The organism is Heyndrickxia faecalis (assembly GCF_040267745.1).
Taxonomy (GTDB): domain Bacteria; phylum Bacillota; class Bacilli; order Bacillales; family Bacillaceae_C; genus Weizmannia; species Weizmannia faecalis.
Genome location: NZ_CP158453.1, coordinates 2,881,964 through 2,997,306, shown reverse-complemented (window position 1 = coordinate 2,997,306; position 115,343 = coordinate 2,881,964). Strand labels below are relative to the sequence as shown.

At 46.1% G+C, this 115,343-nt stretch carries 97 protein-coding genes, 1 tRNA gene, 1 pseudogene and 2 riboswitches (2 of these 101 running past the window's edge); of the genes and pseudogenes, 68 read left to right on the top strand and 31 right to left on the bottom strand.

All coding sequences use genetic code 11. From position 1 onward, the window contains the following. Positions 1-1,292: the 5' portion of an IS1634 family transposase gene (locus ABR335_RS14425; RefSeq protein WP_260832243.1), read on the bottom strand. It extends 394 nt beyond the left edge of the window; the window shows 1,292 of its 1,686 coding nt (coding positions 1-1,292); the start codon lies at positions 1,290-1,292; its stop codon lies beyond the left edge, outside the window. 454 nt (positions 1,293-1,746) lie between these two features. On the opposite strand from ABR335_RS14425, the gene ABR335_RS14420 reads away from it, so the two are divergent. From ABR335_RS14420 to ABR335_RS14410, 3 genes are all read left to right on the top strand, one after another. Next, complete coding sequence (locus tag ABR335_RS14420; protein ID WP_035190908.1) at positions 1,747-2,205, top strand: DUF5085 family protein; 459 nt, start codon at positions 1,747-1,749, stop codon at positions 2,203-2,205. Beyond that, positions 2,195-2,668, top strand: coding sequence for a DUF5085 family protein (locus ABR335_RS14415; protein WP_035190906.1), 474 nt, complete (start codon positions 2,195-2,197; stop codon positions 2,666-2,668). The genes ABR335_RS14420 and ABR335_RS14415 overlap by 11 nt, the downstream gene beginning before the upstream one ends. 885 nt (positions 2,669-3,553) lie before the next feature. After that, entirely contained in the window at positions 3,554-4,498 is a 945-nt protein-coding gene (locus tag ABR335_RS14410; RefSeq protein ID WP_350346293.1) for an Rpn family recombination-promoting nuclease/putative transposase, read from the top strand. A 164-nt stretch (positions 4,499-4,662) separates the two neighbouring features. On the opposite strand, the gene ABR335_RS14405 is transcribed toward ABR335_RS14410, so the two are convergent. Together ABR335_RS14405 and ABR335_RS14400 are read right to left on the bottom strand one after the other, a co-directional pair. Continuing rightward, positions 4,663-4,800, bottom strand: a complete 138-nt coding sequence (locus tag ABR335_RS14405; RefSeq protein ID WP_035190889.1) for a zinc ribbon-containing protein — start codon at positions 4,798-4,800, stop codon at positions 4,663-4,665. 288 nt (positions 4,801-5,088) lie between these two features. Next, entirely contained in the window at positions 5,089-6,762 is a 1,674-nt protein-coding gene (locus ABR335_RS14400) for an L-lactate permease (protein ID WP_014096074.1), read from the bottom strand. 216 nt (positions 6,763-6,978) lie between these two features. Here ABR335_RS14400 and ABR335_RS14395 point away from each other — a divergent pair, with 216 nt between their 5' ends. Both ABR335_RS14395 and ABR335_RS14390 read left to right on the top strand, forming a co-directional pair. Beyond that, complete coding sequence (locus ABR335_RS14395; protein WP_014096073.1) at positions 6,979-7,689, top strand: FadR/GntR family transcriptional regulator; 711 nt, start codon at positions 6,979-6,981, stop codon at positions 7,687-7,689. Positions 7,690-8,103: 414 nt separating this feature from the next. Continuing rightward, a complete protein-coding gene (locus tag ABR335_RS14390) occupies positions 8,104-9,285 on the top strand; it encodes a PLP-dependent aminotransferase family protein (RefSeq protein WP_014096072.1) in 1,182 nt (393 codons plus the stop codon). A gap of 292 nt (positions 9,286-9,577) precedes the next feature. On the opposite strand, the gene ABR335_RS14385 is transcribed toward ABR335_RS14390, so the two are convergent. Next, complete coding sequence (locus ABR335_RS14385; protein WP_014096071.1) at positions 9,578-9,943, bottom strand: hypothetical protein; 366 nt, start codon at positions 9,941-9,943, stop codon at positions 9,578-9,580. 765 nt (positions 9,944-10,708) lie between these two features. Then, positions 10,709-11,623, bottom strand: a complete 915-nt coding sequence (locus ABR335_RS14380) for an LCP family protein (RefSeq protein ID WP_350346292.1) — start codon at positions 11,621-11,623, stop codon at positions 10,709-10,711. Positions 11,624-12,122: 499 nt separating this feature from the next. Here ABR335_RS14380 and ABR335_RS14375 point away from each other — a divergent pair, with 499 nt between their 5' ends. Further along, on the top strand, positions 12,123-13,340 hold the full coding sequence (locus ABR335_RS14375; RefSeq protein WP_017551947.1) for an MFS transporter: 1,218 nt from the start codon (positions 12,123-12,125) through the stop codon (positions 13,338-13,340). Between the two features lie 452 nt (positions 13,341-13,792). Further along, positions 13,793-14,851: a tartrate dehydrogenase gene (locus ABR335_RS14370; protein WP_017551948.1), complete on the top strand. Its 1,059-nt coding sequence runs from the start codon at positions 13,793-13,795 to the stop codon at positions 14,849-14,851. 247 nt (positions 14,852-15,098) lie between these two features. On the opposite strand, the gene ABR335_RS14365 is transcribed toward ABR335_RS14370, so the two are convergent. The 3 genes from ABR335_RS14365 to ABR335_RS14355 form a co-directional block, all read right to left on the bottom strand. Further along, on the bottom strand, positions 15,099-15,239 hold the full coding sequence (locus ABR335_RS14365; RefSeq protein WP_013858438.1) for a YvrJ family protein: 141 nt from the start codon (positions 15,237-15,239) through the stop codon (positions 15,099-15,101). Positions 15,240-15,302: 63 nt separating this feature from the next. Next, positions 15,303-15,521 (bottom strand): DUF2922 domain-containing protein, encoded by a 219-nt coding sequence (locus tag ABR335_RS14360; protein WP_035182427.1) that lies wholly within the window; start codon positions 15,519-15,521, stop codon positions 15,303-15,305. A gap of 24 nt (positions 15,522-15,545) precedes the next feature. After that, complete coding sequence (locus tag ABR335_RS14355; protein WP_017551951.1) at positions 15,546-15,764, bottom strand: DUF1659 domain-containing protein; 219 nt, start codon at positions 15,762-15,764, stop codon at positions 15,546-15,548. Positions 15,765-16,308: 544 nt separating this feature from the next. On the opposite strand from ABR335_RS14355, the gene ABR335_RS14350 reads away from it, so the two are divergent. Beyond that, positions 16,309-18,147 (top strand): Ig-like domain-containing protein, encoded by a 1,839-nt coding sequence (locus ABR335_RS14350; RefSeq protein WP_017551953.1) that lies wholly within the window; start codon positions 16,309-16,311, stop codon positions 18,145-18,147. Positions 18,148-18,292: 145 nt separating this feature from the next. On the opposite strand, the gene ABR335_RS14345 is transcribed toward ABR335_RS14350, so the two are convergent. Continuing rightward, positions 18,293-18,700, bottom strand: coding sequence for a YndM family protein (locus ABR335_RS14345; protein ID WP_017551954.1), 408 nt, complete (start codon positions 18,698-18,700; stop codon positions 18,293-18,295). 123 nt (positions 18,701-18,823) lie between these two features. Between ABR335_RS14345 and ABR335_RS14340 the strand changes: the two genes are divergently transcribed. The 13 genes from ABR335_RS14340 (at position 18,824) to metC (ending at position 32,849) form a co-directional block, all read left to right on the top strand. Beyond that, complete coding sequence (locus tag ABR335_RS14340) at positions 18,824-18,982, top strand: hypothetical protein (RefSeq protein ID WP_155641199.1); 159 nt, start codon at positions 18,824-18,826, stop codon at positions 18,980-18,982. Between the two features lie 249 nt (positions 18,983-19,231). Further along, on the top strand, positions 19,232-19,564 hold the full coding sequence (locus ABR335_RS14335) for a PTS lactose/cellobiose transporter subunit IIA (RefSeq protein WP_035317082.1): 333 nt from the start codon (positions 19,232-19,234) through the stop codon (positions 19,562-19,564). A gap of 133 nt (positions 19,565-19,697) precedes the next feature. Further along, entirely contained in the window at positions 19,698-20,021 is a 324-nt protein-coding gene (locus ABR335_RS14330; protein ID WP_017552257.1) for a PTS cellobiose transporter subunit IIB, read from the top strand. Between the two features lie 193 nt (positions 20,022-20,214). Continuing rightward, positions 20,215-20,718: a hypothetical protein gene (locus ABR335_RS14325; RefSeq protein ID WP_350346291.1), complete on the top strand. Its 504-nt coding sequence runs from the start codon at positions 20,215-20,217 to the stop codon at positions 20,716-20,718. 21 nt (positions 20,719-20,739) lie between these two features. Next, positions 20,740-22,095, top strand: a complete 1,356-nt coding sequence (gene celB, locus ABR335_RS14320) for a PTS cellobiose transporter subunit IIC (protein ID WP_350346290.1) — start codon at positions 20,740-20,742, stop codon at positions 22,093-22,095. 161 nt (positions 22,096-22,256) lie between these two features. Next, complete coding sequence (locus ABR335_RS14315; RefSeq protein ID WP_350346289.1) at positions 22,257-23,693, top strand: 6-phospho-beta-glucosidase; 1,437 nt, start codon at positions 22,257-22,259, stop codon at positions 23,691-23,693. Between the two features lie 155 nt (positions 23,694-23,848). Then, positions 23,849-25,906 carry a BglG family transcription antiterminator gene (locus tag ABR335_RS14310; RefSeq protein ID WP_237340463.1) on the top strand — a complete coding sequence of 686 codons (2,058 nt, stop codon included), beginning with the start codon at positions 23,849-23,851 and terminating at the stop codon, positions 25,904-25,906. Positions 25,907-26,176: 270 nt separating this feature from the next. Continuing rightward, positions 26,177-27,019, top strand: a complete 843-nt coding sequence (kdsA, locus tag ABR335_RS14305; protein ID WP_017552252.1) for a 3-deoxy-8-phosphooctulonate synthase — start codon at positions 26,177-26,179, stop codon at positions 27,017-27,019. 14 nt (positions 27,020-27,033) lie between these two features. Next, the gene (locus tag ABR335_RS14300) at positions 27,034-28,011 is read left to right on the top strand and encodes a KpsF/GutQ family sugar-phosphate isomerase (protein ID WP_017552251.1); all 978 of its coding nucleotides are present in this window, start codon (positions 27,034-27,036) and stop codon (positions 28,009-28,011) included. Positions 28,012-28,229: 218 nt separating this feature from the next. Beyond that, positions 28,230-29,126, top strand: coding sequence for an ABC transporter ATP-binding protein (locus ABR335_RS14295; protein WP_350346288.1), 897 nt, complete (start codon positions 28,230-28,232; stop codon positions 29,124-29,126). Continuing rightward, positions 29,117-30,256, top strand: coding sequence for an ABC transporter permease (locus ABR335_RS14290; RefSeq protein WP_014096051.1), 1,140 nt, complete (start codon positions 29,117-29,119; stop codon positions 30,254-30,256). The genes ABR335_RS14295 and ABR335_RS14290 overlap by 10 nt, the downstream gene beginning before the upstream one ends. 108 nt (positions 30,257-30,364) lie before the next feature. Then, positions 30,365-30,484, top strand: a riboswitch (SAM riboswitch). Positions 30,485-30,561: 77 nt separating this feature from the next. Beyond that, positions 30,562-31,677, top strand: coding sequence for a methionine biosynthesis PLP-dependent protein (locus tag ABR335_RS14285; protein ID WP_041818213.1), 1,116 nt, complete (start codon positions 30,562-30,564; stop codon positions 31,675-31,677). Continuing rightward, positions 31,674-32,849, top strand: a complete 1,176-nt coding sequence (metC, locus tag ABR335_RS14280) for a cystathionine beta-lyase (RefSeq protein WP_350346287.1) — start codon at positions 31,674-31,676, stop codon at positions 32,847-32,849. Before ABR335_RS14285 ends, metC begins: the two co-directional genes overlap by 4 nt. 478 nt (positions 32,850-33,327) lie before the next feature. Here metC and ABR335_RS14275 read toward each other — a convergent pair whose 3' ends face one another. After that, on the bottom strand, positions 33,328-33,510 hold the full coding sequence (locus ABR335_RS14275) for a hypothetical protein (protein WP_026685024.1): 183 nt from the start codon (positions 33,508-33,510) through the stop codon (positions 33,328-33,330). Positions 33,511-33,809: 299 nt separating this feature from the next. On the opposite strand from ABR335_RS14275, the gene ABR335_RS14270 reads away from it, so the two are divergent. Together ABR335_RS14270 and ABR335_RS14265 are read left to right on the top strand one after the other, a co-directional pair. Beyond that, positions 33,810-33,992, top strand: a complete 183-nt coding sequence (locus ABR335_RS14270; protein WP_026685025.1) for a hypothetical protein — start codon at positions 33,810-33,812, stop codon at positions 33,990-33,992. A 256-nt stretch (positions 33,993-34,248) separates the two neighbouring features. Further along, positions 34,249-34,521 (top strand): hypothetical protein, encoded by a 273-nt coding sequence (locus tag ABR335_RS14265; RefSeq protein ID WP_350346286.1) that lies wholly within the window; start codon positions 34,249-34,251, stop codon positions 34,519-34,521. A 514-nt stretch (positions 34,522-35,035) separates the two neighbouring features. On the opposite strand, the gene ABR335_RS14260 is transcribed toward ABR335_RS14265, so the two are convergent. From ABR335_RS14260 to ABR335_RS14245, 4 genes are all read right to left on the bottom strand, one after another. After that, entirely contained in the window at positions 35,036-37,330 is a 2,295-nt protein-coding gene (locus ABR335_RS14260; protein ID WP_350346285.1) for a glycoside hydrolase family 65 protein, read from the bottom strand. 210 nt (positions 37,331-37,540) lie between these two features. Further along, complete coding sequence (locus ABR335_RS14255; protein WP_061565665.1) at positions 37,541-38,368, bottom strand: carbohydrate ABC transporter permease; 828 nt, start codon at positions 38,366-38,368, stop codon at positions 37,541-37,543. Between the two features lie 12 nt (positions 38,369-38,380). Next, positions 38,381-39,595 carry a carbohydrate ABC transporter permease gene (locus ABR335_RS14250; protein ID WP_104851228.1) on the bottom strand — a complete coding sequence of 405 codons (1,215 nt, stop codon included), beginning with the start codon at positions 39,593-39,595 and terminating at the stop codon, positions 38,381-38,383. Positions 39,596-39,780: 185 nt separating this feature from the next. After that, positions 39,781-41,025, bottom strand: coding sequence for an extracellular solute-binding protein (locus ABR335_RS14245; protein ID WP_342475721.1), 1,245 nt, complete (start codon positions 41,023-41,025; stop codon positions 39,781-39,783). A gap of 115 nt (positions 41,026-41,140) precedes the next feature. Here ABR335_RS14245 and ABR335_RS14240 point away from each other — a divergent pair, with 115 nt between their 5' ends. The 4 genes from ABR335_RS14240 to ABR335_RS14225 all read left to right on the top strand — a co-directional run bounded on the left by ABR335_RS14240 (position 41,141) and on the right by ABR335_RS14225 (position 44,429). Next, entirely contained in the window at positions 41,141-41,887 is a 747-nt protein-coding gene (locus ABR335_RS14240) for an AraC family transcriptional regulator (protein WP_350346284.1), read from the top strand. 322 nt (positions 41,888-42,209) lie between these two features. Beyond that, the gene (locus ABR335_RS14235; RefSeq protein WP_350346283.1) at positions 42,210-42,935 is read left to right on the top strand and encodes a WecB/TagA/CpsF family glycosyltransferase; all 726 of its coding nucleotides are present in this window, start codon (positions 42,210-42,212) and stop codon (positions 42,933-42,935) included. A gap of 176 nt (positions 42,936-43,111) precedes the next feature. Next, on the top strand, positions 43,112-43,426 hold the full coding sequence (locus tag ABR335_RS14230; protein WP_014096042.1) for an iron-sulfur cluster biosynthesis family protein: 315 nt from the start codon (positions 43,112-43,114) through the stop codon (positions 43,424-43,426). A 16-nt stretch (positions 43,427-43,442) separates the two neighbouring features. After that, positions 43,443-44,429 carry an acrylyl-CoA reductase family protein gene (locus ABR335_RS14225; RefSeq protein WP_350346282.1) on the top strand — a complete coding sequence of 329 codons (987 nt, stop codon included), beginning with the start codon at positions 43,443-43,445 and terminating at the stop codon, positions 44,427-44,429. Between the two features lie 162 nt (positions 44,430-44,591). On the opposite strand, the gene ABR335_RS14220 is transcribed toward ABR335_RS14225, so the two are convergent. After that, positions 44,592-45,467, bottom strand: coding sequence for a cation diffusion facilitator family transporter (locus ABR335_RS14220; protein WP_429895580.1), 876 nt, complete (start codon positions 45,465-45,467; stop codon positions 44,592-44,594). 188 nt (positions 45,468-45,655) lie between these two features. Here ABR335_RS14220 and ABR335_RS14215 point away from each other — a divergent pair, with 188 nt between their 5' ends. Further along, positions 45,656-47,401 carry a phospho-sugar mutase gene (locus tag ABR335_RS14215; protein ID WP_350346281.1) on the top strand — a complete coding sequence of 582 codons (1,746 nt, stop codon included), beginning with the start codon at positions 45,656-45,658 and terminating at the stop codon, positions 47,399-47,401. A gap of 79 nt (positions 47,402-47,480) precedes the next feature. On the opposite strand, the gene ABR335_RS14210 is transcribed toward ABR335_RS14215, so the two are convergent. Then, the gene (locus ABR335_RS14210) at positions 47,481-47,642 is read right to left on the bottom strand and encodes a hypothetical protein (protein WP_350346280.1); all 162 of its coding nucleotides are present in this window, start codon (positions 47,640-47,642) and stop codon (positions 47,481-47,483) included. Positions 47,643-47,803: 161 nt separating this feature from the next. On the opposite strand from ABR335_RS14210, the gene ABR335_RS14205 reads away from it, so the two are divergent. The 4 genes from ABR335_RS14205 to ABR335_RS14190 all read left to right on the top strand — a co-directional run bounded on the left by ABR335_RS14205 (position 47,804) and on the right by ABR335_RS14190 (position 54,736). Then, a complete protein-coding gene (locus tag ABR335_RS14205) occupies positions 47,804-52,225 on the top strand; it encodes a S8 family serine peptidase (protein WP_350346279.1) in 4,422 nt (1,473 codons plus the stop codon). 192 nt (positions 52,226-52,417) lie between these two features. Further along, positions 52,418-52,903: a VanZ family protein gene (locus tag ABR335_RS14200; RefSeq protein ID WP_035200705.1), complete on the top strand. Its 486-nt coding sequence runs from the start codon at positions 52,418-52,420 to the stop codon at positions 52,901-52,903. A 67-nt stretch (positions 52,904-52,970) separates the two neighbouring features. Then, the gene (tagH, locus tag ABR335_RS14195; RefSeq protein WP_014096036.1) at positions 52,971-53,783 is read left to right on the top strand and encodes a teichoic acids export ABC transporter ATP-binding subunit TagH; all 813 of its coding nucleotides are present in this window, start codon (positions 52,971-52,973) and stop codon (positions 53,781-53,783) included. Between the two features lie 209 nt (positions 53,784-53,992). Then, positions 53,993-54,736: an SDR family NAD(P)-dependent oxidoreductase gene (locus ABR335_RS14190; protein WP_104851234.1), complete on the top strand. Its 744-nt coding sequence runs from the start codon at positions 53,993-53,995 to the stop codon at positions 54,734-54,736. A gap of 178 nt (positions 54,737-54,914) precedes the next feature. Here ABR335_RS14190 and qoxD read toward each other — a convergent pair whose 3' ends face one another. The 4 genes from qoxD to qoxA are packed head-to-tail and all read right to left on the bottom strand — an operon-like array spanning position 54,915 to position 58,704. Continuing rightward, entirely contained in the window at positions 54,915-55,199 is a 285-nt protein-coding gene (qoxD, locus tag ABR335_RS14185) for a cytochrome aa3 quinol oxidase subunit IV (RefSeq protein WP_029141973.1), read from the bottom strand. After that, positions 55,199-55,807, bottom strand: a complete 609-nt coding sequence (gene qoxC, locus ABR335_RS14180; RefSeq protein WP_017553873.1) for a cytochrome aa3 quinol oxidase subunit III — start codon at positions 55,805-55,807, stop codon at positions 55,199-55,201. The genes qoxD and qoxC overlap by 1 nt, the downstream gene beginning before the upstream one ends. Then, on the bottom strand, positions 55,804-57,753 hold the full coding sequence (gene qoxB, locus ABR335_RS14175; protein WP_041818757.1) for a cytochrome aa3 quinol oxidase subunit I: 1,950 nt from the start codon (positions 57,751-57,753) through the stop codon (positions 55,804-55,806). The genes qoxC and qoxB overlap by 4 nt, the downstream gene beginning before the upstream one ends. 24 nt (positions 57,754-57,777) lie before the next feature. Then, positions 57,778-58,704, bottom strand: a complete 927-nt coding sequence (gene qoxA, locus ABR335_RS14170) for a cytochrome aa3 quinol oxidase subunit II (protein ID WP_350346278.1) — start codon at positions 58,702-58,704, stop codon at positions 57,778-57,780. Between the two features lie 346 nt (positions 58,705-59,050). On the opposite strand from qoxA, the gene ABR335_RS14165 reads away from it, so the two are divergent. Further along, positions 59,051-59,710 carry an HAD family hydrolase gene (locus ABR335_RS14165; protein WP_035189428.1) on the top strand — a complete coding sequence of 220 codons (660 nt, stop codon included), beginning with the start codon at positions 59,051-59,053 and terminating at the stop codon, positions 59,708-59,710. 53 nt (positions 59,711-59,763) lie between these two features. Here the strand turns inward: ABR335_RS14165 and ABR335_RS14160 are convergent, their stop codons facing one another. After that, the gene (locus ABR335_RS14160; protein ID WP_046721202.1) at positions 59,764-60,675 is read right to left on the bottom strand and encodes an LCP family protein; all 912 of its coding nucleotides are present in this window, start codon (positions 60,673-60,675) and stop codon (positions 59,764-59,766) included. Positions 60,676-60,921: 246 nt separating this feature from the next. Between ABR335_RS14160 and ABR335_RS14155 the strand changes: the two genes are divergently transcribed. From ABR335_RS14155 to ABR335_RS14135, 5 genes and pseudogenes are all read left to right on the top strand, one after another. Then, positions 60,922-61,866, top strand: coding sequence for an efflux RND transporter periplasmic adaptor subunit (locus tag ABR335_RS14155; RefSeq protein ID WP_061086761.1), 945 nt, complete (start codon positions 60,922-60,924; stop codon positions 61,864-61,866). A gap of 104 nt (positions 61,867-61,970) precedes the next feature. Continuing rightward, a pseudogene (locus ABR335_RS14150) lies at positions 61,971-62,576 on the top strand (ABC transporter ATP-binding protein); the annotation flags it as partial. Further along, the gene (locus tag ABR335_RS14145) at positions 62,554-63,720 is read left to right on the top strand and encodes an ABC transporter permease (protein ID WP_104851236.1); all 1,167 of its coding nucleotides are present in this window, start codon (positions 62,554-62,556) and stop codon (positions 63,718-63,720) included. The pseudogene ABR335_RS14150 and the gene ABR335_RS14145, both read left to right, overlap by 23 nt. Before the next feature lie 167 nt (positions 63,721-63,887). Continuing rightward, positions 63,888-64,565 carry a response regulator transcription factor gene (locus tag ABR335_RS14140; protein WP_026685047.1) on the top strand — a complete coding sequence of 226 codons (678 nt, stop codon included), beginning with the start codon at positions 63,888-63,890 and terminating at the stop codon, positions 64,563-64,565. A gap of 3 nt (positions 64,566-64,568) precedes the next feature. After that, positions 64,569-65,831 carry a sensor histidine kinase gene (locus ABR335_RS14135; protein ID WP_061086764.1) on the top strand — a complete coding sequence of 421 codons (1,263 nt, stop codon included), beginning with the start codon at positions 64,569-64,571 and terminating at the stop codon, positions 65,829-65,831. 37 nt (positions 65,832-65,868) lie between these two features. Here ABR335_RS14135 and ABR335_RS14130 read toward each other — a convergent pair whose 3' ends face one another. Further along, positions 65,869-66,102, bottom strand: a complete 234-nt coding sequence (locus tag ABR335_RS14130; RefSeq protein WP_026104666.1) for a hypothetical protein — start codon at positions 66,100-66,102, stop codon at positions 65,869-65,871. Positions 66,103-66,292: 190 nt separating this feature from the next. Then, positions 66,293-69,001: a phosphoenolpyruvate carboxylase gene (gene ppc, locus ABR335_RS14125; protein ID WP_373897107.1), complete on the bottom strand. Its 2,709-nt coding sequence runs from the start codon at positions 68,999-69,001 to the stop codon at positions 66,293-66,295. 428 nt (positions 69,002-69,429) lie between these two features. On the opposite strand from ppc, the gene ABR335_RS14120 reads away from it, so the two are divergent. Both ABR335_RS14120 and ABR335_RS14115 read left to right on the top strand, forming a co-directional pair. Continuing rightward, positions 69,430-69,684: a hypothetical protein gene (locus ABR335_RS14120; RefSeq protein WP_017551992.1), complete on the top strand. Its 255-nt coding sequence runs from the start codon at positions 69,430-69,432 to the stop codon at positions 69,682-69,684. 400 nt (positions 69,685-70,084) lie between these two features. Then, positions 70,085-71,023, top strand: a complete 939-nt coding sequence (locus ABR335_RS14115) for an L-lactate dehydrogenase (RefSeq protein ID WP_014096020.1) — start codon at positions 70,085-70,087, stop codon at positions 71,021-71,023. A gap of 365 nt (positions 71,024-71,388) precedes the next feature. On the opposite strand, the gene ABR335_RS14110 is transcribed toward ABR335_RS14115, so the two are convergent. After that, complete coding sequence (locus tag ABR335_RS14110) at positions 71,389-72,603, bottom strand: 3D domain-containing protein (protein WP_017551991.1); 1,215 nt, start codon at positions 72,601-72,603, stop codon at positions 71,389-71,391. Between the two features lie 128 nt (positions 72,604-72,731). Here ABR335_RS14110 and ABR335_RS14105 point away from each other — a divergent pair, with 128 nt between their 5' ends. From ABR335_RS14105 to ABR335_RS14085, 5 genes are all read left to right on the top strand, one after another. Then, on the top strand, positions 72,732-73,076 hold the full coding sequence (locus tag ABR335_RS14105) for a hypothetical protein (RefSeq protein WP_350346277.1): 345 nt from the start codon (positions 72,732-72,734) through the stop codon (positions 73,074-73,076). Positions 73,077-73,134: 58 nt separating this feature from the next. After that, positions 73,135-74,472, top strand: coding sequence for an IS1380 family transposase (locus tag ABR335_RS14100; RefSeq protein WP_350346156.1), 1,338 nt, complete (start codon positions 73,135-73,137; stop codon positions 74,470-74,472). A gap of 343 nt (positions 74,473-74,815) precedes the next feature. Beyond that, positions 74,816-75,364, top strand: coding sequence for an HD domain-containing protein (locus tag ABR335_RS14095; protein WP_017551988.1), 549 nt, complete (start codon positions 74,816-74,818; stop codon positions 75,362-75,364). A gap of 194 nt (positions 75,365-75,558) precedes the next feature. Then, positions 75,559-77,688, top strand: a complete 2,130-nt coding sequence (locus tag ABR335_RS14090; RefSeq protein WP_350346276.1) for a YhgE/Pip domain-containing protein — start codon at positions 75,559-75,561, stop codon at positions 77,686-77,688. A gap of 92 nt (positions 77,689-77,780) precedes the next feature. Next, positions 77,781-78,089, top strand: a complete 309-nt coding sequence (locus tag ABR335_RS14085; protein ID WP_179234238.1) for an MTH1187 family thiamine-binding protein — start codon at positions 77,781-77,783, stop codon at positions 78,087-78,089. A gap of 212 nt (positions 78,090-78,301) precedes the next feature. On the opposite strand, the gene ABR335_RS14080 is transcribed toward ABR335_RS14085, so the two are convergent. Then, positions 78,302-79,354: a lactonase family protein gene (locus ABR335_RS14080; RefSeq protein ID WP_014096015.1), complete on the bottom strand. Its 1,053-nt coding sequence runs from the start codon at positions 79,352-79,354 to the stop codon at positions 78,302-78,304. A gap of 309 nt (positions 79,355-79,663) precedes the next feature. Here ABR335_RS14080 and ABR335_RS14075 point away from each other — a divergent pair, with 309 nt between their 5' ends. The 11 genes from ABR335_RS14075 (at position 79,664) to prpB (ending at position 95,805) form a co-directional block, all read left to right on the top strand. Beyond that, positions 79,664-82,387: a GTP-binding protein gene (locus ABR335_RS14075; RefSeq protein ID WP_014096014.1), complete on the top strand. Its 2,724-nt coding sequence runs from the start codon at positions 79,664-79,666 to the stop codon at positions 82,385-82,387. Between the two features lie 435 nt (positions 82,388-82,822). Then, positions 82,823-85,687, top strand: coding sequence for a sigma-54-dependent transcriptional regulator (locus ABR335_RS14070; RefSeq protein ID WP_014096013.1), 2,865 nt, complete (start codon positions 82,823-82,825; stop codon positions 85,685-85,687). A gap of 335 nt (positions 85,688-86,022) precedes the next feature. Further along, positions 86,023-86,526, top strand: coding sequence for a PTS system mannose/fructose/N-acetylgalactosamine-transporter subunit IIB (locus ABR335_RS14065; RefSeq protein WP_014096012.1), 504 nt, complete (start codon positions 86,023-86,025; stop codon positions 86,524-86,526). Between the two features lie 72 nt (positions 86,527-86,598). Then, positions 86,599-87,567 (top strand): mannose/fructose/sorbose PTS transporter subunit IIA, encoded by a 969-nt coding sequence (locus tag ABR335_RS14060; protein WP_014096011.1) that lies wholly within the window; start codon positions 86,599-86,601, stop codon positions 87,565-87,567. 36 nt (positions 87,568-87,603) lie between these two features. Beyond that, positions 87,604-88,413 (top strand): PTS mannose/fructose/sorbose transporter subunit IIC, encoded by an 810-nt coding sequence (locus ABR335_RS14055; RefSeq protein ID WP_014096010.1) that lies wholly within the window; start codon positions 87,604-87,606, stop codon positions 88,411-88,413. Between the two features lie 19 nt (positions 88,414-88,432). Then, positions 88,433-89,344 carry a PTS system mannose/fructose/sorbose family transporter subunit IID gene (locus ABR335_RS14050; RefSeq protein ID WP_014096009.1) on the top strand — a complete coding sequence of 304 codons (912 nt, stop codon included), beginning with the start codon at positions 88,433-88,435 and terminating at the stop codon, positions 89,342-89,344. 189 nt (positions 89,345-89,533) lie between these two features. After that, positions 89,534-90,949, top strand: coding sequence for an ISLre2 family transposase (locus ABR335_RS14045; RefSeq protein ID WP_014095747.1), 1,416 nt, complete (start codon positions 89,534-89,536; stop codon positions 90,947-90,949). Positions 90,950-91,478: 529 nt separating this feature from the next. Continuing rightward, positions 91,479-91,853 carry a DUF956 family protein gene (locus ABR335_RS14040; RefSeq protein WP_014096008.1) on the top strand — a complete coding sequence of 125 codons (375 nt, stop codon included), beginning with the start codon at positions 91,479-91,481 and terminating at the stop codon, positions 91,851-91,853. Between the two features lie 278 nt (positions 91,854-92,131). Further along, entirely contained in the window at positions 92,132-93,253 is a 1,122-nt protein-coding gene (mmgD, locus tag ABR335_RS14035; RefSeq protein WP_017551979.1) for a citrate synthase, read from the top strand. Positions 93,254-93,405: 152 nt separating this feature from the next. Continuing rightward, a complete protein-coding gene (gene prpD / locus ABR335_RS14030) occupies positions 93,406-94,863 on the top strand; it encodes a 2-methylcitrate dehydratase (protein ID WP_350346275.1) in 1,458 nt (485 codons plus the stop codon). Between the two features lie 15 nt (positions 94,864-94,878). Further along, positions 94,879-95,805, top strand: coding sequence for a methylisocitrate lyase (gene prpB, locus ABR335_RS14025; RefSeq protein WP_017551978.1), 927 nt, complete (start codon positions 94,879-94,881; stop codon positions 95,803-95,805). A 162-nt stretch (positions 95,806-95,967) separates the two neighbouring features. On the opposite strand, the gene ABR335_RS14020 is transcribed toward prpB, so the two are convergent. Beyond that, positions 95,968-96,444 (bottom strand): general stress protein, encoded by a 477-nt coding sequence (locus ABR335_RS14020; protein ID WP_350346274.1) that lies wholly within the window; start codon positions 96,442-96,444, stop codon positions 95,968-95,970. Positions 96,445-96,567: 123 nt separating this feature from the next. Between ABR335_RS14020 and ABR335_RS14015 the strand changes: the two genes are divergently transcribed. From ABR335_RS14015 to ABR335_RS13995, 5 genes are all read left to right on the top strand, one after another. After that, positions 96,568-98,055, top strand: a complete 1,488-nt coding sequence (locus ABR335_RS14015; protein ID WP_350346273.1) for an amidase — start codon at positions 96,568-96,570, stop codon at positions 98,053-98,055. Between the two features lie 537 nt (positions 98,056-98,592). Then, positions 98,593-98,695, top strand: a riboswitch (TPP riboswitch). 81 nt (positions 98,696-98,776) lie between these two features. Continuing rightward, the gene (locus ABR335_RS14010; protein ID WP_013858509.1) at positions 98,777-99,100 is read left to right on the top strand and encodes an MTH1187 family thiamine-binding protein; all 324 of its coding nucleotides are present in this window, start codon (positions 98,777-98,779) and stop codon (positions 99,098-99,100) included. Next, on the top strand, positions 99,051-99,848 hold the full coding sequence (locus tag ABR335_RS14005) for an ABC transporter permease (protein ID WP_035182360.1): 798 nt from the start codon (positions 99,051-99,053) through the stop codon (positions 99,846-99,848). The genes ABR335_RS14010 and ABR335_RS14005 overlap by 50 nt, the downstream gene beginning before the upstream one ends. After that, on the top strand, positions 99,845-100,843 hold the full coding sequence (locus ABR335_RS14000) for an ABC transporter substrate-binding protein (protein ID WP_350346272.1): 999 nt from the start codon (positions 99,845-99,847) through the stop codon (positions 100,841-100,843). Before ABR335_RS14005 ends, ABR335_RS14000 begins: the two co-directional genes overlap by 4 nt. Then, positions 100,840-101,589 (top strand): ABC transporter ATP-binding protein, encoded by a 750-nt coding sequence (locus tag ABR335_RS13995; RefSeq protein WP_350346271.1) that lies wholly within the window; start codon positions 100,840-100,842, stop codon positions 101,587-101,589. Before ABR335_RS14000 ends, ABR335_RS13995 begins: the two co-directional genes overlap by 4 nt. A 31-nt stretch (positions 101,590-101,620) precedes the next feature. Here the strand turns inward: ABR335_RS13995 and thrB are convergent, their stop codons facing one another. From thrB to ABR335_RS13970, 5 genes are all read right to left on the bottom strand, one after another. Further along, on the bottom strand, positions 101,621-102,541 hold the full coding sequence (thrB, locus tag ABR335_RS13990; protein ID WP_350346270.1) for a homoserine kinase: 921 nt from the start codon (positions 102,539-102,541) through the stop codon (positions 101,621-101,623). Continuing rightward, positions 102,538-103,602 carry a threonine synthase gene (thrC, locus tag ABR335_RS13985; protein WP_350346269.1) on the bottom strand — a complete coding sequence of 355 codons (1,065 nt, stop codon included), beginning with the start codon at positions 103,600-103,602 and terminating at the stop codon, positions 102,538-102,540. The genes thrB and thrC overlap by 4 nt, the downstream gene beginning before the upstream one ends. A gap of 4 nt (positions 103,603-103,606) precedes the next feature. Continuing rightward, positions 103,607-104,902 carry a homoserine dehydrogenase gene (locus ABR335_RS13980; RefSeq protein ID WP_014095997.1) on the bottom strand — a complete coding sequence of 432 codons (1,296 nt, stop codon included), beginning with the start codon at positions 104,900-104,902 and terminating at the stop codon, positions 103,607-103,609. Between the two features lie 116 nt (positions 104,903-105,018). Next, positions 105,019-105,798: an arginase family protein gene (locus tag ABR335_RS13975; protein ID WP_350346268.1), complete on the bottom strand. Its 780-nt coding sequence runs from the start codon at positions 105,796-105,798 to the stop codon at positions 105,019-105,021. Between the two features lie 326 nt (positions 105,799-106,124). Continuing rightward, a complete protein-coding gene (locus tag ABR335_RS13970; protein ID WP_017551970.1) occupies positions 106,125-106,532 on the bottom strand; it encodes a DUF4064 domain-containing protein in 408 nt (135 codons plus the stop codon). A gap of 148 nt (positions 106,533-106,680) precedes the next feature. Between ABR335_RS13970 and ABR335_RS13965 the strand changes: the two genes are divergently transcribed. From ABR335_RS13965 to adhE, 7 genes are all read left to right on the top strand, one after another. Next, positions 106,681-108,183: a bifunctional ADP-dependent NAD(P)H-hydrate dehydratase/NAD(P)H-hydrate epimerase gene (locus ABR335_RS13965; RefSeq protein WP_017551969.1), complete on the top strand. Its 1,503-nt coding sequence runs from the start codon at positions 106,681-106,683 to the stop codon at positions 108,181-108,183. Positions 108,184-108,186: 3 nt separating this feature from the next. Continuing rightward, positions 108,187-109,074, top strand: a complete 888-nt coding sequence (gene galU, locus ABR335_RS13960; protein ID WP_013858519.1) for a UTP--glucose-1-phosphate uridylyltransferase GalU — start codon at positions 108,187-108,189, stop codon at positions 109,072-109,074. Between the two features lie 407 nt (positions 109,075-109,481). After that, positions 109,482-109,754, top strand: a complete 273-nt coding sequence (locus ABR335_RS13955; RefSeq protein ID WP_017551968.1) for a YhdT family protein — start codon at positions 109,482-109,484, stop codon at positions 109,752-109,754. Further along, a complete protein-coding gene (gene panF / locus ABR335_RS13950) occupies positions 109,751-111,205 on the top strand; it encodes a sodium/pantothenate symporter (protein ID WP_017551967.1) in 1,455 nt (484 codons plus the stop codon). Before ABR335_RS13955 ends, panF begins: the two co-directional genes overlap by 4 nt. A 223-nt stretch (positions 111,206-111,428) precedes the next feature. After that, positions 111,429-111,501 (top strand) — tRNA-Lys (locus tag ABR335_RS13945). A 337-nt stretch (positions 111,502-111,838) separates the two neighbouring features. Further along, complete coding sequence (locus tag ABR335_RS13940; protein ID WP_013858522.1) at positions 111,839-112,780, top strand: magnesium transporter CorA family protein; 942 nt, start codon at positions 111,839-111,841, stop codon at positions 112,778-112,780. 411 nt (positions 112,781-113,191) lie between these two features. Next, positions 113,192-115,343 carry the 5' portion of a bifunctional acetaldehyde-CoA/alcohol dehydrogenase gene (adhE, locus tag ABR335_RS13935; protein ID WP_350346267.1) on the top strand. 461 nt of this gene lie beyond the right edge of the window, so only the first 2,152 of its 2,613 coding nucleotides appear in the window; it begins with the start codon at positions 113,192-113,194; the stop codon falls past the right edge of the window.

The following is a 115,343-nucleotide window of genomic DNA, read 5'->3' as shown; positions in this document are numbered from 1 at the left end:
CCTTTATAAACCCTCAAAACTTCTTGATTGGATAGTGTCTCCTCATCTAATTTATTTGTGATTAAAACAAAAGTGCTGAGCATTTTTTTCTTATTTTCGATAAAATCATGATCTTTTTCAAACGATTCCAGTTGTATTTGATAGATTTGTTCTTGTTTTGTCTGTTCGTCCTTTTTAGGTCTTCCTCTCTTTTTTCGTTTGATAGGTTGATCACTCATCTGGACGTTTAGTTTATAACAGAAATATGAAGCCTTTTGTTTTTTCTTAAAAGATTGAATTGCTTCTAGTGCGTCCTCTTTACAATGAAAGATAACTTTACTCAGTTTTTCTATCTCTTTTTTTAATTGTATTTCTTCCTTTTCGATCGCCCGATTTAGGGTTTTCTCTTTTCGTTGATCTAAATTGTTTGAGTGGACAACAAGAAACCGGTAAGGAAGGTTTTGAATTTGTCTTTCAAAAGCTTGAATTTGGTAAATAGCTGCGTCTTTTTTATTGCTAAGTGAGCCTACCCTTTCCCAGTTATTGAGCAACCATGCCTCTTTCTTTAGTTCTGTGCTTAAACCGAATGTATCAGGTAAACGGGAAATAAACGATAAATTTTGTTGTTGAATTTCCGCTAGATTTTCCGTTGTGATTAATGCAGAATCGGCTTGATAAATGAGATTTTTCCAATCTTCATGGGAAAGGATTTTTCTCATCTTTTGAATGAATTCCACATTCCAAGATTTATCCGAAGTATTCCCATTTTCTACTTTTGCAAGGATAGGAATTCGTTCAGGTGTGACCCCCATCCCCAGAACGATTTGTTTTAAGTCAGGCCTATGGGCCTTACTATACCCGTACGTAATTTGCAGTCCATCTTCCTTCGGTTGCTTATATTCTCCGTAAACAGAAATTGAGGTTGTATCGTTATGCAGTACACCAATAGGAAGATTCAATTTTTTTAGTGCTTTTAATGCAATGGTGGAATAGACTTTCCATGCTTCGGCTTCATACAAGTAATCTAATGCTCTTCCTAATGCATCATCATTTAATTGATCGGGTGAAACCGATGTATCGAAAAGCATCTCAGAATCTAGGTTTTGATAGAATTCATGAACCTTATAAAGGGGCTTGCCACTGCATAAAATGTTTAAGACAAGGGCTTTAATCCTTGTTCCGGGTGAGACATGACAACGGACAGAATCCCATTTGACTAAATCATTAATGGTCTTTTCGAGTTCTATTTCATCACACAGTTTAGATAAAAGTTGAGACGGCCCCACATGTAAGGTTAAAATTTGATCTGACATAAAAATTTCCTCATCTTCCCGTAATTAGATAATCATTCAATTCTACAAAGAAGGAGAAAATTCCTTTAAAAAAATCATAAAATGGAAAAATTTACGTGCGGAATATGCGTTATAAACCTAATCAGAATAATAAAGGAGTTAAAAATAAGAACTCCTAAAGAGAAAAATTCAAAGAAAAGCCATAGAGACTGGTACAAAATTGGGTCTTTACTATTACTTGTCGTTATAGTTGGATTAATATTAGATACCGGATTATTGGGGGACGGTGAACTCCTGTTTGGAATAATCATATCAACAGTTACTTATATTGGTATCTTAATTGGATTATGGGACTACGAGACTACAGTTTACTTAATCTGGCGGTTTCCTGAATATATAAAGAGTGATTTAGAACGTAATAAAAACGCAAAATGAAGAAAAAAAGATAATCTGGAGAGAAGGAGATGTTACTTACATGATCGTCCGTGAATCATCACTCGTTATTCAAAATGTTATCTGCGTGGAAGAAGTGATCCCGCACGATGAGTGGTATGTGCCAGCTTTGAGCCTGCGCATGAACCTTGTTAATGAAGATATTTATTACACAAGCCCGGTGATTTTTACGATAGAAGAAATGGAAAATGAGCCGTCTTTTGGAAAGTATACGTATTATATCGGCCTGAACGGGCAGGTGGAAGTCCCTGAAGATGCATTTTACAAGCAGCTTGATTACATGGAGATTATGCCGGCGATCTATGTACGCTGTCCGGAAGTGGATGAGATTGAGGATGCGTACATGCTGTTAAGGGGTTATGCGGTGCGGAACGGGCTGGAAATCAAGGAGCCGTTTTACCACGTGTGTCTTGATGTGTTTGATGATGTGATGATGGATATTTATGCCAGGGTAAAGGAAGTGCCATCCGATGGTCGTTGAATATGAAACGATTGAGTATCGGAATGTAGTCATGTCTACATATGATATCCATGTCAGCCAGTTCGAAATGGCATTGGAAGATTTTAATGAAAAGCTTACAGATGCGCACCTTACCGTGAAAGGACCGCTGTTTTATGCGCTGTATAACATTCCGTTTGATGAAAGGATGTTGATTGACATCTATATGCCGGTTGAGCAGTCCAATGTTCCGAAAGATACAGACCTTACATTCCAAAGTTATTTTTATATCGATCAAATGCTGATGACGCGGGTAAAAGGGCAGTTTGAAGCCAATACAGAAAAAGCTTATGATGAATTGTTCCGGCACGTCATGGAGAATGGTTATAAAATTTCCTCGCCAATATTCCATATTTTACGCGGGGATGATGAAATGCAGTGGGTGGAGATTAAAATAAAGGTGTTTGAGGATGATGAGGCGGATGATTTAAAACAGGAGCGGTGAACGCCCGCTCCTTCACTTTATACCTGCTTCAGTCCTTGCTCAAGCGTATCCAGCATCATGCTTTGCTTTCCTGATCTGCGTTATTCCAAATCAATCCAAACAACGCGCCAATCCTTGGTAGCACTTTTTTCCTCGCCTCTTTGAATCAATCGACAATCGCATTTTTCAACTGTTCCTGGTATAGCAAGAATTTTGTAAAGTGATTTAAATAATTTAAGCGAGGAGTGCAACACGAGCCGAATAGAAAATTCTTGTCGAATTGAGCGGAAAAAAATAACCGGTTATATATGAATCATGCAGAGGTTTGCTGCAAAAACAACCTTATCAATTGAAAAAAGGTCTGCCCGGAAGTGACAAACTGACTTCGGTGCAGACTTTTTTATTTTTTTTATAAACTTAATCGATCAAGCATTCATTTGTGAATTTTCTTCAATGAATGCTTGATCGCACAGGCTTAGTGTGGAGAACTGTTAATCCAATCCAAGCAGGGGAGTGGCAGGAGATGTCTGTATTATTTTGTCATCGGTTATACCGGTAAAGGGTTTACTCACTTTTTTGAATCGAATTTGCAAGGATTGGAACGCGTCTTTATTTTAAAAGGCGGCCCATGGACGGGAAAATCATTTTTCATAAAGAGGCTGAGTGTAGAATGGCAATAGAAGGGACATAATCTTGAACTGCTTTATTACCCATCCGACCCTGATTCGTTAGAGGGCATTATCATTCCCTCATCAAAAACAGGGGTTGTGGATGAGAGTGCGCTACATGCAGTAGAACCGAAAGTATCAGATAACCAAAATTTTTATCGAATTGGTGTTCCCTCCTTTTTAAAAATGTTGTATAATAAAAACGGAATAGTTTTAACACTTGAAAAGGGGGAATGGGATGGATAAGCGGACTGGGCGCAATGAATATGACCGTCATTGGAAGCGGGTCATTCATTCGCTGTTTGAAGATTTTGTTGCGTTTTTTTCACCAGGCTTGTATGAGATGATTGATTGGGACAAGCCACCTGACGACCTGGATAAGGAGTTCCAAAAGCTGAATCCGGACGGCAAAAGCCGTGACCGGGAAGCAGACGGGCTTTTTAAAGTGTATTTGAAAAATGGTAGCGAACAGTGGATACTTGTCCATATCGAAGTGCAGGGGTGGAAAGATACTGGTTTTGCGGAAAGAATGTTTCAATACTTCTACCGGATTTTTGACGCGTATGATAAAAAGATATTTGCACTTGTGATTTACACCGAAGATTACTCCGAAACGTATACCCCACCCCGTTATGAATACAACTTTTTCGGGACAAAATTGAGTTATGAATACAATGTATATAAAATAGCGGAACAAGATGAAAATGAATTGTTGCAATCGACTAATCCATTTGCTTTTGTAATCCTTGCGGCAAAAAAAGCCCTGTATGGAAAAACAGCTGCACAGCCAACCAAATTAGAATTGAAAAAGCAGTTGCTCCGGGTTTTAGCTGTTATGAAAGATCGCTTGCAGCTCGATAAAAAGGATTTACTGACACTTTTCATTTTCATGGACCACATGATAAAACTCGAAAGTCAATACCAACAGGAGTTTAACCAGGAAATCAAAAATTGGGAGGGCGGCACGATGATAACGTATGAAGATGAACTAAAACAAGAAGCAAGAAAAGAAGGAAGAGAAGAAGGGAGAGAAGAAGGTAAACGAGAAGGAAGACAAGAAGAAAAAATTGAAATTACCCGAAACCTTATTAAACTTGGGATACCACTCGATTTTATCAAAAAGGCAACAGGCCTTTCCGAAAAAAAGGTCCTTGAAATAAAGGAGAAGTTGGAAAAGGAGTAAGGGCTGATGGCTTTGAAACAGAAGGACGGCATGATGAAACGTATGCGGATGGACTAAGACAAGAAAGGAAACGAACATGAACCGACTGTCCGTAAAGATGTAAATTTCTAATTTCACTTATATCTAAATAAAGAAAAACGCCATCCAATAGGATGACGTTTTTCTCACGCTTTCGTATACTCCGTTTCGTGGCAGTTCGGGCATGGAGGGAGCCTGTCCTTATCTTCATCCAGCGTAATCTGTTCCCCGCAGTTTTTGCATTTATACTCGCCTTTTCCCGGTGTTTCACCTGTATGTGGCATCGGCCATGCTCCTTTCGTTTCGTGTTGTCATTTGAATACCCGTGCGAAAAAGTTTTTAAACATCGGCTGCCATACGCGTGCAAAACCGCCCGTTCGCTACAGAGCTTCATCAAAATGTCCCGCCACGGGTTTTCCACCGAGTCATGCTCCCACTGGCTGCCGGAATCCTGCAATCGAACATAAAATCTGGCTATCTAACATTGGGGAAGCACCTTCAATTACCTGCCCGGAATCCTGTGATCGAACACAAAACACCCCGCCGCGAAATGTCCGCAGCGGGGTTTCTGATTAAGGCACCATCCAGGAAAGGATGTTGGATTGCAGGAAGGTGAGCAGACAAATGATGAAAAGCAAAAACATACTGTGCTTGACTGTGAATCTCAGCAGTTGTGCTTCCCTGCCAATCAGCCCGGTTGCAGCGCAGGCAACGGCAATCGACTGCGGAGAAATCATTTTTCCCGTGACACCCCCGGATGAATTGGCCGCAATGGCAAGCAGCGGGTTCATGCCGACAGACTGAGCTGAAACTTGCTGAAGCGTGCCAAACAAAACATTGGACGAGGTGTCCGATCCGGTAATGAAAACGCCGAGCCAGCCAAGTACCGGCGAGAAAAACGGGAACAAAGCGGCTGTTTTGGCGAGCGCCAATGCCAATGTAGTAATCATGCCGGAAGCATTCATGACATACGCAAAGCCGACAATGAACAAAATGGTAAGAATCGGAAACTTCAATTCTTTTAACGTTTCAAAGAATGCGGCAAACCAGGCTTTCCATGTAATTTTTAAAAGAAACTTCGTGACAATGGCTGCGATAAAAATCGCTGTGCCTGCAGTGCCAAGCAGATCCAGCTTATACATGGCCGCAATCGGGGTGTGCGAGCCATTGATAATATGATTGTTTAAAAATGGCACATTCCCGCTGAACGAAGCCGCTCCGCCGATCGGGTTTAGAGCCTTTAAAACCGGGTTCGCTCCGGCATACTGCCCGGTGAGCGCAAGTTTGATCTGCGGGATGCCCCAGATGGTGATCAAAACCGTCAGGACAATAAATGGCGACCATGCTTTCGCAATTTGCCCGCCTGTATTGGAAACAGGCGGCGTTTCGAGCGCGGCGGCAGCCTCTTCATGCTCAAAATAGAATATGTTTTTCGGCTTCCAAAATTTTAGGAAGACGGCAAGGACAACCAAAGATACGAGTGCTGATAAAACGTCCGGCAGTTCCGGCCCCAGAAAATTGGAAGCAAAGAACTGCGTCAAGGCAAAGGACAAGCCTGATACAATAAGCGCCGGCAGCACTTCCATTGCTTTTTTAAAGCCCGCCATGACAATGATGAGATAAAGCGGAATGAACATGGAAATAAGCGGCAATTGTCGCCCGATCATTTTTGAAATTTCCAGTGCAGAAACACCGGTCGGCCCTGCCATCGCAATTACAGGGGACCCGATTGCGCCAAATGCTACCGGTGCAGTGTTGGCCAATAAGCAGATGCCGGCTGCATAAAGCGGATTGAATCCGAGCCCGACAAGCAGGGCAGCGGTAATCGCAACCGGCGCGCCAAACCCGGCACAACCTTCCAAAAAAGCGCCAAATGAAAACGCAATCAATAAAGCTTGCAATCTCCTGTCTTCCGTGATCGATACGACCGAGTTGCGGATCACATCAAACTGGCCGGTTTTGACCGTCAATTTATATAAAAACACAGAATTGATAATGATCCAGGCAATCGGTAGAATCCCATACACAATCCCCTGGGTAGCTGACATAACCGGCAGTACGGCCGGCATTCTGTAAACGATTACAGAAATCAGCAGCGCAATCACCAGCGTGGCAAGGCTTGCAAGATGTGCCGCCATTTTTTTAATGGCGAGTGCCCAGAAGAAAAACAGAATCGGAAAGGCAGCAATCAGTGCGGATAAAAACAAATGCCCCTTAAGCGGAATAAAATTTTGTACGTACTCCAACAATCTCCACTCCTTTTTGAAAAATTTTCTCCAATCCATCCCAATTGCAATTTTTAAGGTCATTAGATGAAATAGTCATCAGATGATAAGGTTTACACGTTAAAAAGTATAAGTATAATAAAAAGAAAAAACAACTCTTTTTTTAAAATTTTTGTTTGCTATTTTTCCGGATTGCTGTTATTCATAAAATATAGAAAAGGGATAAGAGGAGAAAACATGAAATATAAAAAAATTAAACCTGCAAAAATTTATGAACAAGTGGCAAATGAATTGATAGAGATGATCCAAAACGGGGAGCTTAAGCCCGGGGATAAGCTTGATCCGGTGCCACTTTTGGCAGAAAAGTTTTCCGTGGGGAGATCGGCTATAAGAGAAGCGTTAACGTCACTAAGGGCGCTCGGCTATATTGAGCTAAAACAGGGAGAGGGAACATTTGTCCGTAACTTTGATGCGAGCGGGATTTCGTATCCCATTTCGCAGGCAGTCCTGATGAATCAGGAAGATGTGGCAAATCTGCTTGAAGTCCGGAAGATTCTCGAAGCCGGAGCAGCCGCCACGGCCGCTGTCAAACGGACCGAAGCTGATCTGGAAAGGATAAGGCAGGCGCTCGCAGATATGAAGCGGGCGACGGGGAACGAAGAACTCGGTGAAAAAGCAGATCTTGCCTTCCATCTTGCCATTGTCCAGGCTGTACAAAATCCGATTCTTGCCGGGCTGATGAACCAGGTTGCCGAGACGATGGAGGATGCAATGAAAGAAACGCGCAGAATGCTTCTTTTTTCTGATCCTTCCACATTGGGCGCCTTGTATGAGCAACATGAAAGAATCAGGGTAGCCATCGAAGAAAAGGACAGCGAAAAAGCGCGCAAGGCCATGATCGACCATTTGCAGTTTGTGGAAAACAGTCTAAAGGATTTTCTGCGTTAACCAATCTGTTTTCATGAACGCAAATCCGGCCCTTATCTTCAGCAGGGGATCTGTTTTGGGGTAGTCCGGCTCCCTTGATATTGGCACCTGAGAATGAGAGGAAATTTAAAGCCTGTTCCGCTTTGAAAGATTTTTCAAGCAGAACAGGCTTTTGTATTGCGCCGATTCGTACGACTTCGGGCTTTCGATGACAGGATAATACCGAAGCACAACAGCTGGAAACATGAGGTGGTGTGAATTTCTCGGCTGATGTTCCGGGTGGATGACAAGGGCATGCGGCCTGGATATACTATTGCTACCTTGTCTTCTTGTCCGATTTCATGCTTTATTTTTTGTGTCACTTTCCTCCGCGCTTCCCCATATACATAGGGTATAGGCAATTTTTCAGCAAATGGAAAGCGGGGTGCGGCGGCGATGAAGCAAATGTTTTCAGCGTTGAGCGGCAAGATTAAAGAAAATGCGATTGATGTGTATATGGACAGCATCGAGCCGGCTGTCCGGGATCCGGTATTTTTCAGCGTCGGCATGCCAAATGGCGGCATGATCCCGAAAAAAGAACTGCAGCGCATCATGAATGAAATCTTTGAGGCAGACCCGGCACGCCTGTATGAGTATTGCAGTGCAAAAGGGTTTGGGCCGTATGTGGATGTTATCTCTAAAACGGAAAATATTCCGGAAAGCTATATCATGGCGACAAACGGCAATACGCAGGGGGTTGACCTTGTCTGCAGAATGCTGCTGGATGAAGGGGACGGTTTTGCAATGGAAATGTACACGTATTCCATTGCCTTTTCGGCGGTGCACCAGTACCGGCTCAAGGCGGTCGGCATTCCGCTTGAACAAGACGGTTTGGATGTCGATTTTCTTGAAAAAACATTGCAAACAAGAAGATTGAAAGCGCTTTACATTATTCCAAATGCTCAAAACCCAACCGGCGTCACCACCTCTCTCGAAAAACGGAAAAAACTCATTGAACTTGCTTACCAGTATGATTTTATCATTATAGAAGATGATCCGTACCGTGATCTGCTGTTTCACGGCCGCCCTCCTTCCTTGTTCGAACTCGATCCCTTAAAAGAAAGAACCATATACCTGTACAGTTTTTCAAAAGTTATGGCGCCGGCGATGCGGACCGGCTTTATTCTCGCGCACCCAGCCTTTCTGAAAAAACTTGAACAGTTTAAGCAGGTAACAGACGCCTGCACATCGCCCATGAACCAGATGCTGGCGGGAAAACTCATTTCTTCCGAAAACTGGCCGCAGATTCTTGCAAAACAAAAACACTTTTATGAAAAACGGAAAGACTGGACAAAACGGTTTTTACAGCATATGCACGAGACGGAGCAATGGGAAGGAGCTGAACCGGCCGGCGGGCTGTTTTACTGGATCGATGTCAAAAAAGGCGGTGTAACAGAATGGATGAAAATAGCGGCACAGGACGGCGCCGTGTTTGTGCCGGGTGATGCCTTTACGCTTGAGCGCGGGCTAAACACAAAAATCCGCCTTTGTTTCGCCTACTGCAGTGATGAGGAAATGAAAAAAGGGTTTTCCCGTCTGGAAGAAAGTTTTAAAAAGTGGAAGAAAACAAGCGCTTAACGGGGAGGATCTGCTAAAGGGATTTCCGGGCATGTAAAAGTTCCGGGATCCCGCGTTTTCCGGGCTTACCTGGCTGTTTGTCATTCGTATATTGGGATTTTTTTTTCACGCTCTTTAAAAAGAGAGCGGCGTCTCCTTATCACCCGGCGGTCTTCAATATCCCGTGTATGCCGGAATGTTTCATCAGCGGTATTCAATCCCATGTATCCCTGGAATGTTTCATGAATAGGCGTTTTGGCGCCCTTTACGGTCCGGAAGGCGTTCCTCGAAGCTGCTGAGTTTCGCAAGCTCCTTACCGGTCTTCAAAAGGCAGGCGCAACGGGAGGAAGAAACCGGTGATTCGGTTTTTTACCCACTCCGCTGCTATTTGCGGGTGGTAATTCTTTTCAAACCGCCAGCCGCGCACAAACACGGTATAGGAAAGGTCGTTCCGTTTGTAAAAGCGCATCTTTTTTCTGCCGGCTTCCCGTTTGACTTGAGCGAGGCAGGATGAAATTTGCAAGAGCATTTGGTCCGTTGCAAAAAGATAAGGCTCTTTAAATTTTAACAGGCTTGCCCGGATCGCTCTCTGGTCCCGTTCCAGCGTCCTTTTGGCAAGCGGCAGGAGGATAAATGCCTCGATCAGCTTTTCTTCTTCCTCGGTTAAGATTTGCGGCATACGGATCACCTGTCCCCATTATATAAACAAACGTACGTTCCTGTCAATGCTTACTTGGTTTTAAGGGGATGGGTTGTTATAATAATGTTCACCCTATTCGCCAACGAGGCGAATGCATCCTATTACTTAAAAAGGAAAATGAAGAGATGAATGGAAAAGACGGAGATTTTGCGAAAGGCTGTCTGATTGGCATTGGCTTGTCCATTCCGGTATGGGCTTTTGTAATATGGGTTTTGTTCAGGCTGTTTTGAGCGTTCCGTTTTCCGCGGCTGCTTTTGTAAAAGCAGGTTGCCTTCGCTTCGGCCGGGGGGCAAGTGCCGGCAACGATCTGCGGCAGGTAACAGGTTATATTGCCTTTGCTCCCGTTTGAATGGAAAGCCGGTAAAAGAGCAAAAGCGGTGGCCGGATCACCTTCCATCTAAGCCCCTGGTTATCCGTTGCAGCTATAGGGATCCATTGCCTTCGCTTGTCCGAATAGACATTTTTTGTTCCGCCAAAGCGGGCAGCCTCTCCCCTTTGTTTAGCATATGCAGTTACCGGGTATTTTTACAATAGACAAGCAGTGATGCTAAGGAACATTAATCCAACCGGGAGGAGGGCACCAAATGGATTACAACAAGGACAAAAAAGGCGACTCGCCGGAACAACAGGAAAAACAGCATCATAACAAAGACATAGAGCCGGAAAGATCTCCGGTAAAACCGCAGGAAAAGCAAAAATAAAAATTGAAAAGGGCAGGCTCCGGACAACGGGGCCTGCCTGTCTTTATTGTTCCATATTGGTCACCATGTTGTGGACCTTGTCGCGTTCTGCCTGGCTAACATTAAGATAGTAAATGCCGTCAATGGTTGTACTGTTGCCTTTAACTTCATAGTCTGTCGTATTTTGGCGGCAGTCGCGGTAGTTCATCGCAATGTTTTTCATATCATCAAGTGTCAGGTTTGTTTTGACATTGTTCTGGATCGCAGCCAGGATTTCCTGATAACGCGAGAAAGACTGGATGGTCGCCGCTTTGTTAATGACGGCCATAATGACGTCACGCTGGCGCTGGTTACGGCCAAAGTCACCTTGAGGATCAAGGTGGCGCATTCTTACATAACCGAGCGCTTTTTTGCCGGTATCCAATGTAATGTTCCCTTTGGCATAATAGTAGCCTTTTTTATAATACCCTTCGTCATGCCAGCTGATTTTATTGTAGACGGTTACACCGCCGACAGCGTCAACAAGGTCAGCCAGTCCTTCCATGTTTATGCGTATGTACTGGTCAAGATTTAAATCGGCAAATTTGTTTACTGTATCCAGTGCCATTTTTGGCCCGCCATAAGCGTAAGCCGCATTTATCTTATTCAATGTCCCCTTGCCCACGATTTCTGTCCTCGTATCACGCGGAATGGAAATCATCTGCATGGCTTTTTTTTGCGGGTTCAGGGTAAGAATAATGACCGTATCGGATCTTCCTACATCTCCGGCCCGTTCATCCACACCGAGTAAAAGAATGGAGATGGGTTTTTCGCTTTTAATTTTTTCTGTATTCTTCTCGGATGGTTTCACGGATTTGCTGTCATACATTTTATCTGCGGCATTTTGGACAGAATGGTAGACGTAATAGGCGAACCCTCCGCCCCCGATCACGATGATCGCTAAGAGAATCCCGAGTGTGATGAATATTTTCTTCTTCATTTTTTCGACCCTTTTCTTTGAATTTTTTATTTAATCTAATCGCTATCATATCATGGTTTTTCCAAATTGTTAACGGGGATTTTTCGTTTATGCAATGGTCCGGCCTTTCTCTTGTTATTTATGGGGAAAAGAAGAGGAATTGGGCGTGAATGAAATGTAGCGAAAATGGCCGCAAGAAAAACGGTTTGGATTGGGACGCGTGAGGGAACGAAAAAGAGGAGAGGCACGTATGGAGACATGAAAATGCCAGGCCCGGGCGAAGCAGAATAGATGTCTGTTTTGAGTGCAGGCATGAGAAGGGACTGGACGAAGGAAAAAAGGAGCACGCGGCCAAATGCGCCGATTTTTTTCACCTTTTGCCTGCGGGCTTCCGTTTCCCAAGTTTGCATGCATTTTTTCGCACTCTGTTTTACACGGGTGCTTCTGTATTGCTTAAGGCTTTCAATTTCGGTATGATAATGGCACGATATGAGACAGATTTGACCAGAGGGGGGCGCTTGTGGGAGAGCTTTTGAGAAATCGGTTTGTCCGGATGGTATTTGTATCCGCGTTGTTTTTGCAGGTGGGCATTTGGGTGCGGAATTTTGCCGTCCTGTTGTTTGTGACAGAAAAAACAAACGGCGACCCGTTTGCCGTTTCCATGATTTCAGTGGCGGAGTTCCTGCCCATTTTCATTTTTAGCTTTATCGGCGGGACATTTGCGGACCGCTGGCAGCCGAAGAAAACAATGGTTTGGTGTGATTTGCTGAGTGCCGTGTCCATTTTTGGCGTCATCGGCGCGCTTGTTTTTGGCTCGTGGCAGTCCGTCTTTTTTGCAACACTGATTTCCTCGATTTTGTCGCAGTTTTCGCAACCGTCCGGGATGAAACTGTTTAAAATGCATCTTGAGGAACGCCTGATCCAGCAGGCAATGGCCGTTTACCAGACCATTTTTGCTGTTTTTATGATTCTTGGCCCGGTGGTCGGCACGTTTGCCTATGAAAGGTTTGGAATCGATTATTCTATTTTGATAACCGGTCTCGCTTTCCTGTTTTCCGCCGCGAGTTTGTCATTTATCCCGAAAGACCAGGCCATGAAAAAGAAGGAAAAAGTGTCGAATATTTTCCAGGAAATGAAGAGCGGGATTCGCTATGTTTTGTCTAAAAAGGAATTGCGGCTGCTGGGACTTGGTTTTCTGGCGGCAGGGCTTGGCGTCGGTTTTATCCAACCGATGAATATTTTTCTCGTAACGGACCGTCTCGGCCTGCCGAAAGAGAACCTGCAATGGCTTGTGATGGTGAATGGCATTGGGATGATTACAGGCGGGGCTTTTTCCATGGCCTTTTCAAAATCTGCTTCACCGCAAAAAATGCTGTTCACCGGTATGCTTGCAAATGCCATTGGGCTTGCGGTAATCGGTGCTTCGACTTCGCTTTGGTTGACACTCGCCGCCGAACTCGTTTCGGGCTTTTTCATGCCGAGCATCCAGATCGGCATTAACACGCTGATCCTGCAAAATACGGAATCCGATTTTATTGGCAGGGTGAACGGCATTTTGAGCCCGCTTTTCACTGGCTCCATGGTGGTGACCATGAGCCTTGCGGGGGCATTGAAGGAATGGTTTTCGATCACGGCTGTTTTCGAACTTGCTGCGTTGTTTTTCATTATCGGGCTGTGCTTTGTTTTTCCAATGTTGAAAACAGGCGTGCCGGGGAATGCAGAATCGAAGGGAGAATAGCGGCAGCAGTGCCCGTTTGCTGCCCGCTGCCGTTAACCGGAAAAATTTGATGCAAATAGGAATGAGCGGCGTGCCCGCGGCCATTCGCTGAAAAAGTCAGTGATCAAACAGCAGTGACAAGTGTCTCGAACGCCAGCGAAAAAAATTCGGAGGGCGTGCCCGATCTGTTCGCGTACAAATTAGCCAATCAAAAGGCAATGAGCTGTTTTCTCATTGCCTTTATTTTTTACCGCCCCATACAATGGCCTGGCACATTAGGTTAAAGCGATATGCCGTTCATTCATCCTCTGAAAATCACCATGTTGATCGTATGTTGTTTATCATTACCCGCTTGGCGCAGCGGGGGCAGCAACGGAATAAGAATCTTGATTTTAAGGGATGATAAAGCATTTCATTTTCATGCTTATGGTAAAATGAATATAATTGGGAGCGCTTTAACGGAGGGGATTAGAATGAAAACATACCATATCGCGGCGATCCCGGGCGACGGGATTGGAAAAGAAGTGGTGCCGGCTGCCATCCGTGTGCTGCATGCGGCAGCGGAACGGCATGGCGGAATCCGGTTCGAATTCACGGCGTTCCCGTGGAGCTGTGATTATTATCTTGATCAGGGAAAAATGATGCCGGATAACGGGCTTGAGATTTTAAAAGATTATGAGGCTATTTTTCTCGGGGCAGTCGGCAATCCAAGGCTTGTGCCGGATCATGTGTCGCTTTGGGGCCTTTTGCTGAAAATCCGGCGCGGCTTCGAACAGGTGCTGAATATCCGGCCTGCAAAGTATTTCAAAGGGCTGCAGTCCCCGTTAAGGGACCCGAAAGATTTTGATTTCATTGTCGTGCGTGAAAACAGTGAAGGGGAGTACAGCGAGGTTGGCGGCAGAATTCATCGCAGTGAAGACGAAATTGCGATCCAGAATGCAATTTTTACAAGAAAAGGAACAGAGCGGGCGATGCGATATGCGTTTGAACTGGCGCAAAAACGCGGCCGACACCTGACCAGTGCAACGAAATCAAACGGCATTTTCCACACAATGCCTTTTTGGGACGAGGTGTTCAGCCAGGTAAAGGCTGGCTATCCGGATGTGGCTGTAAACAGCATGCATATTGATGCGCTGTCTGCTTTTCTGGTGATGAAGCCGGAGACTTTTGATGTCATTGTTGCGAGCAATTTATTCGGGGATATTTTAACAGATATTGGCGGCGCGATTATGGGCAGTATCGGCATTGCGCCGTCCGCGAACATCAATTTGGACGGGAAATATCCTTCCATGTTTGAACCTGTCCACGGCTCGGCGCCGGATATTGCAGGAAAAGGCATTGCCAACCCAATAGGCCAAATTTGGACAGCTAAAATGATGCTCGATCATTTTGGCGAAACAGAAATGGGTGAAACGATAATGGATGCAATCGAATGGACGATTGAAAAAGGCATCAAAACCCCGGACATCGGCGGAACGGCAACAACAGAAGAAGTAACAGAAGCAGTTTGCCGGCGCATTTTACAAACTTAAAGAAAGCGAAGCCTGTATAAAAATAATTGGTCTGAGCCGGGAGCCCGCGGCTGAGCGTTACCGGAAGATGAGTGAAGAAGTGAAATGCAGGCTTGGTGGGCTGCCTTCGTCGAAATATATCCTTTGCAGCGTGGATTTTGCGGAAATGGAGCAATTGCAGGTATGTGACTAAACAAATGAATAACGACCGGACCGGGAGATGATCCATCCGGAAAAAGGGAGGGGCTTGCACATAAGCCCCTCCCTTTCAGATCCCCTTCATCCGTTCCGGCAGGTTTTGGATCGATTCAATCACCGCATCAAGCTTGGCCTCAATCCGGTACAGCAAAAAGACGGTGACAGCGACCGGAAACCCGACTTCACTGATGAGCGACACCATTTCATGCATTTCTCCTCTCCCCCTGTAAAATCAAGAGCCCCCGTTCCGAAAACGGGAACCGGGGGCAAAAGATTACGCCAGTGTATATTCAGTAATGTTTTGCTCAATAAGACGTGCACCTTTCATGCTGGAGAGCGCCGTGCCGGATGAGCTGACCAGCACGCCTGAGCCGAGCATCTGAGCCATGGCGTTTTTCACTTTCACCGTATCGATGGGTTCTGCCGGCTCATCGACTGCAACCCTCACTGTTTTGTTATCCTGCGTTAAAAACTGAAGTTCCAAAGTTTTCATCTATCCATTCCCCCTTTTTTTATTTCACTCACTGATATCGTTCAAGTCAGTGCGTGTTACACGGACAAGCGCTTTTTGCTGCAGTGAAGCATATGCGTCTGCAAATTGCCGGATCGCATCGGGTGTTGCAGAGGCAGCCACATTGGCGAACGACTTCGCTTTGGTTACCGGTTTTCCATTTTCATTCACCCCGTTATCAAAGATTAATGAAATGCGGGAACTTGTTAAATGGACTTGTGCCATTCCCGCTCACCCCCTTTCACTCCTTATATAGCGGCTGAATAGAAAAAAGGGTACTTTTTTGTTGAAAAGAGAGAAACAGGGAGAGGAGGCGGGCAGTGCAACAGAGGCAGGACAATCGTTTTAGAAAATAATCCTCTTGGTTAAACAAAGCCGAACCATATGACAGGACTTTTGTAAATGAAATGGAAACAGTAGCGCCAGGGCTACAGCCGCGGCCGAAAACTCCACCATCCAGCGGGAATATGAAAAATTTCCCGCTGCTTTAACAGACATGCCCCCAAAGTGTGCAGGGCGGCCCTTAAGAAATTCTCCCAAAGGTTGCACAAAAAACGTCTTTTCAAAAAGCGGTACGGCCCCTGCTGTTGCAAAAGAATCCGCTCAGCAGGATGAAACAGCCAAGCAAATGGGAACAAGGACGGTTAAAAAACTCCGCTCTTCTTTTTCCTGAACCGGACAGCCAAAATTCGGCCTGCTGTGCTAGAATGAAAGAAGCAACTTTTTAAAATTGCCGGGTTGCCCGGACAAAGGTGCAGGAGGAATTTCATTGAGAATGTTCAGACGGGCATTATCCTTGCCTATTATACTATCGCTATTGTTTATACTGCCGGCCGGGGTATTCGGTGCAGGCGGAAGCGCGTCGGCTCAGGATTATTATAAACTTGTCAGCAACGAGTCTGCCTCAAGCCTTTCGACAGAGCCGACTGGCACCTTCAAGGTTGTGAACCTGGCAGCGCTCCGTCAAAAGTTAAAGAGCAACGTTTACCGGATTGATTACCAGAAGCCATTTGATCTATTAAAATATTTAAGCCTTCGGAAGTATTCCGTTCGCATGGATACGAAAAGGGCCCGTCTTCCCCGGGTGGGAGATACGAAAAAATTCTGGGTGTCCAATCTTGCCAGCAATAAAGATTATCAAATAAGTGCTAAGCTTTTATACAGCGGTCCGCATGCGGATGTCTGGGTATACAATAACCAGCTGAACGACGCCCAGGCTGCCCAGCTTGGAAAAGAATTTGACAACCGTATTTATGCGCTCGATACAAAATATTTCGGCATGCCATCCGATGTTGATGGAAATGGGAAAGTGAATATTCTTTGTTATGACATCCAGGACGGATTTGACGGCTCGGGCGGATATGTTGCCGGCTATTTTTACCCGCTTGACCTTTTTGATGCCGACACTTCCAACAAGTCGGAAATCTTTTATATTGACACGTACCCGCTTATGGGGACGGGGACATCGAAAAATGTAACCGAAGCGTATTCAACACTCGCCCATGAGTTTCAGCATATGATCTCTTTTAACCAGAAAGTGTTCGTCCAGCACCATTGGGATACGTTTGATACATGGATTGACGAAGGGATGTCCATGGCCGCAGAGCAAATTTATACCGGAAAGCCGCTTTCCGATCGGATTGATGATTATAACAACGATGCTTCAATTACAAATGGCCACTCGCTTCTCTACTGGGATAGTAACGGGGATGTGCTTGCCAATTATTCCTTGTCCTATTTGTTCATGGAGTATTTGAAAATTCAATGCGGACAAGGCGATGCCATTTTCAAAAAAATCATGGACGATCCGAACACGAATGAAAAAGCCATCGAGGATGTGATCCGAAAATACATTGACCCGAACCTGACTTTCGGGCAGTTTATGACCGATTTCCGGGCCGCGCTCGTGTTAAAGCAGACAAACGGATTATACGGGTTTAAAGGGGATGCCGCGTTCAAGCCGCTCCGAATTAAAACTTACAACGGCAGTTCATTGAAGCTAAAAGGCGGCGGGGCGGTTGTGAAAAAGCTGTCTTCACCAAGCCGCTTTTCCGTTCCGTCTGGAAAAGGACGGGATATGACATATACGCTCTTGTCGGGAAATATCGGCGGCAAGGCGCAGCAACCGAAAACACCGAAAGTATGGACTGTCGGCGATAATAGCACATCCATTTCCGGCAGCTCCGACCCGGGGATCGAAGTAGCCATTATGAAGAACGGAAAAATACTTGCCCGCGGCACAGCGGACGGGAAAGGATATTTTAAAGTCCCGGTTTTAAAGCAAAAAGCCGGAACCGTCCTTTATGTCTACACAGAGGCCGGTTTAAAAAGCAGCAAAGTGAAAGTTATAGTAAAAGACAAAACGGCACCGGGCATGCCGACTGCCGGCAATGTCACAACGAAGTCCACGCATGTTGTGGGTAAAGCGGAAAAATCAGCAGTTGTCTATGTATACCGCGGCAGCAAACAGATCGGCAAAGCCACAGTAAATGCCAAAGGCGCATACAGTGTAAGAATCAGCAAACAGAAAAAAGGCACGAAGCTTTCCATTTTCGCGAAAGACAGAGCCGGAAACAAAAGCAAAACAAGAACGGTTACGGTAAGGTGAAAGAAAGTAAAAGTTTTGCTTGGCCGAAAAAATTGCGTAGTGATTAAAAAACTTGATGCTTGCCGATTGGATGATTTATTGATGAATGGTAAGTTTTTATAGGAATACGAAAAAACGGCAGCTCATCCGGCTGCCGTTTTTTCAATCAGTCACCGCCGTATCCGGTAAATTCGCGGTCAGGCGTGTGATGGAAAAGATGGTGTAAATATTTATGGAAGAACCATTCGCCGGCTGCAATGACGATGCTCGAAGCCAGCGCCGCCCATAACAGATTGTCCATGTCCGGGGCGAGTGATCTGCCCATCAGCCACACGACAAGGTACGCCAGAACAAAATCGGCGACGGTCGCCATGATATTTCTTTGCGTATTCTCTTCCCGTTCATTTTCCCGTTTGAAAATCATTAAATCTCCCAGGACATATGCGAGAATGGTCAGTACTACACTGGTGGCGATCATATCGCCAAACGGCATGTTGAAGATGGCGGATAAAATGATGCCCAACACAACTGCGACCATAATAAACTTTATCACTAACGCCTTTGCATGATCCATAACGGTCCCTCCTTTTAGTGTTTGTACTATATCATTACCCGCTTCTGCAGCCGTTAATCGGGAAATGAAGGCATTCTGCACAGAAAATCTTTCCAATTGTAACTTTTAATGCGGGTTCTTAAAATGCTGCAAATTGCCTTCTGCTTGCCGCACTTTCCTTTTTTGAAATGCCAGGCCGGGATTGGTAAGTACGATAAACAAAAAGGTATGTCTAAAAGCTTGATGCCATGCTTTATTGAAAAAAGCGGCAATCATGTTAATGGCGAGAAAGCAGAAACTTGATCCCGGATTCCTTTTTCCGTTACTTCATTTTTTCCAGTAATGATTTCCGTTGCGCTAAGGAAAGAGTTTAGGTTAAAGTGAAACCGTTTCCATATTAATATTGAATTAAGGCAAGCGGCTGATAAAGCGGAGCATTAAACAGTGTTTAAGGATTACAGCAAGTTACTCTTTGTGATCAACAGTAAGTAACAATGATGGATATTATGCGACAAAAAGGGTGAAGAAACGACAATTTTTAAACTAAGGGTGATGACATTGAACATAGAAGAAATCAGTTTTCAAATTATTTTAAATGGTGGAAACGCCCGAAGCTTAGCTGCGGAGTCCATAAATCATGCTAAAGCTGGTGAGTTTAAATTAGCTGAACAAAAAATTGAAGAAGCCAACGAAGCCATGACAATCGCTCATCGTTTTCAAACAGACCTAATAAAGGGGGAGGCCAGTGGGGAAAAATTTGAAATCAGTATATTGCTGATACACGCACAGGACCATTTAATGAATGCCATGACAGTAATTGACCTGGCAAAAGAAATCATTGAACTTTATAAAAAAACAAATGAACTTGAATGTCGAAAGTGCTAACAAATTTGCCAAGTTTGCTGTTTGAAAAATGGATGATTGGCGGCACAAGCGGGCCATTAAAAGCAACGGAAGTCATTAATTCATTGATAAGCAAGTTTAAATCACAATAAAAAACCAATTGGAGGCATTTATGATGAAAAAAGCATTAATTATTTGTGCAGCAGGTATGTCATCTTCTTTAATGGCGAAGAAGACAACGGAATTTTTTAAAACAAAAGGTAAGGAAATTGAAGTCGATGCTGTTTCAGCAAATGAAGGCAATAAGATGATTGAAAAGGGGGACTTTGATTTATATTTAGTCAGCCCACAAACAAAGATGTATTTTCAAAAACTTAAGGAAGCCGGAGAACGCGTAGGAAAGCCAGTTGTAAACATTCCGCCACAAGCCTATATTCCGATTCCAATGGGTGTTGAAAAATTAGGAAATTTAATCTTACAAGAACTGCCAAAAGATTGATTTGCTTATGAGAAAATGGGTCTTCGCTATTTACAATGCACTCACCCGGAAATGCCAAAATTTATGGATAGTCGGAAGGAAGGTGATCTTCAAGCAAGATACCCGTTAAGATGTCTTTTGGATTGGAGGTAATGGATTGCTTAAGCTTTAACGAGTAGCGGGGAGCCATATTTTTAATAAATGAGGGATTTTTATGAATGACGTAGAAAGAGCATTATTTGAAAAAAATCAAAAAAACCAGATGCTTAAATCGATGTACTATAACCGATATTTGCTTGTCAGATATGTTACCGCAATCTTTTTCTTTACGAATGTATATTGGTTAATTTCATTGGTCATGAGTCATTCGCCACTATACCTTCTTCCATTAGCGTTGATCATCGTTGTCATATTGAGCGTTGCGGAACAAGTAAAGATTTACAGCAGCCCGACAAATCATGCAAGATACACAAAGTTTTGCTTTATGACTTTGCTCATTGCAAATGTAATTTTGCTGTTGCCAAGTTGTTTTTCTTCATCTTTCGCTCATTTATATCCATTTTTAATCAATCAAAACAAGTCAAAAGGATTAATTTTAGCTGTTTTGATTGCCGGGACATTTTTAAGCGTTTTCATCCTTTATCGGTTATACCAAATTAAACATGATGAAGATAAGCATTTTCAACGCATCAAAGAATATGAAAAAGCGATTCGTTAACAATAGAAAAGAGGGGTCTATATGTCAGAACAAAATAAGGCATTTACTTTTCTTGAAAAGTATCTAATGGGTCCTATGGGGAAAATTGCATCTTTTCGTTTTGTCCGGGCGGTAATGGCAGCCGGGATGGCTTCAATACCATTTACAATAGTAGGGTCAATGTTCCTGGTGTTGAACGTATTGCCGCAGACTTTAACATTTTTGCAAGGTTTTTTCGATAATACTTTCTTTAGAATTAGTGACTTGTATATGCTGGCGAATAAAGCAACAATGGGAATTTTAGCATTATATTTCAACCTTGTTATTGGTTATGAGTATACAAAAATATACGCTGAAGAAGAAGGGATAAATGTAAACCCGCTAAATGGGGCTTTATTATCCATGTTTGCTTTCTTCATGACGATTCCGGAATTGGTTTCAGGTGGTGGAAAAATGTCACTTGTACAAAAAATGAATGACACCACCCATATTATTTTCGGTTGGGAAATGGGTGACAGTGGTGTAAGCCGTTTAGGTTCTTCAGGTATATTTACGGCCATTATTGTTTCTGTTATTGCTGTACAGTTGTACCGGTTATGTGTAAAACAAAATTGGGTGATTAAAATGCCGGAAGCTGTTCCGGAAGGGGTATCCAGATCGTTCACAGCTTTAATCCCTGCATTTTTAGTCGCTTTTGTGATCTTAATCATCAATGGTATTTTTGTAGCTTTAGGTACAGATATATTTAAAGTTGTCGCTGTTCCATTTAGCTTTGTTACGAATATCGCAAGCAGCTGGCTGGGATTGATGGTGATTTACTTCTTAATCCATGCACTCTGGATCGTAGGTATTCACGGGGCGAATATTATCGGAGCCTTCCTGACGCCAATTACTTTGGCAAATATGGAAGCCAATATTCATGGGGCAAATATTCCATTCGCCGGCGAGTTCCAAAATTCATTTGTCATTATGGGCGGTTCCGGATCGACTTTAGGATTATGTATCTTTATTGCATTTTTAGCCCGGTCACAGCAATTGAGAATACTGGGAAAAGCATCCCTTGCTCCTGGCATCTTTAATATTAATGAACCAATATTGTTTGGACTACCGATTGTTTATAATCCATACCTGGCTATCCCGTTCTTCTTAGCACCTATGGCTACAGCTACAATTGGTTATTTTGCGATCAAACTGCACATTGTTGCGCCACTTATCGCCCAAGTGCCGTGGCCAACGCCAATCGGTATCGGGGCTTTCGTTGGAACAGGCGGGAGTATTATGGCGCCAGTTGTCTCACTCATTTGTGGTGTGGTCGCGTTTATCATATATCTTCCGTTCATCAGAATATATGATAAGAAGTTAGTTGAACAAGAAAAAGGTGGAGAATCTGTACTCTGATCCTAATCTTGGAATAGAAGAATAAGATGTAGAAATATCCTATGAAAACGATGTTGCACTGCGGGTGAATGAATGAAGGCGGTTCTTCATAGGAAAATCGCCTTCTTATTTAACTTTTCTAGTTCAGGAAACCAAATAAGATAAATGATGGAGGGTTTACAATGTCAAAAGGCGTTTTACCAGAAAACTTTTTATGGGGCGGAGCAGTAGCAGCCCACCAGCTTGAAGGCGGCTGGAATAAAGGCGGAAAAGGTGTAAGTGTTGCTGATGTGATGACTGCAGGAAGGCACGGTGTTCCACGGCAAATTACGGATGGTGTATTGGAAGGTTACTATTATCCGAACCATGAAGCAATCGGCTTCTATTCCCGTTATAAAGAAGATATCAAACTGTTCGCTGAAATGGGGTTTAAATGTTTCCGTACTTCGATTGCCTGGACAAGAATTTTTCCGAACGGGGACGATCCGGAGCCGAATGAAGCAGGCTTGCAATTTTACGATGATTTGTTTGATGAATTATTAAAATATCATATTGAACCTGTTATTACCCTATCTCATTTTGAATTGCCTTACCATCTGGTGAAAAAATATGGCGGTTTTAGAAACCGGAAGTGTATTGATTTCTTTGTGAAATTTTCTGAGACAGTCATGAGACGTTATAAAGATAAAGTAAAATATTGGATGACCTTTAACGAAATCAATAATCAAGCAGATACGAGCATGGATTTCGCAAGCTTCACAAACTCAGGAATTAAATACGAAGAAGGTGAAAACCGGAAACAAACCATGTACCAGGCAGCGCTTTATGAATTAATTGCCAGCGCAAAAGCCGTTACATTAGGCCACAAAATTAATCCGAATTTTAAAATTGGTTGCATGCTTTCTTTCGTCCCTGTATATCCATATTCCTGCCATCCGGATGATGTGATGCTTGCAACTGAAGCAATGCGTAATCGCTGGTTCTTTGGTGATGTACATGTTCGCGGGGCGATTCCTCATTATACGAAAAAATACTGGGAAAGAAACGGATTTGAAATTGAATATACAAAGGAAGATGAACAAATTCTTAAAGAAGGAACAGTAGATTACATTGGATTCAGCTATTATATGTCTAAAGTAGTCAGCGCCCGTGAAGTAGAAGATAGCCAGCCTGATGGAGAGTTTGGCCGCGTCGTCCGCAATCCATATGTACAAGCCAGTGATTGGGGTTGGCAAATTGATCCGGTAGGCCTTCGTTATTCATTAAATGCTTTATATGAAAGGTACAATATTCCTTTATTTATTGTAGAAAACGGGCTTGGTGCGCGGGATGCCGTTGAAGAGGATGGCACGATTAACGATGATTACCGTATCCAATATTTTCGCGACCATATTCAGGAAATGAAAAAAGCGGTTGAACTGGACGGCGTTGATTTAATGGGGTACACACCGTGGGGATGTATAGATTTAGTGAGTGCTGGAACAGGAGAAATGGAAAAACGTTACGGTTTTATTTATGTGGACAAAGATAATGAAGGGAACGGAACTTTAGAAAGAAAAAAGAAAAAGTCATTTGAATGGTATAGGCATGTCATAAAAACAAATGGAGAAGAGCTTTAACTTTTAGGACGGTCGTTTTTCTAACGTTTACAATAAGAATCATATTCAATCATGGCGTGAAAAAATGGAGTTACAATAAAACTCCATTTTTTCATATACGGGAAGAAAATAGAAATCCCCGGTGAAAAAGCAATAGTTATAAGGAAAGCTACGATATGACAGGCTGCAAAGTATCAAGTATTGGTTTTTTCAACGATTACATCACAGCCCGAAAAAATGGTTGGTTTCCCGAAAACTACAGCTCTTCCTTTGCCAAAAATCTTAGTAATCCATGTAAAAGGGAGTTGTTGGCAGTGGCTATCCTATCAAAACGGCAGAAAGATATATTAATCCTTTTATCTAAGTCAAAAGAACCCGTTACTGCAAGCTGGATGGCAAGAGAATTAGGCGTCAGTGACCGAACGATTCGAAACGAAATTAAGCTCATGCAAAATAATACAGCATCACACGGATTTCAAATTGAATCAACCAGAGGATTGGGATATAGCGTAAAAGTATTAGATGCCGGGCTTTTTTCAAAAATACTCAATGAGATTTCTACGGAGGAACATCATTTAGCGGGTGACTTCACTGATAAAGATACGAGAGTTCTCTATATTTTACGCCGGTTATTGTTAGAAACCGATTTTATTAAAATTGAAAGTTTTATAGATGAGATGTTCGTCTCTTTATCGACATTGCAAAATGACTTAAAGATGGTAAAAGAAATTCTTGATCAATATCATTTAAAGCTAATCAACCGCCCGCACTATGGTTCAAAGGTTGAAGGCGATGAATATATGAAACGTTTGTGTTTATCTAATTTATTGTTGGAGCGGAACCAGGAGGCATTTTTGAAGGAGGATTGTTTACAACTCATTGATCCGGAACTATTTAAAAAGATTAAAGAAGTAATCGTCCAAAAGGTTAATAAATATAAAATTGAAATCTCTGATATATCTTTGGAAAATTTAGCAACGCATATTGCTATCGCCTGCAGAAGAATTCAGGAAGGCTTTGTTATTGAAGAGCTGGCTGATGTTCTGGTCGATGATCATCCATTTGAAAAAATTGTGGCGAACGAAATCATAAAAGAAGTTGAAGATTTTACTTCGTTAACTTTTCCTGAGACAGAAATCGATTATATTATTGTTCATTTATTAGGAACCAAACTTTTACACAAGAAGGAGCTGGCCGAGTTTAGTAAATTTGATGAAGCCGGAACAATTATAAATTGTATGTTAGCTCGTTTAAAGGCTGAATTGAATTGGGACTTTCGCCAAGACCGCGAGTTTATTCAGGCGCTAACGCTGCATATCCGTCCTGCAATGAACCGATTGCGGTACAAAATGAATATCCGGAATCCGTTATTAAACGATATAAAGAAAAAATACCCGGCTGCGTTTGAAGGCGCCATTATTGCCAGCAAATGTATAGAAGAGTATTTGCAAATGGAAGTGGTTGAAGATGAAATTGCCTATATTGCGCTGCATATCGGTGTTGCTCTTGAACGAATGAAATTAAACAAGAAAAAAATAAAAAAAGTACTAATCGTTTGCGCATCGGGCGTAGGGAGTGCAAAATTACTATCCTACCGATTGCAAAATTTGTATGGCCAAGAAATTGAAATTGCCGATACGATTAATTATTACAATTTATCATCATATGATTTATCTTTTATTGACTTGATCATTAGCACTGTGCCTATAAAGGAGGATTTTGGCGTCCCGGTCCAAGTTGTGAATACTTTTTTGGAAGACAAAGACATTCAAGCTATAAATGGTTTTTTATCTAGGACGCAAAATGTGGCAGAAAAATATTTACATCCTTCAAGAATTTTTCTCCAACTGGCATTGCAGGATAAGGAAAGCGTGATTCGATTTTTATGTGATGAACTGTATAAGCAGAAGCTTGTACCGAAGGATTATGTAAACCTTGTTTTAGAAAGGGAGTCGATTACGCCAACCTGTTTTGGAAATCTCGTAGCCATTCCCCATCCAATGGTGCCCGTAACGAAGGAAACGTTTTGGACAGTATGTACGCTAAAAAGCCCTATCCATTGGCATGGACAGCAAATGGTTCAATTTGTTTGTTTGTTGAATATTAAAGAAGGCACGCAAACGGATTTAGATGATATGTATAAAAAGCTCATTTCGATTATCGAAAACAGGTCTGTTGTGCAAAAAATCATCAAAAGCAAAACGGCTGATGAGTTAATGGCATTTATAAAATAATTGAGCCCCGTATCGCCACCATTTGTAAGAAGAATATTTTTCCCAGCCATTTCCCCGAAGGAGACTTTACCCGCCATCCGCGTTATAAAGCACAAAACTTGTCCGGTTTTGTGCTTTATATTTCCTGGAGAAAACCTTACATAAAAACAAAAAGTTTGTGAATATTCTTTACATCTTCCTTGCCCTGTGCGGTTTTCTAAAGGATAATATTTGTAACCTGCAGCAGAAGGAGTAAAGACACGTGAAAACTTAAAAATGAGGAGTGAGCAAATGAAAACGGTCCAACTGAACAGCCGGATAGCTTTCGGCCAACGTCTACCGCTTGTATTGATTGCCGGCCCGTGCGTAATTGAAAGTGAAACGATGGCCATGGAAACAGCCGCAACCCTTCAAACCATTGCCGGAAAACTCGGTATTCCTTTCGTTTTTAAAGCTTCTTTCGACAAAGCCAACCGATCATCCATTTTTTCCAAACGGGGCCCGGGACTGGAAAAAGGGCTCGAAATACTTGACCGGATTAAAAATGTATTTGGCGTACCGGTCACGTCCGATATTCATGAGCCGCACCAGGCAAAAGCAGCCGGGGAAGTGCTCGACATACTGCAAATCCCCGCTTTCCTTTGCCGCCAGACCGATTTGCTGCTTGCCGCCGCCGCGACGGGCAAAACCGTGAATGTCAAAAAAGGGCAGTTTTTGGCGCCTTGGGATATGAAAAACGTCATTCAAAAACTGGAGGAATCCGGCACCGACAAAATTCTTCTTACAGAACGCGGTTCGACATTCGGCTACAATAACCTGGTGGTGGATATGCGTGCACTTCCGGAAATGCGCAGATTAGGGTATCCGGTCGTGTTTGACGCCACCCATAGTGTCCAAATACCGGGCGGAAATGGGACTTCAACAGGCGGAAAGCGTGCGTTTGTCCCGTATCTCGCAAGGGCAGCGGCGGCTTGCGGGATCGATGCGTTGTTTCTAGAAGCCCATCCTGATCCGGACCAGGCCTGGTCGGATGGCCCGAATATGGTGAAACTGGATGATCTTGAAGAAATGTTAAAGCCAGTTATTGAAATTGATCGCATGATAAAAGAACAAACGGCAGCAAACATTCATTAACGGAGGTGAATAGGATGTTAAAAGATTTCAAACGAAGCATCAATTATGTCGAAAGCGTCCGTGAAGTGCTGGAAAAAGAGGCCAATGAGATTTTAAAGCTGAAGGACCGGATCAATTTTCGTATAAATGAAGGCATTGAAATGATATTGGCGTGCGAAGGCAGAGTCATTTTTACAGGAATGGGGAAATCGGGCATCATCGGCCGGAAACTTGCTTCCACATTTGCAAGCACCGGTACCCCGGCATTTTTCCTTCACCCGGGAGAAGCACTGCACGGCGATCTTGGAAAAATAACAAAAGAAGACATCCTCATTGCCATTTCCAACAGCGGGGAAACGTCGGAAATATTAAATATGATCCCTTCCATCAAAAGGATCGGCGCAAAAATGATTGCTATTTCTGGTTCACGCAAGTCGACACTGGCGCGGCGTTCGAATCTGGTGATGGATATCGGGGAAGTTGAGGAAGCGTGCCCGCTCGGCCTTGCCCCGACTTCTACAACTACCGTCACGCTTGCACTCGGGGATGCGATTGCGGTTGCCCTTTTGAAGGCAAGGGATTTTAAACCTGAAAACTTTGCGCTTTTCCATCCCGGTGGCTCGCTTGGCCGGCGTTTGCTTCTCACGGTTGGCCATGTGGCTAAACGGAAAAGGATGAACCCGGTTGCCGGAATGGACACCGGCATAAAGGAAGCATTATTTATGATGACGGAAGCGGGGGCGGGGGCTGTTTCAGTTATTGACGATCGGGGACGGCTGGCCGGCATTTTAACGGACGGCGATATCCGGCGTGAGCTTTTAAACGGCCATGAAGTACTGGATAAAAAAGTAGCAGATTTGTATACAAAATATCCGGTTTGCGTCAGTGAGCATCAGCTGGCAGCGGAAGCATTGCGGATAATGGAAGACCACGCTTTCAAGGTGCTTCCGGTTGTTACCGGCCAGAAACCGGTTGCCATGCTCCATATTCAGGATTTGGTCCAGACTATATAAGCAAAATAACAAGAATAAGCAAAATAACAAGAAAAAATTTTTTGACTGGATAGAGCGGATTCATAAAGAATACCGCTTTTTTTGGTGTTTACCGCCAATATTTACACAGCAGCTGTCTGCTTTTTCGGTGATACCACACAAAGATTTCGGTGACAATGGCGCTGCGGCCTATTAAAATAGGTGATAAGATCTTGTGAATTAACGGGGGAGGGATTGTTTTGTTAAGGGTAAACAATGTGTCAGTAGAGATAGAGAAGTCAAAAATTTTGGAAGATATAAGTTTTTCTGCTGAACCAGGGGAGATTATTGGCCTGGTTGCTCCAAATGGATCCGGCAAGACGACGCTTTTAAATGCGATATCCAACCTGATTCCTGCTTCAAAAGGCGAAATTAGTATTTACGGCATGAATTATAAAATGCATCGGGAAAAAATCCTTAAAAAAATATTTTTTTTGCAAGACCATACAGTATTGTATCCAAATTTAACAGGGAGAGAGCATTTAAAACTTGTACAAAGATTATGGGAGAGCAAACAAGAATGTGGCGCTGTTATTGAAAAATTAAGCATGGGTTCCTATATCGACAAAAGGGTTTCAAAATATTCGCTTGGCATGCAGCAAAGGCTGCTATTTGGGATGTGCTTGATCAGTTCTTGTGATTTGCTATTGATGGACGAGCCGATGAATGGGCTGGACCCATCCAATATTAAACTGATAAGCAAATCCATTAAGCAACTTAGAGACGAAAATAAAATTGTATTATTTTCTTCCCATATTCTGAACAATGTTGATGAATTATGTGATCGTGTCATCTTTTTAAAGCAAGGAAGAATGGTTTACGAAAGCAGAAAAAATAATCCGGACTTTAATAAATACATCATCATTAAGCTAGAGAATGGGAATGATGCAGATAAAGTTCTTTCCCTGTTTAAAGATGAAGAGATTAAAAATGCCACAGCCAATGAAGTATGGGCGGAGATAGATTCGAGTAAAAGCTCCTTTGTGGTAAATCAGGCATTCGAACAAGACATGAAATTTAAATCATTTTTCATTGGGCAAAAAGGCAGCCAACAAATTTATGAGGAAATATACGAAGGTGAAGATAAATGGGGCTAATCAAGTTAGAGACATTGCGATTCATTAGAAATAAAAAAAATATGACTGTTTTTATTGCTGCTATTTTGATTGTTTTCGTTTTGTTTGCAATTACTTTCGTAGGAGCAAAGAGAACGGACCCGCTCAATGAATATCAGGATAACAAATCCTTACTGGAAAATGCCATTTCACACATGGAATCAAATCCAAATAAGAGTGAAGCAAAGAAGAAAGCACTTGCGGGTTTGCAGGAGGAGTTACGCCTTCGTACAGAACAAATACAAGCTCATGAAGCAGGGGATTGGAAGCAAGAACTGAAATTGCAGATCGCTTTAGATAAAAAATTAATTGCCGGGATTAATGCCGGAAAAATTGTTTTTGGTAATAAAAAAATTGTTCCGCAGACAGAAAAAGCAATACAGCTCAATACCATTCTGCTTAAACAAAATATTCATCCGGTAATAGAGTCTTTCGAAACCCCGGGTATTAACTTTACATATCGCATTCTTTTTTACGTATTCCCGTTCTTAATGCCTCTTCTCATTGCTGTTTTAATTGGTGATATTTCAACAAGAGACAAACAAGGCGGTATTAATCATTTTGTGAATGTTTTGCCAGTGAAGCTCAAGAAAATATTGGATGCGAGAATCTTCACTTCATTTGTTTACAGCTTGGCCATCACGATTGTTATCCTGGTTGTTGCGCTCATTATTGGCAGCATCATAAGCCATTTGGGCAGTTGGAAGTACCCTGTGGCGATCAATCTAAATGGGACGGAAGTATTGTGGATTTCAATTGCCCGGTTTTTGGGCAGATCGCTTTTACTAATCCTATGTCTTCTATTATTTATTTCTGTTTTCACCCAGTTTTTAAATACCTTTATTCGAAATCAATTGCTTCTAATGCTCGTTTTGGTGGCTTGTTTTTGTTTCGAGGAAATGATGAGCGGATTTAAGACAAAGTTGTATGCTGTTATGCATATCATCCCTTTTACATTTGTGGATGTGCCGAATATAGTGAATGGAGAAAGTGCAGCAAAATTCAGGAATGAGTATATCAATACTACAGACGGAGTCATTACGCTTCTCCTTTCATCATTGCTGTTTTATTTTCTCACCATATGGATTATCCATAAGAAAAACAAAATTTAAAAAAAGCTTGACGAATCCGAAAAAAAGGGATAAATTGAACGTAAGCAATTTTTAGGTTCGTTGTGTAATTTCTTTTGCGGCGTTGATGGCAAATTTCATATTGGTATTTTCTTATCAAGAGAGGTTGAGGGAATGGCCCGATGAAGCCTCAGCAACCTTCAATGCTTTTACGCATTGAAAAGGTGCTAAGTCCTGCAAGTTATGGGATCATAACTTGAAAGATAAGAAGATGGTTCATGTACGAAAGGAATGGCCTTCTTCTTATTGGAGAAGGCTTTTTGATTTTAAGTGAGGGAGTGTCCATCATGTATCATACAGAAACAAAACTTGCACAAATCGGAAATCGCAGTGACCGCGTGACAGGTGCGGTGAACCCGCCTGTTTATTTTTCTACCGCTTACCGCCACGAAGGCATTGGGCAGTCAACCGGTTTCGATTATTCCCGTACCGGCAACCCGACGCGTCAGTTGCTTGAAGAAGCGATTGCGGATCTGGAGGGCGGGGACCGCGGGTTTGCGTGCAGTTCCGGCATGGCTGCGATTTTCACTGTTTTATCTTTGTTCCAGGCCGGCGATGAGTGGATTGTGAGTGATGATTTATATGGCGGCACCTACCGCCTGCTGGAGCAGGGATATAAAAAATGGGGGCTTTGTTGTAAGTACGTGAATACGTGCAACCCGGAAAATATTGAACAAGAGATCACCCCGAAAACGAAAGCCATCTTCCTCGAAACGCCGACAAACCCCCTCATGCAGCAGACGGATATCGGCGCAGTGGCTGAAATTGCGAAAAGGCACGGAATCCTGCTGATTGTAGACAATACTTTTTACACCCCGCTTTTGCAGCAGCCGATTAAAGAAGGCGCTGATATTGTAGTCCATAGCGCGACGAAATATCTTGGCGGGCATAACGACGTGCTGGCCGGTCTGATCGTGGCAAAGGGTGCTGAACTTTGCGAGCAGCTTTTTCTGTACCATAACGGTGCCGGCGCCACCCTCAGCCCGTTTGATTCGTGGCTTCTGATGCGCGGCATGAAAACGCTGGCGCTTAGGATGGAAAAACACGAAAAAAATGCAAAAGCTGTGGCGGCATTTTTAAGCGCGCATCCGGATGTAAAAGATGTGCTGTATCCAGGCCGCGGCGGGATGCTTTCTTTCCGTGTAAAAGAAGAATCATGGGTCGACCCGTTTTTACGCGGCCTGTCTTTAATTACATTTGCCGAAAGCCTCGGTGGGACGGAAAGTTTTATCACTTACCCGGCTACACAGACGCATGCCGACATTCCGGAAGAAAAACGGATTGCCTCAGGCGTAGACAATTGCCTTTTGCGCTTTTCAGTCGGAATTGAAGATGAACGCGATTTGCTTGCAGATATTGAAAAAGCTTTTGCCAACATTCACGAAGGGGTGCAAACACGATGACAAATGAAGATTATTCTTTTCAAACGAGGCTTTTACATAACAGCCACAAAATAGACCCGGCGACCGGTGCGGTAAGTGTGCCGATCCAGCATGCTTCGACATACCACCAGGCGGACATTGACCAGTTCGGTAAATACGATTACAGCCGCTCGCTCAATCCGACGAGGGAAGCGCTCGAGGATGTCATCGCCGAACTCGAAGGCGGCGTCAAAGGTTTCGCATTTGCTTCCGGGATGGCGGCGATTTCAACAGCGTTTCTGCTTTTGTCGGCGGGCGACCATGTTGTCATCACCGAAGATGTGTATGGCGGCACGTTCCGGATGGTGACGGAAGTCCTGACACGGCTTGGTATTGAACATACATTTGTGGATATGACCAACCTTGAAGAAGTGCGGCAGGCCGTCCGCCCGAACACGAAAGCTTTTTATGTAGAAACCCCTTCAAACCCGCTTTTAAAAGTGACGGATATCCGGGCGGTGAGTGAACTGGCAAAGGCAACCGGGGCGCTCACCTTTGTCGACAACACTTTTTTAACGCCTGCCCTGCAGCGTCCGCTTGAACTCGGGGCGGATATCGTGCTGCACAGCGCGACGAAATTTTTAGCGGGGCACAGCGATGTCGTCGCCGGGCTTGCAGTTGTAAAAGATGAAGCATTGGCAGCGCGCCTCGGCTTTTTGCAAAATTCATTCGGGGCGATACTCGGCGTCCAGGATGCATGGCTCGTTTTGCGCGGGTTGAAAACGTTGCATGTGCGGCTGCTCCAATCACAGCAGTCAGCGGTGAAAATTGCACATTTTCTTGATGCGCATCCGCTTGTACGAAACGTGTATTATCCGGGGCTCGGGCACCATCCGCAGCATGCGTTGCAAAAGCTGGAGGCACAAGGGCCGGGCGCGGTATTGTCGTTTGAACTGGAAGATGAGGAAGCGCTCCGGGCATTCGTCAGCCATGTAAAAATCCCGGTCTTTGCCGTCAGCCTCGGCGCTGTGGAATCGATTCTGTCCTATCCGGCAAAAATGTCCCACGCCGCAATGCCGCCTGAGGACCGAAGAAAACGCGGCATCTCCGACAGCTTGTTGCGCTTATCGGTTGGCCTCGAAAATCCGGATGATCTGATTGCCGATTTTGAGCAGGCTTTTTCATACACGAAAGCGGGCACAACCGTGAAATAATGGACAAACGGCTGCGGGGAATCCGCCCTAATCGGCGGGATTCCCCGTTTCAAAATAGTCGCCCGGGCTTATTTTGAAACGCGAATGGAGGCACGCCCCGTCCGTACGTATGACAAAAACTGCACCACAGAAGCCGCTGAAAAAGCCCGAAAGAAAACATAAAAACGGCGGGAAACCACTGTAAAAAGTGTCCCGCCACTTTTTTCTATTTTTTGTGTAAAGGAAAGGAACGCCCGCATTCACATTATCTCTGCAAGGTTGGGCGTATGGGCATCCTGTTGCTGCATTTGCTGTCTGAAAATCCAGTTTGTTGATTTTCAACAAACTGATAATCCGCAAAGATAATGAGCAATTGCAAAAAGATGGGGGAGGTTTTACTCAAAGCAAGCCGAGTAAACACTCGATACATTGAAAAAGTCTAAACGAATCTTTTTTGCTTCAGGAGCAGCCTTTTTAGCAGCCTTTTCAACAGCTAATTTTATAGATGCAGATTTACTTTAATGCATTTTCTTGCTGCTTTATAAAATTTGATCAAATTTTTAACAAATGTTGTTGTTCCTCCCGCAGCTTTAAGCTTAGCAATCTTAGCAATAGGAAGAACGTTTGTTACAATAGCAGTTCCTACGGCTCCTATACAACCCCAAACTCCAAATGTAACCATTCTCCCATTACTTTTAACAGGTATATTGCTGATCTAACCAATCAATTACAGCTGGATCATCTTGAGCAAGAACACTATCGGGAAAGATTCAATTGTCAATAATACATATGCTAACTGTTAATATTCTGGTGGTATTTCATCAGAACTAGGACTCGATGCCGATGCACTTAACGGAGTCATAGCTTACAATAATAATGAAAATGAAATAATAATACAGGGTTAAAATATACATATTCTCATAAACCTCCTTTTTATGAGAATATAATATTACCAAGTCAATCCAACTTGGAGGAAATTTAATGAAAATACTAGAAAAACTTAGCTATTGGATTTTCATACTGTGTGCAGCAGTTATAATGATTATTAACTTTACAAGCAATAATGGAACGATCAAAGACGTAGTAGGAATAATATGTTTTGTAATTGTTCTTATAGTTGCTTTAAACGCTATAATTTATAGGAAAAAATCAAAAGGGAAATAAAAAAGTTGGGATATTCAACCTTCTGCCCATCGTTTGAAGGGAGTTTAAGAAACTACGTGGATGCAGCAGGGGAAAATGAAACAGATGGGTAGCCTGCTGGAAGATGAAAACGGTGATTGAGTGGTTATTATTTATGATCGGACAGCATGAAAATTTCTATTGTGATTTAAAACGGTACTTGAGTTTTTAGATTTTTGGTTGGACCGTGACTCCGTGAAACTTTGAAAAAAACTAAGCATAATGAGGAGGATTGTATATGTCAAAAAGTGAGTTTGAAAATAAGATAGCTAGTGAAGAAGCTGTAGATCATTATGATAATGTACTCAACAGTGTAAATGAGCTGAAAGAGAAAGAAGCTAAAGCACTTTTGAAACAAATTTATGCAAGGTTGGATATTGTTTTAAATGGTAATGGAGAATATGACAGTAAAAAGTTCTTAAAGGATTTGGAAGGTCAGTTTAAAGAACTTGTGGAGGTTACAAGAAAGGAAAAGGAAAAAAAGAAGAAAGAAAATCAGGCTGAGGAATAAATTTTATTTACGAGAAGGGACTGAGACAAGCCAGTAAGGAGAACCCGATCATCAACAACCCAACATATATGAGACGTTTTTCGGGGATGAAATGCAGTTTTGCCGACTAGACTATAGCATGACGAAAAACGTTTGTTTTCTTTCACATGCTGTACGTATGAATAGTAAAATCAAAGAAGGCAAAAGTTTCATTTTTTGGGATTTTCACTCACTACTGTTTTTATTTTTAATTATTCAACTTTAGCCTGGATTTAATTCGTTCAGCAAGCCCTAAGTATGAAAGAGCTTCTTGATAACCCTAGTTAAAAAGTACCCCCCTATTAAATTTTTTTAATAGGGGTTATTTGGAATTTGGCTTGCGAGGGATTCATAAATTTCATTTCGAACAAATTCTCCAGCCTGTAATTTTAATTGATTGAGATGACGGGTTTTGGCCAACACATCTTCAGTTATGGGAGTTGGATCTTTTTCCATGAGTTGATCGGAAATCAGCAAAAATTTATCTGCAGCCTGGTCATGAATCGGAAATCGGCCGGGTAACCGTCCTGCCTGGTTTCAAGGTTTCTGTACGACCGCCTATATGGATATCCAGCGCATCTCCTTCCAGCAATGTCACTTTAAAAGCATGGCGCGCCACTTCCACCTGAAGCTTACGGTTTTGGTAGGTGAGGCGGAATAAATAGCGGCCCCATTGTTCCGGAATGGAAGGATTTAGAAAAAGCCCGTTTTCTTTGATCCGGACGCCGCCAAATCCGTACACGATTGACAGCCATGTCCCGCCCATATTGGCCATGTGCAGGCCGTCTTTTGTGTTGCCATGCGTGTTATCAAGATCAAGGCGGGCTGTTTTGATAAAATAATGATACGCTTTTTCCGCTTCGCCGAGCCTGGACGCCATTATGCTGAAGATGCATGTGGACAACGATGAATCGTGTGTCGTGACTTTTTCATAATAATGATACGAATTTCGGATCGTTTCCGGATCCGCCTCTTCTTCCAGCAAAAAATGCGCGAGCACCGTGTCCGCCTGTTTGCACACCTGGTACCGGTAAATCGTGAGCGGATGGTAATGCAAAAGGAGCGGGTAATGGTCTTTCGGCGTATGTTCAAAATCCCAGACCGCTTTATCGAGAAAGCTGTCATCCTGTTTGTGGATGCCGTGTTTTTCATCATAAGGGAGATACATCGCATCTGCCGCTTTCAGCCAGCTTGCCGCTTCTTTGTCCGTTAAACCGAGCCGCGCAGCAAATGCCGCAAAATAGGCATCATCTGTTTTTTTCAGCCAGTGATAAAATTTGTGAGCTGATTTCAAATTATATTTTGCCATCACATTTGTATAGTAATTGTTGTTGACGATGGCTGTGTACTCATCCGGCCCGGTCACATCTTCAATCGCAAATTTGCCGTCTTTTTCCCGGTAATGGCCAACCTCAAGCCAAAGCCGCGCCGTTTCCACGAGAATTTCGATGCCGTATTGCTTCATAAAGTCCTGATCTTGCGTGGCATACCAGTATTGCATATAGCTGTAAGCGATGTCCGCGCTGATATGATACTGCGCTGTGCCGGCAGGGAAATACGGGGAGCATTCCGTGCCGGAAATCGTCCGCCAAGGAAATAGCGCGCCTTTTTGATGGCCCATCTCTTTTGCCCTTGCCCGTGCGTGGTCAAGGATATGGTAGCGGTACAGCAGCAAATGCCGCGCGAGTTCCGGATGCGTCAACAGAAACACCGGGAAAATATAAATCTCCGTGTCCCAAAAGTAATGCCCTTCATAACCTTCCCCGGACAGCCCTTTTGCCGCAATATTGCTGGCGGTGTCTTTTCCGACAGATTGCAGGAGCTGGTACAGATTGAAACGGATCCCTTCCTGCAGTTTCGGATCGCCGTCAATTTCAATGTCCGCTGCTTGCCAGTAAGTGGCTAAATATTGCTCCTGCTCCCGTAATAGTGCTGAAAAATCTTTGTCTTGCATGCTTTTTAGGATGTCCGCCGCCTTTTCTGCGGCATGGTCCCCGTGGCGGAGCGTGTCCGTGTAAATCGCAAATTTTGTAAGGGACACCGGCTCGCCGGGCTTGAAATCGATGATTGCGCGCACTTTTTGTTCGCCTTGTTCATAATGACATTCGCAAGAGGCGGAAACGACATGGGTTGCGGCACAAGCCGTTTCAAGCCCGGAAGCAAATGTGCGGGCAAGCAGTACAATCGTGCCGCTCTCCGCCGCTGCTTTTGTCACAGCCAGCCTTTTTGCATGGGCAGATCCGGTCCGCGGGTCGTTTTTATCGACATAATTTTGCACATCACCGTTGACAGTGGAAATCACCCGCACCGGCCCGGAAAAGTTTACCGGCTCCATTTTCACTTGAATCGCAAACAGTTCCCGCTGTGTAAAAGAAACCAACCGTGAAAAAGTGAGCTTGATTTCTTTTCCGGAAGGCGATTTCCAATGGATGGCGCGTTCGGAAAACCCGCGTTTCATGTGCAAAGTTTGGGAAAAACCGAGAACGTCCCCTTCAAAAAGAGAAAAGCGTTCTTTTTCTTCTCCAAGAAAAATTTCGATGGTCTGCGCATCGATCACATTCAGCATTTTCTGACTGGTTTCCGGAAATCCGTACGCTTTTTCCCCGTACTGGATTTCTGTAATGTCATAAAAAGCATTCAAATATGTGCCGCGGATAGAAGGGATTTCTTCCGGGTAGCCTTCTTCAAAGTTTCCGCGCACGCCAAGATAGCCATTCCCGAGTGCAAATAAGCTTTCATTGACCAGCAGCATTTGTTTGTCCAATTCGTGTTTCGTGATTTCCCATGTCATACGCTGTTCCTCCAAAAATTCCAAATTCGAAGAGGGCATGGTGCCAAGCGCCCTGTTTTTCTTATGGTCCGTCCGGGAAGCCCTTTTTTCGCTCATATCGGATCGACCGCTGGCTCATGTATTCATCCGGGGGTCAGACACCGGCAGGCGAGATTCCGGAAAACGCCGCGCGCGCAATACCGGGGGGAACGTTTCCGCTAGCGGAAATTTTTATTCTTTCACCCCGCCCGTTGTAAGGCCGGAGACGATTTGCTTCTGGAACAGAAGGACGATGATCAGGGTCGGGACCGTGACGACTGTGGTAGCGGCCGCGACCTGTCCCCAAAGAATTTGGAACTGGGTACGGAGGAAAGAAATCGCGACCGGCACAGTATGGTAATTAGCGTCCGAGTTTAAGGTAATCGTCAGCAAAAATTCGTTCCACGCAGCAATGAATGTAATAATCGCAGTTGTAAAGACACCCGGCGCGGCAAGCGGGAAGACGATCCGGAACAGCGTCTGAACCGGCGTCGCACCGTCAATTTTTGCCGATTCTTCAAGCGCGAGCGGAATCTGGTTGAAATGCGTCACCAGGATCCATACCGCAGTCGGCAGGGTGATCGTCGAATACGGCAGGACAATCGCATACGAGTTCGTTAAATGCAAATGCAGGAACAAATTATAAATCGGCCCGGTGACAATCATTTGCGGGAACATCGAAACCGCCAGAATCAGCCCGAGCAACAGGTTTTTCCCTTTGAAATCAAAGCGTGAAATCGCGTAAGCCGTAAACGTGGCAATTAAAATAATGTAAACCGTTGTCGTTGTCGCAACGATAAAACTGTTTTTCACCGATGTCAGGATCCCTTTTTGGAAAATCTGCGTGTAATTTTCCCATGTCGGATGATGGGCAAAGACCCGAAAAGCCCCGTCGCCAAAAATTTCCCCGGAAGGTTTAAAGGAGGTGATAAAAATCCAGAAAAACGGAAATATCATCCCAAATAAAAATACGGCAATCAGGGCGATGATGAGCACATTCCATTTGCGGTTCGTTTTCATGGCCATCCCTCCTTAGTTTTTATCCATCAAATTGGCGCCGAGCACTTTAATGTAAATGGTTGCGATGATGGCGACGCAAATAAACATGATGATGACAATGACGGAGCCGTAGCCGAAGTTGGTTTGCCCGAACATCGTTTTGTAACCGTAGACAGACATGGTTTCTGTTGCCCCGCCCGGACCGCCGCCTGTCAGAACGTAAATCAGGTCGAAAACGCGAAAAGCGTCAAGTGTCCTGAACAGCAGTGCGACTAAAATAGAAGGCTTCAGCATTGGTAGCGTAATTTTGAAAAATTGCTGGATTTTTGTTGCGCCGTCAATGGATGCGGCTTCATACAACCCTTTGGAAATGTTTTGCAGGCCGGCAAGCAGCAAAAGGGCCATATAAGGTGTTGTTTTCCAAACGTCGGCTAAGATCGTGGATACCATCGCGCCGGATCCCGTTAATAGCAGAATGCGCGAATCGCTGATTAGCCCTATGGATTGGAAAAAATGCGCGACAACACCGCTTGTGCCGTCATACAAATAACTCCACATGAGCGCGGCAACCGCGGTCGGAATTGCCCACGGGATCAGCGAAGTTGTCCTTACAATGCCTTGCCCTCTGAACGCTTTGTTCATAATCATGGCGAGGCCGAGGCCGAGGACGAACTCAAGGAAAACCGAAACGACGGTAAAGAGCACGGTATTCCATAAGGCATGCCCGAGTCGTTTGTCATGCAATGCTTCTTTATAAGACTTGAAGCCGATGAAGTTGGAGGGTACAAAGCTGCTTTTAAAATCTTTTACAATTTTTGATAAATTTTTTCCGTTTTGCGTATTGTATTTGGCGTTGATTTCCTTTACCAGTTTGGATGAGTCGGTATAAAGGCCCATCAGCTTTTTCTGGTCGGCCTGGCTGATTTTTTGGACGCCTTTTCTGCCTTTATACTGCTTGGCAACATTGGCAACGCGATGGACCAGCTTGTCGACTTTTTGCCGGTCGGCCGGGTCGGTGATTTTTTCCCGGTCTTCTGTTAGAAACAGCCTGACATACGTTTGCGTTTCGTCAAATAAATCGAAATTATAGCGCGGGCTCATGTACAGCCCCGATTTTTGCTGGTTATTCAGCTGATAATCAAAAAAGGTATAGCGGAGTGACTGAAAAATCGGCCACAGCGAGAATACGCCGATAAACAGCAGGGCTGGAAGGATAAATAAAAAAGCCTGCAAGCGGTTCTTCTTCATGATGCTGGCACCTCTTTTCACTGTAATGTTTCTTCCCGTACGGAGGATGCACAGTTTATGCAGCGCCCCCTCATTTCTTTTTAAAAAAGGCTCTATGGAATAGAGCCTTTCGCCGATATCAAACCATTATGAAAAGCAGGCGCCCGGGGACGGAAAGGGAGTAAAACGCGTTCCCGGACGGTTGCTTATTCGCCTGTTGCGTCCTGGATCGTTTTGACTGCATCATCCAGATTTTGGCTTGTGCTTAAATATTTGTGGGCCGCAATTTGGATCGTGTCGGATACTTTGCTGTACTTCGCGGATACCGGGCGGGCAATCGTCGTTTTCAACGCTTTTTGGAAGCCCGGCATGGTCAGCATTTTGTTTTGTTTTTGGACATCAGGATCATTCAGCAAATCATTATATCCCGGCAGGTAACCGCCTTTTGTGGACATAATCTTCTGCCCTTTTTTGCCGGCTACGAATTTTACAAACTCCCATGCGCCTTCTACATGTTTTGAGTTTTTGTTGATGCCGAGAAGCCAGCCGCCGACAGCGCCGCCGTTTGGAAGCGGGGCAATGCCAACATTTTTGATGTCTACTTTTACGCCTTCTCCGCCTGTTTTAATGGTGCCATACTGGTACGGCCAGTTCCGCGCGAAGACAGATTTTCCTTGTGCAAAGCTGTCCAGCGTTTGTTGTTCCATATAGTTCAGCAAATCTTTTGGCGCCCATGATGCTTTTGTAAATTGATACATCGCCTCAAGGCCGCCTTTGATATCTTTGTAATGATTCGTGAATTCTGTCACATTGACGGTTAAGCCTTCATATTGTTTGGACTGATAAACAAAGCCGTTTGTCGTTCCGTTTTTGCCGGCATATTTTGCAGCCATATCCCCGAGTTCTTTATAGGTGTAGTCCCCGCTTTCGAGTTTCGCTGCATCTTCCTTGCTGACAATATCGGAACGGTAATACAGAATGCCGAGGTCCGGGAAGAATGGAAGTGTGTATTGTTTCCCTTCATAGTTTCCGGAAGCCATTGAGCCGGCATTGAACTGGTCTTTCGTCAAATTGGCATCCATCATTTTCTTGTCAATCGGGACAAGGTATCCGGCACCGGCAAATTCGCCGCCCCACACAACGTCCATGGACATGATGTCATATTCACTTGATCCACTGGAGAGCGATGTCAGCAATTGGTCGTGCATTTGTGCCGAGTCATTCGTCATTTGTACCCACTTCACCTGGTACTTTTTCGATTGTTTGTTAAAAGCCGCAATGACTGCTTTTGTCGCAGGTGTGCTGTCATTTTGTGCCGCGAATTTTAACACAATCTTTTTTGAGGAACTGCCGCTTTTGCTTGATTTCGAGTTTGAATTGCTGCCGCAGCCGGCCAGCACGCCGATAACAAGCGTAAGCGCTGCCAAAATCACGCCCGCTTTTTTCCACATACGAAAGCCCCCTTTAGTTTTGATGATTACACTTGAATATTACCCTGTATGCGCATACAATGATATTAGAATCTTTAGATCTATAATAAAATTTTTAGGTATTGGGGCGGCTCCGATGAAACAGTCTGCCATCAGCAAATCCATTATAGAACGCTACCTTTCATACCGCGTTGAGCACCAGCGCGAGTATTTTCTTCATCCGCCTTATATGATGGAAAAGCAGTTGTTGAATGCCGTAAAAGAAGGTAGAGTGGAAGCAGCCGAATCCGTTTTGAAAACTATCAATAAGCTGGAGTGGGCTAAACTTGCGGAAGAACCGATCCGCTCGCTCCGTAATTCACTCATCTGTATTTGCACGCTGTTTACAAGGGCGGCGATCGAAGCGGGCGTGCCACCGGAAACCGCTTTTAACATCAGCGATGCGCATATTTTGGAGATTGAAAGGTTAAAGACGCAGGAAAAGCTGTTCGAACTCGAGTACAGCATGTTGCGAAATTTTACGGAAGCCGTTCAGCAGGCAAGGAAACAGGAAAATCGCTACAGCCATGCGATTCATATGGCTGTGGCATATATTCATGAAAATATTTTACAGGTGATCACGCTTGAATCGCTGGCGAAACATGTTTACCTGAATCCGAGCTACTTGTCCCACTTGTTTAAAAAAGAGACCGGCGTATCGGTGACGGATTATATTAATAAAAAGCGGATTGAAGAATCGATTTATTTTTTGCTCCATACAAATATTACTATTTCCGAAATTGCGCTTCTGTTCCATTTTTGCAACCAAAGCTACTATACTTCGCTTTTTAAAAAATATATGGGGCTCACCCCAAAAGAATTCAGGGAGCAGAACCAGCACTAGCTTTGCCGGCATGTATCCGTTTTTTAACGGCCGGCCGGCGCTTCCTTGCGATTTTCCAATGTTTAACACATGGCAGCACCGTTTCACGTCCGGATTTCCATCAAGTTCCTTTCCTTAGCCCGTCTACCGCGCTTGAACAAAACCGTATATCGCCCTTGCTGCAAAAAACACGGTATCAGCAAAGGGCGCCTTTTTATGACCACAAGCCGGGTTTTCCCTTTTTGCCCAGGCATTGGCGGACCGGGATTTTACATTGCCGGCGGTGCACGGAACGTATATACTAAACATGGAAACATTTCACCGTGCTAAGGAGAAAACTGTTTTGAAAAAGGCATTTGGCAATATCGATTTGACCGTAATTACAGAAGAACAATTTTTGGACGAATTTGAGAGCCGGGTACACGAAGGGATCAAAACCAATGTGTTCTTTTTGAATGCGCACTGCTACAATATCGCCCAAACCGACCGCGACTACTACCGAATTATCAATGAAGCCGACTATCTGCTCAACGATGGGGTCGGGATTGAAATCGGCGCAAAACTGTTTGACATTCCGCTTGCCGGCAATTTAAACGGTACCGACTTGACGCCGAAAATATTAAAGCGCTGTGAAAAAAACGGCTTCTCCGTATTTGTGCTCGGTGCTACCGAAACGAATCTGCAAAGTGCGATACAACATTTCCGCAAAGATTATCCCGATTTGAAAATTGCCGGCTGCCACCACGGGTATTTTCAATCAAAACATGAGATTGTGGCGATGATTAACCGCTCGCATGCCGATGTGCTGCTCGTCGGAATGGGCGTTCCGCTGCAGGAAAAATTCATTGCCGGCTTCGATCAGGAACTTTCTTGCACAGCACGGCTCGGCGTCGGCGCATTTATTGATTTTGCATCCGGAAACGTACCGCGCGCCCCGTATTTGTTCCGGAAATTGCGGATCGAGTGGCTGTTCCGATTGTTGCGCGAACCGAAACGGCTGTGGAAGCGGAATGTCGGCAGCCTCATCTTTTTGTGCCGGATTTTGCGATATAAATGGAAACATTCATAGCCTCCTTTTTCCGGCGCTGAAAGGAACAGGGCGTGCAGGACGGGAATTCAGACACGTGCCAAAAAAAGAAGGAAATACCCGGTACTTGCCGACAATAAAAGATGTGCTATTTTTGTTTTACAAAAGGGAAAAGCGGGTACGATAATGAAATCATTTGTAAAAGAAAGGTGAGAAAGATGGAAATTGATATCAAACCCGCTGCACTCTCCCAATTCAAACAAATTGAATTTCAAGAAGGCGAAGGCATCCGGATTGAGGCGGTCTTTGTCGGGAGCTGTACAATTGCTGCGGAACATTCTTTAAAAATTGACCATAAACGGGAAGATGACGATTTATTTAATGTTTATGGCATTCCGCTCCTTGTGTCGAAGGCAAGCCAAAAACAGCTCGGTGAGAAAGTCATCATCGATTACAATCCGAATAAAGGGTACAAACTTTCTTCAGATCAGGAAGTTTACCAATACAATCTTGACTTGACAAGAGCCGAGTAAAAAGAGGTGCTTTGCATTGAAAGAAACTTTTCGTGCATTGGTCATGGAAAATGCATCACGGCCGGTACTCTCCGTACAGGAATGGGATACGGGCCGGCTGCCGGACGCGGAAGTCACCGTAAAAGTCGCCTATTCAAGTGTCAATTACAAAGATGCGCTTGTTGGCGTGAAAGGGGACTTTGTCAAATCGTATCCATTCATACCGGGGATTGATTTGGCGGGAACGGTGCTTGCATCCGCTGACAGCCGCTTTAAAGAAGGCGATGAAGTGATCGTCACAAGCTATAAGCTGGGCACCGGGCATTTCGGCGGATTCAGTGAAATGGCGCGCGTGCCGGCTGCCTGGGTGGTACCGCTTCCGAAAGGGCTGACATTAAGAGAATCCATGATTTTAGGGACAGCCGGCTTTACGGCAGCGCTGTCCGTGCAAAAACTGGAAGACCACGGGCTCAAACCGGGACAAGGGCCGGTGCTTGTTGCCGGAGCAAGCGGCGGTGTCGGCAGTGTCGCTGTCGATATTTTGGCAAAAAGGGGTTATGAGGTCACAGCTTCAACCGGGAAAAAAGAGGCACACGCTTATTTGAAACGGCTCGGTGCGGCCCGCATCCTTGATAGGGAGGCCGTTATGGACCATGAAGACCGGCCGATCCGCAAAACGGAATGGGCAGCGGCTGTCGATCCCGTCGGCGGGAAAACGACACAATACATCATCAGCTCCCTGCAGTACGGCGGGGCGGTGGCAACGAGCGGCCTCACCGGCGGAAGGGAAGTCAAAACAACCGTAACCCCGTTTCTCGGGCGGGCCGTCAGCTGGATCGGGATTGATTCTGTTTTTTGCCCGATGGATCTCCGCGTGAAAGTTTGGGAAAAACTTGCTGGCGAATTCAAACCGGAACATTTGACAAGTGAAATTGTCCGGGAAATCAGCCTTGAGCAAGTTCCGGCCGCACTTTCGGATATTTTGGAAGGCAAGCTCCAGGGCCGGACAATTGTAAAAATGTAACAAAAAAGGATGCGTGGCACTCGCGCATCCTTTTTTACCATCCAGAAAAAGCGCTGGTTAAATGGATAAAGGCACCGGCTGGCGTGCTTTTATCCATTCCGGGTTTTACCTTTCCTTCGAATGCACCTCCATCACCGGCTGGCATGCATGCAGAGTCGGGTTTCAGCTTTCCGCCGGCTCTACATGCACAATGACCTCATATACTTCACAATCGCGGATCAATGAATTCTCCACTTTTGTTGAAATGTCATGGGCATGGCGCAAATCAAGAGACGGATCAACGCCGATGACAAGATCAATGACTGTATTGTTTCCGTACTGCCGCGCTTTGATGTCTTTCACGCTTTGGACGCCGGCTACGCTTAATACTTTCGCTTTATAATTTTCCAGCTCCGATTCATCAAATCCGTCCGTTAAAAGATGGGAAGTATCGCGGAAAATTTCCCAGGCAGTTTTGCAAATCAATAAGCCGACAACAATCGCAGCCGCCGGGTCAAGCCACGGAAGATGGAACTGCGAACCGATGATGCCGATGCTCGCGCCGATACTCACCCAGGCATCGGACAAATTATCCATCGCGCTTGCCCGCACCGCCTGGCTGTTGATGCGTTTTGATAACCGTTTATTGTACAAATAGACAAAAAACATGACAACAGCACAAAGTAACCCGGTCCATGCCGCTGCCATATCCGGGGATTCGGATTTTCCATGCACAATCGAGAGAATGGCATCATAGAGCACCTGGATGCCGACCGCCACCATAATGAGAGAAGCAACCATGGAGGCGACGTTTTCCGCTTTCCAGTGCCCGTAAGGATGATCGCGGTCCGCCGGTTTCCGGGAGAGGCGGAGCCCGATCAGGACGGCGATCGAAGACAGGATGTCCGTAATATTGTTCAGCCCGTCTGCCTTCAGGGCGTTTGAATCCGTATAGAAGGCAATCACTAGTTTCAGCACCGACAGGCTTAAATAGGCCGCCATGCTGATCATAATGCCGTACTCGCCTAATTTTAAATTTTGGTATTTTTCTTCATTCATTGCTTTCACTTCCATTTGGTTTACTTCTCTATCATAACAATGAAGGGCAGGGTGGGTCTACAGCAACGTTTTTTCCGGCCGCTATAAAAGTTAGATGCGGGAAAATCCGCCTTCTCATGCATTAAGGTCTGGGATTTCAACAAATTTATGCTAATATGGAAATAGAAAATTTTTTACAGGAGGCCAACATGAGCACTGATTGGAAAACTTCTTATGAAAAATGGAACCGCTTTGCAGAGCTGGATGCCGCATTAAAAGCAGAACTATCCGGCGTAAGCGGGGATGAAAAAAATCTGGAAGACCGCTTTTATAAAAACCTTGAGTTCGGAACGGGCGGTATGCGCGGGGAACTGGGCGCCGGCACGAACCGCATGAATATTTATACAGTCCGGAAAGCATCAGAAGGGCTGGCAAACTTCATTCTCGACCAGGGGGAAGAAGCTATAAACCGTGGGGTCGCGATCGCCTACGATTCAAGGCGCAAATCGCCGGAGTTTGCCCTTGAAACCGCAAAAACGCTCGGCAAGCACGGGATCAAAGCCTATTTATTTGATTCCCTCCATCCGACGCCGCTTTTGTCATTTGCGGTCCGGTACTTGAACGCTTATGCCGGCGTTGTCATTACAGCGAGCCATAACCCGAAAGAATACAACGGCTACAAAGTTTACGGGCCGGATGGCGGGCAAATGCCGCCAAAAGAAGCGGACGAACTGACAGGCTATGTGAACCGTGTCGAAAATGAGCTGCTTGTCGAAGTCGGCGAAGAAAAGGATCTGATCGAAAAAGGCTTGCTCGTTTATATCGGCGAAAATGTAGACAAAGCTTACCAGGACCAGCTCATCAAACTCCGCCAAAACAAGGAAGTGATCAGCTCGGTTGCAGATTCTTTCAAAATCGTCTACACGCCGCTGCACGGGACAGGCAATCTCCCGGTCCGCCGCGGCCTTGAAAATTTCGGTTTTCAAAACGTCACCGTTGTAAAAGAACAGGAGCTGCCGGATTCCGAGTTCTCAACAGTAAAATCGCCAAATCCGGAAGAACATGCCGCTTTTGAACTTGCCATCCGCTACGGCGAAGAAATCGGCGCGGACATTTTGCTTGGCACGGATCCGGACACTGACCGCCTCGGCGTTGCCGTAAAAAACCATGAAGGAAAATACGAGGTTTTAACCGGCAACCAGACAGGCGCATTACTGCTCCATTATCTTTTAACACAAAAACAAAAGCAAGGGACATTGCCTGAAAACGGTATTGTCATCAAAACGATTGTGACGTCGGAAATCGGCCGCGATATTTCCCGGTCTTTCGGCATCCCGACGATCGACACTTTGACCGGTTTTAAATTCATCGGTGAAAAAATCAAAGAGTTTGAAAAAACCGGTGCCCATACTTTCTTATTCGGGTATGAAGAAAGCTACGGTTATTTAATCGGCGATTTTGTGCGCGATAAAGATGCGGTGCAGTCGGCAGTGCTTGCTGCGGAGGTGGCCGCTTACTATAAGTCGATGGGAAAAACATTGTATGAAGGCCTGCTCGACATTTTCGAACAGTACGGCTACTATAAGGAATCCTTAACATCGCTCACTTTGAAAGGAAAAGAAGGATCGGAAAAAATCGCCGGCATCCTTGCCAACTTCCGTGCCCATCCGTTAACAGAAGTGGCGGGCATCCCGGTATCCGCCCGCGAGGATTATCAATCACAAGTGCGGACCAACGCGAAAACGGGAGAAACGTCAAAAATTGAACTGCCAAAGTCCAATGTGCTGAAATTTTTCCTTGAAGACGGTTCATGGTTCTGCATGCGTCCGTCCGGAACAGAACCGAAAGTGAAGTTCTACTTTGGTGTGAAAGCGGACAGTCTCGCGGAGAGTGAACAACGGAACAAACGCTTAAGCGATGAAGTTATGAATCTCGTAAACCGTATGCTTGAATAGTATTCATGAGGTGCCCCGGGCGGATCTGACGTCCGGGGCGTTTTTTCGCGCGATGGAAGAATACTGCCGGACTACCGCATCACAGGCGGATCAACATTTTCACCGATTCGGCCATCTCTCCGGGACCGCCCGTATTGGTGCCGCCCCCGTATTTGTACCGGTCCTTCTTTCCCGTTTCATGCAGGTTCAGTACGATTTTCCCTTTCTGCAAAAGCAGACATAACTTGCAGAAATTTGCCAAAAAAATGATCCTGATTTTTCTTTACTTTAAAAATAAGGCATGGTATATTCTGGGCAGATGCACCTTTCGGCAAAAAAATCCAAAGTTTGTTGAGACCGGTTTCATTACGGCCGGATCAGCCATTTGGTTGCCTTTGGATGTGCAATTAAGGGGGAAAGAGAATGAAAAATGCCGGCACGGCTAAAAAACTAGTATTCTTGCTTTTAACGGTTGTACTCATTTTCTCAAACGGGATCCTGTTGGCGCCATCGCAATCACAAGCTGCCGGAAAAGAGAAAACGAATCCATTGGTGAAAATGCCTGACCGCAAGAAACCGGACGGGCTCGATCAGGCGGAAAAATATAAAGAGGACCGGCAAGTGCGCGTCATCATTGAGCTCGCCGGCTCGCCGGCCATTAATTACGCAACAAAGCGCGGCATTCGCTATAAAGATCTCTCCAAAGACAAAAAAACGGAACTCCAGCAACAAATCAAAAACCAGCAATCTGGCGTTCTTTCAGCCATCCGGTCCAAAAAACTGCCGCTTAAAGTGGAAAACCAGTTTACAACAGTGGCAAACGGCATCAGCGGCACCATCCCATACGGCAAAATAAAAGAATTAAAGAAAATTGAAAATGTATCCCATGTTTATATCGTCAACCGGTATAAACGGCCGCAGGACAAGCTTCAGTCCGTATCCAGCAACGGCCTTACCGGCGCGCCTGAAACGTGGAATTTAAAGTATAAAGGGCAAGGCATGGTCATCGGCGTCATCGATACAGGGATCGACTATCGCCACAAAGATATGGTGCTGTCGGAAGGCACGGTGCCGAAACTGACCCAGGCAAAAGTCTCCGATCTCATAAAAAAAGATGCCCTTCCCGGGAAATATTTTACGGCAAAAGTCCCGTATGGCTATAACTATGCAGATAAAAATACCAACATTATAGATGAAGGGGACGGTGCTTCCATGCACGGCATGCACGTCTCGGGCATTGCGGCGGCAAACGGCAATGAATCGGAAGGCGGCGTGAAAGGAATTGCACCGGAGGCCCAGCTTTTGGCGCTAAAAGTGTACAGCAATGACCAGGATCAGGCATATACGTACGGCGACATTTATATGAAAGCCATTGATGATGCCATTAAACTCGGTGCGGACGTATTAAACATGAGTTTTGGCACGCCGGATGCATCTACGGATGGGAATGATCCGGAGCAAAAAGCGGTCAGCCGCGCAGTCGACAATGGGATCTTCATGTCCGTTGCAGCCGGAAACGAAGGCCAAATTGGCGGGGAAGAACATAGCCCGTTCGCATCCAACCCGGACATTGGCACCGTCAATGCACCGGGTACCGCACCGAATGCCATGTCTGTTGCCTCGATGGAAAATACGAATGTCCATGCTGATCTGCTTGATTATACAGTTGCAGGTGGAAAGACGGCCTCCATTCCATTTTTCTCGGCAGGAAGCAGGCACCCGAACGATGTCGTAAACAAAACATACGATGTTGTGGATTGCGGGTATGGCACAGCAGAAGATTTTGCAGGGAAAGATCTATCGGGCAAATACGCGTTGATGGCGCGTGGCGGCAATACCAATCTTATTGAAAAAACAGCCAATGCCCAAAGTGCTGGCGCTAATGGGGCCATCATTTACAATAATCAAATCGGTATTCTCGAAATGGCTTCAGACCGGTTTATCAAGATTCCGCAAATTTCGCTATTGCAGGCGGACGGGAAAACGATGAAAGCCGCTTTATCGGAAGGGAAACAGGTAAGCCTTACCTTTACCGGGAAGAAAGCCGAAATCCAAAACCCAGAAGCCGGAAAAATGAGCTTTTTCTCCTCTTGGGGAACGGCGTCCAACTTGGACTTCAAACCGGAAATCACGGCACCTGGCGGGGAAATTTATTCGACATTAAACAATGACCAGTACGGCACCATGAGCGGCACATCGATGGCCACCCCGCATGTTGCGGGCGGCGCTGCGCTTGTTTTGCAGTACATCCATTCTGCATTTCCGTCACTAAAAGGCGCAGATAAAATAAAACGGGCAAAGACTCTGCTCATGAACACGGCAATGCCGCTAACAGATCCGGCTTCCAAAACGTTTTATTCGCCGCGGAAGCAAGGCGCAGGGCTGATGCAAATCGACAGGGCGGTGACAACGCCGGTGTATATTGTCCGGAAAGGGACAAGCGACGGAAAAGTGGCGCTTAAAGAAATCAGCGCCAACAAATTTTCTTTTACCTTAACAGCAACCAACTTTGGCAATCGAGACGCTGAATATACCGTTAGCACAAAACCGCTCGCGGACAGGGTCGATGCGCAAGGCAAGCTGGCATTATCTTCCGCGGAAATTGAAGACGCCGCTGTCACGATAGACAATCCGTCTGTGAACATTCCAAAAGGCGGGTCAAAAGACATCACGATTACGATTGACTTGTCTAGGGCGGATGCGAATTTGGCAAAGAAAATGAAAAACGGCTACTTTGTTGACGGTTTTGTCACGTTCCATGAAGAAGGATCTGGGCTTCCGGATTTGTCCGTCCCTTATTCCGGTTTTAAAGGGGATTGGGGGAAGGCACCTGTACTTGACCAGATGGTGTATAACTGGAAACAGTCATTTTTCCAAATCTCCGGCATGGTGGATGGAGACGGTTACTACCTCGGCGAGGATCTATTTGAAGAAAACCATTTCGACCAAAATAAAATTGCCATTTCGCCGGACGAGGATGGTTCGGGCGATACTGCAACACCGGTCCTGTCTTTCTTGCGGAACAGCAAAATGGCCGAATTCAGCATTTTGGACGGGAACAAAAAAGAAATCCGGAAGCTCTATACTGAGTATGATTTGCCGAAAAACATCTGGGATGACCTGCCGTATACTTATCTTCCGGATGAGACGACATGGGACGGCACTGCGAACAATAAAAAAGTAGCGGACGGAAAGTATTATTACCAGATCAGGACAACACCGGGCGATTCCGGAAAACCGGGGCAGACGATGCAGATTCCTGTACTGGTCGACACAAAAGTGCCGGAGATCAGCCATATCAGCTATGACCATGACGCCGATGAAGTCAGCTTTTCCGCCATGGACAACGGGGGAAGCGGCGTTCAATACATCCTGCTGTTTGTTGACGGGAATTTGGAAGGCGCAGTGGAGCCGGACGCCGGACAAACGTACCATGTCCCGCTCAGCGTGAAAGCCAATCAATCGATTACCGTAACAGCCTACGATTATGCCGGTAACCATGCCACTAAAACAGTAAGCGGGAAAAATGCTGTTTCCGGCATCCATTTGGAGGAGCCGTTTGCGCTGACACCGTATGATTCAAGGGATATAGATGTATACGGAACGATTACGAGTCCGTATAAAGTCAGATTTGTTACGGTGGAAGGAAAAGATTTGGCTGTTTCGCCGGTGAAAATACCGGTAGATGAGGATGTGGACGGAACTTATTTGTTTGATTCAACAATGGCCGGCCAACCGATCCGGTTCAAAAAAGACGGCGTATTTGACCTGAAAATTTCCGCTATCGATGAAAAACAAAATAAAATGGAATTCAACAGAAAAGTGATCATTGACTCGACAGAACCGGAAATCAAAGCGGATGGTTTGCCGAACGACAATCGGACAGAAGCAGGGACTGTCAAGGTGACGGTAACGGACAATTTTGACCGGCTCCGTTTCACGGAAAACGGGAATGAAATTTTCAATCATCCATTCGGCAAGGACGTAAAGAGCGGGGACCAGTTTGCCATGCGGAAATTCAGCAAAACGATGACGCTCAAACTGGCAGACGGGAAAAATGTTTTTAAAGCAGAAGATTTTGCTGGCAACATCACTGAACTGGCAGTCATTAAAATTCCGCCGAAGCCATCGCATGTGGACAAAGTGGGTGACCGGGATACGAAAGTGACGGGCTCCGCCAAAAGCGGCCTTGTTGTCGAAGTAAAAGCCGGTTCTAAAAAGCTTGGCAGCGCGGCTGCAAAAAACGGTAAATTCACCGTCCCGATTCCGAAACAAAAAGCGGGCACAGTATTATCCGTCTCGGCCAAACAAACAAGCACCGGCTATGCCAGCAGAACGGTGCAAGTGAAAGTAGCGGATGAAACACCGCCACCTCCGCCAAAAGTGCGGACCGTCACCAACTTTTCAAAAAAGGTCACCGGCACAGCGGAGCCATATGCGACAATCACGGTAAAAGCCGGCAAAACAACTATCGGAACCGGAAAAGCCGATAAAAACGGGAAATTTGCGGTCAAGATACAACCGCAAAGGATCGGCAAAAAACTGTATGTCTATGCAACCGATGCGGCGCACCATCCAGGAAAGACCACAGTTGTAACCGTAAAACCGCCGGCACCGTCCGCACAGGGCGTTAAAGCAGGCGCAACGAAAGTGACCGGAACGGCACTTAGCGGGTCCAAAATCTATGTCAAAACCGGAAAAACGGCAATCGGCCATGCTGTTGCCGGGAAAAATGGCAAGTTCATCGTGAAAATCAAAAAGCAAAAGGCAGGCACAAAATTGTCGTTGTATGCTGTCAAAAACGGCATTTGGAGCGACGCCAAAACGATTACGGTACAAAAATAGGGGAACACATACCACCGTTTAAAAGAAAAATAACGTTTCAGGGCCAGATGCCTTGTTTTTTATTTTCCCGAAAACAGCTGAAAAGGGCTACTTCTTTTTTTGCCCATTGGAAGAAAAACGCCTAAAAAGGATGCAACATTTTTCTTACTCATGTAAAATGGAAAGAGCGAATAGGAGGCTTTGCCATTGCTCATGAAGAAAAAACAAAGCGCGTTGGTGCTTGCGGGCATATGTATCCTGTTTATGGCTGCCATGTTTCTTTTCTCCAATCAGCCCTATAAGGAACAGGACATGCGGCCGGAATTGGAAAAGCTGGTACACCTCGATGCAAACACATTGCCGAAAATCGAATTTTATTACGGGGGTGCGCTTGTCACGTCAACGCTGCCGTATGATTTTATTGAATTCTGGATCCGGAAATCCTGCCATGTGGCGGAATATGCCGTCTGTACTTTGCTGATCCTTCTAACTTTGCGCACGGTTTTGGTTCCTGTCCGTTTTGCAGTCCCGGCCGGCTTTCTGGCAAGTTTTTTCTATGCCAATTTCGACGAATGGCATCAAAGTTTTGTCAGCGGCAGAACAGGGCATTTTATAGATGTCATCACTTTTGACAGTTTCGGCATCTTGATTGGCGTCTGTCTGTTTTTATGGTTTACGCGAAGAAAAAGATCCCGATAATGCTTAACGAACGGCATTTGTTTCTTTATAATAATCGTATTGAATATACAACAGGGAGTTCTAATCTATGAGCATATCTGTCAGATTTAAAAACGTTTCGAAAAAGTATAAAATGTACCGGAGCAATTCGGAAAAAATTCTCGATATCATTTTGCCGGGCGGTTATGGCGATGATTTCTACGCCTTGCAGAACATCTCTTTTGAGGCAAGCAACGGGGATGTCATCGGTGTGGTCGGCGTTAATGGCGCCGGCAAATCAACCTTGTCCAATCTGATTACCGGCATTATTCCGCCCACAACCGGAACGATTGAATTAAACGGCGAAACATCGCTAATTGCCATCAACTCCGGCTTAAACAATGAATTGTCAGGCCTTGAAAATATTGAACTGAAATGTCTGATGCTTGGGTTTACCAAAAAGCAGATTAAGGAGCTAACCCCGCAAATTATTGAATTTGCGGATATCGGGCAGTTCATTGATCAGCCTGTTAAAAAATATTCAAGCGGGATGAAGTCACGGCTCGGATTTGCCATCTCGGTCAACGTTGACCCTGATATTCTTGTTATTGACGAGGCGTTATCAGTCGGCGACCAGACATTTGCTGATAAATGTTTTGAGAAGATGAATGAATTCAAGGATGCAGGCAAAACGATCTTTTTCATCAGCCACTCCATGGGTCAGGTAAAGAAATTTTGCGAGAAAGCGATGTGGCTGGAAGCAGGGGAAATTAAGCAATACGGCGCGATCGATGATGTTCTGCCAAATTATGAAAAATTCCTGAAAGAATTCAAATCGTGGCCGAAAGAAAAACAGAAAAACTTCAAACAGATGATTCTCGAAAAACGGAGCAAAGAAAGAAAAGAAAAAGTGGCAGAATAAGGAGGCGGCTGCCCGGAATGCTTGTTGCATGCCGGGCAGCCGCTTTTTGCTTACCGGGATTTTCGCTGGAAAACCGGAAGTGAACGGCTGAAGAACGATTCCAGCCAGGCAAACTGTTTTTCGCAAAAAATAGATATAAAAATTGACAGCGCTTACTTTTTAGCGGTATAGTGAAAATGTGTACATACTCACAATGGGAGGGAATTGTAATGGCCAGCTTAGAAAATAAAATTGCAATTGTTACAGGCGGCGCTTCCGGGATCGGACTTGCAACCGCAAAAGCTTTTACGGAAAAAGGGGCGAAAGTGGTCATTTCCGATTACAACGAAGAAAGCGGCAAAGCGGTTGAAAAAGAACTCAAAGAAAAAGGGGCGGATGTTTGCTTTATTCGTGCCGACGCATCTGATGAACAGTCCGTCGCCGATCTTGTCGCAGAAACCGTCAACCGGTACGGCAAAGTGGATATTATGGTGAACAATGCCGGCATCGGCGTCATGGCCGAAACCCATGAACTGAGCTTTGAAGACTACCAAAAAGTCATTTCCGTCAATCAAAACGGTGTATTTTTCGGTTCGAAATATGCCATCCGTGAAATGTTGAAAACAGGCGGTGGCTGTATTGTCAATACATCCTCTATTTTAGGGTACGTCGGCGAACCGGGCGCTTTTGCCTACAATGCAAGCAAAGGTGCCGTCAACCTGATGACAAAGTCGCTGGCCCTTGAATATGCATCAAAAGGCATTCGCGTGAATGCGGTGAACCCGGGGTATGTTGAAACCGGCATGGTGAATAAGGAAGCACTCGGCGATTTTTATGACGGCCTGGTCGCAAGGCATCCGATCGGCCGGCTCGGGCGTGCGGATGAAATCGCCCATGCCATCGTGTTCCTGTGCGAAAATGAATTTGTAACCGGTATTGCCCTGCTCGTGGACGGCGGTTATACAGCGCAATAAGTGCGGCATAACCAGCGCCAAAAGGCATCCATCCGGTCCGGGTTGATACCGGTTGATGCGTTCAAGCCATAAACCGGCCCTCGGGAAGAATTGCCGATTTGGCCGTATTTGCAAATGCGTCTGTCCGGACAAGCCATAAAAAAACCTGCATCCGCTAAAAGGATGCAGGTTTTTTTGGTTAAAAGTGCATAACCCAGATGGTTCCGTAAACAACGACGATCGCAATGATGATGCTGTAGATCATATTGCTGACATTGATCTTTCCGTTTTCGCCTTCTTTGACGTGCATGAACATAAATAATTGCACGCCAGCCTGGAGGAAGGCAAACAATCCGATTGTCCAGATGATCGCCGTTTTAGAAAGGTTGGTATACAAAGCAACATACAGTGCCACAAGGGTCAATACGATTGAAAGCAGAAAACCGATGACATGGCCGATCGGATATTTTGAATGATGCTCCATTATTTCATCAACCCTCCTAAATAAACGAAAGTGAAGATAAAGATCCAGACAACATCAAGGAAGTGCCAGTAAATACTTACAACGAAAAATTTGCGTGCCGTCATCGGCGTTAAACCGCGGCGGATCAGTTGTATAATAATCGATATTCCCCATAAAATCCCGAGGGAAACGTGGCATCCGTGCGTTCCGAGCAATACATAGAATGCGGAAAGGAATGCGCTTGTCGGCAGTGTTGCCCCATCATGAACGTACGTGACAAATTCATTGATTTCAAAGCCGACGAAAGTTAAACCGAGAAGAAGGGTAACGATAAACCAGCCGAGCATCGCGCCTTTATTCCGGTTGCGCATATTGAAGACGGCAATTCCGCATGTAAAACTGCTTGTCAAAAGGACAAAGGTTTCAATCAGGACACCTTTGAGCTCAAAGATGTCCTGCTGAACAGGCCCGCCTGCTGTTTGGTGCTGGAGTGTAAAATACGTTGCAAACAGCGTTGCAAACAAAGTGATTTCAGCCGCCAGGAAAACCCAGAAACCGAAAATGGTTAAACGGTCCTGATTGCGCTGGTATTCGAGGGGCAATGATGTATCCAAATGTTCGTCGCTCATCGTTTTACACCTCCTGCTCTTGTATTTTCTGTGCGAATGATTTCTTCTACACTGATATAGTGCCCTTTATCCGGGTCAAACGATCTCCACGCAAGGCAGCCGAGCATCATCAAACCGCCGAGAATGGCGAGCCACCACCAGGACCAGACAAGGCCGAAACCTGCAAGGCCCATCGATACAGCGGAGAAAAATGGCATTGCCGAGTTATTTGGCATATGGATCGGTTTGTACTCTTCATCCCGGTAAATCGGTGTGCCGTTTTCTTTGTATTCTGCGAACGCATCAAGTGTAGAGACAACCGGCTGTTTCGCAAAGTTATATTCCGGAACCGGTGTAGGGGTTGCCCAATCTAATGTGCGGCCATCCCAAGGATCACCGGTCGTGTCGCGAACGCCATGTTTAATGCTGTAAACAATGTTCCAAGCCAGGACGAGGAACCCAATCCCCATGATATAGGCACCTACTGTAGAGGCGAAGTTCCAACCTGTCCAGCCAAGTCCTGCTTCATAAGTGTACATCCGGCGCGCCATTCCGTCGAGGCCGACAAAGAATTGCGGCAGGAAGCAAAGGTTAAAGCCGACCATCCACAACCAGAACGTAATTTTGCCCAGTTTTTCATTCAGCATATAGCCGAACATTTTCGGATACCAGTAGTGGAGCCCTGCGAAACATGCATAGGCGACTGCCGGAATCAATGTATAGTGGAAGTGGGCAATCAGGAAATATGAATTGTGATATTGATAGTCTGCTGCTGCCATGGAAAGCATAACACCCGTAACCCCGCCGATCAAAAATGTCGGGATAAAGGCAAGCGACCAAAGCATAGGCGTTGTTGTTCTAATTTTCCCTTTATGCAATGTAAAGATTTCGTTAAATAATTTGACACCCGTTGGTATCGCGATAATCATCGTTGAGATCGAGAAGAACGAGTTTACGACGGATGTGTTCCCCATTGTAAAGAAGTGGTGAACCCATGTGAAATAACTGAAGAATGCGATACCAGCCATCGCAACGACCATGGAGGCATATCCAAACAATCGTTTACCCGAGAATGTAGCGATAATGTCCGCGTAAATCCCAAGAGATGGCAGCAACACAATGTACACTTCCGGGTGGCCCCAGATCCAGAACAAGTTTGCCCATAACATCGGGCTGCCGCCTGAACCCATGGTAAAGAAGTGTGCGCCGAAAGTACGGTCAAACGTTACTTCTGCCAAAGCCACTGTCAAAACAGGGAAAGCAAAAAGCACGATGATAAAAGTAATCAAAGTAGACCATACGAACATCGGCATTTTCATTAATGTCATGCCCGGCGCCCGCATTTTCAGAATCGTGACAATGAAGTTTACGGCCGTTGCCAGTGTCCCGATCCCGGAAAGCTGCAGGCCCATTGCATAATAGTTGTTTCCGACACCTTTTGTAAATTCCGTGCCTGCAAGCGGGAAGTAGTTCGTCCAGCCGGCAGTAGGGGAACCCCCGATAATAAATGAAATATTAAAGAGGCACATCCCTGCAACCATTGCCCAGAAGCTGAATGCGTTCAAAAGCGGGAAGGCAACATCGCGCGCCCCGATTTGGAGCGGAACAGCAACGTTAATCAGGCCGAACAAAAACGGCATCGCCATAAATAAGATCATGACAACCCCGTGGGTCGTAAAGATCCCGTCGTAATGGTTGGCATCAAGCAGATGCTGGTTCGGCAGTGCAAGCTGTGTTCTCATCATTAAAGCATCGACACCGCCGCGGAATAACATTAATACCGCAACGATAATGTACATAATCCCGATTTTTTTATGGTCAACGGTTGTCAGCCATTCTTTCCATAACCATTTCCATTTCTTGAAATAGGTTAGAGAAAAGATCACAGCGGCCGCGCCAAGTGCCATGCCAACTTCGGCGGCATATATGGCCGGTTCACCGGTGACGAAAAAATCACTAAGTTTCACACTGTTTTCCTCCTATTCCAATGATTATTTTCCGCCCATATCCATACCGGACATATCGTGGTGGTGATGGTGATTTTGTTTCTCACCTTTTTCCGATTCTTCATAATAGCTTTTTTGTTCATCCGGTTTATCCCATTTTAAATGGGTCCCTGTATAGGTATGCCTTCCTACAAGGCCTTCTTTTTTAACCAGGTTTTCATAATCCGATTTTTTCATTTGAGGCGCTCTGCTTTTGACTTCCTTCACCCACGCATTAAAATCTTTCGGTGTTTGGGCCAACACATCGAAGTCCATCTTTGCAAAGCCTTCCCCGTTGAAGTTTGCGTTTCTTCCTGTATATTCGCCAGGGTGGTCTGCAGCCAGAATCAGCCTCATCGTCATGTTCGGCATCGTATATTTCTGTCCGCCAAGTTCAGGGATCCAGAAAGATGCCATCGTACCGGATGATGTCAATTCGAAATTGATTGGCCGCCCAGCCGGGATGTTTACATAGTTAACGGTTTCAATGCCCTGTTCCGGATAACTGAAAATCCATTTCCATTCCGATGACGTGACATAAATCGTTAAAGGTTTTTCGCTTTTCATGGATTTTGGCGTTTCTTCAACCGAATAGTTTGCTTTAACGGTTGGAATGGCAATGGCAATAATAATCAGCACCGGGATAATGGTCCACACCGTTTCCAGCACTTTATGGCCGTGGATTTGCGGCGGTTTATAATCAGCCGGCAGACGCGACGCCCTGTATTTTATCACCATATAAAGATACAACCCAAGGACAACGACGAATACAAAGGCCATTAAGATGGATGAGTAAACAATCAAATGATATTGTTCCCGCGCCATTGGGCCTTGTGGGTCGAGCACTGCAAATTTGGTGTCACATCCGCCGAGCAAAAAGAGCGATGTGAGGGACAAAAGCAGCACCAGTTTCCAAGGTAGTTTCCTCAACACATTTTTTCTCTCCTTCCGGTTTGGTAAAATAGTGTACAAATAAAAGCAAATGAAAAAAAGGTGGTACTTTTATTTTTTCACCTTTATTATGGTGCTAACCTATTTTACAATAAAAAAATATAGATTGTATTGTCTTTTACCCTTATTCCGCCATGTTTCATAAAAATTTCATAAAAAGTTCATATATTTTTCATAGATTTGTCAAATACTGGCATTATCCAGAAATAATTTACAACTTTGTGAAGGAATACGGTATTTAATATTTTGGAAAAGATTTCAAAACCATTTTGGGAGGAAAAGTGTTTTTAACGTATAATGTTAAGGGAAACAGAAAGGGGTTTTACGGATGATAAAAGCTGTGATTTTTGATTTCGACGGGCTGATTATGGATACGGAATCGGAACACTATGAAGCGCTTTGTGAAATTTTTCGCGGCTACAATTGCGAGATGCCGCTTGAACTATGGGGAAAGGGGGTAGGCACGCATTCGGGTTTTAAGCCGTTTAAATATCTTGAAGAGCAGATCAAAAAGCCGCTTGATACAGAAAAACTGGACCACGAGCTGGAGGAAATGTTTTTAAAACGGCTCGAAAAAGGCGCGGCCCGCGAAGGCGTGGAAGATTATTTAAAGTCGGCCAAGAACCTCGGGCTTAAAGTCGGGCTGGCTTCAAGCTCCGACAGGAAATGGCTGCACCGCTATTTGCGCCAGCTTGGCCTTCTCGCTTATTTTGACTGCATCAAATCTTCCGATGACGTTGAAAAAGTCAAACCGGACCCTGCTTTGTATTTGAAAGCAGCCGGCTGTCTCGGCGTGGAACCGGAACAATGCCTCGTCTTCGAAGATTCGCCAAACGGGTCGCTTGCGGCAAAACGCGCCGGTATGGCATGCGTAGTCGTCCCGAACCGGGTAACAAAAGACCTCAAGTTCGGCGAGATTGACCACCGCCTCGGGTCAATGGCAGAAACGCCGCTTGAAGAAGTAATCCGGTTTATTGAAAGCCGTTGACAGAACAACCCGCTTCTGCATGCCGGAAGCGGGTTGTTTGTTTCCACTATTCCTTAGTCACCAGACAGATTTTCTTCCAGCATTTGCGTGACTTTTTCTTTTTCAGCATCTGACACCGCCAAATAATAGATCCCGTCAAAGTTGGCATCGGTGCCTTTTACTTCATACTCGGTAATGTTTTTGGCGGCATTCCGGTAATTTTTCTCAATCGTAAGCATGTCATTAAACGTCATATTTGTTTTGACATTGTCGCCAAGCGTATCAAGGATACTGCTGTATTTTGCCACAGAAGAAATGCTGGTTGCTTTCCGGATCAGCGCCTCGATCACTTTCCGCTGCCGTTTATTGCGGCCAAAATCGCCTTCCGGATCAAGATGGCGCATTCTGACATAGCCGAGCGCCTGGGCTCCGTTCAGATGAATTTCCCCTTTTTTGTAATGGTACCCTTTTTTATAGTACCCTTCGTCATGCCAGTCAATTGTGTTGTTGACGGTAATGCCGCCAACCGCATTGACCAGTTTTTTCAGGGCCTGCATGTTGATTTTCACATAATAATCCATTTGGATACCGGTAAAGTCCTCAACGGTCTGCAGTGCCATACTGGTTCCGCCATATGCATACGCAGCATTGATTTTGTCATATGTGCCGCGTCCGGCGATCAGCGTCCTTGTATCCCGCGGGATGCTGACCAGCTGTGTCGTGCTTTTTTTCGGATTAATGGTCATCACAATGATGGCATCGGAACGGCCGCTGTCATTTGCACGTTCATCCACACCAAGCAGCAAAACGGAAATCGGCTGCCCGTTCTGGCTTGAGATGCTTTCATTTGAAGTGCCTGCCAACGATTCATGCATTTTATTAGCCGCAGCTTTTGCCGAGTGATAAACATAGTAGGCATAACCGCCACAGGCGATGACCAGGATCCCAATTAGGCTTAAAAAGGACATCAGGATTTTTTTCTTCATCGGTGGCCCTCTCTTTTTCGTCATATAATTGTTTATTATAGCATGATTCGCTACGCTTGAATATCTTTTTTGTCGATTCCCATCATATACCGTCAGTATCGGGCTGACGGTGCGGCCTGTTTTTCAATCCTCGCATTTTGCAACGAAAACATTAAGAAAAATTTAAGTTTTCCCCATCATGATGAAGTCAGAAAGAAGAACAGATAGTTTCTATAAAATTGGAAAACAGGAAAGGAGAACATAAAGATGAAGAAGTGGATCATTGTAGTGATTTTGATTATTGTGGTCATCGGGGGAGGGTCGCTTTTCTATGTAAAGAGCAGGGCAAACAGTGCAGACGCAAGCACAAAGACGGTCCAGACGGCCACAGTAGAGAAAGGAACATTATCGGTAAAAGTGACCGGTTCCGGAACGGTTGAATCGGCAAGCAGCAAAGATGTAGAAGCGGACAAGGCGGCAACAGTGGAAGATGTACTCGTTTCAAGCGGCGATACCGTGAAAAAAGGAGACAAACTAGTCACCTTTGAAGACGGCAGCGATCCGATCACGGCCCCGATTTCCGGCGAAATTACATCGCTCAGCGTTGCAAGCGGCGATCAGTTAAGAAACGGCCAGGTTGTGGCACATATTAAAAATTACAATCAATTGGAAACGACCATTTCTGTCGATGAAACGGATATTAACAAAGTGAAAGAAGGGCAAGATGCCAACATTACGCTGAACGCCCTGGATGACAAAACATTTAACGGCAAAGTCACGGATGTTGCGGAAGAAGGAACCAACACTAATGGCGTATCGACTTTTAAAGTCACCTTGTCGATCGGCAATCCAAAAAACATCAAAGTGGGCATGTCCACGGAAGCAACCATCACAACAAAAATCGTAAAAAACGCGCTGTATGTGCCGGTTGATGCCGTCCATACCGATGGCAGCACAAAGTATGTATACGTTAAAACCGATTCCGGTGTGGCGAAGACAACGATCAAAACCGGTGCCTATAATGATGATGACATCCAGGTGACAAGCGGTTTGAGCGAAGGCCAGCAAGTTGTCCTGCCTAATGCCAACAGCAGCTCGTCTTCTACCGGACGTGGCACGCAAAAAGGCAATATGCCGGGCGCAAGCGGCGGATTCATGGGCGGCGGCATGCCAGGCGGAAATGGGGCTAACATGCATGGAGGCGCACAATAATGGGAAAAACCATCATCGAAATAAAAGATTTAGTCAAAACATATAAAGTCGGCGGAGAAACGGTGACTGCCCTGCACCGGATTTCCCTCCACGTCGAGGAGGGGGAATTCATCGCGATTATCGGCCCGTCCGGCTCCGGCAAATCTACATTGATGAACATGATCGGCTGCCTCGATAAACCGGAATCCGGCGAATATATATTGGAAGGAAATGATGTTGGAAAGCTGAACGATTATGAGCTGGCAACGATCCGCAACCAAAAAATCGGCTTTATTTTCCAGAACTTCAACCTGCTGTCGAAACTGACAGCAATTGAAAATGTTGAGTTGCCGCTTTTGTACCAAGGAGTAGCCCCGCAGGAGCAGAAGCAATTGGCGCAGGAATGCCTTGAAAAAGTCGGCCTGGGTGACCGTGCCCAGCACCTTCCGACACAGCTTTCCGGCGGCCAGCAGCAGCGTGTTGCGATTGCACGCTCTCTCGTTTGCAATCCGCCGATTCTGCTTGCAGATGAACCGACCGGTGCCCTCGACAGCAAAACAAGCAAAGAAATTTTGGACGTGATGAAAAAGTTAAACGGGGAAGGCCATACCATTATTTTAATTACCCATGACCTTGGCGTTGCAAGACAGGCCAAGCGGATTGTGCAGATTAAAGACGGCCGGCTATATGAGAACGGAGGGGATCCTGTTGAAACTTCTGCCTTCTTTTAAACTGGCATGGCGAAACATCCAAACAAGCAAACTGCGATCGTTTTTGACGATGCTCGGGATTATTATCGGGGTAGCTTCGGTGATTGCCCTCGTCTCGATCGGGCAGTCCAGCTCCCAATCCGTGAATGCTTCGATTAACAGCCTTGGCACAAACGTATTAAGCGTCAGCGTTCTTAACTCGGACAGCAGTGATTTTACGGCCGATGATGTCAATGGTTTGCAAAAAGTGAACGGTGTGAAGCGGGTTGCCCCGGTCATTTCAGGACGGATCACTGCCAAAAACGGAACAACATCGTCCACAATTAGCGTTGTTGGCACCACTGCATCTTATCAAAAAATCAAAAATATAAAAGTTGCAAACGGCCGCTTTCTTGCCGATATAGACAATGAACTGCGCTTAAAAACCGTTGTGCTCGGATCAAGTGCGGCATCAACCTTGTTTTCCGGGGAAAACCCGGTCGGGCAGACGGTCCAGCTGAACGGGACTTCCTATAAAGTGGTCGGCGTCCTGCAATCTTCCGGTAGCTCGATGGGGTCAAGCGGGGATGATACAATTTTCGTGCCGCTCAGAACAGCCGAGCAACTGACCGGTTCCAATGCCATCAGTTCGGTTTACGTTCAGGTGCAAAGTGCAGACCAGGTTTCTTTTGTCGAACGCCAGTTGAATTACGCGCTTTTATCCGTCTTCCATGATACGGACGATTACAGTGTTTCCAATTCGCAGGATGTCATGGATGCGATGAGCGACGTACAGAATACGATGTCACTCCTTCTCGGCAGCATCGCAAGCATCTCGCTATTGGTTGGCGGGATCGGGATTATGAATATTATGTTTGTTTCTGTATCGGAACGGACGAAGGAAATCGGGATCCGGAAAGCGATCGGGGCAAAACGGAAAGATATTCTTGTCCAGTTTTTGATTGAAGCGGTCGTATTGAGTGCATTAGGCGGCCTGATCGGCGTAGGGGCCGGGTTTGCCGCTATCAAAATTTACGCGCTCTTTGCAAGCACGAGCGTTACCCTGTCGCTTTCAGTTACTGCCCTTTCGTTCGGCTTTTCGCTCATTGTCGGTGTCGTCTTCGGCGTTTTCCCGGCAAATAAAGCGTCAAAACTGAATCCGATTCAGGCTTTGCGGTACGAATAATAACCGGAAGACACTTACTGCGTAAAATTTTTGCAGTCCGTAGAACAAATAATATAGGAAAACACCCGGACAAACGCATCCGGGTGTTTTCCCATAGTAGCAAGCCGCTGGAATGGAAAGAAGGAGCAGAATCTTTTTGATATAATGGAAAAATGGAGGTTTTACTGATGAAGCTGTTGATTGTGGAAGACAACGTATCCCTTTTGGAATCCATGAAGCGGATGCTCGAAGATGAATTCGAAGTGGAAACCGCAACAGACGGGGAAGAAGCGCTGTATCTTGCCCAGCAAAATATTTTCGACATTATCCTGCTTGATGTCATGCTGCCGGAGATGGACGGCTTTTCGATATTAAAAACGTTGCGGAAAGACCGGGTCGAAACGCCGGTCCTGTTTGTGACGGCAAAAGACTCGCTTGAGGACCGGGTCACAGGGCTTGAAATCGGGGGCGATGATTATATTGTCAAACCGTTCCAGGCTGCGGAACTAAAAGCGAGGATCCGCGCATCGCTCAGACGATCGGGCAATATGACGATCGACCATACGCTCCGTTACCGCGGCATCGAGTTATTCGGAAAAGAAAAAGAAATCAAAGTCGACGGCCAGCCGTTGAAACTGACGATCACACAATACGAACTGCTCGAATACCTGATCCAAAACAGCGGCAATATTTTAACGCGTGAACAGATTTTTGACCGGGTCTGGGGATTTGAAAGCGATACGACGATTGCGATTGTGGAAGTATACATCCACCATTTGCGGAAAAAGCTGGAACCGTTCGGCTATCATAAAGATATCCAAAATGTGCGCGGGATTGGATACCTTTTAAAGGAGCCGGACAAATAATTCATGTTCCGTAAAACGAGGATCAAACTGACGGCATTAAACGCATGCGTATTTATTTTGCTGATTGCCGTTTTAGGAACGGTCATTTATATGTATGTGCGCACACATATGTACAGCGAGGCTGACCAGTCCATTTACAGGGCGCTCGACCGGATCGAAAAAAAAGGTGGAAGCTTAGCCGGCGATCCCCACGGCAATGATATCCGCCTGCGCATTTTGATCTGGGACAAAAATAATAACCTGATGTCCACACCCAGTGACGGTCCGGATGTGTATCTTTATGAACAATATGCGGCGGAATTTGCACCGGCACATGTCCACCGTATGGAAACGATCAAGGTAGCGGGGCATTACTTTCGGACGTACACGGTAAAAGGCATGATGCAAAATGAAGATGTGAAAATCCAGTTCCTTGCGCAAATTGACGGGGAAGTGCTCATGCTCCATAAACTGATGATCATTACGATTGCCGGCTGCGCGCTCGCCAGCCTGCTTGCGGTGATCGCCGGGCTGGTGTTGGCGGAACGGGCATTAAAACCGATCAAAGCCGCGTGGGATAAACAAACGCAATTTGTTTCTGATGCTTCCCATGAAATTCGCACGCCGCTTGCGGTGATCCAGTCACGAGTGGAGCTTTTGCTGCGCAAGCCGAATGAAACGGTGCGGGATGTTCTCCAGGATATTTCCACTGTTTTGAATGAATGCCGCCGTCTTACAAAGCTTGTGTCCAACCTCTTGACACTGGCACGTTCCGATTCGGATAAAATTGAAATTGAACGAAAACCATTTTATCTCGATGAGCTGCTCCGGGAGATTATGGATCATTTTTCAGAACTGGCGGCCATCCAGGGAAAAACCCTGATTTTAAAATCCGCCCCGCCGGTTACGTTTTCAGGGGACCGCGACCGGATCCACCAGCTCATTGTCATTTTGCTTGACAATGCGATGAAATACACGGGGGACGGCGGGAAAATTGAGCTGGCTTGCTTTGAAAGCAAAAACCATGTCGGTATCTCCGTACAGGACAACGGCATCGGCCTGAAAGAGGAGGACCGTGAGAAAATATTTGACCGCTTCTTTCAGGTCAGCAAATCACGGACGAAAACGGAAAGCCTCGGCCTCGGCCTTTCCATTGCAAAATGGATTGTGGAAAAGCACAGCGGCAAAATCAGAGTCGACAGCAAACTTGGCGAAGGGACAACATTTACGATTACCTTCCCGAAAAAGAAGCGGAAAGATGCGCAGGTGAAAAAGAGCGGTAAATGAGTAGGCCGCTCTTTTAACTTGCTTTAATTTTCTAAGCTTATTTCACAACCCACTCATCCTTAGGCCCGTCCAGCTCCATTTTTTGTAATTCCAGCCTCATTTTTTCTGTTTCCAGCAGGAAGTTTTCGTTTTTCAGTTTTTCAAGCTCCAGTTCTTTCTCCAAAACTTGTACTCTTATTTTTTCGCGCGACTTAAAAAAATTCGTTACAATTGCGACAATCGGCACAGAAAAAATTAAAATGACTGAAATCAATCCGATAAAGTCATCCATTAGCACACCCCCGGCATATTCTTAAAGCCATTATACAATAAGTTCTGCATTTTTTTACAATTTCCGTTAAAAAGGAGGGGACAAGTTTCCCCATAGCATGGGCTGCCCTTTACCATGCGGAAAAGTTTTTGGCCCCCAAAAAGTAGCGTACAAAAAAACCTGCCTTGATTCAAGACAGGTTTTTTTGCTATCAGCCTGTATTCCGGAGCCCTGCGGCGATGCCGTTGATTGTAAGCAGGACCTCCATCAGCAGGTGCCGGGCTTTTTCATCTTTGTTTTCGCGTTCACGCAGTTGCGAAATAAGGTAGACTTGGAACAGGTTCAGCGGGTCAACGTACGGGTTGCGGAGACGCACCGATTCTTTAATGTTTGGCGTGTAATCCAGCAATTCTTTTTGGTCCGCAATCTTTAAAACCATTTCCTTCGTTAGTTCGTATTCCGCTTTGATCAGGCCGAAAATCCGGCCGGCAACTTCAGGATCTTTCACCAGCCTCGTATATTCTTCAGCCGTGGAAAGCTCCGCCTTGATCAATGCCATTTGCAGGTTATTGATCGTTGCGTGGAAGAACGGCCATGATGCATACATTTCCTGGAGCAACTTGAAATTGCCGGTTTCTTCCACATATTTGCTCAGACCTGTGCCGGCTGCATACCAGGCGGGGAGGAGCTGGCGGCTTTGCGTCCAGGAAAATACCCACGGAATGGCGCGCAAGTCTTCGAAACGGGCGCTCCCTTTCCGGCTCATCGGGCGGGAGCCGATGTTGAGTTCACCGATCTCATTTAAAGGCGTTGCCTGTTTGAAATAAGACAGGAAGTCAGGGTCGCGGAAGACGAGTTCCTGATATTTTTCAAGCGCATATTCGGAAATTTTATCCATTGCCCTGACAGCTTCTTCGTTTGGCGTTTTGCCATTTTTCTCGTTCTGTTTTTGTTCCGTGATGGCACACATCATTGTAGATGTCGCCTGCTCAAGGCTTCGGTAAGCAATGTCGCGCAGCAAATAGCGCGATGACAGCACCTCACCCTGCTCGGTGATTTTCACGCCGTCGCCAAGTGTAACTGGCGGCTGGGACAAAAGGCTTGAATAAAGCGGGCCGCCGCCACGCCCGAGCGAACCGCCGCGCCCGTGGAAAAATTTCAGCTTGATGCCGTATTTGGCGCCCATTTCGTGAATTTCTTTCTGTGCTTTGTACAGCTGCCAGTTCGCTGTCATCGTGCCGCCGTCTTTGCTACCGTCGGAATAGCCGAGCATGACTTCCTGCAGATTGCCTCGCACCTTTAAATGGTTCCGGTAAATGGGCATTTGGAAAAGGGTTTCGAGCATTTTCGCGCCGTTCCGCAAGTCCGCGATCGTTTCCAGAAGCGGGGCGATATGGATCTCGCTTAAAATATCCCCGCTCGGGTAGACGCGGTACAGGCCGGCTTCTTTCGCGAGCACGAGCACTTCCAGCACGTCGCTGACCGAGTGTGCCATGCTGATCAAATATACCTGGATGGACCGTTCGCCAAATGTTTGGTGGGCGCGTTTGATCATCCGGAATGTATTGATGACTTCCTGCGTTTCCGGCGTAAAAGTATCATAGATTGAAATCATCGGCCGCGGGTCGTTTAGAGCTTTCAGGAGCACCGCGACTTTTTCATCTTCGGACAGATTTTTATAGTCCTTCGCAATATTGACGTTATAAAGCACCTCGGCAAGGGCCGATTCATGCTCGCCGCTATGGTTGCGGATATCGAGTGATGCCAGGTGGAAACCGAACAACTCGACCTGGCGGATGACTTTGCGGAGCAATTTAATCGGATGCCCGGCCGGATGGTGCTGGTTCACGCTGTCCCGGATCATATACAGATCGGCAAGGAGCTCCTCTGTGGAGTGATAGCCGCCATTGTTTTTCCCCACACATTCCAGTTTATGGATCATAATCGTCAGTTTTCTGCGGTAAATTTCATCTTTTGTCGGCCATAATTTTGCAGCCGGCATTGTATTTTCTTCGCTTTCCACAGACGCAAGCAGGGCATGGCTGGCGCTTATTTTTTTGGAAGAATGGCTGAGGAGCTCCCGGAGTGTTGTAAGCGACTTTTTATATTTTTCCAATACGAGTTCACGTTGCATTTCGAGCGTTTTCCAGGTGATGTCCGCGGTCACGTTCGGGTTTCCGTCCCGGTCGCCGCCGATCCACGAGCCAAAATGAAGATAGGAAGGGACTTTAAATCGCTGTCCGTACGATTCGTGCAGATAGTCTTCCAAGTCTTCGTGTATGCGCGGCAGCACGTCGAACAGGACATTGTCGAAATAGTAAAGCCCGTTTTTCACTTCGTCGAGAACGGACGGTTTTTTCTCGCGGATTTCGGAACTTTGCCATAAAATGGTAATCTCATTCAAAATCGTTTCTTCAATGACTTTTTTCTCGTAACGGGTGTTTGCATATTCGAGCGCTTTTAAAAGATCTGCAATGCGTTTGTGGATTTGCAGAATGGTCCGCCTTGTTGCTTCTGTCGGGTGTGCCGTGATAATCAGTTCAAGCGATAAGCTGTTCAGCAGTTCTGCAACCATTTCAGCCGGCACTTTTTCTTTCCGCAGCGTTTCGATGCCATCTTCAAGTGAACGCGGTTGAACCTGGTCTGTATCTTCCGATTGGTACTCCCGCCGGCGCTTAATCCTAAAATTTTGCTCGGTAATATTAAATAATTGCAGATAGGTAGAGAAGGCGCGGATGACTTCCTGGCGTTCTGGCGGATTCAGATCTGTAATTTCTTTTTTTAATTGAAGGTAGAAAGCCTCATCGCCTGTTTCCCTCGCTTTTTGTGCCAGGGAGCGAATATTTTGGATCGTTTTGAGCAATGCTTCGCCGCCTTCAAATAGGATCACTTTATCCAGCAGCCCGGCGAGAAAATCCATGTCTGCCTGCAGTGCCATCCGGGGTGCTTTCTTTTCATCAATTTGATGCAAGGATAATCGCTCCTTTCATTTGGTAGAAAAATGCACAAAGAAAATGATACTTATTATTATACTTGTAAAATGAAAAAAGTCTAATACTTTATAAAATTAAAAAACAGCAAAGGAACATTCCCTACATAGAAGGATAAATTAAGGATAAAATGCGAACAATTAAAAGTCAACGGTAAATATCATTCGTGTTTTTTGCGGGGCAAGTACCGGGGATGGGAAGAAAAGAATTGGCGGTGAAACCGTTTTTTTCTTCTTTAATAATAAATTAAGAAATCGTTGTTAGAGTACAAATAAAGCAGCCGGTATGAAGAGAAAAGGAGATGCTTTCTTTGAAAAAAGTGCATTTATATGAAATTGATTTTATGTGAGGCTTTATTATGCTCGGCGTACTGGCTGTCCACATCACGTCCATTTATGATGCGCAATTGAATGACTGGACAGTTGCGTTTTTGTCGATGTCTGCCGTCCACGCTTCCATGCATGTGATGCGGATTTTTTTTAAGCGGGCAGATTCTGCGTTTTTGGAGGACAGAGCAGGCATTCAATCATTTGGGTGGGATCAGCCATTCATTTCTCTGCCCGGGTCAATTTGTGAAAGTGCGCACAAAAGGGAATACCGTTTACATATCTGACCTTTTCAAATAAAATCATTTGTGAAAAATGTAAACGGATAATAACGGAAAAACCGTCATTTTCCTTCATGCAGGCAGGTGAATTTTCAAATTTTCGCCATAAAATATGTGAATCTGATCACAAAAATAGTGGTATACTTACCCATGTGGAAGAAAAGAAAATGAACGGAACGATCAATTTCAGTCATAAAAGAGCATGCCGTCCATCTCTTTCACAAACCGTATGGCAGCATTTGCTGCAAAAGTTTAATCGTCCTGCTTTAAAGGAAAAGCAGTATGGAATCCATTAGGAGTTGGCACAATATCCATAGACTGGATAGGGGCCCGCCATGCCGGGCTTGCAAAACTGCTTTCATACAGTGGATATATCTTTTACTTTTGATGGGAAGGAAGATTATACATGAAAAAGGTCAATCGTATTGCAGTGGTTGGAACGGGTGCAGTTGGTACAAGTTACTGCTACGCCATGATTAATCAGGGTGTTGCAGAAGAGCTTGTTTTAATCGATATTAACGAAGCAAAAGCAGAAGGGGAAGCCATGGACCTGAACCACGGCCTGCCATTTGCGCCTACGCCGACCCGCGTTTGGAAAGGCGATTATTCCGATTGCGGCACTGCCGATCTTGTTGTCATTACGGCAGGTTCCCCGCAAAAACCGGGCGAAACAAGGCTTGATCTTGTTGCCAAAAACGCAAAAATTTTTAAAGGCATGATTAAGAGCATCATGGACAGCGGCTTTAACGGGATTTTTCTTGTTGCCAGCAACCCGGTTGACATTTTGACATATGTAACTTGGAAAGAGTCCGGCCTGCCGAAAGAACATGTTATCGGTTCGGGCACAGTGCTTGACTCCGCGCGTCTCCGCAACTCTTTGAGCGCCCACTTCGGAATTGACCCGCGCAATGTCCATGCCGCAATTATCGGCGAACACGGCGACACGGAACTTCCGGTTTGGAGCCATACAACGATCGGTTATGACACCATTGAAAGCTATCTGCAAAAGGGAACCATTGACCAAAAAACATTAGATGATATTTTTGTCAACACGAGAGATGCGGCTTACCATATCATTGAACGAAAAGGGGCCACATTTTACGGCATCGGGATGTCTCTGACCCGGATCACAAGAGCGATCCTGAACAATGAAAACAGTGTTTTGACAGTCTCTGCCTTTTTGGAAGGCCAGTACGGAAACAGCGATGTGTACATTGGTGTTCCTGCCGTTATTAACCGCCAAGGCGTCCGTGAAGTGGTTGAAATCGAGCTGAACGACAAAGAACAGGAACAATTTAGCCATTCTGTTAAAGTATTAAAAGAAACGATGGCACCTGTATTGTAAGCATGTGTCGGCTGGGCTTCATGGGAGGCCCGGCTTTTTCTTTGAAAAAAATCCCGGCGCCTGCCTGAAAAAGGACTGCCGAAAAAGTTCACGTTTGTTCCGTGCCCCCGCTCCTAAATTTATGCTATACAAGTTGAACTAAAGATTCCTACTCTCTATGTATTCCCGGAAGCCATGATGATCATTGATTTTGACGCGAACAATTGAAATTCACTTTAATAAAATGACCAAAATATCGCAGCTCTGTTGCCTCCTTCATGCAAATTGGTGCTCGGGCTTGATGTAAAAACTTAAGTTCATTTTATACGGGACCCCATAGGTGGATATAAAAAAGCAGCCTTGAATCGGTTCAAGGCTGCTTTTTCTTAATTCAATATGATCACTTTGACTGTACGGCGCCCCCATGCGATGGAAGCTTTTTTGTTCGGCATCAGGACATCGATGATATGGCCCTTAATGGCACCACCGGTATCGGCTGCGATGGCAACCCCGTATCCTTCAACCCAGACTTTGCTGCCGAGCGGAATGACCGACGGATCGACAGCGATCAATTTCATGTTCGGGTTTTTCTTAATGTTATATCCTGTAGCAGTAATGTCCGACTTCGTATCTTCATGGTTATAAGATGTTGCCGTCACATAAAAGGATTTGCCTTGTGGCGTACTGTGGCTGGCAGATGCGGCGGGTTTGGTTCCGGCCGTTTTCCCGGCACTGGCTTCCGCTGGCTTTTTCGCTTGTGCTTCTGCGTTTTTTTCTGCTTGCGCTTCTGCTGCTTTTTCGGCTTCAGCATCGCGTGCTTGTTTTGCGAGGGCTTCTTCCCTTGCTTTTGCAGCCGCCTGCTGTGCCTTTATTTCTTTTTGCAGGTTGCTGATTTTTGTATTCAAGTCGGTTTGTTTTTGTTCCGCTTGTGACAACTCATTTTGAATGCTGTCATACTTCGATTTTAGTCCCGACAATGCCTTTTCCTTTTCTTTTAAATCTGTTTGCAGTTTTGCTTGGCTGCTTTTTAAGTTTGCCTGCTCCTGTTCGAGCACTTTTTCCTGGTCTGCAATGGCTTTTTTATCGGCTTCAATTTTCGCAAGGTCTGCTTTTTGCTGATCCAAAAGGCTTGTATCAGCGTTCAGCAGGGTCGCGACTGCACTGACCCGGTTGATCAGGTCGCCAATGCTTTCCGCGTTTAAAATCGTTTCAATCACATAGTCGTATTGGTTGTTTTTTTGCATGGCAACGAGGCGTTTTTTAATCACGCCTTCCCGTGCAGAAACTTGGTCCTCCAGCTTTACAATTTCCTCTTTTTTCTTTTCGATAGAATCTTTTGCTGACTGGATTTTCGCTTCGGTTGCTGCGATATTATCTTTATTTTTTTGAATGGACGATTGCAATGTATTCCAGTCTTTTTGCAAATTCTCCATTTTGCTTTCGACGGCTTTTTTCTCCGATTCTTTCTTTTGGATGGTTTGCGTATTTTCATCCAATTTTTTCTGTAAGGAACCTTGATCTGTTTCTGCATAGGCATTTAGTTGTGCCGTGCCAACGAATATGGCAAACGCCATAACTGCAATTCGCCTTTTTAAGTGCATAAGACAACTCCCTTCTCCGTACTCTTGTTATAACACAAATAGGTAGAAAGGAAGATTACAATACGATTAAATTCATATTACGAGAATGAAAACGGACTCAAATCATGTGAAAAAGGGAAAAGATAGATTTGGGTGCTTTTTCGGCTGATGATGGGCAGTTATTAGACTTCTGCCTCCGTCAGCAGAAACAGGCGTATGAAAAGCAGCAAAAAGAAATAAAGCGGGTACAGCGGCAAATCACTGTGCTCAAGCAATGGTCGGATAAAGCATATCGAGAAGTGGGAAAAAGTGATAACATAAAAGAATTCGAGGGGGTAAAGGCAAAGAAAATAGATAAAAAGAAGCAGGGATCAGCTTCTTTTTCAATTCAGACAGGATGGGAAGGAATATTCTGTGCCTTTGTGCCGGTCAAGGATTCTTTTAATCCTGAATCCGTGACGAAATTTCCGCTTAAAGGCAAACAAATCGCATAAAATTTAGTATAATTGGTATATCAGACAAATTAAATTCATTCCACATTCAGGTGATCTCATGAAAAAGTTTGTGATAGAACCCACAAAAGAACGAATTGTTGCCCAAGCTGGCTTAGCGATAGTAGGAAATTTACTAAATCAAACGAATTTAGTTTCCAGGTTGAATGCCTATAAACTCCCTGATATCTCCCGGTATCCGGCTTGTTCCAATGGCGATGTGGCTAAATCTTATATCGGCTTGCTTTGCCAGGGAAAAAGTGATTATGACAATATTGAAACCTTCCGTGATGATGCTTTTTTTGCACTGGCTTTGGATATCCAGAGGGTTCCTTCCAGCCCGACTCTCAGGCAACGATTGGACCAGGCCGCCTTGGTGGAAAAATGGAAAACGATCTTGCACGAAGAATCGCTGGATCTGATTCGCCATACAAATGCGGAAATCAGCCCGGTTTACGCCAAAGACAAGCCGTATATCCCGGTTGATCTGGATGTCTCCCCTTTCGATAACTCCAAGACAAAAAAGGAAGGGGTAGAAAGAACCTATAAAGGCTGTGACGGTTATGCCCCTATGTTCGCTTACATGGGACAGGAAGGTTACTGCCTGCATGTTGAGATGCGAAAGGGAAGTGTCCACTGCCAAAAAGGTACACCAAATTTCATCCAGGAAACCATTCAATCTGCCCGGAAACTAACAGATCAGCCATTGCTTTTCAGGCTTGATTCCGGAAATGACAGCCGGGATAATCTCATTATTCTCCTAGAAAACCATGCAAGCTTTATTATCAAACGCAATCCCCGTAAGGAAAAAGCTGAGGACTGGCTGAACATTGCCCGAAAATATGGGATCTGTTGTGAAGAACGGGAAGGAAAGAAGGTTTACCTTGGATCCATCCCCGAAACCATTCAAATTAAGGACCAGGAGCGAAACATCCGAAAAGTTTTTAAAGTGACCGAAAGAACCATCTCAAGAGACGGACAAATTTTTTTAATTCCCGAGTATGAATTTGAAACCTACTGGACGGACCTTGAAGTGCCGCCTCATGTGGTGATCTCTCTTTATCATAACCATGGCACTTGCGAACAGTTCCATAGTGAAATTAAATCAGAACTGGATCTCGAACGGCTGCCGTCAGGCAAATATGAAACGAATGGCCTTGTGCTCCATTTCGGTGTATTTGCGTATAACCTGCTTCGCTTGATTGGACAAGAAAGCTTGAAAAAACAAGATACGCCATTGAAAAAGAAAACAACAAGAAGAAGAATCCGAACCGTCATCCAGAATATGATCACACTGGCCTCAAAGCTGGTTTTCCGTGGCCGGCAATGGAAATTAAAAGTCGCGGAGACCAACAAATGGTTACCGGTCTTTACTCGTTTGTATCAAGCCTTTTACTAAACATCCCGATCAATAGACTACTAGGAAAAAAGAAATAAAAAAACGAAAACTTGAAAAAATGGAAATTTGCAGATTTATTTGGCGTGCACAAAAACGAATGAAACAGGGAAATTTTTACATACTGAATCACTAAAAGTGCATTTATCGAATAGTCGGACACCACTATATCCTTACTCTTGGGAAATCTACCTATTAACGGCGTTTGTTATATTTTCGTCACGGATTCAGGTTAATGTTTAAGAAGTCCAAAAGTAGTGCTGAGCTTTTCGATTTTCATTCATGTATAGCCGCGCCGTTTTGGTATGATGATAAAAGCAGCTTTGTATGAAGAGAGGAATTTCTAATGGAAATGGTGGAAAAAGCAATTGAATTTGCGGCAAAAGCACATGAAGGCCAATACCGGAAAGCGTCCGACCTGCCGTATATTGTGCATTCGTATGCGGTTGCCATGATGCTTTTAAAAGAAGGCTGCCGCAAAGAAGTGGTCGCAGCAGCGCTTCTCCATGATACGGTTGAAGATACTGCGGTGACAAACGAGGAGATAAAAGCCGAGTTTGGAAGCAATGTTGCCCGGATTGTTGAAGCCTGCACTGAACCGCCTAAAAATGTGCGGTGGGAGGAACGGAAGCAGCATACCATCGAGCGATTAAAAACGGCAGAAGAGGAAATTTGTATGCTCATATGCGCAGATAAACTCCATAACTTGAAAACGATACACGAAGAATTGCGAAAAAGCGGGGAAAGCGTGTGGAATGCGTTCAGCCGTGGAAAAGAAAAGCAGGAATGGTACTATAGAAAGATTGCAGAAACTATTGCGTTGCACCATTCTTTTCCTTTACTGGAGCAGCTGCAGTCGGAAATAAAGCAGGTTTTCGGCGTTATCCGGACATGAATAAGTGCAGGGCAAGACATTGCCGGTGAAATAACGGACTTGTTGCTTGAAAAACTGCGAATATGGGCACCGGCCTTCATTCATCATATTAACGTTACCTGTGCGAAAACGGAGACGCACAGGCTTTTTTGCGTGTACATGACAGCTCAAGCGGTTGGAAAACATAAAGATACAACAACACTTGGAGGCTGCCAATGAAAAAGGTATGGAAGATTTATGCAACCGATTTGAAAAAAATGACAACAAACTGGGCAGCAAGTCTGATCATTGCCGCCTTGATCATTCTTCCATCATTGTATGCCTGGTTTAACATCAAGGCATCCTGGGACCCATACGGCCACACAAAAGGAATTGCGGTAGCCGTTGTGAATTTGGACCGGGGGACAGCGATCAACGGAAAAAAAGTACACGCCGGTAATGAGGTCATCAAAAAGTTGAAACAAAATAAAGCGCTCGGCTGGAGGTTTGTACAGGAAAAGGAAGCTGCACGCGGCGTAAAGACCGGAGAGTACTATGCAAGCCTGACCATACCGGAAAATTTTTCGGAAAAACTGGCTTCCATCCTGGGTGATAAGCCGGAGAAACCGGTCATTACTTATACCGTTAATGAAAAAATCAATGCGATTGCGCCTAAAATAACAGGGTCGGGTGCGTCTGCCATTACACAGCAAATTAGTGCGCAATTTGTAAAAACCGTTAGCAAAGCGATTTTTACAATGTTTAATCAAATCGGCATTGAACTTGAAAGGGATTTGCCGGATATTGAAAATTTTAAAGCATGGGTTTTTAGATTGGAGGGAGACATTCCGGAGCTTAACCGGATCATCAGGACGGCAGATCGGGATATTACGAAAGCAGACGCAGTAAGAAAACAGGCAGAAGGCGCGATGCCCGATGTCCTGCTGCTTGCAAAACACGGCAAAACCGTCTCAGGGGACATGTCCCGCTTTTTTGGAAACACTGGAAGTTTGCTTGAGCAGACGGATACCGTGATCAAAACCGGACTGGAAGCACTGAATGCCGCCCCTGCTGTCTCGAACCAGGTGAGTATGCTGGCGGACAAAACGAAAATTGCAGAAACAGCGCCAAAAAATACGATGATCTTGCAAAATAGCAAACAGATCTCTGACGCGTTCAGTGATTTGCTCCGAACCGCTGCTGAAGAAACCGGTTCGGAGCATCTTAAGCGTATGGCAGCCCGGTTTACTGCACTCAGCCAATCCTTTCAAAAACAGAAGGACCTAAACGGGAAAATTCTCCAACAGGCCCATAACGGGTTGCTGCCGGAAGCATTGCAGGCAGATCTAAAGCAGGAAGCCGGCCGTGCCGGGGCCATCGCCGGCAGCCTGCTTGAAAACGATGGTGCAGCCATCGCCGCGGATTTAAAAACATTTGTGGCACAAGCCGGGCAGGACAGTGCAAAAGCAAACAAGCTGTTTCAAAAATTGGAAGGCAGCCTGCCGGATATCCAGGCGATTCTCCGCGATACGAAAACCGGGCTTGCAATCGGGAAAGCAAAATTGAAAACGGCTGAAACAGAACTGCCGGCTGCTGAGAGAAAAATCAGGGAACTGGCTGGTAAAATCCGGGCGTTTGAAAAACAGGGAAATATAGACCGGTGGATTCAACTGCTGAAGAACGATGCACAAGAAGAAAGCGGGTTTTTAAAACAGCCGGTATCGCTGAAGGAAGAAGTTCTATATCCAATCAAAAATTACGGTGCGGGCATGGCTCCGTTTTATACAGTCCTGTCTTTTTGGGTGGGGGCAATGCTATTGGTATCCCTGCTGTCGGTTGAACACCACCATGGCGGCGCATATGCCAGCTGGCAAGTCTATTTCGGCAAGCTGCTCCTGTTTTTAACGATTGCGTTTTTCCAGTCGGCGATAACGGCGGCGGGCGATCTTTTTATTTTACATGTGGATGTGCAGGAAAAAGCCTGGTTTATTTTGTTCGGTATCGGGATTGGTGCTGTTTTTACCGTGATGGTCTATACACTCGTTTCTGTTTTTGGCAATGTGGGAAAAGCACTTGGGATTGTCCTGCTTGTCCTGCAAATTTCCGGTTCGGGCGGCACTTTTCCAATCCAGATGGAACCGTCTTTCTTTCAACATATCCATCCGCTCCTGCCATTTACTTACGGAATTGGCTTAATGCGTGAAGCTGTTGGCGGGATGCTGATGGAGGCTGTGATCACAGATATCATTTATCTGGCAGGATTTCTGGCAATTGCGCTTATTTTCGGGACCGCAGCCAAGAAACTGCTCAGCCGTATGACCGAACGTTTTACAAGAAAAGGGAAAGAAAGCGGGCTATTCGAATGAAAAAAGCGGAATAGACAAGAAAAATGAGAAGGAAGACATGAAAAATAAAGTTGGTTTATAATAAGAAAGAAGAATATTAGGAGGGGATTGCATTGGCGATTGCCGATATTACCATATTTCCGGTCGGAACGGATTCAACAAGCATCAGCAAATATGTGGCGGCGATTGAGAAGGCGCTGGGAAAAGAACAGGGAAGGGTGAAAATCAAGCTGACCCCGATGAGCACTTTAATAGAAGGGGACATCCATGACCTGTTTGAAATCATTGAAAAACTGCATGAAATCCCTTTTTCAAATGGCGTAAAGCGTGTTGAAACGAATATCCGCATCGACGACCGCAGGGACAAACAGCTCACGATGGAAGGAAAACTGGCCTCCGTCGCCGAAAAACTCGGCCAATAAAAAACCGGCACAAGGCCGGTATGATAAAAGGAGGTTTGGCCAGGCTCTGGGGGAAGCCCGGCCAAATATGGTTTGCTGCAATTCCTTGCCGCTGTCCTAAATGTAAAACATGAAAAAGAAAAACTTGTGAAATGAAAATGATAAAATGATGAGAATTTCTCCGGAAAAAACAAAAAGCGGACCGGAGCCCGCCTTTTGAATGGGTCAACATTTTATCCGTGCAAAAATTTTACACAAACCGCTTCTGGAACGGGGACATCCTTTTGCAGCAAAGTGAGGATTCCGGTTTCCGGATCGCGGGCGTATAAAACGAGCGTGCCCGATTCCTGGTTTGCAGCCACGATAAATTTTTCGGTCGGGTCAAGCACAAAGTCGCGTGGCCAACTTCCTTCGGTTGAGGTGTACTCGACAAGGGACAGTTTGCCGTCCGGACCGACTGCAAACACGGCGATGCTGTCATGGCCGCGGTTTGCGGCGTAAACGAAACGACCGTCGGAAGAGAGATGGATTGCGCTTCCCTGGCTGTTTTCCGTAAAATCTTCCGGAATCGTTTTGATATACTGGACGTCTTTAAACGTACCGGAAGTTTCGTCAAATTCAAGCACAATCACTTCATTGCTCAGTTCTGTCATGCAGTAGGCAAATTTTCGGTCCGGATGAAAGGCAAGGTGACGCGGGCCGCTTCCCGGGCGGACGGAAAGGGCGGCTTTTTCCGTTAATTTGCCGCCATCATGCGCGTACGTTGTAATCGTATCATTGCCGAGGTCCACCGCGACGACATATTTTTCATCCGGGGTAAAGCCTGCAAAATGGACGTGCGGTTTTTCCTGGCGTTCCGGGTTCGGGCCGGAGCCGGTATGTTCGATGACACTTGCTGCCGGCTGCAGGCTGCCGTCTTCGTTTGTCAGATAGGCGCTGACCGTCCCGTTATGGTAGTTGGCGGAGACGACCGTTTTCTTTGCCGAATCCACGCTGACATGGCATGGGGAGGCGCCGCCGGATAATTGGCGGTTCAATTCCGTTAGAGCACCGCTTTCCGCATCAATTGAAAAAGCCGCAACCCCGCCCTGGCTGCCTTCTTTGACAACGGCATACAGATTGCGGTTGTCTGCCGTGATATTGAGATAAGTCGGATTGTCCAGTTTGGCGGCAACTTTCACATCTTCAATTTGCTTTTTTTCTGTATTGAGGGTGAAGGTGTAAATCCCTTCGCTGGCGCCTTTTGTATAGGTGCCGGCATACCCTGTCCATTTTGTTTTTCCCATGGCTGATGCTCCTTCCAATCTGTAATGTGAATATTATAACATAGAAAACGTTTCCCGTTCATTCAGGCGCATTTCCGGGTACGATGTCATGAGCGAAAAACAGGGTGATAAACGGGAAACATGCTCAAAATTGCTCCAAGCAAGCGAAAATATGGTAAATGTTTCATTTTTGTATCAAAATTGAAAGCGAACTGAAATTTTTTGTTGGAGATGTTTTGATAAAATAAAGTAATCGACAAAATTCTACACATCGCTGCATCCCGGATGCAATATGATAGAGATATAAAAGGCCGTGTGAGGAGGAAAATCATGAAGCCGGAAGACCAGTTTGTCCAAAAATGTTATTATGAAACGTTTATCAAAGAAGGGGAAGAGCGCCATCCGCTTGAAGTGCTCGGTGAAGCGTTCGAAAAAGAAAATGCCCTTGAAAATGCCGATCTTTCCTATATCCGCTTTGCACAAGGGGAAATTTATTTTCATTATAAAGATTATGAAGCGGCCGTTTTTAAATGGGAAAGCATACATAACGACTTTGAACCGTGGGCGCAAAAAAACATGGGGGATGCTTATTTTGAACTCGGTCTCAGCAGCATGGCCGAAGAAATTTACAAGTCGGTTCAAACAGACTCTATCGTGTTAAAGACGGAGATCGCGCTTCAGCTCATCTCACTTTATATGGAGGAGCAAAAGCATGACCAGGCTGTCCAGACAATCAAACAAGCGGTCGCTATGAACCCGGACTATCCGAATGTGACGAAAATCGCCCGTGCCTACTTTGAAAAAAACGAAGACTGGATGAATGCGGTTGAACTGGCTGTCAATGAATCCATCCGCACTGAATCGCTGTTTTGGTTTCAAATTTTAAAGTCGTATATTGAAAAAGGGCATACCAAGACGATTGCGCCGGATTATTTTCGGGATGCGCTGTCCGTTTTATACAAGGTGGATCAAATTCAGTTTGAACAACTGGCGGTTGCGCTTTGGCGGTCCTACGAAACGGAGGGCGCGTATCTCGGCTGGCTCCGCGAATTCAATGACCTATTTGCCGGGCTTGAACTCCATTCGCTTGAAACTTGGCACGAGCTGTCTGCCATTTACGGGGAAACCTATTTTTCTTTAATCAGCGGCAGCTATCTGTTAAAACAACTGGCACCGGTGATGCCGGGCATTTTAACGAACTGGCTGCGGATCACGGACCAGGCGCACGCCCTTCAAGCATCCACTGCGGTTCTCGCATGGGGCGATCTTTTTCCGGGCAGCATCGGGCCGCAGCAAATTGCCGATGCGGAAACGATTCTGAATCATGCGGAGCAAACATTGGATCAGCTTGAATATGCGCTCCGGCTCTTTGATTCCATTATGCAATGGGCAAAAAGGAACGGGCTATCTGTCAGCACCCGTTTGAAATGGATGGCGAGGGAGCTGATTGACTTTGATGTCCAGCACATTCTCGTTACCGGCATGAACGGCAGCGGCAAGACGGCCTTTATCCAGTCGGTGCTGGCCGACCCGCTCCCCGAACGGCCGACACAGTTTGTGATGGCGGTGCGCCATGATGATGAACATGCGCTTTCTGTGATCTCGGACAAAGGCATTTCGCCTGTAACGGAAGAGGACAATGCGGCGCCGGAGCCCGGAGACATGCTTGAATGGCGGGGTCCGAGCCGGTTTTTGGAAGAAAATGCGCTTATTTTCATCGATACACCCGGGCTGAACGGGCCGGGGCGGGGAAAGGCATACGAGTATTTGCGTTTTGTTGACGGCGTTTTATTCGTTTTAAATGCAAATGATCCCCTTACAGACAAAGAAGCGGATATGTTGTTGAAAATGAAGGAACAAGTGCCCGGGTTAACGATTCACTTTTTGCTGTCCAAAATGGATATGATATACAGCAAGCAGGAAGCGGCAGATTTAGTGGAAGAAACAGTACAAAAGGTGAAAACGATTTTTCCAGAGGCAAACTTGCACCCTTATACGTCCAATTATGCATCCCGGGAAGCAGGGCTGGATCTTGCCCGCTTTTTCCGGCAAAATTTCAAGCCGGAAAACCTGGAAGAAAGCCGGATTGAAAAACTATCGCACTGCATTCGGGAATCGATTGCCGATCTGCTGAAACAAAGGCTGCAAAATGAACAGCATCTGGTAGAGTCAATCAACCGGCATGAAGATCTGTACGCAAAATTAAACGGAGCGGCAAACCAGCTTCAGGATGTCATCCATGAACAAACCGAGCTTGTCCGCTCGTCCTATCACAGCATGACGCGGAAAATCCGCGATGAACTGCAAAATAAGATTCCGGAAATTTTACGGAAAAGCGCCGATTTTATTAAGCCGGACAGTGATTTTCGGAAAATTCATCTCGAGTTGAATGAAGAAATGAACAACCGGATCCGGCACTTTTTGCAGACGTCCATTTCCCCGAAATACGAGGAGCTGGTGACGGAGTGGATAGAAGCGTCGGAAAGGGAATTGCAGCAAAGCCAGGATTATCTTGATGAAATGGCGGAAGGGTTTAACAAGTTGTACGGGGAAGAGATTCTTGCGCTTGCCTGCGATTTTAAAATTATGGAGGACTGGCGGCGTGATGCGGATCGGATGGCAAACGGAATTCCTTTTGAACCGGTCAATATATTGTTGCGCCATACGCCGCAGCAGGTCCTGTTAAAGAGCGCGGGCAAATTGTTTGGTGTGCTTTCGCAAAACAAAACAATGCTGTATAACCGCTATAAAAAATTTATCGAAAGCGAAGATTATACGGAAATTGCAAACCTTGTCACGAATAAAGTGATGCTGCAATTCGAGCTGTTTGAACAAGGGCTTGAGCGCGATGTCCGCCTGTTCTTTAAAAATCCGGAAACGGTTCTCCGCGAAACGATTGCGGAAACAGGGGCGGCCATTGCCGAGACAAAAGAGATGCTGGAGAATATGAAAGAAAATCCGGAAGTGTATCAGGATCCGCTGAAATTATTCGAACTGAAACTCCGCCAGTTTGAATGGATGCAGCTCGGACAGAAAACAAGCGGGAAAGTGTAAACTTTTCGCAAGACGATGACGGGGCAGGCACAGGGCTTAAGGGGAAACAGGGCTTGCTGAACGCATGGCGAAAGTGCGGATTCAGTAAGCCCCAATATGATCAATAAATGAACCGCCTGAATTTCGCCGGAAACACATGCATGAACCGGTTTGGGAACAGAAAATGAACCGGCCGGATGTTGCGGAAAGCAGATGGATGGAAGCGGCCGAAAATTGTTGAATGAACAGCGCCCATATGCGGCGTTGTTTTTTTATCCTATTTTTCGGGTGTACCGGGCGTTTTCACCTGAAGCAGCGTGGGTTCTAAAAGTGTATTAAAGATAAGCTCCTTTTGGCAAAAACTTGACACTTGTTCGCAATATATTCCTGCTATGATGGATGATACATTCGTGATACTATTAAGATACAGTTTATACTTAGAAATGGGGTGGCATTTTGAAAAGGATTGACCGCATTTACGCGTATCTTGTTGAACAGTCGCAAGGCAAAACGCTTGATGAATGGATCCGTATAGAAGGATTTACAGCTTCGGATATCGCAAAAGACCTTGGCATTTTAAGAAACAATGTCAGTGCCGAGCTGAACAAGCTGTTGCGGCAGAAACGGATTATCAAAATAAAAGGCCGCCCGGTTCATTACTTGGTCAAACAAATCATGGAAGACCTTCTCGGAACGAAATTGCCGGAAGATCAATATGAATATGAAAATATACTTGAAGTGACGGGCGGGCAATCCCCGGATCCGGGCAACGGTCCGTCCGCAAATCATGATACCGCCTGGGAAACGAATCCCTTTGATGACCTGATCGGTTCGAAAACAAGCCTGAAAGTGCAGGTCGAACAGGCAAAGGCGGCCGTCCTCTATCCCCCGCACGGCCTTCATACGCTCATTGTCGGCCAGACTGGTGTCGGGAAAACGCTGTTTGCCAATTTGATGTTCAATTATGCAAAACTGGCAGCCCCGTTTATGGACGAAGACGCCCAATTTATTGTCTTTAACTGCGCGGATTATGCGAATAACCCGCAGCTCCTCATTTCCCACATTTTCGGTCATATTAAAGGCGCCTTTACGGGTGCGGACAGCGAAAAAGACGGCCTTGTTTCCAAAGCGGACGGCGGCATGCTGTTTCTCGATGAAATCCACCGGCTCCCGCCTGAAGGACAGGAAATGCTCTTTTACTTTATGGATACGGGGACGTATGCAAAGCTTGGGGAAACCGAACGGAATCGCAACGCCAATGTCCTGATCGTCGGGGCGACAACGGAAGACCCGGAATCTTCCTTGTTGAAAACGTTTGTCCGCCGTATTCCGATCCTGATCCGGATTCCGTCTTTTGAAGAACGGCCGGCAATTGACAAGATTGAGATTCTGAAATTCCTGCTTGCCATTGAAGCAAACCGCGTCCAAAAACCGATTAAAATTGATGCGGAATCGATGAAGGCGTTAATTGGCAATACGTCATACGGTAACGTCGGGCAGTTGAAATCCAACATCCAGCTTGTCTGCGCCAACGGTTTTCTGCACTGCCTGCACGATGATGTCATTACCATCCACTTTAAAGATCTGCCATCCGAACTGAAAAACGGTTTCTTCTATTTTAGTAGAAAACGCCAGGAAATCCAGGAGCTTTCCGATTTAATTGATTCCTATTTAACGGTTTATCCGGAAGGGGAAAACAAGGCGCTCTTTGAAGAAGACCCGTACGAACCGGATTTTAACCTGTACAACATCATCGAGGACAAAGTCAGTTTTATGATGGAACAGGACGTGTCGGATGAAGACATTAACCGGTTTCTGAAATTGGACATCGATATCCATTTAAACAAGTTTTACAACAAGTTTTCAAGCTATGCGCTGAACCGTGAGAAAATCTTAAAAATTGTCAGCGAAGATATCCTTAATTTCAGCGAAGAAGTGCAGGATATTGTGGAAAAACGGCTGAAGTGCAAAGTAAATGAACGTTTTTTGCTGGCGTTCAGCCTGCACTTGACTTCCTTCCTGAAGCGGGTAAAAAACCAGCAGGTGGCCAATTATACGAATATCGAAAATGTCATCAATGACCGACCGCAGGAGTATCAGCTGTCACTTGATATTTGCAAAATGATCGGGGAAAAATACCGCGTGCATGTACCGGTAAAAGAAGCCATGTACTTAACGATTTTGCTCACATCTCTTATAGACGAACAAAAGGCCGAGCAGGTGGCGATCCTCGTTGCCGCGCACGGGTTCAGCACCGCAAGCAGCATGGTAAGTGTTGTGAAAAGCCTCCTCGGTGAATCGAATGTGGACTGCATTGATATGCCGCTTGATATGGACCCGAAATATGTTTTGGAGGAAATGAAGAGGCGGGTAAAAGAAATTGATATGGGAAAAGGCGTCCTGCTGCTTGTCGATATGGGCTCGCTGACCGGGTTTGGCGATGTGATTACACAGGAAACGGGCATCAAAACGCGGACCATCGATATGGTGACAACGGCGCTCGTCATTGAAGCGATCCGCAAAGCGACGATTATGGAAATGGATCTCGACGATATTTATGAGTCATTAAAGGAATTCCGCGGCTACGGATCTTACCAGATGGAAAGCAAACCGCGGGAAACAGGGAAGCCCGTGAAACCGCAGGCCATTCTTTCCGTCTGTTCAACAGGGGAAGGGACGGCGGAAAAATTAAAGCAGCTGATTACAAGACTGCTCAAAAACATCGGCAAAACCAATATTGCCGTTATCCCGCTGCCAATCAACGAAGTAGAAGAAAAGAAAGAAATGCTGATGCAGAAATATGACATTTTGCTCGCTGTCGGGATTGCCGATCCGAAAGTCCAGGCACCGTTTGTTCCGCTTGAATCTTTGTTTATGGGCGACGGGGAAACGCAGGTCACCCATCTCATTCAAAACCACCAGTTGCTGAAACAACCGCCAAGGTCTCCGGCAATGGTGCGGGAAATGACGGAAGAAAGCCTGAATGAATTTTTAACCTTTTTAAATCCAAAGAAAGTGATCACAGCGATTACGGCGTTTGTCACTGCCCTTGAAAAAATAGCGGAAAGGCCGTTTAACAACGCATCGAAAATCAATATGAATATTCATATCGGTTGTGCGCTCGAAAGAATGGTCACCCAGTCTGGCCTCATTTACAAAAATGACATCACGCCGGAAAAAACTGCTAAAATCAAAAAATATAAAAAGGCGGCGCAAATTTTTGAAGACCAGCTGAAATTGAAGCTGTCGGATGATGAACTTTATTATATTGCCGACATGATCGACCATTTATCTGCCGAGCAAACTGCAGCCGTGCGGTAATTTTTACCTGCAAATAGATTCTCACTATTTGCAGGCTTTTTTTATGCCGGGGAAAAAGACGGAGAGATATCCCTGATACGGAATGCACATGCAGGTCAAAAGTATCAAAATGATACAGGTATTGCAGAACTTTTTAATACAGTAGCGAAATGGAAAATAAAACCCTTTTTCAATGTGTATTAAACAAACGGTTTGTGTATCATAAGCATAAAAGGATTTCTGAAAACGCTTATTTGACAACGGTTGTTTTTTGATACTCAAAAGTTGGCACACATCTTGCATTATAATAGGCGGAAAGGCAAGTTTTTTACGATTGATTAGCAGGAGGTGGTCGGATGGCATTGGATATACGGCTTGCGCGCATTGATGATCGTTTGATTCATGGCCAGGTTGCCACGGTTTGGTCGAGGGCAGTGGGGATTGACCGGATTTTAGTGGCCAATGATGAAGCCGCCAATGACGAGCTGCGAAAGCTTTTATTGAAGCAAGCGACACCACCGAGCATCAAATCACATGTCATTACGAAGCAAAAACTGCTTGAACTTTACCAAAACCGGCTGTTTGACGAAATGAAAGTGATGCTGCTGTTTGTTTCGCCGCAGGATGTACTGGAAGTTGTCCAGGCAGGGGTTGGTTTGAAATCGGTCAATATCGGCGGCATGCGTTTTACGGAAGGCAAGAAGATGATCACCAATTTTATTTCAGTCAATGAGGATGATATCCAGGCCTTTGCGAAGCTGGCTGCACGCGGCATCGAATTGGAAATCCGCCAAGTGCCCGCCGACCGGAAAATCGATTTGATGCAGCTGATCAAAAAGGAAAAACGGCTACATCCATGAATTTAGTTACAGGTTCTTTAGAACTTATTTATAAGATTGATACTGTAACAATACGATTAGGGAGGTAAGAAGATGGTAGGAATTATCATTGCCAGTCACGGCGATTTCGCCAATGGTGTCTTGCAATCCGGAGAGATGATCTTCGGAAAGCAGGAAAATGTAAAAGCTGTTACATTGATGCCGAGCGAAGGCCCTGATAACGTAAAGGCAAAAATGAAAGAAGCAGTCGCCTCTTTCGACAACCAGGATGAAGTCCTCTTCTTAGTCGATCTTTGGGGCGGAACACCTTTCAACCAGGCCAACAGCTTGTTTGAAGAACACAAAGACAAGTGGGCCATCGTCTCAGGCATGAACTTGCCAATGCTCATTGAAGCATTTGCAGCACGCGCCACGATGAACAAAGCCCAGGACATTGCCGCGCATATTTTAGGCGCAGCGAAAGAAGGCGTGAAAGTAAGGCCTGAAGCATTACAGCCGGCCGCACCTTCCAAGCCTGCCGGAAAACCGTTAACGGCAGGGGCTCCTGGCAAGTTTGAATACGTGCTGGCACGGATCGACTCTCGCCTGCTCCACGGACAAGTCGCAACATCTTGGACAAAAACGACACGGCCTACACGTATCATCGTTGTATCGGATGCGGTAGCGAAGGACGAACTTCGGAAGAAACTGATTCAACAGGCTGCGCCCCCTGGTGTAAAGGCACACGTTGTTCCTATCCGTAAAATGATTGAACTTGCGAAAGATGACCAGCATTTCGGTGGCCAGCGCGCCCTGCTTCTTTTTGAAAACCCGCAGGATGTGCTCCGTGCAGTCGAGGGCGGCGTTCCATTGAAAACAATCAACGTCGGTTCCATGGCACACTCGCCGGGCAAAGTTCAGCCAAACAAGGTGCTGGCATTTAGCCAGAATGATATTGATGCTTTCAAAAAAATGAAAGAACTGGGGCTAAAGTTTGATGTGCGCAAAGTTCCGGGCGATGCAAAAGGCGACATGGACGAAATTCTCAAAAGGGCTCAGGAAGAGCTGAACAAACAAAAATAATCCTGCCCATCAGGAGAAAAGGGAGGACGACTCGTTATGGATTTAAATATTGTCCAAATGATACTAGTCTTTATCGTAGCATTTTTAGCTGGTATGGAAGGGATTTTGGACCAATTCCAGTTCCATCAGCCACTCGTTGCTTGTACGTTAATTGGCCTCGTTACAGGTAACTTAGTGCCATGTATTATCTTAGGCGGTACCCTGCAAATGATCGCTTTAGGCTGGGCAAACATCGGGGCTGCCGTAGCGCCGGATGCTGCGCTTGCATCCGTTGCATCTGCCATTATCTTAGTTTTAAGCGGCGCAGGCAAAGCCGGTGTATCTTCTGCAATCGCGATTGCCGTTCCGCTTGCGGTTGCCGGCCTCTTATTGACGATCATCGTTCGTACCATTGCAACAGGGATTGTCCACTTAATGGATGCCGCAGCGCGGGAAGGAAACATCAGAACAGTTGAGTTTTGGCATATTGTTGCGATTTGCCTGCAAGGGCTGCGTATTGCGATTCCGGCAGTCCTGGTTTTAGCCATTGGTGCAGGACCGGTGCGTGACTTGTTATCCGCCATGCCGACCTGGTTGACAGACGGCCTTGCAATCGGCGGGGGAATGGTCGTTGCTGTTGGTTATGCAATGGTCATTAATATGATGGCGACAAGAGAAGTATGGCCGTTCTTCGCCATTGGGTTCGTTTTGGCAACTGTTTCGCAAATTACCCTTATCGGCCTTGGCGGTATCGGTGTGTCACTTGCACTGATTTATTTGGCGCTCTCCAAACAAGGCGGCTCCGGTAAAGGCGGCGGAAATGCAAACACCGGCGATCCGTTAGGCGATATTATTGACAATTACTAAGAAGGAGGCGGACAGAAAAATGGCACAAGAACTAAAATTATCTAGAAAAGATCGTATTTCTGTATGGTGGCGTTCAACTTTCCTTCAAGGTTCCTGGAACTATGAACGGATGCAAAACGGCGGCTGGGCATATACCATGATTCCGGCCATCAAAAAATTATATAAAACGAAAGAAGACCGTTCTGCTGCCCTGCAGCGCCACTTGGAATTTTTTAACACTCACCCTTATGTCGCTGCACCGATTGTTGGTGTAACTTTAGCGCTTGAAGAAGAACGTGCAAACGGCGCTCCCGTTGACGACACAGCCATTCAAGGTGTGAAAGTCGGGATGATGGGGCCTTTGGCAGGGATCGGGGATCCGGTATTCTGGTTCACGGTCAGGCCAATCCTTGGTGCGTTAGGTGCTTCTCTGGCATTGAACGGCAACATTCTCGGGCCAATTATTTTCTTCGTTGCATGGAACCTCATCCGGATGGGATTCCTGTGGTATACACAAGAATTCGGCTACAGAGCTGGTTCAAGAATTACGGAGGACTTATCGGGCGGCATTCTTCAGGATATTACAAAAGGCGCATCGATCCTTGGGATGTTTATCCTTGGCGCGCTGGTTAACAGATGGGTATCGATTAAGTTTACACCAGTTGTATCACAAGTAAAACTTTCTAAAGGCGCTTATATTGACTGGAATCATTTGCCTGCCGGAGCACAGGGGATTAAAACGGCGCTTGAACAGCAAGCTGCCGGCCTCTCATTGGAACCGGTCAAAGTCACGACATTGCAAAACAACCTGGACAGCTTAATTCCGGGCCTTGCCGCATTGCTTTTGACGCTGTTCTGCATGTGGCTTTTGAAAAAGAAAGTGTCTCCGATCGTTATGATTCTTGGATTGTTTGTTGTTGGTATCGTATTCCATTTAATTCACTTAATGTAAGAAAAGGCAAATGCCCGGGCTTTCTGGCCTGGGCTTTTTTCAAAAAAACCGCCAGCCCCTGGGTTGTATACGGGTTCTGGTATGTGTAAAATTTTACTCGAAGGGGCAAATGAGTGGAAAAAAATGGGAAGACGCTCTATCATCTAATTGTACACTTCAAGATGAACATCTAGAGAGAGAGGTCTTCCCATGGATATTATATCAATAATTGCTGGATTATTAAAGGATACAAAGAGTCTTATCGAATTTGAAGAACAGCTTAAACTTCTGATGCAGAAGGCTTTTACACAATGGGTTGGGGATGTATTTGAGGAGTTAGATAAAACAATTAAACAAAAGAAGTTGGAGGAAGGCTGGGAGTACTGCCGTAGTGATAACAGAAGCGTTCAGTTTCTATTTGGAAGTGTGACTTTTAAACGTTCATTAATGCGTGATAAGAGAGGGAACTCACATTATCCCTTGGATGAATGCTTGGGGCTGGTACCCCACCGGAGATATAGCCCGTTAGTGGAATTAAAGGTGGCAGAGTTGGCAAGTGAGAACACCTATCGGGAGGTGGCGAATATTTTAAAAGAATGGACAGCCGTGAGTCTTAGTCATACAACTGTAGGGGAAATGGTGAAACGCGTAGGAAAAACGCAGGTGGAAGCCGACAAGGCCCTTGTAGAAGAGATGGAAATAGCTGCTTCACTGCCTGATGGGAAGAAGGTAGACTACCTGTTTTCCGAAGCAGATGGCGTATTCATCCGGGGACTGGAAAAGAAACAGGGTATGGAAGTCCGCCATGCCATTCTCTATGAAGGTTGGGAAACCAATGGAAAAAGGGTCTCCCTGCGTCAGCCCACAGTCATCATGACGACGGAAGACATTCAGACATTTTGGGATGAAGTCCAAGCCACAGCTGCCAACACCTATTCCCTCGAAAAAGCGCAAGTCATTACAAACAGTGATGGAGGTGCTGGGTACACAGCTGAACGGTTTCAAACAGCATTCTCACAGTCGGAATTTCCGGTGCTCAACCAGCTGGATACCTACCACGTTGCACAAGCCATCATAAGGACATTTGGGGGCGGAAAGAGCGAGATCAAGGAGCAAATTAGAAAAGCGATTAGAACGCATAACCTGGACCAATTCACGTTATATTTGGATACGCACGAAAGCACCTTGACGGATAAAAAGGCTCTCAAGAAAATCAAGGAATTCCGTTCGTATATCTTGAAAAACTGGGACCGCATTTTTGACTGGAGGGACAGGGTGAAAAACGTGCCGGAAGGTGCGAGAGGCCTAGGAGCGATGGAATCGAACCAAAGGCATATCTCCTTCAGGATGAAAAAAAGGGGCATGCATTGGAGTGAACTTGGCGCAGAAGCCATGGTGAAAATCAAACAAGGCATGCTCAATGGGACATTGAGAGAAGCCTATCTGAAACACCGTTCAAGAAGCGAGAGAAAGCAACGGAACTTGAAACAATCCATCAGGATGTCTCAACTACTCAAGCAGCCTGTACGCCCGTCAGTGGGCGTAAAGCACGGATCAGTTGCCCTGCATTCAAGCAGTTCATCGGCAATGGGACATTTAAGCAAAATATTAGAGCTTTCGTTTTAAGCCTGGCTCAGTGGGGACTGATCGTTGAGGCGCGCGAAATTTACGAGACTCCTGCGGGAAAAGCGAGCCAGGAGAGACCCCGCAGCGAGGTACGAGCGAGGAGGCTCGCCGGCCGCCCGCGGAAAGCGAGTGAATTTCGCGCGCCTCAACATCCCCGTTATCCATCTTTATACGGAAATATTACATCTTTTCCGAAAATTACACCGAGCAAGTAAAGCACGGTAGCCGAAAGTGTACAAAAAGAGTGTCTTGGAATACCCGATATTTAAACCTTGTCGAGAAAAACTTGACACATACCGGGTTCTGAGTATGTTTTGCTTCAGGCGGTAAAACTTCGTATAATAAGGGAGAGGCCAGCCGGGGAAGATTTGCCCCGGATTTACAAATACGGTTGCGGGAAGAATTGCGATGTACAGCCGTTTCACCGGTCAACCAGGACCCTTTTTAGAAGCGAAGATCCGGAAATCAAGATAAGCTGTATAGATATGAATTTTTGAAACCACAAAAAGAAAAGAACGGGGTGGATCAAATGGTCCAATCAATCAATACAAAAGTGGATTTGGTGATAAAGGCAGCCGCGCATATGGGATTGACAGATTACGGCAAAATCATGATCGGCGATAAAGGATTTGAATTTTTCAATGAGCGCGATGTGCGCAAATACATTCAAATTCCTTGGGAAGAAGTCGATTACGTGATCGCTTCCGTCATGTTTAAAGGAAAATGGATCCCGCGTTATGCGATCAAAACGAAGAAAAACGGGACATACACCTTTTCTTCCAAAGATCCGAAAAGGGTGTTGCGGGCGGTCCGCCAATATGTGGATCCGAATCGGATGGTTCAGTCACTGAGTTTCTTCGATGTTGTGAAGCGCAGTTTTAAGAGAAAACCGAAAAAGCAATAGTTTTAAAAGACAAGGCAGGTTAAACTTGTCTTTTTTTGTTGGCTGTTCCGGGGAAATGGCAGGAAGAGCACGGAAAGTTTCCCTGAAGCCGGGCTGTTTGAAAAGCCGGATCACAGGACCGTTCTGAATCGTCGTCCAAAGCCTGTGGGCGTTGTCATTTTGTAAATATTATGATATGTTTTTTTATGAAAGCATCAGGGGTATTGGCAACTTTGTTTTACATAAAACTGTAAGTGCTTACAGTTTTGGCAAAATACAGAAACGGAGGATGGATGGAGATGGGAAATACGACACAGTTTGTGCCGGGGCTTGAAGGGGTTGTCGCTGTTGAAACGGAGCTTTCTTTTCTTGACACGGCCCAAGGCGAGATCGTTTTAAAGGGGTATGACTTGATTGAGTTGTCGAAAACGAAAAGCTATCTGGACATCGTGCATTTGCTTCTTGAAGGCACGCTCCCGAATGATGCCGAGAAAAAAGCGTTGGAAGAAAGTTTAAAGAAAAACTACCGGATTCCAGACGCCGTGCTGGACATTTTGAAGCTATTGCCGGCATCCACCCACCCGATGGATGCGCTCCGTACAGGGGTTTCAGCGCTGGCGGGGTATGATGAAAACCTGCTGGACCGCTCCCGTAAAGCCAATTTAAACCGTGCATACCATTTGCTCGGGAATGTGCCGAACATTGTTGCAAACAGCTACCATCTTTTAAATGGCGAGGACCCGGTTGAACCGCGGCAGGATTTGTCGTACAGCGCCAATTTCCTGTACATGATCACCGGGAAAGTCCCTTCGGAAAAGGAAGAAAAGATTTTCGACCGTTCCCTTGTCCTGTACAGCGAACATGAACTGCCGAATTCGACTTTTACGGCAAGGGTCATTGCGTCCACCTTGTCCGATTTATACGGGGCGTTAACAGGCGCAGTGGCATCGCTCAAGGGCCATCTGCACGGGGGCGCCAATGAAGCGGTGATGGAGATGCTGAAAGAAGCCGGCACGGTGGAAAAATTTGAAGAAATGCTTTATACGAAACTGAAAAACAAAGAAAAAGTAATGGGGTTCGGCCACCGCGTCTACATGAAAAAGATGGACCCGCGCGCTTTGATGATGAAAGAAGCGCTGAAAGAACTTTGTGCGGAAAAAGGGGATCATTCGCTGCTTGAAATGTGCGAAGCCGGGGAAAAAATCATGGCGCAGGAAAAAGGGCTCTATCCGAACCTCGATTATTATGCAGCCCCGGTTTATTGGATGCTCGGCATTCCGATTCCGCTTTATACGCCGATCTTTTTCAGTTCAAGAACGGTCGGGCTGTGCGCACATGTGATGGAGCAGCATGAAAACAACCGCCTGTTCCGTCCGCGCGTCCAATACAAAGGCCCGCGCGGTTTGCATCCGCAAGATTAAGTTTTAAAAAGGCCTGCGACCGGATGGCTTGCATTCGCAAGATGAGGTTTTAAAAAGGCGGGACCATTAAGAGATAAAGTGAACAAAAAGCTGGGGTAAAACGCTGTCTTAAGGACCCGGTGTTGCACTGCAGATGAAGTTTGGAAAGGGGAATGTTTAAATTGGCCGGTACAACAGCTGTAAATGAAAAAACAGGGGAGCGGGATGCCCTGATAGAAGAAATTGCCCGTTATGTGCTAGACAAAGAGATTACGAGTTCCGAAGCTTTTGAGACTGCGCGTTACGGGCTTTTGGATACGCTCGGCTGCGGCATTCTCGCCCTCCGTTTTCCGGAGTGTGCAAAAATGCTCGGTCCGATCGTTCCGGGTACAACCGTGCCGAACGGGACGCATGTGCCGGGCACTTCCTATGTGCTCGATCCGGTTGCAGGGGCGTTTAATATTGGCTGCATGATCCGCTGGCTCGATTATAACGATACGTGGCTCGCGGCGGAGTGGGGGCACCCTTCCGACAACCTCGGCGGCATCCTTGCTGTTGCGGATTTTTTGAGCCGGACGCGCGTTGCCAACGGGAAAGCACCGCTAAAAGTGCGCGATGTGCTCGAGGGCATGATCAAAGCCCATGAAATCCAAGGTGTGCTTGCTTTGGAAAACAGTTTGAACCGCGTCGGGCTTGACCATGTTTTATTTGTCAAAGTGGCTACAGCTGCTGTTGCGACAAAAATGCTCGGCGGAGGGAAAAACGAAATCATGAACGCCGTTTCCCACGCCTGGATTGATAACGGCCCGTTGCGCACATACCGGCACGCGCCGAATACCGGTTCGCGCAAATCATGGGCGGCCGGCGATGCAACCAGCAGGGGCGTGGCGCTTGCGCTAATTGCGATGAAAGGGGAAATGGGCTATCAAACGCCGCTTTCCGCACCTGGGTGGGGATTCCAGGACGTGATGTTCAAAGGGAAAGAACTGAAACTGGCCCGCCCGCTCGGCTCCTATGTGATGGAAAATGTTTTATTTAAAGTATCGTATCCGGCAGAATTCCATGCACAGACGGCAGCAGAAGCCGCAGTTAAACTCCATCCGGTTGTCGCCGGGAAACTGGATCAAATCAAGCATATTACCATTACAACGCATGAATCTGCCATCCGCATCATTGATAAAAAAGGGCCGCTTTATAACCCTGCTGACCGCGACCATTGCATCCAGTATGTGACGGCAGTCGGCCTGATCAAAGGCAATATTACGGCGGACGATTATGAAGATGCAGCCGCCGCTGACCCGCGCATTGATGCGTTGAGGGAAAAAATGACCGTTGTTGAAAACAAACAATACAGCATCGATTACCTTGATCCGGATAAACGTTCCATCGCAAATGCCGTACAAGTCTTTTTTGAAGACGGCACATCAACTGAAAATGTGGAAGTCGAGTATCCGCTTGGCCACCGCTTCAGAAGGGAAGAAGCGATCCCGAAAATTATCACCAAGTTTTCGGATAATATCGCCACCCACTATTCCGCGAAGCAGCAGGAAAGGATCAAAGAAGCCTGCCTTGCGGGAGAAGCGCTTGAAAAAATGGCCGTTCATGAATTCGTCAATTTATTCACCTTGTAGAAAGGACGTTGCACCATGGTTTGGATTGTCAATCACCCGTCTTCACAGGAGGCGCTTGCCAAACGGTTTAAGGAACGCATACAGGCGCCAGGCATTTTGCAAATCCCCGGCGCGCATGATGCAATGGCGGCACTCATTGCAAAAAACACAGGGTTTGAGGCGCTTTATTTATCAGGCGCTGCCTATACCGCGAGCAAAGGGATTCCGGATCTTGGCATGATCACATCGACGGAAATGGCGGAACGTGCACGTGATCTCGTGCGTGCCACCGATTTACCGGTTCTTGTTGACATTGACACCGGCTTTGGCGGCGTGCTGAACGTTGCCCGCACCGCCCGCGAAATGGTTGAAGCAGGGGTTGCGGCTGTTCAGATTGAAGACCAGCAGCTTCCGAAAAAATGCGGGCATTTAAACGGCAAACAGCTTGTGGAGACATCCGACATGCGCGAAAAAATCCGGGCGCTCAAAAGTGTGGCACCGCACCTCGTAGTTGTCGCACGTACGGACGCAAGAGGCGTTGAAGGGCTGGATTCCGCCTTGACACGAGCTGAGGCGTATGTGGAAGCGGGGGCGGATGCGATTTTTCCGGAAGCGCTCGAGTCCCGTGATGAATTCCGGCTGTTTGCGCAAAAAATAAAAGCGCCGCTCCTTGCCAATATGACCGAATTCGGTAAAACCCCGTATTATACGGCGGAAGAATTTCAGGAAATGGGATACGCGATGGTCATTTATCCGGTTACTTCGCTGCGCGTTGCCGCAAAAGCTTATGAAAGGGTGTTTGAAAAAATCAAAAACGAAGGCACGCAAAAAAATGCCCTTTCCGACATGCAGACGAGAAAAGAGCTTTACAGCACGATTTCTTTAGAGGAATTTGAAGCGCTCGACCAGTCGATCGCTAAAACGATTCTGCCTGTTACGCCTGATCCTTCCTCATCAACGTAAAGAAAAAGGGCAAACCCGCCTTTTCCGCGCGGGTTTGCCCTTTTAAACTTAGCGGACGGCCTATTTGGGGCTTGCTGAATAGGCAAAATAGATACTGACAGTTTTGGCAAAAATTTTAAATGTAAGGGTTTTTTTCGACATCCAGCACTTTTTCGCGAACATCTACCTTTTTTCTTGCGACGTTGAGTAGTTTTCGCCAAATTCGTTTTTCAACCCGGATGCCGTTGTTTGGCCGGAAACTTCTGTGGCAGGATCGGCTGTTCCGGGAGCGGCCGTTTCATTGAGGGTAGAAGCATCATTGTCTACGAGCACAAGATAGTGTCCGGCATCAATTTCAGTCGAATAGCGGTCCAGTTCGTCCTGCGGGAGATCCAGATTGGTCAGTTTTCTTGTCGTTTCATCATAATAGTCCGGCTTGAAGAACCCTTTGATTTTCTCCCAGACAGAGCTGTTTTGTTCATCCTGGACAGTGGTGGTGTGGTCCACATTTGCGCCGGTCTGCTTTTTCAATAAAGTTCCATCATTCCCGTTTGAAATAATAGAAATATTGGAAGTGCTGTATCCTTGTGCGGTCAACCGGTCTACTACGTCAATCGTTTCCTGCAACGTTGTGTAAATACCAACTACTTCTTTTGCCATCTCTATCTGCCTCCTAATGGTGATAGTGCATTTTTACCCGGTATAAAAAGGGTTAAACGAGTTTCATAGGTTTTGACATCTCCATAAAATTCAGTCAATATAGAATTAAATGGAGGGAGAGAGATGGAAGAATCTGCATATCTATCGTATGATGCAACAGGGCTGGCCGGACTCGTAAAGCGAAAAGAAGTAAGTGTGGAAGAAGTGCTTGAGGCGGCAATGGCCCGGATTGAAAAAACAAACAGGCGTTTAAATGCCGTCATCCGGACACGGTTTGAGAAAGCAAAAAAGGAAGCGGCCACGCTCCGTACAGATGAGCAGCCATTTGCCGGCGTGCCGATTTTGCTGAAAGACCTTTCTCAGGCAGTAAAGGGCGAGCTGCTCACATCCGGATCAAAACTGCTCCAGCAAAACCGTGCCAGAGAAGATGCTTTTTTTACGGCAAAATTGAAGGAAGCGGGGTTTATCATTCTCGGACATACAAACGTACCGGAATTTGGATTTAAAAATATTACGGAACCTGAACTTTACGGTCCGGCGCGCAATCCGTGGAATCCCCATTTTTCACCCGGCGGATCAAGCGGTGGTTCCGCGGCTGCGGTGGCTTCCGGGATGGTACCGGTTGCCGGTGCAAGTGACGGCGGCGGATCGATCCGCATCCCAGCTTCTTTTACAAGTTTAACAGGATTAAAGCCGACAAGGGGAAGGACACCGGTCGGGCCGGGCCGTGGACGGCAATGGCAAGGGGCGGCTATTGACTTTGTGCTGGCAAAAACAGTCAGAGACAGTGCAGCGCTCCTCGATGTGCTACAAACGGTAGAGCCCGCCGCTGCTTTTCAAACGCCGCTTTTTCCGGGATATGTAAAGGAACTAGAGCGGAGTGGAACGAAAAAATACCGGATCGCGTTTTCGGTTGAATCGCCGGTCGGGACGCCTGTCAGCCGCGATGCAAAACAGGCTGTCTATAAAACGGCAAAATGGCTGGAGCAGGAGGGCCATCTTGTGGAAGAAGCCAAAAACGGTGTTGACGGCAGGCGGCTGATGGAAAACTATTATTTAATGAACTGCGGGGAAATGGCGGCGGAACTTTCGGATTTGGAAAGCGCACTTAGACGCCCGCTTACGGAAAAAGATATGGAGCCTGTTTCATGGGTCTTGTATGCTGCCGGGAAAAATGTCACGGCGGCGGAATACGCAAAGAGCCTTGCGGAGTGGGATAAAGCCGCAGCACAAATGGCTGCTTTCCATGAGACTTATGACCTGTATCTCACGCCTTCAACCGCGTTTCCGGCACCAAAAATCGGGGAACTTACCCAAACCGGGAAAGAGCGGGATCGCTTGTTTGGCGTTACCGGACTCCCAAAAGAAAAGCAGCAGGCACTTGTCTATGACATGTTTGAACCGAGCTTAACGTTTTCCCCGTTTACGCAGCTCGCTAATTTAACCGGGCAGCCGGCGATCAGTCTGCCGGTTCATGTAACAGCGGCCGGGCTTCCTTTAGGGGTACAGCTGGTTGCGCCGAAAGGAAATGAACATTGGCTGCTGGATGTCGCTTATGCGCTCGAACAGTCGGAACTTTGGGTTGGCATGCAGGGAAACCCTTGCCTTTAAAGCATGAATAAGCGGCGTTACTTACGCACGGGTTGGAACTCTACGTTAAGGAAGGAGACCAAAAATCCCCGCTATCTTAACGTAGGGCGTTCTATGTTAAGGAAGGGTGAAAAAAGCAGGATTTATCTTAACATAGAAAGGAAGCTCGACAAAAAGACATGCTTTCTTAATGTAGAGACGTCCTACGTTAAGGAAGGCTGTCCAAAAGTCCCGCTTCCTTAACGTAGAGGCGTTCTACGTTAAGGAAGCTCGAAAAAAATGCCCGCTTTCTTAATGTAGAGGCGTTCTATGTTGAGGAATGCCGGCAAAAAGTTCCGCTATCTTAACGTAGAACTCTCTATGTTAAGGAAGTCCGAAAAAAAGACATGCTATCTTAACGTAGAGGCGTTCTATGTTAAGGAAGGCCGTCAAAAATCCCCGCTATCTTAACGCCCCAATCTTTACCAAGGCAGGCAAAGGCCGGCTTGTGCACCGCCCCATCCTTTTGAAAATTTTTTGCCAAAAAGGATGACTTTCATGTTACAATAAAATTACAAGGAAAAAAAGCAGGGGAGCCGGTTTGGCTGAGAGGATGCCGCTTTGCATCGACCCTTCACCTGATCTGGATAATGCCAGCGTAGGGAGTCTTATATTGAAGCATGTTTCGGCATGTTTTGGATGGACAGGCTTTCTTGCGCATGCAATGAAAGCTTTTTTATTTGAAAAAAAGGAGGAGAATTTGATGGAAAAATCGAATCAAGTAACGGTTTCTTTTTCAGTTGTTCCGCATATTAAAAGTGATGACTTATACGGTGTCGTCGACCGCGCGATCGAAGTCGTCCAAAATGCCGGCGTACGTTATGAAGTCGGGGCAATGGAAACGACGATGGAAGGCGATCTTGACGAGCTGCTTGAGATCATCAAAAAAGCGCAGGATGCTTGCGTTCAAGCCGGTGCGATTGATGTCCTCACATCGATCAAAATCCATTACCGGCCAAGCACCGGGGTGACAATGGATGAAAAAATTGCAAAATATCGCGAACAAACGCCGCAGCCGGTTCGTTAACACGGCGCTCACGGCTGCCTGGCTCATTTTTTTGCTCTTCGTCTGGCAAGGGGTAACGGCCGGCTTTCATATCAGTGAATGGATGCTGCCAAAACCGACGGAAGTATGGCAGGAATTGAAAAGCCTGCAATGGATGGTTTGGCCCAATATTTGGCAAACTGCAAAAGAAGTATTGATCGGACTAGCCTTTTCCATTGTGATTGGCGCAGCAATTGCCGTTTTTATGGATATGGTTCCCGTTTTCCGGATGCTGGTCCGGCCGCTTTTGGTCGTTTCGCAAACGATTCCGATTGTGGCAATTGCGCCGCTTTTAATCGTCTGGTTCGGATTCGGGCTCCAGTCCAAAATCATTGTGGTCATTTTAATCTGCTTTTTCCCGCTGGCATTGAGCATCCTGGAAGGGTTTCAAACGGTGGATGATGACCTGGTGAAACTGTTAAAGACCATGCATGCTTCAAAATGGCAGCTATACCGGAAAGTCAAATTTCCGGCTGTGCTCCCTTACTTTTTTTCCGGTTTAAAAATTGCCGTTACATATAGTGTGATGGGCGCTATTATCGGTGAGTGGCTCGGCGCAAGCGAAGGGCTCGGCGTCATGCTGACAAGGGCGACGAAATCTTTTATGACGGCCCGCCTGTTTGCCATCTCTGCTGTCATCATTGGGCTCACATTTCTTTTATACGGCGCTGTTGAATGTTTGCAAAGGCTATCCGCACCATGGGTATACCGAAAGGAAGATCATCAATGAAGAAAATTTTAATCATCTTGCAGGCGGCCATGTTGCTGCTTGCTGCTGGATGCACCGGCAGCGGGCAGAAAGAAAACAGCCAAAAAGCGCTGCAAAAGGTGACGGTTGTGCTGGACTGGTTTCCGAACACCAATCATACCGGCCTGTATGTAGCTAAAACAAAGCACTATTTTCAAAAGCAGGGCCTGGATGTGAAAATCATCCAGCCGGGGGACAATATTACGGCTGAACAAATGGTGGCTTCCGGGAAAGCGGATTTCGGGGTCAGCTATCAGGAAAATGTCACCACGGCAAGGACGGAAGGAATCCCGATTGTGTCCATTGCCGCGATCATCCAACACAATACTTCCGGCTTTGCTTCTTTGAAAAAAGACAACATCACTTCTCCGAAAGACTTTGAAGGAAAAAGTTACGGCGGCTGGGGTTCGCCGTCTGAAGAAGCCGTCATCAAAACGGTCATGGAAAAATACGGCGCCGACTACAGCAAAGTAAAAAATATTGTGCTCGGCCAGACGGATTTTTTCAAATCAATTGGGCGTGAAGCGGATTTTGAATGGATTTATTACGGCTGGGACGGCATCCAGGCAGAGCGGAGCGGGAAAAAACTGAATCTTATCATGGTCAAAGATCTCGACCCTGCGCTTGATTATTACAGCCCGGTCATCATTACAAGCGAAAAACTGGCCAAAGGGGATAAAACCCTTGTCAAATCTTTTATGAAGGCTACGGCACAAGGCTATACATTTGCGATCAAGCACCCGGAACAGTCCGCCGATATCCTGATTAAGGACGTGCCGGATACAAATAAAGGGCTTGTCCGCGCCAGCCAGAAGTGGCTAAGCACGAAGTACCAGGACGATGCCGCGGAATGGGGGGTACAGAAGGAAGAAGTGTGGCGCCGTTATATGGACTTCCTTTATGACCATAAAGTCATTAAGAAAAAAATCAACATCAAGGCTGCCTACACAAACGAATTTCTTCCAAACCGGCCATGACGTATTTGCAATTGGAAGGTATTACGAAAACATTTGGCGGGAAAAAAGTGCTGGAAGGCATTTCCGCAACGATCCGGAAAGGTGAATTCTGTACTTTTATCGGGCCGAGCGGATGCGGAAAAAGCACGCTGTTAAATATCATTGCCGGGATTGAAAAGGCGAATGGCGGCAAAGTGCTGCTTGACGGCAAACCGGATGGGGTTCAGGATGCCGCCGGTTTCATGCCGCAGCAGGATTTGCTTCTGCCTTGGCGGACGGCACTGCAAAATATTGTCCTGCCGCTTGAAATAAAAGGGATGCGGAAACGGGAACGGGTTTTGCGGGGGATGGAGGTGCTCCGGCAGTTTGGCCTTGAGGATTACGCCGGCCACTATCCCGGCTCGCTCTCCGGCGGCATGCGGCAGCGGATCAGTTTTTTGCGCACGTATTTATGCGAAAAACCGGTTATGCTGCTGGACGAACCGTTCGGGAAGCTCGATGCTTTTACAAAAATGGATGTCCACCGCTGGCTGCTTGAATCGTGGGAGAAGGGAAACCAGACGATTCTTATGGTTACCCATGATCTCGATGAAGCCGTGCTGCTATCGGACCGTGTTTTTGTCATGTCACAGCAGCCGTCCGCCATCATCCACGAATTGAAGGTGCATTTGCCGCGCCCGCGGAAATGGGAGATGCTCTCTTCGGATGCGTTGAAAAAAGACAAAGATGAACTGTTAAGAGAACTTGCCTCATTTTTGGGGAAATAAAAAAAGGTTTGGAGATGCTCCAAACCTTTTTTTACAAGTTCAGCATATTGGATGCCGCATATTTTTCGACGGAAAGGCCGGTCCGGTCAATTTTGGCCGGTTCAACCAGCACATGCGGAAAATGGGCGTGGAGCGTTTCTGCCATGGCCTCTGCCTCTTCGAACGGCACGAGCGAAATAACCGTCGGGCCGGCGCCGCTAATGACCGTCCCGTACGCGCCGAGTGATTTGGCCAGCCGGCGGATCTCCAAAAATTCGGGGATCAATTTTGTCCGGTACGGCTCGTGAAAACGGTCCTGTTCCATCATTTTTCCGGCCAGTTCGTACTGGCCGCTTATGAGCGCCGCAATAAAAAGATTGCTGGCCGCACTTCCTTTTACTGCCTCTTTCCGTGCATAAAAATCAGGAAGCACTTTGCGCGCATCTTCCGTTTTTAACTCATAACCGGGAATAAACAGGAGCAAATCCGCCATAATGTCAAAAAACGGCACGACTTCGACTCGTCCGTCCCCTTGCTCGGCTGAAACAACGAGCCCGCCGAACAAAGATGCTGCGACATTATCCGGATGCCCCTCGATCCGGGAGGCAATGTCCAGCTTTTCCGCAAGCGAAAGCCCGAGATTTCCGGCAAAGTTAGCCAGTTCAATGCCGGCCACAACGGCTGAGGCGCTGCTGCCAAGCCCGCGGGCAAGCGGAATTTCACTGTCAACGATGACTTTGCACGAGGCAAGCTGCACGCCGTGTAAATCAGCAACCTGCCGCGCAATTTTTAGGATAAAAGGGTCGCTGTCTTCCGGAAGCGGCGGCAAAAGGGGTGATACTTGTTCAAAAACCCATTCCTCGCTGTCGCGTACTTCAAGCGTTAAAAAACGGTTGAGCGCCATGCCGACTGAGTCAAATCCGGGCCCGAGATTTGCCGTGCTTGCGGGGACGCGGATAACCAGCCTGTTCATACATGGATCACATTCGAAAGATAATCTGTCACGGCTTCTTCCGTTGCCGGCAGCACGGCAGGCCGGACTTCGACTTGGGACATGGCGGTTTGTGGGTCTTTTAGCCCGTTTCCGGTCAGGACAGCAACCACTTTGCTTCCATTTTTGATCTGTCCCGTTTTGACCTGCTTGATGACACCGGCGATGGACGCACATGAACCCGGCTCGGCGAACGTCCCTTCATTGCGGGCGAGCAGCCGGAACGCATCAAGAATTTCAGGGTCTGACACCGAGTCGATTACGCCGCCTGATTCATCGCGGGCGTTGACAGCCAGTTTCCAGCTTGCCGGGTTGCCGATCCGAATCGCGGTTGCGACCGTTTCCGGGTTTTCGATCACCCGGTCCCGGACGATGGCAGCTGCGCCTTCCGCTTCAAAGCCGTGCATTTCCGGCAGGCCGGTTTCGAATTTCTCATTGAACTCTTTGAATCCCTTCCAGTACGCGCTGATGTTTCCGGCATTGCCGACCGGGATGGCAAGGACATCAGGTGCTGAACCCAGCTGCTCACAAATCTCGAAAGCTGCCGTTTTTTGGCCTTCCAGCCGGTAAGGGTTAACTGAGTTTACAAGTGTAACAGGCGAAGTTTCGCTTACTTTCCTGACGATTTTAAGCGCCTGGTCAAAATTGCCGTCAATTTCCACGATTTCAGCGCCGTACATAACAGCCTGTGCCAGTTTGCCAAGCGCGATTTTTCCGCTCGGGATCACGATGATTGCCCGGATTCCGGCTTTTGCGGCATAGGCGGCCGCAGAAGCGGAAGTGTTGCCGGTGGAGGCGCAGATAACGGACCTGCTGCCGTTTTCGATCGCTTTCGCAACCGCCATCACCATGCCGCGGTCTTTAAAAGAGCCGGTCGGGTTCAAGCCTTCAAATTTTCCGTACAATTCCACGCCGAGCTTTTCCGAGAGGCGGGCAAACGGGATAAGCGGCGTATTGCCTTCAAATAATGTCAGTTCCGGTGTTTTGTCTGTGACGGGTAAAAATGATTTGTACTGTTTGAGTAATCCTGGCCATTGATTCATGTTTTTATGCCTCTCCTTCAACACGGTAGTAGCTGTTCACTTCTTTGACAACAGGCATTTCATTTAACTGCTCGAGCGCCTTTTGGAAACGGTCGAGCGACACTTTGTGGGTAACAATGATGATTTCCGCAAGCTCATCGCGTTTATCAGGCGTCTGCAAAATCCGTTTAAAGCTGATATTGAGGGCGCTGAAGGCGGCTGTAATTTTAGAAAATGCGCCGACCTGGTCTTTTAAATGCATGCGGATATAAAATTGCCCGTAGCGCTGCTCAGGCGGCATGAGTTTCCGTTCAAAGCGCGGGCCCCTGAGGTTCCGGCCGTTCACGCCGAGCTGCATGTTTTTAATCGCGGCAATACAATCGCTCACGACCGCGGTCGCAGTCGGCATGCTTCCGGCGCCGGGCCCGTAAAACATTGCCTCGCCGATTGCTTCCCCGTTAATATAAACGGCATTGAATTCGTTTTTCACGGAAGCAAGCGGGTGGTTTTGGGCGATAAACGCCGGCTGCACGCTCACTTCAATATGTTCATCCTGGCATTCCGCCAAGCCGATCAGCTTCATCGTATACCCGAGCGTTTTCCCATAATGCAAATCTGCGGATGAAAGATGGGTAATGCCTTCCACTTCCACATCTTCAAGTTTCACATTTGTATAGAATGCGAGCCTTGCCAAAATCGCCATTTTCCTTGCCGCATCCAGGCCTTCCACATCTGATGTCGGGTCGGCTTCGGCAAAACCAAGTTCCTGTGCCTCTTTCAGCGCCTCGTCATAAGAAACGCCTTCATCCATCATTTTGGTCAAAATAAAATTGGTTGTCCCGTTGACGATCCCCATCACTTTTTGGATCCGGTCGGAAACAAGGCCGTCTGTAAGCCCCCTGATAATCGGGATGCCGCCGCCGACGCTTGCCTCATACAGCAAGTCACACTGGTTTTTCCAGGCCAGTTCCTGAAGCTCCGGGCCGTAGAGGGCAATTAAATCTTTGTTCGCGGTCACGACATGTTTTTTATTTTCAATCGCCTTGACAATGTACCGGCGGGCTTCATCAATTCCGCCCATCACTTCAACGACGACATCGATTTCCGGGTCATTTAATATCTCATCGGGATTTGTAGTGACAGAGGCGGGATCAATGTCTACACCGCGATCCTTTTCGGTGTCGCGCACGAGAATTCGTTTCACCTTTACTTCACGCCCAAGCTGATGGACGAGTTCCTCCTGATGCTGCCGGATCAGTTTGACAACGCCGCAGCCAACGGTTCCGAGTCCAAGCAGTCCGATTGAAACGTCCGATTTCATTTGATCACACCTCTTTATGTATTTTTACAGAAAACAAATGTCTTTGTATAATAGACATTAAAGCATGATTACAGAGGAAGATCAAGTCTTTCTTTTTTAAAAAGTAAGAAAAAGAATCAGACGTGCAGTGCTGGTTGCGGGCGCCGCTCCAGGCAAACTTCGAGGATTTCAGCATTCATGGCGTCGTTTTTTTGGCTTATTTCAATCGCATGCGGGAGAAAGCGTTCAGCCGGCGAGACTGCGGTTTCCCCACATACATCGATGCCGAATACTTGTTTTTGATCGAGAATGGCCGAAATACAGGACAGCAATTCCTGCTTGCCCATCCTCCCCTGATCCCAGTTTGTCTCGGCAAAAGCCGGGGAAAGGACGTCTTTGTCAATGCTGATATAAACGGTATCTGTTGATATGGCAGATAAAATCCGTTTCCGGTTTTCAAGATCCCGGCCGTTAAAAGGAAAAATTTGGACGGTTTGTGGCGGGCGGCGATGTGTTTTGAAAGAAGTCGGGCCGATGATGACAACTCTTTTCAGCAGCGGGTTCGTTTTTAAGGCGTAGGATACCCACGACCCACATGATAGCAGTGTCTGTTCAAAACTGTCGTCCATATCCGGATGGTTGTCGAACAGCACAAGGGTGAACGGTTTCGGCGCTTCTTTTAAAAGCAGGGAGGTCACATAATGGTAATTGCCGCTTCCAAGAAAGGTGATGCCTTTTTGCTTACGGCGGTCCAGTGCCGTTTCAATTTGGAAAAGCGCCGTCTTTTCACAAAAAAGATTGGTATGGCGGATATGTTTCAGATTAATAGTTTCATGGGGAAAAGACTGGACCCTTTTTTGTTCATCATACGTTTCGTCAAAAGCCAATATTGTGACACCTTTATGCAATAACCCCATCTCTTTCATCTCCTTTAAGAATTCACAGAACGGGTTGAAGCAGGTTCCTTTGAATGGCGGAATATTGAAACGATTTATTATGATTTTATCACACTTTTTTGAAGTACGCATCGTTTCTGGCTCGGGCAGGAAGGGGCGGGAAAGATGATGCGGCTAAATTTTTGAAACGGCAACCGACAAACGCCATGCTCCCGCATCCCGTTTACGGAGAATCTTCATCCGGCTTTTTTAATTGCCGGATTTCCTGGCATGAAAAGCGGAATCGCACCGGCCGGATTTATTTTTTGCATCAAAAAAGCCTCCCTCGTACAGGAAGGCTTCATGCTCTATTCAACGATAATCGGCGGTTTGCGCACGAGGCTCAAAATGCCTGCAATCAGGTAAAGCAGCGCCGGGAGCACCCCGAATCCGACGGTGAAAAAGAACACAAGCAATGCATCGATAATAAGCAAAATGCCTGACAGCTTCGGCCTTTTGTTATTCCTCAGTTGAACAGCGGCGACAATGCCGATCACCGTTCCGATGATAAGCACCACAGCAATTCCCCAGCCGAGCGCCTGGATCGTATGAAGGACTGTTTGAAAGTCGGCTTCCCGTATGGAGGCATCACTTTTCATCTGATCGATAATACTTTGGCTTTTCATGGCTATCGTAAAGAAGATAACGAGGATTGCGGCAAGTCCGTTTAGCACCGCGCCAATGACGCTCAGTATAATTTCAGCAGTTCGTTTCATTTATACCACCCCTTTCTTTCTCGTCTATAAGACCCATTCCCTTCTATAAATACGAAAAAAACAAAAAAAGGATTCGGAAATTAGAAATTTTATGTTGCCGCATTCAAGCAGTGTTACAATAAAACTATGAGAACGGGGGTGTTTGGCCATGCAAATTTATACAAGCAAAGAAATTAAGGAAGCCGATGCAAATGCAGCTTCTTTCGGCATGGATACGTTTACGCTGATGGAAAATGCCGGAAGCGGTCTGTACCGCGCCCTTGCACCGCTCCTTTCCAAACGCGACACGATTGCGGTGCTTTCCGGCAAAGGAAATAACGGCGGGGACGGGATCGTACTTGCCCGCTATTTAAAACTGAACGGATACAAAGCGGATTTGATCTTTCCTTTAGGCCCACCGCAAACAAAAGAGGCCGCGCAGCATTTTTCCTATTTTCAATCGTGCGGCTTTGAAGCAGCCCCTTTTGACCGTGAGAAACATTATGACTGGATCGCAGACGGGCTGCTTGGCGTCGGTACCAGGCTGCCGCTCAGGGATGATCTTGCAGAAGTAACCGATTGGATCAATACTCGGAAGGCAAAAGTGGCCGCCATTGACGTACCGACGGGTGTAGCGGGGGATACGGGTGATGCCGATCCACATACCATACACGCAGATTATACGTTTTCTCTTCATGGATTGAAACCGTCCAGCCTGTTATTCCCTTCTTCCACTTATTTCGGCGAAACAAAGGCTGTCGGGATCGGCCTGCCGCATACTTCAAAATGGAAAGTTTGGTCGGAGGAAGATGTCATTCGTTCGCTCCCCGAAAGAAGCGGCAATGTCCATAAAGGCACGTTCGGGACCGGGCTTTTGGTTGCCGGAAGTGACGATATGCCGGGTAGTGCGGCGCTGGCTGCGATCGGCGCCATGCGGATGGGAATCGGGAAACTCTCCGTTTTTACGGAAAGCGGTGCCCGGAATGTGATTGCTACACTCGTTCCGGAAGCCACTTATTTAAAAAGGGATTTTTCAAAGCGGCTTAACGATTTGGGGCAGAAATTTGCCGGGGTGGCCATCGGTCCCGGGATTGAGCCGGATGAGCAGCTGGAGTCTTTCATTCACGGCGTTTTAAAAGAACCACTTCCTGTTGTCCTCGATGCCGGGGCATTACATAAAAGGGCATACCCGAAACGTACGGCGCCGGTCGTTTTAACGCCGCATCCGGGGGAATTTTCAAGGATGGCGGGCATTCCGACCGGGCAAATTGCATCGGACAGGCTCAGGCTTGCTTCCGCTTATGCACAGGAACACGGGGTCATCGTCGTTTTAAAAGGACAGTACACGGTAATGGCATTTCCGGATGGCAGCGGCTATGTAAATACAACCGGCAACAGCAGCCTGGCAAAAGGCGGAAGCGGTGATACATTAACCGGCATGCTCTTGGCAAATATATGCACGTATGCTAATATCAAGGAAGCGGTTGCCAATGCCGTTTATATTCACGGGGCATGCGCAGACTTGTGGATCCGGGAAAACGGGTCCGCTACACTCACTGCCCATGAATTTTCCCGGCTGCTTCCCAAAGTGATGCACCAATTGGAAACGGCCGCAAAAGATGCAGGGAAAGCGCCGGGTTTAGGAAACGGTGACCGTTTTATAAAGAGGTGACAAATGATGCAAAAAATCAAGAAGGCGATTATCCCGGCAGCGGGGCTTGGAACACGTTTCCTGCCGGCGACGAAGGCAATGCCGAAAGAAATGCTGCCGATTGTCGATAAGCCGACAATCCAATATATTGTGGAAGAGGCCATTGATTCCGGCATTGAAGATATCATCATCGTAACCGGGAAAGGGAAACGGGCGATTGAAGACCATTTTGACCACGCATTTGAGCTTGAGGACAATTTGATCGCAAAGAAAAAATTTGATCTGCTTGAAAAAGTGCGCCAGCCTGCAGAAGTGGATATCCATTATATCCGGCAAAAGGAACCGAAAGGACTGGGCCACGCGATTTGGTGTGCGCGCAAATTTATCGGGAATGAGCCGTTCGCCGTGCTCCTTGGCGATGATATTATCCAAGCTGAACCGCCTTGCCTGAAACAAATGATCGATGTTTATGAACAGGTCCATTCCAGCGTGATTGCCGTCATGGAAGTCGCGCGTGAGGAAACAAACCGTTACGGGATTATTGACCCGCTCGATCAAAAGGGAAGAATTTATGATGTGAAAGGCTTTGTAGAAAAGCCGAAAGTGGAGGAAGCGCCGTCAAATGTCGCCATTATCGGGCGGTATATTTTAACACCGGAGATTTTTGATTTCCTTTCATTGCAGAAGACGGGATCAGGCGGTGAAATCCAGCTGACCGATGCCATTGAACAATTGAATGAAATCCAAAAAGTGTATGCCTATGCTTATGAAGGGAAACGCTACGACGTCGGCGAAAAATTCGGGTTTATCAAATCGACGATTGAAATGGCGCTTTCCCGGGAAGATCTGCGCGATGATTTGCTCCGGTATTTGGAAGATTTGCAATGGAGAATTCAAAACCATCAGATCTGAAACTTGCAGGTCTGCCGGTAAAAACGCCTGTTTCGCGAAATATGCGAACGCAGGCGTTTTTTATCGGGCTGTGCGATGGGGATCGGGATACAACCCGAAGTTCCAGCTAAAATATCGCAGCTTTTGTTGCCTGCTGTAAAAAATCGTCATCGTGCAAATTGGCGCTCGGGCTTGATGTAACTTAAGCTCAACTTATATAGAATGAAATGAAGTTTTTCGCGTCAAAATCAATGACGATCAGAAGAGAGGTTGTTTCTGGCAACCATGAAAAGGAATCCAGTTTCGTTCGGCTTATTTTGCAAGTTCCAGTGCTTTTATGCAAAACAAACCTGATTCATGGTGAAAATCACACGGCCGGATGAAAAAGATGTAAGATAGTAGCAAAAGTAAGGAAAGGATGGCACATTTTGAAAACAGATGACAAAAGATTTAAACAGGCGCACAAAGAAGCATGGATCGGCGTCGGGCTTGTGCTGTTCAATTTTCTCTGGTGGTACGGTTTTGCTTACGGCCTCGGTTCACGGCCGGCCAAACAGTATCATTATATATTTGGCATGCCATCATGGTTTTTTTACAGCTGCATTGCCGGGTATATTGTCGTGACGGCGCTTGTCATCTTCATTGTGAAGTTCTTTTTTAAGGATATCCCTTTCGATGATGAAGAGGGGGATAAGCCATGAACTGGCCGGTATTGGCACCACTGCTCATTTTTTTGCTCATTATTTTTGCCGTTGGTTTTTGGGCCAATCAATACGTGATCAAAACGCAATCTTTTGTACAGGAATATTTTCTCGGAAAACGGCAGCTCGGCGGTTTTATCCTCGCGATGACGATGGTGGCGACATACGGGAGCGCCAGCAGCTTTATCGGCGGCCCGGGCGTGGCGTACACACAGGGGCTTGGCTGGGTGCTTCTTTCTATGGCACAGCTTTCAACCGGCTATTTTGTCCTGATGGTGCTCGGGAAAAAATTTGCGATTATGGCACGCAAATATGAGGCGGTGACGCTGATTGACTTTTTAAAAAGCCGTTATCAAAGTGATGCCGTCGTCATTTTGGCGGCAGCAAGCATTATTATTTTTCTGTTTTCATCGATGACGGCACAGTGGATCGGCGGTGCGCGCCTTGTTGAATCGCTGACCGGATTGTCGTATACGGCGTCGCTCCTAATTTTTGCCGCTTCTGTTACGCTGTTTGTCGTAGTCGGGGGATTTCGCGCAGTGGCGGTGACAGATGCAGTCCAGGGCACGGTCATGTTTCTCGGCACGCTTATTTTACTGGTGGCAACCATTAAAGCGGGCGGCGGGATGGAACCGATTATGCACAAACTTGCTGCAGAGGACCCGGATCTGATTACGCCGTTCGGACATGGGCACAGCCTGAGCCCTGCCTATGTGTCGTCGTTTTGGATTTTGGTCGGGATTGGTGTCGTCGGCCTGCCGCAAATTACGGTCCGTGCGATGTCCTACAAAGATTCCCGGGCGATGCACAGGGCGATCATCATCGGTACCATTGTCATTGGGTTTATTATGTTCGGCATGCATTTTATTGGCGTGATGGCACGTGCTGTCATGCCGGGTGTGAAAGTGCCCGATACGGTTATGCCGCTGTTAACGATGAAAGTGCTGCCGCCTGTGCCGGCCGGTATCGTGCTTGCCGCCCCGATGGCCGCGATTATGTCCACCGTTGATGCACTGCTTATTCTCGTCGGCTCTGCGCTCGTCAAAGACCTTTATTTGAATTACGTGAAGCCGGACGCATCCGAAAAACAGATGAAAGCGGCAAGTTTCAGCGTGACCGCAGCGATTGCCGTCATTGTCGTGCTGTTGTCGCTCAGCCCGCCGAAATTGATTATATGGCTCAACTTGTTTTCCTTTGGCGGCCTGGAATCCGTTTTTATATGGCCGGTGATTTTCGGCTTGTACTGGAATAAAGGAAACAAGTACGGCGCGGTTTGTTCTATGATACTCGGCATGGGCTCGTACATTCTGCTGGACCGCTTGCATCCAAACCCGTTCGGATTGCATACAGTGGTGCTGCCGGTCCTTATTTCCTGCGCCGGGTTTATCGTGGCGAGCCTTCTCTTCGGGCGCAAGAGAGCTGCCATTCGGGCTGAACGCGATGGGGCATAAAGTAAAAGTACCGGTTCAATTGACACGCGTCATTGCGACTTATTGGGGCCGAGTAATCCGGCGCCCCAAATTGAAATTTTTAGCTAAAAATGTGCGATGTCCGGAAGAAGCTGCAAAATAAGAATCAATCGGGCCGGGACGCATCATCTGCCCGGCCCGGATCTAAAAAAATTTTTCGTTGCATCTCTCCCGGATTTGTGATAATATAATGATTGTCATCTGCGGGACATTAGCTCAGTTGGAAGAGCAGCTGACTCTTAATCAGCGGGTCGTGGGTTCGAGCCCCTCATGTCCCATCACGAAGCAATATGATGCACAAATGTGACATTATATTGCTTTTTTATTTTTATATAAGTTTTTTAGGCGGATAAATCGGCTAAAAAATAACAAGCGGACATATTCAGGCATACTATATTGTGGTATAATAAAATAGTTGCAGGTTTCGCAGCTATTTATGAATCGAAGAAAAAAAGGAGATGATAACTGATGGATTCTGACGCGCATCCGAGGTCGTGCATGAAACATAAGCAAGAGGAAGTCTTCATACTGGCCTCGACCAATCCTACAGGTTATCAGTCTCTGGAAGAGTAAAGTATGCTTGAGCTTCCTCAAAAGTGAAGAGGAGGTGCCTGCATGTTAAATATGTATTTAACGGACGAAAACGGCAAACTGAAGGAAACAGAAACTTTGTCAAAAGGATGCTGGGTGAACCTGGTGAACCCGACAGAGGAAGAAATCAACCAGGTTGTCCAGCAAACGAATATACCGGCCGATTTTATTAAAGACCCGCTGGATGTCGATGAACGCTCCCGTATTGAAAAAGAAGACGATGATATTTTAATCATTGTCGGCCTTCCCGTTAAGGTAAAGGACGATGTGGACTCCGCGCTGTATGATACGATTCCGCTCGGGATTATCGTCACGCCTTTTTATTTCATCACGGTCTGCCTGCAGGATAATCCGATTATCGGAAAGTTTATCCACAGACGGGTGCGCGGGTTTTACACCTACATGAAAACCAGATTTACCCTTCAAATTCTATATGAAGTTGCAAGTTATTATTTAAACTATTTAAAATATATCGACCGCAGATCAAGCCTGATCGAACGCGAATTGCACGAATCGATGCGAAACGAGGAACTGTTCGAACTGCTGAGCCTTGAAAAGACACTCGTGTATTTTACGACCTCATTAAAAGCCAATAAAATCGTCATGGAAAAAATGACACGGCAGCATTTCCTAAAAGTATATGAAGATGACATGGACTTACTGGATGACGTCATGATTGAAGTCAAACAGGCAATCGAAATGTGTGAAGTCCACAGCAATATTTTAAGTGGTATGATGGATGCCTATGCTTCTGTCATTTCCAATAACGTGAACGGCGTGATGAAATTTTTGACGACGGTCACGATTATCCTTTCCCTGCCAACGATGGTATCCAGCTTTTTCGGAATGAATCTTCACGGCCTGCCGTGGCAATCAAGCCCCCATGGTTTTTGGCTGGCGTTTTTGGCCTCTCTGGTTCTTTCCAGTGTCACAGCCATCATTTTTTGGAAAAAAAGGTATTTCTAACACATCCGGGAGATGGATTTGCATAAAATTCATCTCCTTTTTTGTTTCTTCCTTGTGAATGTGCAGGTTTCACAAGCGGGAAGCGGTTTTTTTGCGGCAATCTCTATACTGAATTCTGCATAAATATGCAAATATAAAATGGAAGCACTTACAATGTAAAAAGGCGGGAAAAACCTATTTTAATTGAATCGCGGCTGGAAAGCAATGTTTGAAAGAAAAAAGTTTATAAATGATTTATTCATTTGTCACCAATCTGACACAGCCATAGCATGTGAAATCGCATATAATAGAGCCATAAAGAAAAGAAATATTGAAAAACAGCAGAAAATCATGTGAAATTATTCACAAACTTTATTTTTTAACCTTTTATGTGAAATTCTTCACAAAATCACCAGAATGGAGGCCACGATCATGGCAATTGATGAAAAAGTTGTTGGCAAATCCGCACAAATCACGGAAATGGTAAATTCCCTCGTCGCCAAAGGCCAAAAAGCACTGCGTGAATTTATGGAACTGGATCAGGCGCAAGTGGACAATATCGTAAAACAAATGGCGCTTGCAGGGCTGGAACAGCATATGGTGCTCGCCAAAATGGCCGTGGAAGAAACAGGGCGCGGCGTATATGAAGACAAAATTACAAAAAACCTGTTTGCAACAGAATACATCTACCACAATATTAAATATAACAAAACAGTCGGCATCATTGATGAAAACAATAATGAAGAAATTGTCAAATTCGCGGAGCCAGTCGGCGTTATTGCCGGGGTCACGCCTGTAACAAACCCGACATCAACCACGATGTTTAAAGCGTTAATTGCGATTAAAACACGCAACCCGATCATTTTCGCATTCCACCCGTCCGCGCAAAAATGCAGCAGCCATGCCGCAAAAGTCATGCTGGACGCTGCTGTGAAAGCCGGCGCGCCGGAAAACTGCATCCAATGGATCGAAAAACCGGCCATTGAAGCGACACAGCAATTGATGAAACATTCGGGCATTTCGCTGATTCTTGCAACGGGCGGTTCCGGCATGGTAAAGTCCGCATATTCGAGCGGGAAACCTGCGCTTGGCGTCGGGCCGGGGAACGTCCCTTGCTATATTGAAAAATCTGCTGATATCAAACGCGCCGTCAATGACCTGATTTTATCCAAAACGTTTGACAATGGCATGATCTGTGCGTCGGAACAGGCTGTCATTATCGACAAAGAAATTTATGACCATGTAAAAAACGAATTGATTGCAAATCATTGCTACTTCCTGAATGAAGCGGAGAAGAAAAAAGTTGAGAAAACCGTCATCAATGAAAAGACGCAATCCGTCAACAGCGCCATTGTCGGCAAACCGGCCTATGAAATTGCAAAAATGGCAGGCGTGGACGTCCCGGAAGATACCAAAATTTTAATTGCTGAACTTACAGGCGTCGGCCCGGACTATCCACTTTCCAGAGAAAAATTGAGCCCGGTTTTGGCCTGCTACAAAGCCAGCAGCACAAAACAAGGTTTCGAATTTGCGGAAGCCATGCTCGAATTCGGCGGACTCGGCCACTCGGCTGTGATCCATTCGACAAATGATGAAGTCATTGAACAATACGGATTAAAAATGAAAGCCGGCCGGATCATTGTCAACTCCCCGTCTTCGCAAGGGGCAATCGGCGACATTTACAATGCCTACATGCCTTCTTTGACGCTCGGTTGCGGCACGTTCGGCGGCAACTCAGTGTCCACAAACGTCGGTGTCATTAATCTGTACAATGTAAAAACAATGGCGAAACGGAGAGTCAATATGCAATGGTTTAAAATTCCACCACGCGTGTATTTTGAAAAGAACTCGGTCCAATACCTGGAAAAAATGCCGGATATCTCAAGTGCCTTTATTGTCACCGATCCGGATATGGTCCGGCTCGGATTTGTTGAGAAAGTGCTATACTACTTGCGGAAACGCCCGGACTATGTCCACTGTGAAATTTTCTCTGAAGTCGAACCGGATCCGTCCATTGAAACGGTTCGGAAAGGTGCCGCAGCTATGGCAAGCTTCCAGCCGGATGTCATTATCGCGCTTGGCGGCGGGTCGGCGATGGATGCTGCAAAAGGCATGTGGCTGTTCTATGAGCATCCGGAAGTTGATTTCAACGAATTGAAGCAAAAATTTATGGACATCCGGAAACGGGTTGCCAAATTCCCGAAACTGGGTGAAAAAGCGCAGCTGGTCTGCATTCCGACCACATCGGGCACCGGTTCTGAAGTGACTTCTTTCGCCGTCATTTCGGATAAAAAGAACAACACAAAATATCCGCTCGCAGACTATGAACTGACACCGGATGTTGCGATCATTGACCCGCAGTTTGTTATGACCGTTCCGAAATCCGTAACAGCCGATACCGGGATGGACGTTTTGACCCATGCGATTGAAGCCTATGTATCCAACATGGCCAACGACTATACGGACGGCCTGGCAATTAAGGCCATCCAGCTTGTTCACGAATACTTGCCGAAAGCATACGCAAATGGCAATGATGCACTGGCACGCGAAAAAATGCACAATGCATCGACTTTGGCAGGGATGG

What these genes read in the sequence shown, in the direction of transcription:
- ABR335_RS14420 (WP_035190908.1), top strand. Translation starts at nt 1,747, where the DNA reads ATGATCGTCCGTGAATCATCACTCGTTATTCAAAATGTTATCTGCGTG.
- ABR335_RS14415 (WP_035190906.1), top strand. Translation starts at nt 2,195, where the DNA reads ATGGTCGTTGAATATGAAACGATTGAGTATCGGAATGTAGTCATGTCT.
- ABR335_RS14410 (WP_350346293.1), top strand. Translation starts at nt 3,554, where the DNA reads ATGGATAAGCGGACTGGGCGCAATGAATATGACCGTCATTGGAAGCGG.
- ABR335_RS14405 (WP_035190889.1), bottom strand. Translation starts at nt 4,800, where the DNA reads ATGCCACATACAGGTGAAACACCGGGAAAAGGCGAGTATAAATGCAAA.
- ABR335_RS14395 (WP_014096073.1), top strand. Translation starts at nt 6,979, where the DNA reads ATGAAATATAAAAAAATTAAACCTGCAAAAATTTATGAACAAGTGGCA.
- ABR335_RS14390 (WP_014096072.1), top strand. Translation starts at nt 8,104, where the DNA reads ATGAAGCAAATGTTTTCAGCGTTGAGCGGCAAGATTAAAGAAAATGCG.
- ABR335_RS14385 (WP_014096071.1), bottom strand. Translation starts at nt 9,943, where the DNA reads ATGCCGCAAATCTTAACCGAGGAAGAAGAAAAGCTGATCGAGGCATTT.
- ABR335_RS14380 (WP_350346292.1), bottom strand. Translation starts at nt 11,623, where the DNA reads ATGAAGAAGAAAATATTCATCACACTCGGGATTCTCTTAGCGATCATC.
- ABR335_RS14370 (WP_017551948.1), top strand. Translation starts at nt 13,793, where the DNA reads ATGAAAACATACCATATCGCGGCGATCCCGGGCGACGGGATTGGAAAA.
- ABR335_RS14365 (WP_013858438.1), bottom strand. Translation starts at nt 15,239, where the DNA reads ATGCATGAAATGGTGTCGCTCATCAGTGAAGTCGGGTTTCCGGTCGCT.
- ABR335_RS14360 (WP_035182427.1), bottom strand. Translation starts at nt 15,521, where the DNA reads ATGAAAACTTTGGAACTTCAGTTTTTAACGCAGGATAACAAAACAGTG.
- ABR335_RS14355 (WP_017551951.1), bottom strand. Translation starts at nt 15,764, where the DNA reads ATGGCACAAGTCCATTTAACAAGTTCCCGCATTTCATTAATCTTTGAT.
- ABR335_RS14345 (WP_017551954.1), bottom strand. Translation starts at nt 18,700, where the DNA reads ATGGATCATGCAAAGGCGTTAGTGATAAAGTTTATTATGGTCGCAGTT.
- ABR335_RS14340 (WP_155641199.1), top strand. Translation starts at nt 18,824, where the DNA reads ATGCTGCAAATTGCCTTCTGCTTGCCGCACTTTCCTTTTTTGAAATGC.
- ABR335_RS14335 (WP_035317082.1), top strand. Translation starts at nt 19,232, where the DNA reads ATGACATTGAACATAGAAGAAATCAGTTTTCAAATTATTTTAAATGGT.
- ABR335_RS14330 (WP_017552257.1), top strand. Translation starts at nt 19,698, where the DNA reads ATGAAAAAAGCATTAATTATTTGTGCAGCAGGTATGTCATCTTCTTTA.
- ABR335_RS14325 (WP_350346291.1), top strand. Translation starts at nt 20,215, where the DNA reads ATGAATGACGTAGAAAGAGCATTATTTGAAAAAAATCAAAAAAACCAG.
- celB (WP_350346290.1), top strand. Translation starts at nt 20,740, where the DNA reads ATGTCAGAACAAAATAAGGCATTTACTTTTCTTGAAAAGTATCTAATG.
- ABR335_RS14315 (WP_350346289.1), top strand. Translation starts at nt 22,257, where the DNA reads ATGTCAAAAGGCGTTTTACCAGAAAACTTTTTATGGGGCGGAGCAGTA.
- ABR335_RS14310 (WP_237340463.1), top strand. Translation starts at nt 23,849, where the DNA reads ATGACAGGCTGCAAAGTATCAAGTATTGGTTTTTTCAACGATTACATC.
- kdsA (WP_017552252.1), top strand. Translation starts at nt 26,177, where the DNA reads ATGAAAACGGTCCAACTGAACAGCCGGATAGCTTTCGGCCAACGTCTA.
- ABR335_RS14300 (WP_017552251.1), top strand. Translation starts at nt 27,034, where the DNA reads ATGTTAAAAGATTTCAAACGAAGCATCAATTATGTCGAAAGCGTCCGT.
- ABR335_RS14290 (WP_014096051.1), top strand. Translation starts at nt 29,117, where the DNA reads ATGGGGCTAATCAAGTTAGAGACATTGCGATTCATTAGAAATAAAAAA.
- ABR335_RS14285 (WP_041818213.1), top strand. Translation starts at nt 30,562, where the DNA reads ATGTATCATACAGAAACAAAACTTGCACAAATCGGAAATCGCAGTGAC.
- metC (WP_350346287.1), top strand. Translation starts at nt 31,674, where the DNA reads ATGACAAATGAAGATTATTCTTTTCAAACGAGGCTTTTACATAACAGC.
- ABR335_RS14275 (WP_026685024.1), bottom strand. Translation starts at nt 33,510, where the DNA reads ATGGTTACATTTGGAGTTTGGGGTTGTATAGGAGCCGTAGGAACTGCT.
- ABR335_RS14270 (WP_026685025.1), top strand. Translation starts at nt 33,810, where the DNA reads ATGAAAATACTAGAAAAACTTAGCTATTGGATTTTCATACTGTGTGCA.
- ABR335_RS14265 (WP_350346286.1), top strand. Translation starts at nt 34,249, where the DNA reads ATGTCAAAAAGTGAGTTTGAAAATAAGATAGCTAGTGAAGAAGCTGTA.
- ABR335_RS14260 (WP_350346285.1), bottom strand. Translation starts at nt 37,330, where the DNA reads ATGACATGGGAAATCACGAAACACGAATTGGACAAACAAATGCTGCTG.
- ABR335_RS14255 (WP_061565665.1), bottom strand. Translation starts at nt 38,368, where the DNA reads ATGAAAACGAACCGCAAATGGAATGTGCTCATCATCGCCCTGATTGCC.
- ABR335_RS14250 (WP_104851228.1), bottom strand. Translation starts at nt 39,595, where the DNA reads ATGAAGAAGAACCGCTTGCAGGCTTTTTTATTTATCCTTCCAGCCCTG.
- ABR335_RS14245 (WP_342475721.1), bottom strand. Translation starts at nt 41,025, where the DNA reads ATGTGGAAAAAAGCGGGCGTGATTTTGGCAGCGCTTACGCTTGTTATC.
- ABR335_RS14240 (WP_350346284.1), top strand. Translation starts at nt 41,141, where the DNA reads ATGAAACAGTCTGCCATCAGCAAATCCATTATAGAACGCTACCTTTCA.
- ABR335_RS14230 (WP_014096042.1), top strand. Translation starts at nt 43,112, where the DNA reads ATGGAAATTGATATCAAACCCGCTGCACTCTCCCAATTCAAACAAATT.
- ABR335_RS14220 (WP_429895580.1), bottom strand. Translation starts at nt 45,467, where the DNA reads ATGAATGAAGAAAAATACCAAAATTTAAAATTAGGCGAGTACGGCATT.
- ABR335_RS14215 (WP_350346281.1), top strand. Translation starts at nt 45,656, where the DNA reads ATGAGCACTGATTGGAAAACTTCTTATGAAAAATGGAACCGCTTTGCA.
- ABR335_RS14205 (WP_350346279.1), top strand. Translation starts at nt 47,804, where the DNA reads ATGAAAAATGCCGGCACGGCTAAAAAACTAGTATTCTTGCTTTTAACG.
- ABR335_RS14200 (WP_035200705.1), top strand. Translation starts at nt 52,418, where the DNA reads ATGAAGAAAAAACAAAGCGCGTTGGTGCTTGCGGGCATATGTATCCTG.
- tagH (WP_014096036.1), top strand. Translation starts at nt 52,971, where the DNA reads ATGAGCATATCTGTCAGATTTAAAAACGTTTCGAAAAAGTATAAAATG.
- ABR335_RS14190 (WP_104851234.1), top strand. Translation starts at nt 53,993, where the DNA reads ATGGCCAGCTTAGAAAATAAAATTGCAATTGTTACAGGCGGCGCTTCC.
- qoxD (WP_029141973.1), bottom strand. Translation starts at nt 55,199, where the DNA reads ATGGAGCATCATTCAAAATATCCGATCGGCCATGTCATCGGTTTTCTG.
- qoxC (WP_017553873.1), bottom strand. Translation starts at nt 55,807, where the DNA reads ATGAGCGACGAACATTTGGATACATCATTGCCCCTCGAATACCAGCGC.
- ABR335_RS14165 (WP_035189428.1), top strand. Translation starts at nt 59,051, where the DNA reads ATGATAAAAGCTGTGATTTTTGATTTCGACGGGCTGATTATGGATACG.
- ABR335_RS14160 (WP_046721202.1), bottom strand. Translation starts at nt 60,675, where the DNA reads ATGAAGAAAAAAATCCTGATGTCCTTTTTAAGCCTAATTGGGATCCTG.
- ABR335_RS14155 (WP_061086761.1), top strand. Translation starts at nt 60,922, where the DNA reads ATGAAGAAGTGGATCATTGTAGTGATTTTGATTATTGTGGTCATCGGG.
- ABR335_RS14140 (WP_026685047.1), top strand. Translation starts at nt 63,888, where the DNA reads ATGAAGCTGTTGATTGTGGAAGACAACGTATCCCTTTTGGAATCCATG.
- ABR335_RS14135 (WP_061086764.1), top strand. Translation starts at nt 64,569, where the DNA reads ATGTTCCGTAAAACGAGGATCAAACTGACGGCATTAAACGCATGCGTA.
- ABR335_RS14130 (WP_026104666.1), bottom strand. Translation starts at nt 66,102, where the DNA reads ATGGATGACTTTATCGGATTGATTTCAGTCATTTTAATTTTTTCTGTG.
- ppc (WP_373897107.1), bottom strand. Translation starts at nt 69,001, where the DNA reads ATGGATTTTCTCGCCGGGCTGCTGGATAAAGTGATCCTATTTGAAGGC.
- ABR335_RS14120 (WP_017551992.1), top strand. Translation starts at nt 69,430, where the DNA reads ATGCTCGGCGTACTGGCTGTCCACATCACGTCCATTTATGATGCGCAA.
- ABR335_RS14115 (WP_014096020.1), top strand. Translation starts at nt 70,085, where the DNA reads ATGAAAAAGGTCAATCGTATTGCAGTGGTTGGAACGGGTGCAGTTGGT.
- ABR335_RS14110 (WP_017551991.1), bottom strand. Translation starts at nt 72,603, where the DNA reads ATGCACTTAAAAAGGCGAATTGCAGTTATGGCGTTTGCCATATTCGTT.
- ABR335_RS14100 (WP_350346156.1), top strand. Translation starts at nt 73,135, where the DNA reads ATGAAAAAGTTTGTGATAGAACCCACAAAAGAACGAATTGTTGCCCAA.
- ABR335_RS14095 (WP_017551988.1), top strand. Translation starts at nt 74,816, where the DNA reads ATGGAAATGGTGGAAAAAGCAATTGAATTTGCGGCAAAAGCACATGAA.
- ABR335_RS14090 (WP_350346276.1), top strand. Translation starts at nt 75,559, where the DNA reads ATGAAAAAGGTATGGAAGATTTATGCAACCGATTTGAAAAAAATGACA.
- ABR335_RS14080 (WP_014096015.1), bottom strand. Translation starts at nt 79,354, where the DNA reads ATGGGAAAAACAAAATGGACAGGGTATGCCGGCACCTATACAAAAGGC.
- ABR335_RS14075 (WP_014096014.1), top strand. Translation starts at nt 79,664, where the DNA reads ATGAAGCCGGAAGACCAGTTTGTCCAAAAATGTTATTATGAAACGTTT.
- ABR335_RS14065 (WP_014096012.1), top strand. Translation starts at nt 86,023, where the DNA reads ATGGCATTGGATATACGGCTTGCGCGCATTGATGATCGTTTGATTCAT.
- ABR335_RS14060 (WP_014096011.1), top strand. Translation starts at nt 86,599, where the DNA reads ATGGTAGGAATTATCATTGCCAGTCACGGCGATTTCGCCAATGGTGTC.
- ABR335_RS14055 (WP_014096010.1), top strand. Translation starts at nt 87,604, where the DNA reads ATGGATTTAAATATTGTCCAAATGATACTAGTCTTTATCGTAGCATTT.
- ABR335_RS14050 (WP_014096009.1), top strand. Translation starts at nt 88,433, where the DNA reads ATGGCACAAGAACTAAAATTATCTAGAAAAGATCGTATTTCTGTATGG.
- ABR335_RS14045 (WP_014095747.1), top strand. Translation starts at nt 89,534, where the DNA reads ATGGATATTATATCAATAATTGCTGGATTATTAAAGGATACAAAGAGT.
- ABR335_RS14040 (WP_014096008.1), top strand. Translation starts at nt 91,479, where the DNA reads ATGGTCCAATCAATCAATACAAAAGTGGATTTGGTGATAAAGGCAGCC.
- mmgD (WP_017551979.1), top strand. Translation starts at nt 92,132, where the DNA reads ATGGGAAATACGACACAGTTTGTGCCGGGGCTTGAAGGGGTTGTCGCT.
- prpD (WP_350346275.1), top strand. Translation starts at nt 93,406, where the DNA reads ATGTTTAAATTGGCCGGTACAACAGCTGTAAATGAAAAAACAGGGGAG.
- prpB (WP_017551978.1), top strand. Translation starts at nt 94,879, where the DNA reads ATGGTTTGGATTGTCAATCACCCGTCTTCACAGGAGGCGCTTGCCAAA.
- ABR335_RS14020 (WP_350346274.1), bottom strand. Translation starts at nt 96,444, where the DNA reads ATGGCAAAAGAAGTAGTTGGTATTTACACAACGTTGCAGGAAACGATT.
- ABR335_RS14015 (WP_350346273.1), top strand. Translation starts at nt 96,568, where the DNA reads ATGGAAGAATCTGCATATCTATCGTATGATGCAACAGGGCTGGCCGGA.
- ABR335_RS14010 (WP_013858509.1), top strand. Translation starts at nt 98,777, where the DNA reads ATGGAAAAATCGAATCAAGTAACGGTTTCTTTTTCAGTTGTTCCGCAT.
- ABR335_RS14005 (WP_035182360.1), top strand. Translation starts at nt 99,051, where the DNA reads ATGAAAAAATTGCAAAATATCGCGAACAAACGCCGCAGCCGGTTCGTT.
- ABR335_RS14000 (WP_350346272.1), top strand. Translation starts at nt 99,845, where the DNA reads ATGAAGAAAATTTTAATCATCTTGCAGGCGGCCATGTTGCTGCTTGCT.
- ABR335_RS13995 (WP_350346271.1), top strand. Translation starts at nt 100,840, where the DNA reads ATGACGTATTTGCAATTGGAAGGTATTACGAAAACATTTGGCGGGAAA.
- thrB (WP_350346270.1), bottom strand. Translation starts at nt 102,541, where the DNA reads ATGAACAGGCTGGTTATCCGCGTCCCCGCAAGCACGGCAAATCTCGGG.
- thrC (WP_350346269.1), bottom strand. Translation starts at nt 103,602, where the DNA reads ATGAATCAATGGCCAGGATTACTCAAACAGTACAAATCATTTTTACCC.
- ABR335_RS13980 (WP_014095997.1), bottom strand. Translation starts at nt 104,902, where the DNA reads ATGAAATCGGACGTTTCAATCGGACTGCTTGGACTCGGAACCGTTGGC.
- ABR335_RS13975 (WP_350346268.1), bottom strand. Translation starts at nt 105,798, where the DNA reads ATGGGGTTATTGCATAAAGGTGTCACAATATTGGCTTTTGACGAAACG.
- ABR335_RS13970 (WP_017551970.1), bottom strand. Translation starts at nt 106,532, where the DNA reads ATGAAACGAACTGCTGAAATTATACTGAGCGTCATTGGCGCGGTGCTA.
- ABR335_RS13965 (WP_017551969.1), top strand. Translation starts at nt 106,681, where the DNA reads ATGCAAATTTATACAAGCAAAGAAATTAAGGAAGCCGATGCAAATGCA.
- galU (WP_013858519.1), top strand. Translation starts at nt 108,187, where the DNA reads ATGATGCAAAAAATCAAGAAGGCGATTATCCCGGCAGCGGGGCTTGGA.
- panF (WP_017551967.1), top strand. Translation starts at nt 109,751, where the DNA reads ATGAACTGGCCGGTATTGGCACCACTGCTCATTTTTTTGCTCATTATT.
- ABR335_RS13940 (WP_013858522.1), top strand. Translation starts at nt 111,839, where the DNA reads ATGTTAAATATGTATTTAACGGACGAAAACGGCAAACTGAAGGAAACA.